This is a genomic window from Tatumella saanichensis, assembly GCF_000439375.1.
GTDB classification, from domain to species: Bacteria; Pseudomonadota; Gammaproteobacteria; order Enterobacterales; family Enterobacteriaceae; genus Tatumella; species Tatumella saanichensis.
Window position 1 is genome coordinate 1 of the sequence record NZ_ATMI01000051.1, and the last position, 107,335, is coordinate 107,335.

115 protein-coding genes, 2 tRNA genes, 1 rRNA gene, 1 other RNA gene and 4 pseudogenes are annotated in these 107,335 nt (G+C 50.0%); 82 read left to right on the plus strand and 41 right to left on the minus strand.

The genetic code is table 11. From position 1 onward, the window contains the following. Window positions 1-298: 298 nt before the first annotated feature. Window positions 299-414, plus strand: a 5S ribosomal RNA gene (gene rrf, locus DW47_RS0113600). 96 nt (window positions 415-510) lie between these two features. Then, a tRNA-Asp gene (locus tag DW47_RS0113605) sits at window positions 511-587 on the plus strand. A 332-nt stretch (window positions 588-919) separates the two neighbouring features. On the opposite strand, the gene DW47_RS0113610 is transcribed toward DW47_RS0113605, so the two are convergent. The 6 genes from DW47_RS0113610 to yafC form a co-directional block, all read right to left on the minus strand. Further along, on the minus strand, window positions 920-2,407 hold the full coding sequence (locus tag DW47_RS0113610; RefSeq protein WP_029686970.1) for a sugar porter family MFS transporter: 1,488 nt from the start codon (window positions 2,405-2,407) through the stop codon (window positions 920-922). Window positions 2,408-2,749: 342 nt separating this feature from the next. Beyond that, window positions 2,750-3,592: a taurine dioxygenase gene (gene tauD, locus DW47_RS0113615; protein ID WP_029686971.1), complete on the minus strand. Its 843-nt coding sequence runs from the start codon at window positions 3,590-3,592 to the stop codon at window positions 2,750-2,752. Next, a complete protein-coding gene (locus DW47_RS0113620; protein WP_051150971.1) occupies window positions 3,585-4,424 on the minus strand; it encodes an ABC transporter permease subunit in 840 nt (279 codons plus the stop codon). The genes tauD and DW47_RS0113620 overlap by 8 nt, the downstream gene beginning before the upstream one ends. Beyond that, window positions 4,417-5,196, minus strand: coding sequence for a taurine ABC transporter ATP-binding protein (locus tag DW47_RS0113625; protein ID WP_029686973.1), 780 nt, complete (start codon window positions 5,194-5,196; stop codon window positions 4,417-4,419). Before DW47_RS0113625 ends, DW47_RS0113620 begins: the two co-directional genes overlap by 8 nt. A gap of 9 nt (window positions 5,197-5,205) precedes the next feature. Further along, on the minus strand, window positions 5,206-6,192 hold the full coding sequence (gene tauA / locus DW47_RS0113630) for a taurine ABC transporter substrate-binding protein (RefSeq protein ID WP_206537851.1): 987 nt from the start codon (window positions 6,190-6,192) through the stop codon (window positions 5,206-5,208). A gap of 132 nt (window positions 6,193-6,324) precedes the next feature. Then, the gene (yafC, locus tag DW47_RS0113635) at window positions 6,325-7,230 is read right to left on the minus strand and encodes a DNA-binding transcriptional regulator YafC (protein WP_029686976.1); all 906 of its coding nucleotides are present in this window, start codon (window positions 7,228-7,230) and stop codon (window positions 6,325-6,327) included. Window positions 7,231-7,404: 174 nt separating this feature from the next. On the opposite strand from yafC, the gene DW47_RS0113640 reads away from it, so the two are divergent. Continuing rightward, window positions 7,405-8,190 carry an endonuclease/exonuclease/phosphatase family protein gene (locus DW47_RS0113640; RefSeq protein ID WP_029686977.1) on the plus strand — a complete coding sequence of 262 codons (786 nt, stop codon included), beginning with the start codon at window positions 7,405-7,407 and terminating at the stop codon, window positions 8,188-8,190. A 55-nt stretch (window positions 8,191-8,245) separates the two neighbouring features. On the opposite strand, the gene mltD is transcribed toward DW47_RS0113640, so the two are convergent. Both mltD and gloB read right to left on the minus strand, forming a co-directional pair. Continuing rightward, window positions 8,246-9,631 carry a murein transglycosylase D gene (mltD, locus tag DW47_RS0113645; protein WP_029686978.1) on the minus strand — a complete coding sequence of 462 codons (1,386 nt, stop codon included), beginning with the start codon at window positions 9,629-9,631 and terminating at the stop codon, window positions 8,246-8,248. A gap of 76 nt (window positions 9,632-9,707) precedes the next feature. Further along, entirely contained in the window at window positions 9,708-10,478 is a 771-nt protein-coding gene (gene gloB / locus DW47_RS0113650; protein WP_029686979.1) for a hydroxyacylglutathione hydrolase, read from the minus strand. 40 nt (window positions 10,479-10,518) lie between these two features. Between gloB and DW47_RS0113655 the strand changes: the two genes are divergently transcribed. Next, window positions 10,519-11,256: a methyltransferase domain-containing protein gene (locus DW47_RS0113655; protein ID WP_029686980.1), complete on the plus strand. Its 738-nt coding sequence runs from the start codon at window positions 10,519-10,521 to the stop codon at window positions 11,254-11,256. On the opposite strand, the gene rnhA is transcribed toward DW47_RS0113655, so the two are convergent. Then, on the minus strand, window positions 11,238-11,804 hold the full coding sequence (rnhA, locus tag DW47_RS0113660) for a ribonuclease HI (RefSeq protein WP_161606714.1): 567 nt from the start codon (window positions 11,802-11,804) through the stop codon (window positions 11,238-11,240). The genes DW47_RS0113655 and rnhA overlap by 19 nt on opposite strands. Here rnhA and dnaQ point away from each other — a divergent pair. The 12 genes from dnaQ (at window position 11,758) to DW47_RS0113725 (ending at window position 21,131) form a co-directional block, all read left to right on the plus strand. Beyond that, window positions 11,758-12,489 (plus strand): DNA polymerase III subunit epsilon, encoded by a 732-nt coding sequence (gene dnaQ, locus DW47_RS0113665; RefSeq protein ID WP_029686982.1) that lies wholly within the window; start codon window positions 11,758-11,760, stop codon window positions 12,487-12,489. The genes rnhA and dnaQ overlap by 47 nt on opposite strands. Before the next feature lie 131 nt (window positions 12,490-12,620). Beyond that, window positions 12,621-12,697, plus strand: a tRNA-Asp gene (locus DW47_RS0113670). A gap of 722 nt (window positions 12,698-13,419) precedes the next feature. Beyond that, the gene (tli1, locus tag DW47_RS0113680; RefSeq protein ID WP_029686984.1) at window positions 13,420-13,932 is read left to right on the plus strand and encodes a T6SS immunity phospholipase A1-binding lipoprotein Tli1-KP; all 513 of its coding nucleotides are present in this window, start codon (window positions 13,420-13,422) and stop codon (window positions 13,930-13,932) included. A gap of 64 nt (window positions 13,933-13,996) precedes the next feature. Then, window positions 13,997-14,527: a Tli1a family immunity protein gene (locus DW47_RS0113685; RefSeq protein WP_029686985.1), complete on the plus strand. Its 531-nt coding sequence runs from the start codon at window positions 13,997-13,999 to the stop codon at window positions 14,525-14,527. Window positions 14,528-14,591: 64 nt separating this feature from the next. Continuing rightward, window positions 14,592-15,122 carry a Tli1a family immunity protein gene (locus DW47_RS0113690; protein ID WP_029686987.1) on the plus strand — a complete coding sequence of 177 codons (531 nt, stop codon included), beginning with the start codon at window positions 14,592-14,594 and terminating at the stop codon, window positions 15,120-15,122. 68 nt (window positions 15,123-15,190) lie between these two features. Next, window positions 15,191-15,721, plus strand: coding sequence for a T6SS immunity phospholipase A1-binding lipoprotein Tli1-KP (gene tli1 / locus DW47_RS0113695; RefSeq protein ID WP_029686988.1), 531 nt, complete (start codon window positions 15,191-15,193; stop codon window positions 15,719-15,721). A 65-nt stretch (window positions 15,722-15,786) separates the two neighbouring features. After that, window positions 15,787-16,317 (plus strand): T6SS immunity phospholipase A1-binding lipoprotein Tli1-KP, encoded by a 531-nt coding sequence (gene tli1, locus DW47_RS0113700; protein WP_029686989.1) that lies wholly within the window; start codon window positions 15,787-15,789, stop codon window positions 16,315-16,317. A gap of 68 nt (window positions 16,318-16,385) precedes the next feature. Next, the gene (locus DW47_RS0113705; protein ID WP_029686990.1) at window positions 16,386-16,916 is read left to right on the plus strand and encodes a Tli1a family immunity protein; all 531 of its coding nucleotides are present in this window, start codon (window positions 16,386-16,388) and stop codon (window positions 16,914-16,916) included. A gap of 64 nt (window positions 16,917-16,980) precedes the next feature. Next, window positions 16,981-17,505, plus strand: a complete 525-nt coding sequence (locus DW47_RS0113710) for a Tli1a family immunity protein (RefSeq protein ID WP_029686991.1) — start codon at window positions 16,981-16,983, stop codon at window positions 17,503-17,505. Further along, window positions 17,493-18,101 carry a Tli1a family immunity protein gene (locus DW47_RS0113715; protein WP_084689076.1) on the plus strand — a complete coding sequence of 203 codons (609 nt, stop codon included), beginning with the start codon at window positions 17,493-17,495 and terminating at the stop codon, window positions 18,099-18,101. The genes DW47_RS0113710 and DW47_RS0113715 overlap by 13 nt, the downstream gene beginning before the upstream one ends. Window positions 18,102-18,165: 64 nt before the next feature. Continuing rightward, window positions 18,166-18,696, plus strand: coding sequence for a Tli1a family immunity protein (locus DW47_RS0113720; protein WP_029686995.1), 531 nt, complete (start codon window positions 18,166-18,168; stop codon window positions 18,694-18,696). Continuing rightward, window positions 18,684-21,131: a T6SS phospholipase effector Tle1-like catalytic domain-containing protein gene (locus DW47_RS0113725; RefSeq protein WP_029686996.1), complete on the plus strand. Its 2,448-nt coding sequence runs from the start codon at window positions 18,684-18,686 to the stop codon at window positions 21,129-21,131. The genes DW47_RS0113720 and DW47_RS0113725 overlap by 13 nt, the downstream gene beginning before the upstream one ends. A gap of 560 nt (window positions 21,132-21,691) precedes the next feature. Here the strand turns inward: DW47_RS0113725 and DW47_RS0113730 are convergent. Continuing rightward, the gene (locus DW47_RS0113730) at window positions 21,692-23,950 is read right to left on the minus strand and encodes a heavy metal translocating P-type ATPase (RefSeq protein WP_241430763.1); all 2,259 of its coding nucleotides are present in this window, start codon (window positions 23,948-23,950) and stop codon (window positions 21,692-21,694) included. A gap of 81 nt (window positions 23,951-24,031) precedes the next feature. Between DW47_RS0113730 and cadR the strand changes: the two genes are divergently transcribed. The 4 genes from cadR to DW47_RS0113750 all read left to right on the plus strand — a co-directional run bounded on the left by cadR (window position 24,032) and on the right by DW47_RS0113750 (window position 27,039). Further along, window positions 24,032-24,478, plus strand: coding sequence for a Cd(II)/Pb(II)-responsive transcriptional regulator (gene cadR / locus DW47_RS0113735; RefSeq protein WP_038027604.1), 447 nt, complete (start codon window positions 24,032-24,034; stop codon window positions 24,476-24,478). A gap of 105 nt (window positions 24,479-24,583) precedes the next feature. Then, complete coding sequence (locus DW47_RS0113740) at window positions 24,584-25,510, plus strand: extracellular solute-binding protein (RefSeq protein WP_029686999.1); 927 nt, start codon at window positions 24,584-24,586, stop codon at window positions 25,508-25,510. Between the two features lie 3 nt (window positions 25,511-25,513). After that, window positions 25,514-26,287 carry a molybdate ABC transporter permease subunit gene (locus DW47_RS0113745; protein ID WP_029687000.1) on the plus strand — a complete coding sequence of 258 codons (774 nt, stop codon included), beginning with the start codon at window positions 25,514-25,516 and terminating at the stop codon, window positions 26,285-26,287. Between the two features lie 170 nt (window positions 26,288-26,457). Continuing rightward, window positions 26,458-27,039 carry an RBBP9/YdeN family alpha/beta hydrolase gene (locus DW47_RS0113750; RefSeq protein WP_029687002.1) on the plus strand — a complete coding sequence of 194 codons (582 nt, stop codon included), beginning with the start codon at window positions 26,458-26,460 and terminating at the stop codon, window positions 27,037-27,039. Between the two features lie 188 nt (window positions 27,040-27,227). Here the strand turns inward: DW47_RS0113750 and DW47_RS17585 are convergent, their stop codons facing one another. The 4 genes and pseudogenes from DW47_RS17585 to DW47_RS16730 all read right to left on the minus strand — a co-directional run bounded on the left by DW47_RS17585 (window position 27,228) and on the right by DW47_RS16730 (window position 29,484). Beyond that, complete coding sequence (locus DW47_RS17585) at window positions 27,228-27,398, minus strand: hypothetical protein (RefSeq protein ID WP_173391614.1); 171 nt, start codon at window positions 27,396-27,398, stop codon at window positions 27,228-27,230. 495 nt (window positions 27,399-27,893) lie between these two features. Beyond that, window positions 27,894-28,745 (minus strand): annotated as a pseudogene (hchA, locus tag DW47_RS16520) (glyoxalase III HchA). A gap of 65 nt (window positions 28,746-28,810) precedes the next feature. Continuing rightward, entirely contained in the window at window positions 28,811-29,053 is a 243-nt protein-coding gene (locus tag DW47_RS16725) for a response regulator transcription factor (protein WP_051150972.1), read from the minus strand. A 209-nt stretch (window positions 29,054-29,262) separates the two neighbouring features. Continuing rightward, on the minus strand, window positions 29,263-29,484 hold the full coding sequence (locus tag DW47_RS16730) for a hypothetical protein (RefSeq protein WP_051150973.1): 222 nt from the start codon (window positions 29,482-29,484) through the stop codon (window positions 29,263-29,265). A gap of 653 nt (window positions 29,485-30,137) precedes the next feature. On the opposite strand from DW47_RS16730, the pseudogene DW47_RS16530 reads away from it, so the two are divergent. Both DW47_RS16530 and DW47_RS0113775 read left to right on the plus strand, forming a co-directional pair. Beyond that, window positions 30,138-30,787 (plus strand): annotated as a pseudogene (locus DW47_RS16530) (hypothetical protein). Window positions 30,788-31,022: 235 nt separating this feature from the next. Further along, window positions 31,023-31,526: an Hcp family type VI secretion system effector gene (locus DW47_RS0113775; protein WP_029687003.1), complete on the plus strand. Its 504-nt coding sequence runs from the start codon at window positions 31,023-31,025 to the stop codon at window positions 31,524-31,526. A gap of 470 nt (window positions 31,527-31,996) precedes the next feature. On the opposite strand, the pseudogene DW47_RS16535 reads toward DW47_RS0113775, so the two are convergent. The 5 genes and pseudogenes from DW47_RS16535 to DW47_RS0113800 form a co-directional block, all read right to left on the minus strand. Then, a pseudogene (locus tag DW47_RS16535) lies at window positions 31,997-33,237 on the minus strand (integrase). A 455-nt stretch (window positions 33,238-33,692) separates the two neighbouring features. After that, on the minus strand, window positions 33,693-34,367 hold the full coding sequence (locus DW47_RS0113785) for an HNH endonuclease (protein ID WP_029687004.1): 675 nt from the start codon (window positions 34,365-34,367) through the stop codon (window positions 33,693-33,695). After that, a complete protein-coding gene (locus DW47_RS0113790; RefSeq protein ID WP_241430764.1) occupies window positions 34,368-35,837 on the minus strand; it encodes an AAA family ATPase in 1,470 nt (489 codons plus the stop codon). It lies immediately after the preceding gene. Window positions 35,838-35,901: 64 nt separating this feature from the next. After that, window positions 35,902-36,924 (minus strand): site-specific integrase, encoded by a 1,023-nt coding sequence (locus DW47_RS0113795; protein WP_029687006.1) that lies wholly within the window; start codon window positions 36,922-36,924, stop codon window positions 35,902-35,904. Between the two features lie 2 nt (window positions 36,925-36,926). Next, a complete protein-coding gene (locus DW47_RS0113800) occupies window positions 36,927-37,559 on the minus strand; it encodes a phage repressor protein CI (RefSeq protein ID WP_029687007.1) in 633 nt (210 codons plus the stop codon). A gap of 120 nt (window positions 37,560-37,679) precedes the next feature. Between DW47_RS0113800 and DW47_RS16540 the strand changes: the two genes are divergently transcribed. The 11 genes from DW47_RS16540 (at window position 37,680) to DW47_RS17590 (ending at window position 43,753) form a co-directional block, all read left to right on the plus strand. Beyond that, window positions 37,680-37,934: a hypothetical protein gene (locus tag DW47_RS16540; protein ID WP_038027605.1), complete on the plus strand. Its 255-nt coding sequence runs from the start codon at window positions 37,680-37,682 to the stop codon at window positions 37,932-37,934. 107 nt (window positions 37,935-38,041) lie between these two features. Beyond that, a complete protein-coding gene (locus tag DW47_RS17095; RefSeq protein WP_071846656.1) occupies window positions 38,042-38,242 on the plus strand; it encodes a phage filamentation protein Fil family protein in 201 nt (66 codons plus the stop codon). Then, window positions 38,206-38,547: a DUF5347 family protein gene (locus DW47_RS0113805; protein ID WP_029687008.1), complete on the plus strand. Its 342-nt coding sequence runs from the start codon at window positions 38,206-38,208 to the stop codon at window positions 38,545-38,547. The genes DW47_RS17095 and DW47_RS0113805 overlap by 37 nt, the downstream gene beginning before the upstream one ends. Before the next feature lie 67 nt (window positions 38,548-38,614). Further along, on the plus strand, window positions 38,615-38,848 hold the full coding sequence (locus DW47_RS0113810; RefSeq protein ID WP_029687010.1) for a DUF2732 family protein: 234 nt from the start codon (window positions 38,615-38,617) through the stop codon (window positions 38,846-38,848). After that, on the plus strand, window positions 38,848-39,075 hold the full coding sequence (locus DW47_RS0113815) for a TraR/DksA family transcriptional regulator (RefSeq protein ID WP_029687011.1): 228 nt from the start codon (window positions 38,848-38,850) through the stop codon (window positions 39,073-39,075). The genes DW47_RS0113810 and DW47_RS0113815 overlap by 1 nt, the downstream gene beginning before the upstream one ends. Beyond that, the gene (locus DW47_RS0113820) at window positions 39,072-39,929 is read left to right on the plus strand and encodes a DNA adenine methylase (RefSeq protein WP_029687012.1); all 858 of its coding nucleotides are present in this window, start codon (window positions 39,072-39,074) and stop codon (window positions 39,927-39,929) included. Before DW47_RS0113815 ends, DW47_RS0113820 begins: the two co-directional genes overlap by 4 nt. A gap of 53 nt (window positions 39,930-39,982) precedes the next feature. Further along, on the plus strand, window positions 39,983-42,319 hold the full coding sequence (locus tag DW47_RS0113825; protein ID WP_084689077.1) for a replication endonuclease: 2,337 nt from the start codon (window positions 39,983-39,985) through the stop codon (window positions 42,317-42,319). A 189-nt stretch (window positions 42,320-42,508) separates the two neighbouring features. Then, window positions 42,509-42,697, plus strand: coding sequence for a hypothetical protein (locus DW47_RS0113830; protein ID WP_029687014.1), 189 nt, complete (start codon window positions 42,509-42,511; stop codon window positions 42,695-42,697). Window positions 42,698-42,708: 11 nt separating this feature from the next. Next, window positions 42,709-42,942, plus strand: coding sequence for a DinI-like family protein (locus DW47_RS0113835; RefSeq protein WP_029687015.1), 234 nt, complete (start codon window positions 42,709-42,711; stop codon window positions 42,940-42,942). A gap of 156 nt (window positions 42,943-43,098) precedes the next feature. Then, window positions 43,099-43,638 (plus strand): hypothetical protein, encoded by a 540-nt coding sequence (locus DW47_RS0113840; protein ID WP_152473179.1) that lies wholly within the window; start codon window positions 43,099-43,101, stop codon window positions 43,636-43,638. Beyond that, the gene (locus DW47_RS17590) at window positions 43,607-43,753 is read left to right on the plus strand and encodes a hypothetical protein (RefSeq protein ID WP_173391615.1); all 147 of its coding nucleotides are present in this window, start codon (window positions 43,607-43,609) and stop codon (window positions 43,751-43,753) included. The genes DW47_RS0113840 and DW47_RS17590 overlap by 32 nt, the downstream gene beginning before the upstream one ends. 397 nt (window positions 43,754-44,150) lie before the next feature. Here DW47_RS17590 and DW47_RS17440 read toward each other — a convergent pair whose 3' ends face one another. The 3 genes from DW47_RS17440 to DW47_RS0113855 all read right to left on the minus strand — a co-directional run bounded on the left by DW47_RS17440 (window position 44,151) and on the right by DW47_RS0113855 (window position 47,877). Beyond that, on the minus strand, window positions 44,151-44,981 hold the full coding sequence (locus DW47_RS17440; protein WP_152473180.1) for a hypothetical protein: 831 nt from the start codon (window positions 44,979-44,981) through the stop codon (window positions 44,151-44,153). A 77-nt stretch (window positions 44,982-45,058) separates the two neighbouring features. Next, on the minus strand, window positions 45,059-46,111 hold the full coding sequence (locus tag DW47_RS0113850; RefSeq protein ID WP_029687017.1) for a phage portal protein: 1,053 nt from the start codon (window positions 46,109-46,111) through the stop codon (window positions 45,059-45,061). Then, window positions 46,111-47,877, minus strand: coding sequence for a terminase ATPase subunit family protein (locus tag DW47_RS0113855; protein WP_029687019.1), 1,767 nt, complete (start codon window positions 47,875-47,877; stop codon window positions 46,111-46,113). The genes DW47_RS0113850 and DW47_RS0113855 overlap by 1 nt, the downstream gene beginning before the upstream one ends. A 141-nt stretch (window positions 47,878-48,018) precedes the next feature. Between DW47_RS0113855 and DW47_RS0113860 the strand changes: the two genes are divergently transcribed. From DW47_RS0113860 to DW47_RS0113905, 11 genes are all read left to right on the plus strand, one after another. Continuing rightward, complete coding sequence (locus DW47_RS0113860) at window positions 48,019-48,852, plus strand: GPO family capsid scaffolding protein (RefSeq protein WP_029687020.1); 834 nt, start codon at window positions 48,019-48,021, stop codon at window positions 48,850-48,852. Window positions 48,853-48,867: 15 nt separating this feature from the next. Then, entirely contained in the window at window positions 48,868-49,971 is a 1,104-nt protein-coding gene (locus DW47_RS0113865; RefSeq protein WP_051150975.1) for a phage major capsid protein, P2 family, read from the plus strand. Between the two features lie 3 nt (window positions 49,972-49,974). Then, window positions 49,975-50,625, plus strand: a complete 651-nt coding sequence (locus tag DW47_RS0113870; RefSeq protein ID WP_029687022.1) for a phage terminase small subunit — start codon at window positions 49,975-49,977, stop codon at window positions 50,623-50,625. A gap of 92 nt (window positions 50,626-50,717) precedes the next feature. Continuing rightward, entirely contained in the window at window positions 50,718-51,182 is a 465-nt protein-coding gene (locus tag DW47_RS0113875) for a head completion/stabilization protein (RefSeq protein WP_029687023.1), read from the plus strand. Then, window positions 51,182-51,385, plus strand: a complete 204-nt coding sequence (locus DW47_RS0113880) for a tail protein X (RefSeq protein ID WP_029687024.1) — start codon at window positions 51,182-51,184, stop codon at window positions 51,383-51,385. Before DW47_RS0113875 ends, DW47_RS0113880 begins: the two co-directional genes overlap by 1 nt. Before the next feature lie 3 nt (window positions 51,386-51,388). Then, window positions 51,389-51,604, plus strand: coding sequence for an HP1 family phage holin (locus tag DW47_RS0113885; protein WP_029687025.1), 216 nt, complete (start codon window positions 51,389-51,391; stop codon window positions 51,602-51,604). Next, entirely contained in the window at window positions 51,585-52,100 is a 516-nt protein-coding gene (locus DW47_RS0113890; RefSeq protein ID WP_029687026.1) for a lysozyme, read from the plus strand. Before DW47_RS0113885 ends, DW47_RS0113890 begins: the two co-directional genes overlap by 20 nt. Then, window positions 52,097-52,525, plus strand: coding sequence for an Rz-like lysis system protein LysB (gene lysB / locus DW47_RS0113895; protein WP_029687027.1), 429 nt, complete (start codon window positions 52,097-52,099; stop codon window positions 52,523-52,525). The genes DW47_RS0113890 and lysB overlap by 4 nt, the downstream gene beginning before the upstream one ends. Next, a complete protein-coding gene (gene lysC / locus DW47_RS17760) occupies window positions 52,413-52,658 on the plus strand; it encodes an Rz1-like lysis system protein LysC (RefSeq protein ID WP_241430767.1) in 246 nt (81 codons plus the stop codon). The genes lysB and lysC overlap by 113 nt, the downstream gene beginning before the upstream one ends. Continuing rightward, window positions 52,621-53,052, plus strand: a complete 432-nt coding sequence (locus tag DW47_RS0113900; protein WP_029687029.1) for a phage tail protein — start codon at window positions 52,621-52,623, stop codon at window positions 53,050-53,052. The genes lysC and DW47_RS0113900 overlap by 38 nt, the downstream gene beginning before the upstream one ends. Continuing rightward, window positions 53,045-53,488 carry a phage virion morphogenesis protein gene (locus tag DW47_RS0113905; protein ID WP_029687031.1) on the plus strand — a complete coding sequence of 148 codons (444 nt, stop codon included), beginning with the start codon at window positions 53,045-53,047 and terminating at the stop codon, window positions 53,486-53,488. The genes DW47_RS0113900 and DW47_RS0113905 overlap by 8 nt, the downstream gene beginning before the upstream one ends. Before the next feature lie 29 nt (window positions 53,489-53,517). Here DW47_RS0113905 and DW47_RS0113910 read toward each other — a convergent pair whose 3' ends face one another. Both DW47_RS0113910 and DW47_RS0113915 read right to left on the minus strand, forming a co-directional pair. Next, on the minus strand, window positions 53,518-54,171 hold the full coding sequence (locus DW47_RS0113910; protein WP_029687032.1) for an HNH endonuclease: 654 nt from the start codon (window positions 54,169-54,171) through the stop codon (window positions 53,518-53,520). Continuing rightward, entirely contained in the window at window positions 54,171-55,403 is a 1,233-nt protein-coding gene (locus tag DW47_RS0113915) for an AAA family ATPase (RefSeq protein WP_029687033.1), read from the minus strand. Before DW47_RS0113915 ends, DW47_RS0113910 begins: the two co-directional genes overlap by 1 nt. 86 nt (window positions 55,404-55,489) lie before the next feature. Here DW47_RS0113915 and DW47_RS0113920 point away from each other — a divergent pair, with 86 nt between their 5' ends. The 14 genes and pseudogenes from DW47_RS0113920 (at window position 55,490) to DW47_RS0113985 (ending at window position 66,194) form a co-directional block, all read left to right on the plus strand. Further along, window positions 55,490-56,068: a phage baseplate assembly protein V gene (locus DW47_RS0113920; protein ID WP_029687035.1), complete on the plus strand. Its 579-nt coding sequence runs from the start codon at window positions 55,490-55,492 to the stop codon at window positions 56,066-56,068. Continuing rightward, a complete protein-coding gene (locus DW47_RS0113925; protein ID WP_029687036.1) occupies window positions 56,065-56,424 on the plus strand; it encodes a GPW/gp25 family protein in 360 nt (119 codons plus the stop codon). Before DW47_RS0113920 ends, DW47_RS0113925 begins: the two co-directional genes overlap by 4 nt. Further along, window positions 56,411-57,319 carry a baseplate assembly protein gene (locus DW47_RS0113930; RefSeq protein ID WP_029687037.1) on the plus strand — a complete coding sequence of 303 codons (909 nt, stop codon included), beginning with the start codon at window positions 56,411-56,413 and terminating at the stop codon, window positions 57,317-57,319. Before DW47_RS0113925 ends, DW47_RS0113930 begins: the two co-directional genes overlap by 14 nt. Further along, complete coding sequence (locus tag DW47_RS0113935; protein WP_029687038.1) at window positions 57,312-57,917, plus strand: phage tail protein I; 606 nt, start codon at window positions 57,312-57,314, stop codon at window positions 57,915-57,917. The genes DW47_RS0113930 and DW47_RS0113935 overlap by 8 nt, the downstream gene beginning before the upstream one ends. Further along, a pseudogene (locus DW47_RS0113940) lies at window positions 57,914-58,414 on the plus strand (phage tail protein); the annotation flags it as partial. The gene DW47_RS0113935 and the pseudogene DW47_RS0113940, both read left to right, overlap by 4 nt. Before the next feature lie 560 nt (window positions 58,415-58,974). Continuing rightward, complete coding sequence (locus tag DW47_RS16735; RefSeq protein ID WP_051150976.1) at window positions 58,975-59,433, plus strand: tail fiber assembly protein; 459 nt, start codon at window positions 58,975-58,977, stop codon at window positions 59,431-59,433. 132 nt (window positions 59,434-59,565) lie between these two features. Then, window positions 59,566-60,738: a phage tail sheath protein gene (locus DW47_RS0113955; RefSeq protein WP_029687040.1), complete on the plus strand. Its 1,173-nt coding sequence runs from the start codon at window positions 59,566-59,568 to the stop codon at window positions 60,736-60,738. A 12-nt stretch (window positions 60,739-60,750) separates the two neighbouring features. Next, a complete protein-coding gene (locus DW47_RS0113960) occupies window positions 60,751-61,266 on the plus strand; it encodes a phage major tail tube protein (RefSeq protein WP_029687041.1) in 516 nt (171 codons plus the stop codon). 43 nt (window positions 61,267-61,309) lie between these two features. Next, complete coding sequence (locus DW47_RS0113965; RefSeq protein WP_029687042.1) at window positions 61,310-61,612, plus strand: phage tail assembly protein; 303 nt, start codon at window positions 61,310-61,312, stop codon at window positions 61,610-61,612. Window positions 61,613-61,626: 14 nt separating this feature from the next. Continuing rightward, the gene (locus tag DW47_RS17100; RefSeq protein ID WP_071846655.1) at window positions 61,627-61,752 is read left to right on the plus strand and encodes a GpE family phage tail protein; all 126 of its coding nucleotides are present in this window, start codon (window positions 61,627-61,629) and stop codon (window positions 61,750-61,752) included. Beyond that, window positions 61,739-64,333, plus strand: a complete 2,595-nt coding sequence (locus DW47_RS0113970) for a phage tail tape measure protein (protein ID WP_029687043.1) — start codon at window positions 61,739-61,741, stop codon at window positions 64,331-64,333. Before DW47_RS17100 ends, DW47_RS0113970 begins: the two co-directional genes overlap by 14 nt. Beyond that, entirely contained in the window at window positions 64,330-64,815 is a 486-nt protein-coding gene (locus tag DW47_RS0113975; protein ID WP_029687044.1) for a phage tail protein, read from the plus strand. Before DW47_RS0113970 ends, DW47_RS0113975 begins: the two co-directional genes overlap by 4 nt. Continuing rightward, complete coding sequence (locus DW47_RS0113980; RefSeq protein WP_029687045.1) at window positions 64,812-65,909, plus strand: phage late control D family protein; 1,098 nt, start codon at window positions 64,812-64,814, stop codon at window positions 65,907-65,909. Before DW47_RS0113975 ends, DW47_RS0113980 begins: the two co-directional genes overlap by 4 nt. A gap of 66 nt (window positions 65,910-65,975) precedes the next feature. Next, a complete protein-coding gene (locus DW47_RS0113985) occupies window positions 65,976-66,194 on the plus strand; it encodes an ogr/Delta-like zinc finger family protein (protein WP_029687046.1) in 219 nt (72 codons plus the stop codon). 23 nt (window positions 66,195-66,217) lie between these two features. Here the strand turns inward: DW47_RS0113985 and DW47_RS0113990 are convergent, their stop codons facing one another. The 3 genes from DW47_RS0113990 to smpB all read right to left on the minus strand — a co-directional run bounded on the left by DW47_RS0113990 (window position 66,218) and on the right by smpB (window position 67,721). Next, window positions 66,218-66,700 (minus strand): BRCT domain-containing protein, encoded by a 483-nt coding sequence (locus DW47_RS0113990; RefSeq protein ID WP_029687047.1) that lies wholly within the window; start codon window positions 66,698-66,700, stop codon window positions 66,218-66,220. Window positions 66,701-66,825: 125 nt separating this feature from the next. Then, window positions 66,826-67,189, minus strand: a transfer-messenger RNA (tmRNA) gene (gene ssrA / locus DW47_RS17105). Between the two features lie 49 nt (window positions 67,190-67,238). Further along, window positions 67,239-67,721: an SsrA-binding protein SmpB gene (gene smpB / locus DW47_RS0113995; RefSeq protein WP_029687048.1), complete on the minus strand. Its 483-nt coding sequence runs from the start codon at window positions 67,719-67,721 to the stop codon at window positions 67,239-67,241. Window positions 67,722-67,875: 154 nt separating this feature from the next. Here smpB and DW47_RS0114000 point away from each other — a divergent pair, with 154 nt between their 5' ends. Both DW47_RS0114000 and DW47_RS0114005 read left to right on the plus strand, forming a co-directional pair. Further along, window positions 67,876-68,310, plus strand: coding sequence for a type II toxin-antitoxin system RatA family toxin (locus DW47_RS0114000; protein WP_029687049.1), 435 nt, complete (start codon window positions 67,876-67,878; stop codon window positions 68,308-68,310). Window position 68,311: 1 nt separating this feature from the next. Then, window positions 68,312-68,602: an RnfH family protein gene (locus tag DW47_RS0114005; RefSeq protein ID WP_038027615.1), complete on the plus strand. Its 291-nt coding sequence runs from the start codon at window positions 68,312-68,314 to the stop codon at window positions 68,600-68,602. Between the two features lie 86 nt (window positions 68,603-68,688). Here DW47_RS0114005 and bamE read toward each other — a convergent pair whose 3' ends face one another. From bamE to nadK, 3 genes are all read right to left on the minus strand, one after another. Continuing rightward, complete coding sequence (gene bamE / locus DW47_RS0114010) at window positions 68,689-69,027, minus strand: outer membrane protein assembly factor BamE (RefSeq protein ID WP_029687051.1); 339 nt, start codon at window positions 69,025-69,027, stop codon at window positions 68,689-68,691. A gap of 184 nt (window positions 69,028-69,211) precedes the next feature. Then, entirely contained in the window at window positions 69,212-70,873 is a 1,662-nt protein-coding gene (gene recN, locus DW47_RS0114015) for a DNA repair protein RecN (RefSeq protein WP_029687052.1), read from the minus strand. An 85-nt stretch (window positions 70,874-70,958) separates the two neighbouring features. Next, window positions 70,959-71,837 (minus strand): NAD(+) kinase, encoded by an 879-nt coding sequence (gene nadK, locus DW47_RS0114020; protein ID WP_029687053.1) that lies wholly within the window; start codon window positions 71,835-71,837, stop codon window positions 70,959-70,961. A 119-nt stretch (window positions 71,838-71,956) separates the two neighbouring features. Between nadK and grpE the strand changes: the two genes are divergently transcribed. Beyond that, window positions 71,957-72,541: a nucleotide exchange factor GrpE gene (gene grpE, locus DW47_RS0114025; protein ID WP_029687054.1), complete on the plus strand. Its 585-nt coding sequence runs from the start codon at window positions 71,957-71,959 to the stop codon at window positions 72,539-72,541. A gap of 85 nt (window positions 72,542-72,626) precedes the next feature. Here grpE and ung read toward each other — a convergent pair whose 3' ends face one another. Further along, the gene (ung, locus tag DW47_RS0114030) at window positions 72,627-73,298 is read right to left on the minus strand and encodes a uracil-DNA glycosylase (protein ID WP_029687055.1); all 672 of its coding nucleotides are present in this window, start codon (window positions 73,296-73,298) and stop codon (window positions 72,627-72,629) included. Between the two features lie 256 nt (window positions 73,299-73,554). Here ung and grcA point away from each other — a divergent pair, with 256 nt between their 5' ends. Next, on the plus strand, window positions 73,555-73,938 hold the full coding sequence (gene grcA, locus DW47_RS0114035; protein WP_029687056.1) for an autonomous glycyl radical cofactor GrcA: 384 nt from the start codon (window positions 73,555-73,557) through the stop codon (window positions 73,936-73,938). 165 nt (window positions 73,939-74,103) lie between these two features. Here grcA and srmB read toward each other — a convergent pair whose 3' ends face one another. Further along, complete coding sequence (gene srmB, locus DW47_RS0114040) at window positions 74,104-75,432, minus strand: ATP-dependent RNA helicase SrmB (protein ID WP_029687057.1); 1,329 nt, start codon at window positions 75,430-75,432, stop codon at window positions 74,104-74,106. 196 nt (window positions 75,433-75,628) lie between these two features. Between srmB and DW47_RS0114045 the strand changes: the two genes are divergently transcribed. From DW47_RS0114045 to acpS, 12 genes are all read left to right on the plus strand, one after another. Next, window positions 75,629-76,378, plus strand: a complete 750-nt coding sequence (locus DW47_RS0114045; RefSeq protein ID WP_029687058.1) for a tRNA1(Val) (adenine(37)-N6)-methyltransferase — start codon at window positions 75,629-75,631, stop codon at window positions 76,376-76,378. 388 nt (window positions 76,379-76,766) lie between these two features. Next, window positions 76,767-77,342, plus strand: coding sequence for an RNA polymerase sigma factor RpoE (gene rpoE / locus DW47_RS0114050; RefSeq protein WP_029687059.1), 576 nt, complete (start codon window positions 76,767-76,769; stop codon window positions 77,340-77,342). Between the two features lie 29 nt (window positions 77,343-77,371). After that, the gene (gene rseA / locus DW47_RS0114055) at window positions 77,372-78,025 is read left to right on the plus strand and encodes an anti-sigma-E factor RseA (RefSeq protein ID WP_029687060.1); all 654 of its coding nucleotides are present in this window, start codon (window positions 77,372-77,374) and stop codon (window positions 78,023-78,025) included. Further along, window positions 78,025-78,975, plus strand: coding sequence for a sigma-E factor regulatory protein RseB (gene rseB, locus DW47_RS0114060; protein ID WP_029687061.1), 951 nt, complete (start codon window positions 78,025-78,027; stop codon window positions 78,973-78,975). Before rseA ends, rseB begins: the two co-directional genes overlap by 1 nt. Before the next feature lie 2 nt (window positions 78,976-78,977). Then, entirely contained in the window at window positions 78,978-79,448 is a 471-nt protein-coding gene (gene rseC, locus DW47_RS0114065; protein WP_029687062.1) for a SoxR-reducing system protein RseC, read from the plus strand. Window positions 79,449-79,660: 212 nt separating this feature from the next. Further along, the gene (gene lepA, locus DW47_RS0114070) at window positions 79,661-81,460 is read left to right on the plus strand and encodes a translation elongation factor 4 (protein WP_029687063.1); all 1,800 of its coding nucleotides are present in this window, start codon (window positions 79,661-79,663) and stop codon (window positions 81,458-81,460) included. A 9-nt stretch (window positions 81,461-81,469) separates the two neighbouring features. Next, window positions 81,470-82,441, plus strand: coding sequence for a signal peptidase I (lepB, locus tag DW47_RS0114075; RefSeq protein ID WP_029687064.1), 972 nt, complete (start codon window positions 81,470-81,472; stop codon window positions 82,439-82,441). A 133-nt stretch (window positions 82,442-82,574) separates the two neighbouring features. Next, complete coding sequence (gene rnc / locus DW47_RS0114080; RefSeq protein ID WP_029687065.1) at window positions 82,575-83,255, plus strand: ribonuclease III; 681 nt, start codon at window positions 82,575-82,577, stop codon at window positions 83,253-83,255. Beyond that, entirely contained in the window at window positions 83,252-84,157 is a 906-nt protein-coding gene (era, locus tag DW47_RS0114085) for a GTPase Era (RefSeq protein WP_029687066.1), read from the plus strand. The genes rnc and era overlap by 4 nt, the downstream gene beginning before the upstream one ends. A gap of 3 nt (window positions 84,158-84,160) precedes the next feature. Next, on the plus strand, window positions 84,161-84,892 hold the full coding sequence (gene recO, locus DW47_RS0114090) for a DNA repair protein RecO (RefSeq protein WP_051150977.1): 732 nt from the start codon (window positions 84,161-84,163) through the stop codon (window positions 84,890-84,892). A gap of 50 nt (window positions 84,893-84,942) precedes the next feature. Then, window positions 84,943-85,674 carry a pyridoxine 5'-phosphate synthase gene (gene pdxJ / locus DW47_RS0114095; protein ID WP_029687068.1) on the plus strand — a complete coding sequence of 244 codons (732 nt, stop codon included), beginning with the start codon at window positions 84,943-84,945 and terminating at the stop codon, window positions 85,672-85,674. Continuing rightward, window positions 85,674-86,054 (plus strand): holo-ACP synthase, encoded by a 381-nt coding sequence (gene acpS / locus DW47_RS0114100; RefSeq protein WP_029687069.1) that lies wholly within the window; start codon window positions 85,674-85,676, stop codon window positions 86,052-86,054. The genes pdxJ and acpS overlap by 1 nt, the downstream gene beginning before the upstream one ends. A gap of 8 nt (window positions 86,055-86,062) precedes the next feature. Here the strand turns inward: acpS and DW47_RS0114105 are convergent, their stop codons facing one another. After that, window positions 86,063-86,317 carry a YfhL family 4Fe-4S dicluster ferredoxin gene (locus DW47_RS0114105; protein ID WP_029687070.1) on the minus strand — a complete coding sequence of 85 codons (255 nt, stop codon included), beginning with the start codon at window positions 86,315-86,317 and terminating at the stop codon, window positions 86,063-86,065. A gap of 146 nt (window positions 86,318-86,463) precedes the next feature. After that, window positions 86,464-87,294: a phytanoyl-CoA dioxygenase family protein gene (locus tag DW47_RS0114110; RefSeq protein WP_029687071.1), complete on the minus strand. Its 831-nt coding sequence runs from the start codon at window positions 87,292-87,294 to the stop codon at window positions 86,464-86,466. A 297-nt stretch (window positions 87,295-87,591) separates the two neighbouring features. Here DW47_RS0114110 and yfhb point away from each other — a divergent pair, with 297 nt between their 5' ends. Next, window positions 87,592-88,227 carry a phosphatidylglycerophosphatase C gene (gene yfhb, locus DW47_RS0114115; RefSeq protein ID WP_029687072.1) on the plus strand — a complete coding sequence of 212 codons (636 nt, stop codon included), beginning with the start codon at window positions 87,592-87,594 and terminating at the stop codon, window positions 88,225-88,227. A 23-nt stretch (window positions 88,228-88,250) separates the two neighbouring features. Here the strand turns inward: yfhb and DW47_RS0114120 are convergent, their stop codons facing one another. From DW47_RS0114120 to DW47_RS0114140, 5 genes are all read right to left on the minus strand, one after another. Continuing rightward, complete coding sequence (locus DW47_RS0114120) at window positions 88,251-89,207, minus strand: Csu type fimbrial protein (RefSeq protein WP_038027607.1); 957 nt, start codon at window positions 89,205-89,207, stop codon at window positions 88,251-88,253. Window positions 89,208-89,209: 2 nt separating this feature from the next. Beyond that, entirely contained in the window at window positions 89,210-91,387 is a 2,178-nt protein-coding gene (locus tag DW47_RS0114125) for a fimbria/pilus outer membrane usher protein (RefSeq protein ID WP_187325708.1), read from the minus strand. 179 nt (window positions 91,388-91,566) lie between these two features. Further along, on the minus strand, window positions 91,567-92,328 hold the full coding sequence (locus DW47_RS0114130) for a fimbrial biogenesis chaperone (protein ID WP_029687075.1): 762 nt from the start codon (window positions 92,326-92,328) through the stop codon (window positions 91,567-91,569). Window positions 92,329-92,338: 10 nt separating this feature from the next. Continuing rightward, window positions 92,339-92,836 (minus strand): Csu type fimbrial protein, encoded by a 498-nt coding sequence (locus DW47_RS0114135; RefSeq protein ID WP_241430768.1) that lies wholly within the window; start codon window positions 92,834-92,836, stop codon window positions 92,339-92,341. A 37-nt stretch (window positions 92,837-92,873) separates the two neighbouring features. Then, entirely contained in the window at window positions 92,874-93,443 is a 570-nt protein-coding gene (locus DW47_RS0114140) for a Csu type fimbrial protein (RefSeq protein ID WP_161606715.1), read from the minus strand. Window positions 93,444-93,872: 429 nt separating this feature from the next. On the opposite strand from DW47_RS0114140, the gene tadA reads away from it, so the two are divergent. Then, window positions 93,873-94,430 carry a tRNA adenosine(34) deaminase TadA gene (gene tadA, locus DW47_RS0114145; RefSeq protein ID WP_277618941.1) on the plus strand — a complete coding sequence of 186 codons (558 nt, stop codon included), beginning with the start codon at window positions 93,873-93,875 and terminating at the stop codon, window positions 94,428-94,430. Here tadA and mltF read toward each other — a convergent pair. Next, the gene (mltF, locus tag DW47_RS0114150) at window positions 94,375-95,835 is read right to left on the minus strand and encodes a membrane-bound lytic murein transglycosylase MltF (RefSeq protein ID WP_029687079.1); all 1,461 of its coding nucleotides are present in this window, start codon (window positions 95,833-95,835) and stop codon (window positions 94,375-94,377) included. The genes tadA and mltF overlap by 56 nt on opposite strands. Window positions 95,836-96,105: 270 nt before the next feature. Between mltF and purL the strand changes: the two genes are divergently transcribed. From purL to glnB, 5 genes are all read left to right on the plus strand, one after another. Continuing rightward, the gene (purL, locus tag DW47_RS0114155) at window positions 96,106-99,996 is read left to right on the plus strand and encodes a phosphoribosylformylglycinamidine synthase (protein WP_038027610.1); all 3,891 of its coding nucleotides are present in this window, start codon (window positions 96,106-96,108) and stop codon (window positions 99,994-99,996) included. Between the two features lie 551 nt (window positions 99,997-100,547). Then, entirely contained in the window at window positions 100,548-101,966 is a 1,419-nt protein-coding gene (locus DW47_RS0114160; protein ID WP_029687081.1) for a sensor histidine kinase, read from the plus strand. Between the two features lie 10 nt (window positions 101,967-101,976). Beyond that, window positions 101,977-102,552 (plus strand): hypothetical protein, encoded by a 576-nt coding sequence (locus DW47_RS16740; protein ID WP_029687082.1) that lies wholly within the window; start codon window positions 101,977-101,979, stop codon window positions 102,550-102,552. 38 nt (window positions 102,553-102,590) lie between these two features. Then, complete coding sequence (glrR, locus tag DW47_RS0114170; protein WP_029687083.1) at window positions 102,591-103,925, plus strand: two-component system response regulator GlrR; 1,335 nt, start codon at window positions 102,591-102,593, stop codon at window positions 103,923-103,925. Window positions 103,926-104,024: 99 nt separating this feature from the next. Then, on the plus strand, window positions 104,025-104,363 hold the full coding sequence (gene glnB / locus DW47_RS0114175; protein WP_029687084.1) for a nitrogen regulatory protein P-II: 339 nt from the start codon (window positions 104,025-104,027) through the stop codon (window positions 104,361-104,363). Between the two features lie 37 nt (window positions 104,364-104,400). Here glnB and hmpA read toward each other — a convergent pair whose 3' ends face one another. After that, window positions 104,401-105,582 (minus strand): NO-inducible flavohemoprotein, encoded by a 1,182-nt coding sequence (hmpA, locus tag DW47_RS0114180; protein WP_029687085.1) that lies wholly within the window; start codon window positions 105,580-105,582, stop codon window positions 104,401-104,403. Between the two features lie 332 nt (window positions 105,583-105,914). Here hmpA and glyA point away from each other — a divergent pair, with 332 nt between their 5' ends. Continuing rightward, on the plus strand, window positions 105,915-107,168 hold the full coding sequence (gene glyA / locus DW47_RS0114185; RefSeq protein ID WP_029687086.1) for a serine hydroxymethyltransferase: 1,254 nt from the start codon (window positions 105,915-105,917) through the stop codon (window positions 107,166-107,168). Window positions 107,169-107,335: the final 167 nt, after the last annotated feature.

The following is a 107,335-nucleotide window of genomic DNA, read 5'->3' on the forward strand; positions in this document are numbered from 1 at the left end:
GCCGGATGTGTAAGTGCAGCGATGCATTGAGCTAACCGGTACTAATGACCCGTGAGGCTTAACCTTACAACGCCAGAGGCGTTTTGCGAGAGACGCAAGAATTTTCAGCGAGTTCCAGAATTGTTAATACAAAGAATTACGTTGTGGCCTGCGGACTAGAGTCCGAAGGATTTTGTGCTGAGACAAGGCGGCGACCAAGTGATGAGAAGGAGCATACATCGGTATGTGACTGAACAGCGCGAGGGAAGCTAACGCGGTATCAGTGCAAAAGACACAGGACACAGCGAAAAAGAATTTGCCTGGCGGCAAGAGCGCGGTGGTCCCACCTGACCCCATGCCGAACTCAGAAGTGAAACGCCGTAGCGCCGATGGTAGTGTGGGGTCTCCCCATGCGAGAGTAGGGAACTGCCAGGCATCCAATTAAGACCCTAGGGTCGTGACTTTCACCGTGACACGTGAAAGGTGATATACCTGAATTCAGACGTTTTCTGAAATCAGTACAGAATCGGTGGAGCGGTAGTTCAGTTGGTTAGAATACCTGCCTGTCACGCAGGGGGTCGCGGGTTCGAGTCCCGTCCGTTCCGCCACTTAAATAAGTGCATATCCTTGATATGCTGAAAGAACCGCACAGTAATGTGCGGTTTTTTTTCGTCTGAATAAAGGTTACTGGTTAGTCTGCAAGCATGGGCCAGTGATGATGAAAGCCTCGCTCTCCCCTGAACTCACCATTGCGCTCAGTAAATGATTCCGCGTAGTGGCGTCGCGGTATGTCCGGCTCTACTGGCAAGAGTTATGACGAGTTCTCTGACAACGTGGTTTATCTGAGCACTATACAGGATTTGAATGTTCTATTGCTATGACTGACGGTGTCGTGGTGGGCTGGGAGAGACCTTCGGCCAAGACGACCGAAGGTAGAGAGTTAAGACTGTTTATGCGCTGCTTTCTGCTTTTTCGGGTAGAAATTGCCTTCTTTTAACGACATTTCGATTTCTTCCAACGAACGTCCTTTGGTTTCCGGTACCATAAAATAGATAAACAGGAAGCCCAGCAGGTTTAACAGTGCGTAGAACAGCATCGCTCCGCCAATACCCAGTAGATTGACCAGTGACAGTGCTGTCGCAGTTAGGATCAGATTTGACCCCCACAACATGGCAGCATGAAGACTGGTGGCTTTTTCACGGATACCCATTGGATAGACTTCAGAGCCGACCAGCCAGCCAATAACCTGGATCCCGCCGGAGTTAAACACCATAAAAGCAAACAGGCAGATCACCACCAGCCAGCCGTACTGACCACCGTGACTGTCGAGGATAAAGACTGTCCCCAGTAACACCAAACTGATAATCGCACCTGGCATCATCCACAGCGTCAAGGTACGGCGGCCAATACGGTCAACCAGTAACTTACCGGTAATGGTCAGGACCAAATAGATCACTGCGACCCCTAGCGCGGAGTGCAAGGCTGCGTCGCGGCTAAAGCCGGCATCAGTCAAAAAAGTAGGGGTGTAGTAGATCATCATTTCAATGCCTGACAGCTGGGTAAAGGCCGCAACACCTAGCCCGGCAATCAGTGCAGGACGTAGCCATGGTTGCTTAAGATCTTTCCAACTGGCAACCGATTTACGCTCTACTTTGTCATGCACTTTCTGGATATTACGCAATTCATGGCGTACTTCACGATCCGTTTCCCGCACCATGTTCAGGGCAACACGGGCTTCTTTGATGCGCTTTTGTCCGACCAGCCAGCGTGGGCTTTCTGGCAATGGCAGCATGCCGAACAACAAGATCAGCGCGGGGATTGCGGCGACCATAAACATGATGCGCCAAGTCCACAGGTCCTGCAAAAAGGCACCGACTAGTCCGGCAGTCAGAATACCGGTACCGATAGAGATATTAAAAAAGGTGACCAGACGACCGCGTTTATCCGGTGGGGCCAGTTCGGCAATATACACTGGGACAATCTGCGAGGCGCCTCCTACGGCGAAGCCGAGCACAATACGAGCGATCCCTAATTGAAGGGCTGAGCCGGATAAGCCGGAACCCATTACGCCAACAGCAAAAATGGCGGCGACTGTCATTACGGTATATCGGCGGCCGATGACCCCAGATAACTTACCACATGTTAATGCACCGATGACTGCCCCAACCAGTATCGCACTTGTGACCAGCTCTTGAGCATGGCTGCTGAGGGAGAAATCGTGGGTGATTTGCAATAAGGCGCCGGAGATAATGCCGGTATCATAGCCATATAAAAATCCGGCAATAGCCGCTATACCTGATGCGGTAAGCAAAAAGGCATCGGCACTGAGAAAGCTGGCAAGCGCATTGTCAGGGGGAGTGGGCGTCGTTTCAGAGCCAGTCGTGGGTTCTGCTGAGGGGGTCTGCTTATGAGGATCTAAGTCTGTCATAGTTACCCTTTATAGTGTTGATTATTGGGAAAGAGTGGTGTCCTTGCGAAAAGTAAATAAAAGCCGAATTATGGCTAAGCAGGTTCAGATAACAGATGGATAACGCACCTCCTTTACGTGTGAAGAAAATATAGCTACCTATTTAATCTATAGCAGTGAATCGCGATTCTGTCTTATTTTTATGACCGACATCACATTTAAACAGATAAATTCAGGGATTGATGCTGTCAGCAAAGCCATCTTTAACATAATGTTGGGGGGAGGTAAGAGGTGTATAGGGAGAGTTTTGGTGCCGGTCGTGTGAGTCCCCCTTACCCGCATTAGGGAGAAGGGGGAGCTGAGTCAGGCTTTCGGTCCGCTAGGGCGATCACCGATAATGGTTGCTCTATGCATTATACGGCGCTGTGGTCGATAATCATCGCAGGCATAATGCTGAGTAATACGGTTGTCCCAGATGGCGACATCATATTGTTGCCAGTGCCAACGTACGCAAAACTCAGGCTTAGTACTGCGTGTAAAGAGAAAATCTAGCAAGGCACGGCTTTCATCCTCTTCCAGTTCGACAATTTTTCGAGTGAAACCGGCTGAAACGAATAATCCTTTCTCCCCAGTTTCCGGATGAACCCGTACCACCGGATGGATAACCGGGGGATTCAGTTCTTTGGCGCGGGCAAAGCGTGCCGCATCCTCTGCTGTGGTGGCGAAGCGACTGACCGGAAATGAGAGGCTGATATCGTGTTCAGCATGCAGACCGTCAATCAGTGTTTTTAGCGGCGCGGATAACGACTGATAAGCGGCACTGCAACTGGCCCACAGGGTATCTCCGCCATACTCCGGCACCTGACGGGCGCTGAGTACTGAGGCCAGTGGTGGAGTTTGTGAAAAGGTGACATCAGTGTGCCAGAGTGCGTTATCCCGTAAATCGTTAAGATCCGTATCCAACACCATAATTTCTGGATGATCCGCTGATGCCGGATAAATAGGGTGGATATGTAGCTCTCCGAAACTACGGGCCAGTTGCGCTTGGCGTGCCGGAGTCAGCGGTTGATTACGAAAAAAAATCACCTGATGCTGCCGTAACAGTTCCCGGATCTGTTCTGTCTGTTCAGGACTGAGTGGCTGAGTTAAATCGACTCCCGATATTTCAGCGCCTAGGGCACTGGCAAGACGTCTCACTTCAGGCATTGTGTAGACTCCAACTGACGAAATGTTTCTGTAATTGGCGCAGACCAAATTCGATAATTAGGGCGATCCCCGCGATCAAGATGATCCCTGCGACGACGATCTCTGTGGACAGGTATTGTGCGGCAGATTCCACCATAAAACCTAACCCTCGGTTAGCGGCAATTAACTCTGCAGCCACCAGTGTTGACCAGCCGACACCCAGAGCAATTCTCAGTCCGGTCAAGAGATCAGGCAATATGGCGGGCAGGATCACCATACGGATCACCTGCCAGTAGCTGGCCCCCAGACAACGTACGACCTGAATACGGTTCTGGTCGACACGACGCACTGCTTTAGATGCGGAGATCACCAGCGGGGCGAATATGGCGAGGTAAATCAACAAAATTTTAGAAACTTCGCCAATTCCGAACCAAATAACAATCAATGGTAGGTAGGCAAGGGGGGGGACCGGCCGATAAAAATCGATCAACGGATCGACGACGGCTTTGGCAACACGGTTTAGTCCCATAATAATGCCAAGTGGGATCGCGGTGATCAGTGCAAAGACCAACGCGGTGAGGATACGCAACAGGCTGGCTTCAATATGCTGGCCGAGAGTCATATCCAGGTAGCCCTGGTGCCAGAGGCTATCAAAGGCTTTCAATAACTGTGGTAGGGTGGGAAAGAATAATGGATTAATCCAGCCGGCATAAGGTGCGACCACCCATAGCAGGCCGATGACCCCAACCGTACACCAAGAGATTAGCGTCGGATGTTCGGTAATACGAAAGGGTTTCTGCGGCTGGCGGGGTTTACCGGCTGAGTTTACCTGTTCGATCGCGCGGTTAGTCATGATCTTCCTCCAGTAGCAGATCGAGGATCTGCTGACGCTGCTGCGCAAATTCGGGATCAGCTTTCAGGGTTCTGACACTCTCTCCCTGGCGGAAACGTTGAGAAAATTGCGGGCTATATTGTCCCGTTACCTGTAGCGGAGGCCCTTTTAGCACATACAGTGAGCTGGCCAGTAATAAGCCTTCATCGACGCTGTGTGTGATTAACAGCACGCCCACCCCGGTCTCTTTCCAGATACGTAACAGTAACTGCTGCATTTTTTCCCGGGTCAGCGCATCCAATGCGCCAAAAGGCTCATCCAGCAATATGAAGTCAGGCTGAACCGCCAGACCCCGAGCGAGTCCCAGTCGTTGGCGTTGACCCCCAGAAAGCTGATGGACAGGCCGTAGTGCATGTTCCCCCAGCCCGACCAGATCCAGATAATGCTGTGCTTTGCTGCGCCGAAGTTGTTTACCGAGACCCCGGATACGCAATCCCAAAGCGACATTATCGATAGCATTCAACCATGGCATCAGCGCATCATCTTGGAAAACTACGGCCCGCTGTTTGGACGGCTTGGTCAGTAACTGCTGATCGAGGGTGATTTCTCCGTGATCGGGTGCTTTAAAACCCGCAATGATGTTTAAAATCGTTGATTTTCCGCACCCGGATGAGCCAAGTAACACGGTTATTTTTCCCTGTTCCAGGTGCAGAGAAAAATCCTCAACCACCGGCAGACGCTGAGCTCCGCGGCTATAGGCAAGGCTAATATGATTAGCGGATAAAACACTCATAGCCTGTCCTTAAGGTGCAGAGGAGGGAATAAAGCGGCTGCTAACATAGGGACTGTAGTCTGTCAGGACGCTGGGAATACGCTTTTGCTGGAAGAGAAACGCCGCGGTGTCTGCAGTGGCTTTCGCGGTTCCGCCCCCTAGAAATTCAGGACTGACCTGAGCCTGAGCATTAGGATAACGGTTACCGGCGATAAGCCCTGCGACATCAGCAGGTGTGACGCCGGTTAATTTTGCGGTTTCAGTGGCATAAGTACTGTCTTGTGCCCATTTTTCAGGGTGCTGACGGTATTCATCGAAGCTGCCCAAGGTCACCGCAGCAAACTTTTTCAGAACTTCTGGATGCTTTTCCGCAAAATCTTTGCGGGCAACCCAAACCTCGAAGGTTGGATGTCCCCACTGACCGACTTGAGCGGCATCGGTCAGCACGGTGCCGGATTTCTTAATTTCACTTAGGGCAGGTGACCAGACAAAAGCCCCGTCAATGTCGCCACGTCGCCAAGCTGCGGCAATTTCCAGTGGTTGTAAGTTAACGATATTGACCTCTTTCTCCGGAATGCCCCAATGTTTCAGCGCACCCAATAAGCTGAAATGTGAGGTAGAGACAAACGGCGTCGCCAGTGTTTTACCTTTCAGATCGGCGTAGCTTTTAATGCCGCTACCGTTACGTACCACCAGAGCTTCTGAAGATTGGATCTGATCGGCCACCAAGAATGCGACTAAGGGTGCGCCCCGGGAGGCTGCGGCGGCAAAGGGACTCGAACCGAGATCACCTATCTGGATCGCCCCTGACACCAGTGCCGCGACGACCCCAGGACCACTGTCAAAGCGGCGCCAATCCAGAGGCTGGCCAATCTCTTTCTGATAAGTGCCGTTGGCTTGCGGGACTTTGGATGGATCGACACCGGTCTGATAACCGATCGTAATTGTTTCAGCCTGTGCTGAAAGGGATAACACTAAGGCACTGAGTGCCAATACGATTTTTCCACTATGCTGCATCGCCATTCTCCCGAATAAAAAACTGATGCTAAGGGGGAAGATGGCGACTGAGAAATAACCAATCTGACATTGATAGACATTATTGATATAACAAAATGATATTAATATATCAGTAGCTTATGTGAAAAATAGCTAAGTGAGATGGGGCGGTGTTTTCGCCAGCTTTTGGCTGATAAAGTCAATAAATGCTCGGATGCGATGACTGACGACATTATCGCTGTAATAGACTGCGTTAACTGGGATACCTACCGGGATCACTTTTTCAGTCAGTAGGTTAACCAGTCGACCAGCGGCAATATCTTCATCCACCATAAAATCTGACAGGCTGGCGATACCGTTACCCTGCAGGCAGAGTTGTTTTAACGTTTCTCCGCTATTGGCGCTCAGGGTAGGGGTGATAGATAACAACTCTCCGTCGTCCCCCTGCAGTGGCCATTGGTTGAGTGTGGCCGGTTCACTGAAACCGAGGCAATGATGTCGGGCCAGTGCAGCGACAGTCTCTGGGGTGCCGTAACGGCTCACATACTCTGGGGAAGCTACCTGTCGACGATAACTGGTCAGCAGCAGCCGAGCACGTAGCGTGGAGTCACTGAGCGTGCCGGCGTGTATCGCGATATCGACTTTACGATCAATAAGATTGATAAAGGTTTCAGAAGAACAGAGTGATAGCGTGATCTGTGGATAGCAATCGCGGAACGGTCGGATCAACGGCGTCAGCAAATGCAGCATCACCGGGGTGGCAGCATCTATTTTAAGCAGCCCTGAAGGGGCATTACGGCTATTTAATAATTGCTCTTCGGCGGCATTCATCTGCTGCAGGATAGCTCGAGCCTGTTGATAATAGCCTTCGCCTTCCGGGGTAAGACGGAACTGCCGGGTGGTACGATCCATCAGACTGATAGCGAATTTATTTTCCAGCCTTTTGACACCGCGACTGACTGCCGAGGTGGCCATATTTAGGCGGTCGGCGGCAAGACTGAAACTGCCGCTTTCTACCACCGTCACGAAAATCAGTAATTCTTCTGATGTGGCTTTCAACGATCAATCCTTTTCGTGCAATAAAAACAGAGGTCGGGCTATTTAAACATGCGGATCTGCAAGCGTATATTGTAAAAAGAAGGAAAGAAAGGAACTGTCAGGGATCCTGCTGTCTTAGGATTGATAAGAGTACTATCATAAAGACTGTTTATTTCTGGGAGTATCAGAAGCCAGGTGCGTAAAAAAACTTATGCCATGCGATACCGTGCGGGTCAGCCTGTAGAGCGAATCTTTGCTCCGGACCTGCTGTTACCTGCCAGCCATGTCCTGCCAGGCGGTATTGAGTTACCGGACTATCAGACACTGAAGGTGCTGGTCTGGAATATCTTCAAACAACAACGGGATGATTGGCAATCTGTATTGCGCGGGTTTGGACGAGACAGTCATCTGGTGTTACTGCAAGAGGCGCAGACCACGCCGGAACTGGTCAGTTTTGCTACCCGCCACTATCTGTCTGCCGACCAAGTGCCCGCTTTTGTGCTGCCTCAGCATCCCTCGGGTGTAATGACTCTGGCGGCGACCCGCGCCATCTATTGTTGCCCATTGCGGGAAAAAGAGCCGTTACTGCGATTGGCAAAATCAGCGTTGGTCACGGTTTACCCTATGCCGGACGGTCAGTTTCTGATGGCCGTCAATATCCATGCGGTCAATTTTAGTTTGGGGATTGATGTATACCGTAAACAGTTGGACGTCGTCGGCGAGCAGATCAGGCACCATAAAGGACCGGTGCTAATGGCGGGGGATTTCAATGCTTGGAGCCGACAGCGGATGCATGTGATGTATCAGTTTATGCGCCAGCTCAAACTTCGAGAGGTGATCTTTCCTCAGGATCACCGGCGTAAAGCATTCGGTAAGCCGTTGGACTTTATCTTTTACCGAGACTTGTGTGTCGAGAAGGCTACCGTGCTGGAGACAACTGCTTCAGATCATAATCCGTTGCTGGCGGAATTTTCGTTTTGACCCCAATAAAAAAACGGGCTGATCCTCATCAGCCCGTTTTTATCCGGAGAAACTGTTAGCTGTTATTCACAAACAGCGTCAGTTTGTCTCCAGGACGGATATCACGCTCATCCGTTAACAGTGCGTTCCAGCGCCTGACATCCCTGATGTTGACACCATGCCGTGCGGCAATGCTGGAAAGAGAATCACCCTTGCGAACCTGGTAGGTGATACTGTTTCCATTATCGGCCAGCTGACTTACTGTCGCCTCACCGGTACTCAACTTCAGAACCTGTCCCGCTTTGAGACCCGCACCGCGTAAGTCGTTAAACGAGCGTAGCGCTGCCACGCTGATACCGGTTTTAGCCGCTACCCCAGAGAGGGTATCCCCGGAGCGGACTTTATAACTGCGGGACAGCGTCCCTGTGTTATCCGCCATCAGCTCAGGCTGGATCGCCTGAATATCCGTTGACGCCAGCGAACGTTTTAGCTGTGCAACATGGGCCACTGGCACCATTATATACTGAGGTCCTTGGATCCCTTTTGGTGCTGTTGCTCCACGCTTATAGCCGGCATTGAAGCTTTTTAGGCTAGAGACCGAAATCCCCGCCATCTCTGCGGCCTGCGTCAGTTTGATCTGCTGGCCAACTTCAACCCGTGCTAAAGCACGGCTTTCGTCAGGTGTCGGTAATCGAACGCCATAACGGGTGTTGTTTTTCAAGATCTGACTCAGTGCCAGCATCTTAGGGATGTAGACAGCGGTTTCTTTCGGTAGAGAAAGATCCCAGAAATCTGTCGGTTTCCCTCGCGCCTTATTGCGTTTAATCGCTTTCAGGACCGTCCCTTCACCGCTGTTGTAGGCGGCAACGGTTAACAGCCAGTCACCGTTAAACATGCGGTTTAGGCGCTGCAACATATTCAGGGCTACCCGGGTAGAGGCCACTACATCACGTCGCCCGTCATACCACTGGTTTTGTTTCAGCCCGTAGTTTTTACCCGTACTGCCGACAATCTGCCAGATACCTGCGGCATTGGCCGCCGAGGTCGCGTGCGGGTTAAAAGCGCTCTCCACTATGGGTAGCAGTACCAGTTCCATCGGCATTTTACGTTTCTGTATTTCACCGACTATCCAGTACATGTACGGTTCTGCCCGTAATGTTACATCGTGGAGATAGCTCTTATTACTTAGGTACTTATTTCGTTGTTCACGGATTCTCGCATTGTCCGGAATCCCCATCTTCAACTCGTCGCTAATGGTCGCCCAGAGATTAGTGTCTTCTGCGAGGCCGGTTCCATCATCCTGCCATCGCGGCGACAACAATCGGTCTCCGTAGCGTCCATTTTGTCCCTGACCAGCTGAAGACAGACTCTGTGCATGCTGAACCGGTACGTCTGCATCTTTCCCTGACGCCTGACATCCCACCAGCAAGACTGAGGCGAATAGGATCGCTTTAGCCTTCATGTATGTGTCATCATTGGTAGTAGATTAAAAGACGAGCAATGATACGTTACCGTGCCGGACAACACAATAAAAAATGTTAAAAGCTGTCCTTCTTACTGCGCAATGCTGCAAACACTTGCCAGGATCCTGGTAATTTCGTATCAGCCAATATATTTCTTTGTAAATCAGTGTCATGTGTTTTTAAAAAAACATTTATCTGTCGCTCAGTCGCCAGTGTTGAGGGCAATGTCATTTCATTTTTATCACGTAACTGCTTAATTTTATGATAGTAACTCTGTATCTGAGGGTTTTCTGGTAACACTGCTAAGGCAAACTGCATATTGGATAATGTATATTCGTGGGCACAGCATATCAGAGTGTCACCGGGCAGTTGGTTAAGCTTGTGAAAAGATTCGTCCATTTGTGTAGCCGTGCCTTCAAAAAGCCGTCCGCAGCCACCCGAAAATAACGTATCACCACAAAAAAGATAAGGTTTACTGTAGTAAGAGACATGGCCGAGGGTGTGACCCGGTGTAGCAATGACCTGAAACTCAGTATCCAAAATTGTGATGCTGTCCCCATTTTTGACCTGATGGGTGGTGCCTTTATTCAGGGTTTCCTGTGGCCCGTAAACGCTCATTTCTGGCCAGCGATCACGCAGTGCTGGCACGCCGCCTACATGGTCGCTGTGATGATGGGTGAGTAATATTGCCACCGGATGCCAGCCATTTGCTGTTATAGTTTCGATGACCGGTTGTGAATCGCCCGGGTCGACAATGATGCAGTCTCGGTGCTCATTGTTCAGCATCCAGATGTAGTTGTCCTGCAGCGCCGGTATGCTGGTAAGAACCCATGAAGTTAGATTCATAAACGCCTCTCGTGATCCTGACTGTTATGTGATGGTAAAAATGAAGCCTGCAAAAACACCTTATAGTCTGACGGCTCCACAACGCTGGGATGAAATGCCTTGGGGAGAGTATTTTAACCAATCTCTGAATCAGCATCTGCAACCTTATCTTAGTAAACTTTACGGTAGCCATTTACTGAAAATGGGGCAGTTAAGTGCCGCCGTGGAGACAGACAGTTGTCCGATCAGTCACCAGTTTACCCTGCAGCCCGGGCAGGCGGGAGGGGAGGTGGCCGGTGAAGCGACCCGTTTACCTTTCCTCAGTAAATCCATTGATGCGTGTCTGTTGGTACACGCCTTGGCCTGGGAGCAGGACCCCCATCAGGTGCTGCGTGAGGCCGACCGGGTACTGATTGATGACGGCTGGATGATCCTGACCGGCTTTAATCCCTACAGTCTCCTCGGCACAGGAAAGCTGCTGCCGGGAGTCCGCCGCCGCTCTCCGTGGAACAGTAAAATGTTTAGCCAAGGTCGGTTATTGGACTGGCTGAGTGTGTTGAATTACGAAATTATCTGCCGCAAGGGCTGTCAGGTGGTGCCTTGGCGGAAGCAGGGCGGGCAGTTTCTCAGCGCTCACCTGCCTGCTTTAGGCTGTATTAATATTCTGGTCGCCAGAAAGCGTACCTATCCACTGACGCTGAATAAAAATAGCCTGCCAGCGGGCAGGGCGAGGATACGCACCGCCGTGAATGTGAGCCGGCAGTGCTCAGAGGCTAAACCTCAGGACCCTGAAGGGTAACCGGTATCTTCTCCGGTGGGGGCGCCGGCTGCCTGACGAGCCAGCTCATCGCAGCGCTCATTTTCAGGGTGACCGGCATGGCCTTTTACCCACTGCCAATCTACTTTATGCGACTGTAAGGCTTGATCTAAGCGTTGCCAGAGGTCGACATTTTTGACCGGTTTTTTATCGGCGGTTTTCCAGCCTCGTTTTTTCCAGTTAAAAATCCACTGGGTGATACCCTGTCGCACGTACTGACTGTCGGTGCTCAGTGTGATATCACAAGGTTGTTTCAGTGCTTCCAGAGCAACAATGGCGGCCATTAATTCCATACGGTTATTGGTGGTGAGCCGGTATCCGGCACTGAACTCTTTTTCATGCTGGCCATAGCGTAAAATTGCACCGTAACCGCCCGGTCCCGGATTACCGAGACAAGAACCGTCGGTGAAAATTTCTACCTGTTTGCGCATCTCTGGTAGACTTCCTGTAGTTAAAAATCCAAGTCTGACATAAATGGGCCCTATGAGCACAGTAAAAAACCGCCAGATCGTTCTTGATACAGAAACCACCGGTATGAACATGGTTGGGGTGCACTATGAAGGTCACCGCATCATCGAGATCGGGGCCGTTGAAGTGATCAACCGGCGGCTGACCGGCAATAATTTCCACGTTTACTTGAAGCCAGACCGGCTGGTGGACCCGGAAGCGTTTGGCGTTCACGGTATCTCCGATGAATTTCTGATGGATAAGCCGGACTTCGCTCAGGTCGCGGATGAGTTTCTTGAGTATATCCGCGGTGCAGAATTGGTGATCCATAACGCGTCCTTTGATATCGGCTTTATGGATTATGAGTTTTCTAAGCTAAACCGGGGCATTGAGAAAACCGAAACCTTCTGTGAGATCACCGACAGCCTGTTAATGGCGAGGAAGATGTTTCCTGGCAAACGTAACAGCCTTGATGCGTTGTGCTCTCGATACGATATCGACAATACCAAGCGAACGCTGCACGGCGCATTACTGGATGCCGAGATCCTCTCCGATGTCTTCCTAGCCATGACTGGGGGGCAGACGACCTTAACCTTTGCCAGCGATAGCGATCAGTCTCAGCAGAACGAGGGGGCCGTGATTCATCGTGAAGTCCGAACCGCCGGTGGATTACGGGTGGTACGCGCCAGCGGCGAAGAGGTTGCAGCCCATGAAGCACGGCTTGATCTGGTGATGAAAAAGGGCGGTAGCTGTTTATGGCGTGTATAAGCGGCTGGATTTGCTGAATAAACGGTCTTTAAGCCTAAAAAAACGTCAAACGAATGTTTTTTGCGGAAAAAGCATTGACGGCATCGGGGAAGGTTATTAATATTCGCCTCGTTCCCGACGGGGAATGAAGCGGAGCGGTAGTTCAGTTGGTTAGAATACCTGCCTGTCACGCAGGGGGTCGCGGGTTCGAGTCCCGTCCGTTCCGCCACTATTTAGAGAAGCCGGTTCAGAAATGAACCGGCTTTTTGCGTTTAAGGCCGAGGTCATTGATGACTTCGGCCTTTTGCATTTTTATCCTTACCCCACAATGTTATCCCCCTCAGTGTTTACCCTGATTTCGCCAGCCCACGCCTAAAATGGGTTGGGAGGCGACTCTCTTTACCGGTTAATTAACATCGGTTGGTCCTTCTGTCTCCATTGCTCTGCCAACTCTCTTAAGAGCACGTGGTCATTCCTTTCATTAGCGCACTGATCGTAAGCGCCAGTCGTTATCACCGACCGCTGCGGGTCGCATTTCTCCAATTCTCAGTGGGTATATCGTTTCCCACCTATTTTATGGCGGATTGGTTACTGCAAGTGACTTTGCTAGTGAAAAAAATCTTAATTGGGTGCCTTTGTTCGACTCAATGACGGTAACTGTGATCGGTTTCGGGTCTTTATGCGGGGGTTGTGTGTAGAGTGCTTCAAGGTGCAAGGAATGCACAGTCACAACGCGAAGGATAATGCGATGACGGTAAATGCTCGACATGACGAGTCTAAGACACCGATAACCCCGCAGATCGATCTGCTTATTGGCAATGCCCTCCGTAAACTCAATAGCCTTATAACCTACCTGGCGTCGGCGATTTCAGCCAACGTCACGTGTTTGCACGTCCCACCCAACGTTACCCCCACCCTTTATGAATGTTCTTTTCTTACAAGGACAGTCAGATGAAATATTTACTGTTAAGCCCGCTGCTTACGTGTGTTTTGTTATTAACCGGCTGCTTTCAGCCTGCGGCTGGTGGAACCATTAAAGCTATCAACCACACCAAATGGGCGATTAACTATTTCAGCGTGGATAACCAGTCGGGCATCGACATTATTGGTCCGTTCCAGGGAGGTGGCGGCGGTTGCTGCTATAGCGTGCCCGCCCGCTGGACGCCGGGTATGACAGTACGCATTGACTGGGAAACTGGGGTAGGGGATACAGAAGGTTCTCCTGGTTTGGGCAATGATGAAAAATATCTCGCCTGGGCTAAAAAAATGAAAGCCCAGAATCGTCAGCACAGCAAAACCGTTCCAGTTCCTGACTATAACGGCCAGGATGTCTGCGGTATCACCGTGCACTTTTTGCCCTGCGATGACGTGAAGGTAACAACCAGTTGTTGGTCACCGAGAAATGCTAATTACCCGATAAAAGAGCCCATCAGGATGAAGGAGCCTCAAGTATGTCCCAAATAACGGAAGTCAATTTAGCCTGCCGATGCCACTCTCTCTTTCGCCCCGCCTCGGTAAGGAAAGTCAGATGAAATATTTATTGTTAAGCCCGCTGCTGGCGTGTGTTCTGTTGTTAACCGGCTGCTCGCAGCCTGCGGCTCAGGCCGGAGGCGGTGGCGGTGGAACCATTGACGCCATCAACCATACCAAGTGGGCGATTAATTATTTCAGTGTGGATAACCAGTCAGGCATCGACATTATTGGTCCGTTCCAGGGCGGCGGCGGTGGCTGCTGCTACAGCGCGCCCGCCCGCTGGACACCGGGTATGACGGTACGTATTGACTGGGAAACTGGGGTTGGTGGCTCTAAAGGTTTTCCTGGATTCGCTGATAGAGCTAAATACAAAGCTTGGAAGAAAAAAGCTGACGAACAAAAACGTCAGCACAGCAAAACCGTTCCAGTTCCTGACTATAACGGCCAGGATGTCTGCGGTATCACCGTGCACTTTTTGCCCTGCGATGACGTGAAGGTAACAACCAGCTGTTACACCTACGGAAGCCCGTCCTACCCGATAAAAGAGCCCATCAGGATGAAGGAGCCCAAAGTATGCCCGAAATAACGGAAATCGATTTAGCCTGCCACCGCCGTTTTCTCTTTCGCCCCGCCTCTGTAAGGGAAACCAGATGAAATATTTATTGTTAAGCCCGCTGCTGGCGTGTGTTCTGGTGTTGACCGGCTGCTCGCAGCCTGCAGCTCAGGCCGGAGGCGGTGGCGGTGGAACCATTGACGCCATCAACCATACCAAGTGGGCGATTAATTATTTCAGTGTGGATAACCAGTCGGGCATCGACATTATTGGTCCGTTCCAAGGCGGCGGCGGTGGCTGCTGCTATAGCGTGCCCGCCCGCTGGACGCCGGGTATGACGGTACGTATTGACTGGGAAAGAGGGGAGGCATCGACTAAAGGCTTTCCAGGATTTACTGATTCAAAAAAATATAGGGAGTGGAGGGACAAAATGAAAAAAAACGATAGGCAGATCAGCAAGATCGTCCCAGTACCTGATTATAACGGTGAGGATGTCTGCGGTATCACCGTACACTTTTTGCCCTGCGATGACGTAAAGGTAACAACCAGTTGCTTCACCTACGGTAGCCCGTCCTACCCGATAAAAGAGCCCATCAGGATGAAGGAGCCTCAGGTATGTCCCAAATAACGGAAACCGATTTAGCCTGGGTGCCGCCGCCACTCTCTCTTTCGCCCCGCCTCGGTAAGGAAAGTCAGATGAAATATTTATTGTTAAGCCCGCTGCTGGCGTGTGTGCTGTTATTGACCGGATGCTCGCAGCCTGCGGCTCAGGCCGGAGGCGGTGGCGGTGGAACCATTGACGCCATCAACCATACCAAATGGGCGATTAACCATTTCAGCGTGGATAACCAGTCGGGCATCGACATTATTGGTCCTTTCCAAGGCGGCGGCGGTGGTTGCTGCTACAGCGTGCCCGCCCGCTGGACGCTGGGTATGACAGTACGCATTGACTGGGAAACTGGGGTAGGGGATACAGAAGGTTCTCCTGGTTTGGGCAATGATGAAAAATATCTCGCCTGGGCTAAAAAAATGAAAGCCCAGAATCGTCAGCACAGCAAAACCGTTCCAGTTCCTGACTATAACGGCCAGGATGTCTGCGGTATCACCGTGCACTTTTTGCCCTGCGATGACGTGAAGGTAACAACCAGCTGTTACACCTACGGAAGCCCGTCCTACCCGATAAAAGAGCCCATCAGGATGAAGGAGCCCAAAGTATGCCCCAAATAACGGAAACCGATTTAGCCTGCCGATGTCACTCTCTCTTTCACCCCGCCTTCTGTAAGAGATGTCAGATGAAATATTTACTGTTAAGTCCGCTGCTAGCATGGCTTCTGCTATTAACCGGCTGCTCGCAGCCTGCAGCTCAGGCCGGAGGTGGAGGCGGTGGAACCATTAAAGCCATCAACCATACCAAATGGGCGATTAACCATTTCAGCGTGGATAACCAGTCGGGTATCGACATTATTGGTCCGTTCCAGGGCGGCGGTGGTGGCTGCTGCTACAGCGTGCCCGCCCGCTGGACACCGGGTATGACGGTACGTATTGACTGGGAGAGTGGGGAGGCATCGACTGAAGGTTTCCCAGGATTTGCTGATTATGAAAAATATAAAGCTTGGGAGAAAAAAATGAGTGCTCAGAATCGTCAGCACAGCAAAACCGTCCCGGTTCCTGACTATAACGGCCAGGATGTTTGCGGTATCACCGTACACTTTTTGCCCTGCGATGACGTTAAGGTAACAACCAGTTGTTGGTCACCGAGAAATGCTAATTACCCGATAAAAGAGCCTATCAGGATGAATGAGCCCAAAGTATGTCCGAAGTAACGGAAACCGATTTAGCCTGGGTGCCGCCGCCACTCTCTCTTTCGCCCCGCCTCGGTAAGGAAAGTCAGATGAAATATTTATTGTTAAGCCCGCTGCTGGCGTGTGTTCTGGTGTTGACCGGCTGCTCGCAGCCTGCAGCTCAGGCCGGAGGCGGTGGCGGTGGAACCATTGACGCCATCAACCATACCAAGTGGGCGATTAACCATTTCAGCGTGGATAACCAGTCGGGCATCGACATTATTGGTCCGTTCCAGGGCGGCGGCGGGGGCTGCTGCTATAGCGTGCCCGCCCGCTGGACGCCGGGTATGACGGTGCGTATTGACTGGGAGAGTGGGCAAGGTTCATCAGCTGGTTTCCCAGGATTTGCTGATGAGGAGAAGTATCTTGCTTGGAAAAAAAACATAGATGCCCAAAAACGTCAGCACAGCAAAGTCGTCCCAGTTCCTGACTATAACGGTCAGGATGTCTGCGGTATCACCGTACACTTTTTGCCCTGCGATGATATCAAGGTAACAACCAGTTGCTACACCTATGGTAGTCCGTCGTACCCGATAAAAGAGCCCATCAGGATGAAGGAGCCTCAAGTATGTCCCAAATAACGGAAGTCAATTTAGCCTGCCGATGCCACTCTCTCTTTCGCCCCGCCTCGGTAAGGAAAGTCAGATGAAATATTTATTGTTAAGCCCGCTGCTGGCGTGTGTTCTGGTGTTGACCGGCTGCTCGCAGCCTGCAGCTCAGGCCGGAGGCGGTGGAACCATTGACGCCATCAACCATACCAAATGGGCGATTAACCATTTCAGCGTGGATAACCAGTCGGGCATCGACATTATTGGTCCGTTCCAGGGCGGCGGTGGGGGCTGCTGCTACAGCGTGCCCGCCCGCTGGACGCCGGGTATGACGGTACGTATTGACTGGGAAAGTGGGGAGGCATCGACTGAAGGTTTCCCAGGATTTACTGATTACGAAAAATATAAGGCTTGGGAGAAAAAGATGAGTGCTCAGAATCGTCAGCACAGTATGATCGTCCCAGTTCCCGACTATAACGGCCAGGATGTCTGCGGTATCACCGTACACTTTTTGCCCTGCGATGACGTAAAGGTAACAACCAGTTGCTTCACCTACGGTAGCCCGTCCTACCCGATAAAAGAGCCCATCAGGATGAAGGAGCCTCAAGTATGTCCCAAATAACGGAAACCGATTTAGCCTGCCGCTACCACTCTCTCTTTCACCCCACCTTCTGCAAGGGAAGTCAGAGGAAATATTTATTGTTAAGCCCGCTGCTGGCGTGTGTTCTGGTGTTGACCGGCTGCTCGCAGCCTGCAGCTCAGGCCGGAGGTGGAGGCGGTGGAACCATTAAAGCCATCAACCATACCAAATGGGCGATTAACCATTTCAGCGTGGATAACCAGTCGGGTATCGACATTATTGGTCCGTTCCAGGGCGGCGGCGGGGGCTGCTGCTACAGCGCGCCCGCCCGCTGGACGCCTGGTATGACGGTACGTATTGACTGGGAAAGTGGGCAAGGTTCATCAGCTGGTTTCCCAGGATTTGCTGATGAGGAGAAGTATCTTGCTTGGAAAAAAAACATAGATGCCCAAAAACGTCAGCACAGCAAAATCGTCCCAGTTCCTGATTATAACGGCGAGGATGTCTGCGGTATCACCGTACACTTTTTGCCCTGCGATGACATAAAGGTGACGACCAGTTGTTGGTCACCGAGAAATGCTAATTACCCGATAAAAGAGCCCATCAGGATGAAGGAGCCTCAGGTATGTCCCAAATAACGGAAACCGATTTAGCCTGCCGCTACCACTCTCTCTTTCGCCCCGCCTCGGTAAGGAAAGTCAGATGAAATATTTATTGTTAAGCCCGCTGCTGGCGTGTGTGCTGTTATTGACCGGATGCTCGCAGCCTGCGGCTCAGGCCGGAGGCGGTGGCGGTGGAACCATTGACGCCATCAACCATACCAAATGGGCGATTAACCATTTCAGCGTGGATAACCAGTCGGGCATCGACATTATTGGTCCTTTCCAGGGCGGCGGCGGTGGCTGCTGCTACAGCGCGCCCGCCCGCTGGACACCGGGTATGACGGTACGTATTGACTGGGAAACTGGGGTTGGTGGCTCTAAAGGTTTTCCTGGATTCGCTGATAGAGCTAAATACAAAGCTTGGAAGAAAAAAGCTGACGAACAAAAACGTCAGCACAGCATGATCGTCCCAGTTCCCGACTATAACGGCGAGGATGTCTGCGGTATCACCGTACACTTTTTGCCCTGCGATGACATAAAGGTGACGACCAGTTGTTGGTCACCGAGAAATGCCAACTACCCGATAAAAGAGCCCATCAGGATGAAGGAGCCCAAAGTATGTCCGAAGTAACGGAAACCGATTTAGTCTGGGTGCCGCCTCCGTTTCCAGAGCAGGGACGTCTGCCAACCCAGGCAATTCAGGTCGGGCAGAGCTATTATCAGCAGAACAGTGCCGAGCATCTCTACCACCAGGAGCTTTGTCTGGTGGCCGGACGACGCGTGGAGCCGCCGTGTTGTAAGACGCTGCATATCAGTCTGTTTTTCGACGGTACGGGCAATAACCTCAACAATGACCTGTTGCTGTCTGACCCCAAGCGTCCAACCAATATCGCGCGGTTGTTTCGTGCCACTATCGGAACCGGTACGGCGGGTGGAGTACCCTCTAGCGAGCAGGAAACACTGTTAGATGGTGCTGAAGACGGTAATGGGAAATATTTTAAGTTTTACATGCCCGGTGTGGGCACTCCATTCCCGGAAGTGAACGACCCGGACTATTCAACCATGGGTCTGGTGGCCGCAACTAAGGGGGAAGAGCGTATTAACTGGGCGCTGCTGCGCATTATTGATGTACTGAAATTTTCAGCTACTGAAAAATGGTTAACCACCTCAGAAAGCCGACAGTCCCTCAGCAATATGGGTACCAACTGGAACCGACTCTGGTTGAGCGGCAGCCACAACCGTTACGAAGAGTTCAGCCGTTTACTGAATGAATTAGCTCCACAATTGAAACCCCTGCTTACGCAGCCGGAACCGGGTAAGCCTAAAGTATTAGGCATCAAATTGTACGTTTACGGGTTTTCTCGTGGGGCTGCCGCTGCGCGTACGTTTATACGCTGGTTGACCGAACTGTTTCCCCCACCAAAGGCTGAGGGCGAAACACCGCCGCAGTGTCTGCAGATTGGCGGGATGCAGTTGCCTATCAGTGTGGAGTTTCTCGGGTTGTTAGATACCGTGGCCTCTGTTGGGATAGCGCACGTGGTACCTATTGCTGACGGTCATATGTCCTGGGCTGACGGTACCATGGAGCTGCCGGGCGATAAAACCTATGGCGGACTGATCAAAAAATGTGTGCATCTGGTGTCCGGACATGAACAGCGGCTCTCCTTTCCGCTGGACTCAGTTCGCCGGGGAGACGGCACATACCCACCCTATGTCACCGAGGTGGTTTACCCGGGGATGCACTCGGATCTGGGGGGCGGTTATCCACTAGGGGATCAGGGAAAAGCTAATGGTATTGATGACCGTCGGCTGCTATCACAGATAACGTTAAATGAGATTTACGCTGCTGCTTTCCAGATTGGAGCGCCACTGAAGGTACCTATTGACTCACTTTCTCAAGATCTTAAAAAAGATGCATGGCGCGCTATACCCCCTGACCTTATCGAGCAGTTCGGAATCCATAAAATACTTGTCAAACGCTTCAACGCCTGGCGCGAGCTTACCCTAAATCTGACCACACCAAAAAAAATTCCTCCTGAAGAGGCGTCCCAATACCAGCCCGCTCGCGCCAGCGGTAGTCTGGAGACCGTCGTTGACAACCAGATCGCATGGATCACCGCCTGGCGTATCGATCGCTATGCCAGAGGTTCGATGCTAAAAACGCAATTCTATCAGGATGCCAACAATACCGAAGCGCTGCCTGCCGCACGCAAGGCGGCACAACAAGCCCGGGACGAGAAGCAGAAACAGGTCCTCAAAATACGTCAGGATCAGAGAGTAAAGCAGCCTGCCGACAAGATGGATGAGCTGGTGCTCTATCCGGGCGTCAAAGATTTCGACCCGGCTATGGCGAAGACCCAGTTGTTTGAAGCGGCGGAGGAGTTTGGTAAGGATTACCACGACGGCTACCGTATTCCGGATAATCTGGCGCAGGTGGTGCTGGATACTGTGATGCAGCCGATGATCTTCGTTCTCAATACCGATGATGAACCCAAGGAATATCGGCAAATAAAGTCTGACGGAGACGCCCGGGTAGCCGTCCTTTTTCCTGCCGCCGGTGAGGCCAGTAATGCGGAACAGCCCTCCGGTCTGGTTAGGGAATTATTCGATGACCAGGTGCACGACTCGCGAGCCTGGTTTATGTACGCAACGTTGGGCACCCGCGAAATGTGGGGTGGCTACTTCCGCTACCGGATGATGTATTTCAGCGACAAATGTAATAAGTCCCTGTCACCGCTGGTGATCGCCGGGGATCTGGTGGGGGTTGTCACCCTGACCACGGGGGTTGTACTGAGTTTCAAACAAAAGACCCTGACCGGAACGCTGGCGGGACTGGCCGCGACAGGTGCTGTTCGATCGTTGCAGGTTGAGGTACTGGATAAGATCACCCGGGAACCCTTGCCGGAATTACCGGGTGGGGAACAGCTTCGGGCATTTACCCAACAGCCGGGAGTGGTGGTTGCGCAGCAAAAAGCGCTGATGGCAGAACAACAGCTGGCACGGGCAAAGGCTGCAATCTCGGTCAGCTGGCTTGAGGATGTCTTGACGAAAACTGGACAAAACTGAGTAAGGAGAACCGATAAGTAAAGTCATCCGTTAAGGACACCGCCTACGGGAATAAGGTGGCAAAGTGTTAGCCGGTCACTGCCCGGGTTTTGGTTAGGGATTTGCCTGTAAGAGAGAGCCAGTTCGCTGTCACCAACAGGGTATAACGGCCATCGCGGAAGGGAGCACATTGATCCCAGTTGATAGACAACAACCATATTACGTCAATCAAATGGCGGATTAGCAGAGTTTCCACCGGGCGGGTGACACTTATAGGCCGTGGACCATGCTGACCTGGAAAATGGTTAACGGCGGCACACGTCTGTTCGGCGATTACAGAGAAACGTGGGTATTTATTCACTGCTGGACTAGGGAAGCGCCAACAACTTAACCGTAACCAGTAGATGATGAGCCTTACCCACTCCAGATGGTTAAACCCTACGCTAGGTACTAGCTTTCAGCTCAGCAAAGGTCCGCTAGCGCTGCTGGGTCTGCGTGGCTTTTCATAGATCCGAATCGGTCTTCGCACTGTTATATCCGCCACCCGCCGCAGTCACTGCCGCGGGGGGCGGGTGAGGCCATTATTTTGTGGTCCGCAGGATCCTAAGGCCGTTGGCTACCACCAGTAAGCTGGCGCCGACATCTGCAAATACGGCCATCCACAGTGTGCCGACACCGAACAGTGTCAATGACAGGAACACGGCTTTGATGATCAGCGCCAGCGAGATATTTTGCGTCAGGATCCATCCGGTACGCCGCGACAGTCTGACAAAGGCCGGAATTTTACGTAAATCGTCATCCATCAGCGCCACATCCGCCGTTTCTATGGCGGTATCGGTGCCAGCCATCCCCATAGCGAAGCCAATATCTGCCCGTGCCAGGGCAGGGGCATCATTGATCCCGTCACCGGCCATACCGGTGACCCCCTGACGGCTAAAGGTTTCGATAGCCTGTAATTTATCTGCGGGCAGTTGCTCCGCTCGGGCCTGATCAATCCCGACCTGACGAGCAATTTCTTCCACGGCAAAGGGATTATCTCCAGAGAGCAATAGGGTTTTCACCCCCAGTTGATGGAGTTCCTCGATGGCTTGGCGGCTGCTCTGTTTAACGGTATCCGCCAGGGCGAAGGTGGCCCGCAGTCCGTCACTGTCGCCGAGTAACACCAGAGTTTTGCCCTGACGCTCTAGCTCCTCGAAACGGCGGCTGAAAGGCGTCAGGTCGATCCCTTGATCCTGCAACAACCGGCGGTTACCCAGCCAGAACTGACCTGCGGGTGTTTTACCGGTGATCCCTTGCCCGGTCACTGAGACAAAGTCTGTCACCGGCAATAGAGAGGCATCCTGTGCGAAACGAGTTACGGCTTGAGACATCGGGTGATCAGAGTATGAGGATAAGCTGGCCGCTACCAGGATCATCTGCTGTTGCGTCGTCTCTTCATCACTGATCACCTCGGTGACCTCCGGTTTACCGTGGGTCAGGGTGCCGGTTTTATCCAGGGCCAGCCAGCGCAGTTTACGGCCCTGTTCTAGATAAACACCGCCTTTGATCAGGATCCCCATCCTGGCGGCGGCCGTCAGGCTGCTGACTAAGGTAACCGGTGTGGAAATAACCAGCGCACATGGGCAGGCAATCACCAGCATCACCAACGCGTTATAGATCCATTGCTGCCAAGCGCCGTCAAAAAACAGCGGCGGAATAACCGCCACCGCGATTGCTAGTATAAAAATGACCGGGGTATAGATACGGGAGAACTGGTCAACAAAACGCTGCGTTGGCGCTTTGCTGGCTCGGGCTGATTCCACCGAGCGGATGATCCGCGCCAGGGTCGTTTCCCGCGCCACGGAGGTCACTCGGTAATCGAAGGTTCCGGACTCATTGAGGGTACCTGCGAATACCTGATCATCGGTTTTCTTCTCAATGGGCAAACTTTCGCCGGTAATAGCGGATTGATTCACCGTGGAATTTCCACTGACAATAACGCCATCAAGGCCGATTTTCTCACCGGGCCGGACACGGACAATAGCCTCCAGGGCAACATCTGCCGGCTGCATAGCCTGCCAGCTGTTATCGGCCTGTAGGACCGTCATCCATTCCGGCGCCAGTTTTAGCAGGGTATCAATGGCATTACGCGCTCGGTCAAGGGCTTTCGCTTCAATCACTTCGGCAATATTAAATAACACCATCACCATAGCGGCCTCCGGCCACTGCTTTAACAACAGGGCACCGGTTACCGCAACGCTCATCAACGCATTAATATTTAGGTTGGCATTTTTAACCGCGATCCAGCCTTTTTTGTAGGTTTTCAGGCCGGAAAGCAGTATCGCCACAATGGCGACAACGGCTTGCCAGAGCGGTGGAACGCCGAGCCAGTTTAGCATTTCAGCCCCTACAGCCAGCACGCCGGCAAGCGCCAGCGGCCAGTAGCGGGGGGCTGGTGCCGGATGATCTGCTTGCTCGCTAACCTGATCCGGCAATTGCGGATCAAAACCGAGGGATCGGATCGCCTGCAACACTGGCTCTAGTGCTTGCGGCTGGTGGGTGACGGTCAGAATACGCTGCATCAGATCAAACTGCAGATCGATAACACCGTCCATCGGCGAAAGCTTACCGGTGATCAGGTTTTCCTCGACTGGGCAATCCATCTGCATGATGCGCAGGGCTGTGACGGTCCCCCGCTGGCCGGTACTCTGCCCAGGAATGGCGCTGAATGCCTGACGGGGTTTAACCCCTGAATTCTGCGGGCTGGCAGAGGGCTGCTGAGGCACTATTCGACGGATCTGCGGCCGGTGTTGAGGGGACGAGTTGGCAGCACTGTGATTATTGTTCTCCTGATTGTTCATTTTTTCTCCTTTCCGCTGTACTCTGGTTTGTACAGTAAAAACCCTGAAGCCACTACAGGGTCAAGACCAGGAGGCAGAAAAATGAAAATCGGTGAACTGGCGACAAAATCTTTCTGTAATGTCGAAACTATTCGTTATTACGAACGTGAAGGCTTACTGCCTGCCCCCCTAAGAGATCAGAACAATAATTATCGGCATTACCAGCAACAGCACCTGGATACGCTGTTATTTATCCGTCGCTGCCGCACCTTGGATATGGCTCAGGATGAAATAAAACGTCTGTTGCAGGCGAGGAGTCAGCCGGAGGCTCGGTGTGCGGTGATCAACGAGCTGATTGAAGAACATCGTTCTCATGTCCAGGTCAGGATTGCAGAGTTGGTCGCCCTGGAAAAGCAGTTAAGCGAGCTTAAGGATGCCTGCCACGCCAATATGCTGACCCGAGAGTGCGGGATCCTCAAAGAGCTGGAGCAACCGATAACGGAAGCGGCCACTGGCAGTGGCCCGCATATCGGCAGTACACATAGCTAACGACCGCCACCGATTTCCTTCTTACGCTTCGATAAAGACATTGTGTTACGGCTAAGGAGCGCTGATAATCGTTATGTAAAAATTTACACAACGAAGGGGATCAGGATGTCGGTAAGGTTAAACTCTGCGTCGTTACTGACGGCGCTTACTCTCTGTTTTTCGGTTTCAGCACTCGCATCGTCCGATATCCGGGTCACCTATGCGGGCTCGATGGGCAAAGTGATGGATCAGGTCCTTGGCCCGGCATTCGCCCGCCAAAGTCAGGGACAGTATCAGGGGCAGGGGCAGGGTGCCTACGGGATGGCGCGTTTACTGGCCAGCCATAAAATCACGGCCGATGTGTTCGTATCGATTACCCCAGGACCGATGCAGATCCTCAAAGATGCCGGCCTTATCGACACGGCAGTCCCGGTAGCCAGTACCAGTATGGTCATTGCCTACAGTCCGAAAGGCAAATACGCGGCGGCGTTTGCCGAAGCCAATAAAAAACAAGATGGCAGTTGGCTAGATGTCCTCGCGACCCCAGGCTTACAATTTGGCCGTACCGACCCGTATCTCGATCCTAAAGGTCAGAATATTGTGTTTACCCTGTTGCTGGCGGAAAACTATTATCAGCGCCCAGGCATTGCTGAGAAAGTGATGGGATCCGTACAAAATCCCCGCCAAGTGAGTCTGGAAGGGGGATTACTCACTCGACTGGAAAGCGGCCAGGTGGATGCCGCGGCGGGTTATGAAAGTGAGGTGATTTCGGCCAAGCTGCCTTATGTCTCGCTGCCGGCTGAAATTAACCTCAGTGATCCACAAATGGCAAAGCAGTGGTATGACAAGGTCAGCTTTAGCATTAAAGATAGCCAAGGTCAGGAAAAAACGTTGCATACCCAACCGCTGGTTTATTACGCGGCAGTACTGAAAAATGCCCCGAACGGTGTGGCGCAGGGCGAAAAATTTATCGACTTTATGCGCTCTAAGCAGGGGCAAGCCTTGCTGCATAGCAGTGGGTATGGTGCGCCCTTGGGTAAGGCTCTGTACTAAAGCATGATTTCCGGGAGAGCGTTACTCTTGGCGCTGCTGTTACCGGCCCTGGTACTGCTGGCGGTTCCCTTCGCCACATTACTGGGGATCACGCCGTGGACGCATTTCACGCTGGCGTATGGTGATGTACCAGCGGTAGTAGTGTCTTTGGGTTACGGGGTGATCGCGTTAGTGATTATCGTGTTGATCGGCTTACCGGTCGCCTGGTGGCTGGCGACCTCTACCCGACAAGGCTTGTTGCGTAAAAGTATTGAGCTACTGGTGCTGTTGCCGCTGATGACGCCGCCTCTGGCAATGGGGATCTTACTGATTTCAGCATTTGGCCCTTACTCCTTTTTGGGGGAGGGGTTATCGGCACTGGGGGTCTCGGTGGTTAATAATCCTGTGGCCTTCGTATTGGCCCAAATCTATGGTGGCCTGCCATACTTTATTGTCACCGCCCGCTCGGCATTTTCTGCTATTCCGCGGGGGATCTTGGAGGCCGGACAAACACTGGGGGCGAGTCCTTGGCAACGCTTCCGCTTATTGGCGTTGCCGCTCGCGGCTTCCGGGTTGGCCTCTGCGGTGGCACTGGCCTGGGTGCGTGCTATCGGTGAATTCGGCATTGTGATGATCTTCGCCTATTTTCCGCAGGGCATGCCGGTTCGACTTTATACTAACCTGCAAAATGATGGGGTGGATGCGGTCTACACGTTATTGTGGGTACTGCTTTTGGTGACCCTACCAATACCGCTGTTCTGTTTTATGCACTCAGCAAAACGGGAAAAACTCCGCTGAATCAAGCGCGTGCTTATAACAGTGAGCATCTTCTGATAGCGAACCGTTATAACTTTCAGACCGATAAATAGTAGCCACCCTCGACAGACTCTGAGAAAGTAATCCCCGACTTTGCGGGGGGGAAAGGGTCATGTTGATTCGCCACCCGTTATTTACCGGAGGAGAAGGGTATGGCATTACCACGGTTGATTATTATTCACGGTTATATGGCGGCCCCTGAACACCATTGGTTTGGGTGGCTCCAACAGCAGGCTATTAGGCAAGGGATGCAGGTGATTATTCCTAGGCTGCCTAACTCGGAGTCGCCGCAGCCTGATGCTTGGCAACGGATGTTGGAACAGACCGTTGGAGCACCGGATGAAAATACCTGGCTGGTGGGACATAGCCTAGGCTGCATCACTGCACTGCGCTATCTGCACCATTATACCGATTCTCGGGCCGGTGGTCTGATCATGGTTTCCGGCTTCAGTGAAGCGGTGCCGGGGCTGGAAGCTTTAGACTCTTTTACCTCTCGATTACCGGATCTACCGTCAGTCATCCGCCGTGTCAGTCAGCGAGCAGTTATTGGATCATTGGATGACGAGATCGTGCCGGTGGAATATTCTTTACGTCTGAGTCAGCAATTATTGGCACCCTTTTATGGATTACCCGGTCATGGGCATTTCCTCGGACAGCAGGGCGTTACAACCTTACCGCTGGCAGAGAAATTATTAACGGTATTCCGTTCAAACAGTACTGAAATTGTTTTATAAAAGATGGAGAAATAATGCTTACCATTATTCTTGCTAGCTGGGAGCGAATAGAGATAGCATTGCTTAACGCGAATGGTAAATAAAAAAATAGCATTGATTTCAGTTAAAAATGAAATAAATAGAGACAGGCTAGAAAAACGAGAGTGGCAGGCAAAAGGATAGAGCCCGATAACCGGGCTCCGTCATTATTAGTTCTGAGGACCGCCAGCCGGACCATGACCCAGGGAACCACCTGGTGCCGCCTGACCACCTGCCGCAACAGGCTTACCGTTCTGGACGGCATCGCTGTGATACTGACAACCTGCCAGTGCAACCAGAGTAGCAAGAACTAATAATCCTTTAGACGCTTTATTAATCATGTGTCACCTTTTCATTAGTTTTAGTGGATTTCAGGACTACGAAATAACTGTAGAACAGGATCTGGAGCTACGCAAAAAAACATTCAAAATTATTAATAAGATATCCGCTAGTGGTTATCTTAAGCATCACCGATAACGCCGCAGAATAGAATAAGGTGACGGCAATAATCAGACGTTTTTGTCAGGTTATGGCCGAGTCTACAGTTAAATCATTTATTATCCTATTGCCTAACCAAATAAAACGTCACCCAGCGGCACTCTAAGACAATCCATGGAAGGCTATTTGCCGAAAGTTGATAACCCATTGACGACACATCAGTGTGCGGCGGAGGAAGGTAGGTTGCCAGCAACGTAGGGAACCCTAGGATGGTCCTGCGGGGGGATATGAGTAAGCGGATTTGAGGAAAGCTAGCCTAGGTTGGCAGCCATATCCTGTCAGGCAATCTAATAGGGCGGCAGAAAACGTTCTGCCGCCCTCGAACTTATCAAAAGGTATTAGTCAACGTAGGCTTTCAGCAGTTGCTCTGCCGCCAACTTGCCCAGAGCATTAGCAGCAAACGGGCTGTCACCGGTCAGTAATTTACGGTCTTGGTGGACACTGCCCTTGATCTCGGTGTTCACCAGCGTCATGCCCATTCCTGTTAGTTTCTCTCCGAAATACCACGTTAGATGACCCAGCATATAGCCAATATCCGGCGTCTGTTTATCCGCAGCATCGGGGAAAGCGCACAGTGAATAGCCGTTAAGCGGATTTTCGCCGCTGCGTAGGGCGAGGAAGGCCGCCGGGCCATGACAGATCGAGATAACAAAACGATCGTTATGCATGAACCAACGCAAAACCTCGGCAACGTCTTCACTTTCTGGCAGGCCGATCAGCGCATCGTGACCACTAGGGATAAACACGGCAGCATAGTCGCTGTCGTCAGTCAGTTTACTCAGAATATCGGATAACTTTGCCGGTACTTGGAACTGTGACTGATACTTTTTAAAGAAAGGCATCACCTTTTTATCTTCATGGGGTATCGCTCAGTACTCAAACTTAGCCATCTGTCCCGACAGGGTGGCAATATCAAAATCAAAACCGGCCTGATGTAAATGATACATCGGCACTAAGGTTTCTACTGGATGGTTGCCAGTTGAGAACAGAGTGCCGTTATCGCTCGGCAAATAACGCTCATTACTGGCGATCACCAACATTTTTTTAGCGCCGCGATAGGGTTTCGCATACTCTTCATCGCTCAGGTCAGATACTGGGCGGGTGAACTGGTTGAGGGAATAAGCAGCAGGGAAAAAGGCCTTTTCTTCAGCCGGATCTTTCTGCGGATGTTGACTGTTAAGGTTAGTCATTGTCCATACCTCATTGGTTAAATAGCATTACTGTTCCGCACTCTCCAGTTCGCCACTGATCATCGCTACCCGCACAGCCTGTGGGGGGGGGGGGTAACACCAAGACGATGGCGTATCTGGCGGAGATGGTTTTCCACGGTACGTGGGGAGACTTCCAGTAGACCGGCAACTTCGGTGTGTTTTAACCCGCTGCTGACCAACCGCAAGATCTGATTTTCATGGGGGGTTAGGCGAGCGGTGCTGAAGGTCGCCGCGGCAGCCAGTATTCGCCGGGCAGTGAAAAAGGTTTCTGTCGCCAGCCAACGCATCACTATAGTGGCCTTAGGGGAACTGTTGATATCGTTGCCCCCAAGGCTAAACGTCCCCCAAGTCCGCCACTGCCGAACACCGGGATCTGCGCCCCTTGCAGGGCTCCATGTAACGGTTTATCGATCACCTGATACTCTGCTGCAGTATCATTACCGGCAATTTTCCGCCAGAAGAAAGGTTGAGAAGTCTCAAGCAGATGCTGATTGACCTAACAACGTTCAATATAGTTTTTTTCATCGAACGCACTGCCTTCCGGCCACTCCCCCTCGATCCAGAAAATGCGATCGATAAACTGCTCTTTCAGCGGGGAGATCGAAAACAGGATACTGCGATCATACCCATAGTGCCCGGCCAGTTGACTGGCATGCTGTTTAAGCCATGACAGCTCCTTTTCAGCACTTATTTTTAGGATACTCTCCAGAAGATCCATGTCCTCGCCACACCTAAGTCATTTGTATAACCCCTATTTTAGATGCCCAGTGGGATTAAGATACAAGGGAAATCACTTAGTTGGGGAACTTACTCTTACGGCTTGTTGAGGAAAAAAAACGTGATAGCAAGATTGGTGGTAGTCATTGATGGAAACTCTGAGTAGAGAATCAGAAAAGTTCAACCTAGCAGAAATATTCTGACTTAATCTCAGGATAGGAAATTTGTTGAGAGTGGAGAGTATAACAACGGAAAACACCGAGTTGCGAAAAATAGTTTCTAACTTTGAACTGAGTCACTGTAATCAACAGCAGATTACTGTGTGATAGACATTATTGGCAGAGTACCCATTTAGCCGATGAGGAATAAATAAGGCTGTGTGTTTCTAACGTTGCTCTTGGCTGACCCCATTGCGACACTTCAGTGATGTAAAAAGAATTTATCACCAGTCTTCCTTGGGAGCATTGGAGGCTACACAGTCTTAGGGGGTGTTTTGAGCTATTCTATAGTTAAACAACTAAATTTTTGAGAATATGGGCAGAGCGAATGGTGTTTTTCTACCGGTACATAAGGGGGCAACCTAGCTATAGCATCGATATCACTTAGTGTAACGTTATGGAATGAAAAATAGGAAATAAGATAACAGGGATGCTGATGTCTACTTACACAGAGATAGCAAAGCGTATAGCCAACATAATTATTTCACCTGCTAGTGCTGTAGGACTTATTGATGGTATTTTGTCGGTTCCTCAAGATCTGGGATATCTTGCTTATGGGTACTTTGATACCGATTCTCGGTTTACCAGAGAAACAGAACGCTTTCGTTTAATAAATGCTATCCGATTTGGTATTCTTCAAAATGAAAACTTTATCAGAACGATAGAGATCGTATTAGATAATTTCAACCAATATGTATCTGAAAGTAAGCGTGATAATATTTACGCAAAAACAGGTGCATCGGTAGTGGGAAGAGCGATTACAAATTCATTTGTGTCAAAAAAGATAGCGACAGCTATAGCTCAACGCAGTTCACTTATGATCTCACTGAGGGGGGGGTGCTAGGTAATTTTTTATTAGCCGGAGGTATGGCGGAAAGGAGTCTCTATAGATCACAAAGCCTTAAAGACAGTGATCCAGAAATTTATTATGAATTACGAAAGAAAGATTATGACTTTCTTTATTTTCTTGTTGAGCCAGCATTGCAACCGTTTATAGAGGCTTTGCGAGTCAGGCGTACGCAAGGCAGTGCTGCATTCACTCAGATAATTGAGATTATTGAAAATGAGGTTGGGGATGGTAGCTGATAAAAGATTGTCATTAGGAAGTCGCATCTTTTTTGGTTTTCTTGAAAATGCCATTTCATTACTAGGTGGGCTATGGGTGTTTTTTTGTTTTTACTGTTTTTTCCATTTTGAAACATGGCATGAAAGATCACTGTACATAGTAATAAGTTTTTTATTGGTCTATGGTTTGGTTAAAATCCTTCCAAATAGACCAGAGTAATAGTTGAATAGGAAATCAAAAATTAAGGATGATAAAATGTCTTTGCCAGCATATTTGTTTTTATATGATGAGAATGGGGTTAATCTTAAGGGAGGCTGTATGACTTCAGGCCGTGAGGGGGCTATTGAGATAATGAATACCCAGCATGGGATATCTTTATCTGTAGACCCTCATTCAGGTTCACTGACGGGCAGTCGCTTACATGAGCCTATGATAATAAATAAAGAAGTAGATAAATCATCTCCTTACCTCTTTGATTTTGTCTGTACGGGGAAACGCTTAAAGACCGCTATCCTACGGTTTTATGCAATCAATGAGTCTGGGGCGGAAAATGAAATATATAATCTCACCATGGACAGTGTGATTGTAAGCTCTGTTGTTTTTACTCACTCTTATATTCCAGGTGCAATAACGCCAAATATGATGGAGGTCGTAAAGTTGAGATACCGAGGGATAGCGTGGAACTACCTGGCTGGTAATATTTCAACTAATGATTTTTGGGGTAAGGGAACACAAAAAACAGAAGAGAAAAATGGCTGAAGTAAGAGGGGGCCGGGAAAGTTGGTGGGATGTGTGGGATTTCCGATTTATCACTGATGCGATATTATTGACGCTGATATGTAGCAAGGGCCCAAGAGGAGAGGCGTAGTTTTGTACATGATGAGGTATTTTAACTCGCACAATTTTCACCTCTCACTTTATAAGCTACTGGTCTTTCTGTCTTGGAGATCCATGACATCCTGTGATTTTTACACCGATAAAAACAGATTTCAGAACGGCGATAATCTGGTGTTAAGTAAATCGGGCTTTACGCATAGCGTTCTCCTCAGGGGACATCATCAGTATGTTGGAAGATCTCTAAAAGTGAATGGTTCGTTTTGCAGGGATACTTACAGCTCTGGCTATACTTGCAAAGCGAAGAGACCTTTTGAGTCAAAGCTGATCACTCTGATTCGATTGTAATCTACCTAATAAGCCGGTCAGGGCTAAAGCTATTTTTTACAGGGAAACTAGCCAACGAGTTTGAACACCCTCTTCCCGGTTTCAACACTACTTCCGCTGTCGGCCTTGCTTACCCAATCAGCCCACCATTGCATCATCGGGCGTCGCTGCTCAAGATAATCGCTACGGTTGTAAGCACGACGAACCTCATTCTTGTCCACATGAGCAAGTGCTGCTTCAATCACATCTGGTGGAAAGCCTTGCTCGTTAAGGGCCGTACTGGCGATAGATCGCAGGCCATGCGAAACCAGCACTCCGCCAAAGCCCGCACGCTTTAGTGATGCGTTAACCGTCTGACTATTCATTGGCTGGTTAGGTTTGATACGGCTGGGAAATATGAATTCCCGATTGCCACTTAACGGCTTCATCATTTCCAAAACAGCTATTGCTTCATCTGACAAAGGAACTGTGTGGTCACGGTTCATCTTCATGCGCGATGCAGGGATCTTCCATTCTCCTGCCTCCATGTCTATCTCTTCCCAACGAGCCTCAGCCGCTTCAGCAGGGCGGGTGATAGTAAGAAGCTGCCACATGAACAGACACCTTGTTGAAAGGCTAATGCTGGCCGTTCGCATAGTCTGCATTAACTGAGGCAGCTGATCCGGACGAATACTGGGCATGTTTTTCTTCTGTGGCTTCTCGAATGCCTTGCCAATATTGACACTGGGAACAGCATCAATCAGCCCCGTGTTTTGGGCATAGATCATGACCTCATTGATGCGTTGGCAAAGGCGACGAACAGTTTCCAGTGCACCTCTGGCTTGTACTGGTTGCACAGCCTGAACCAGCGTATGAGCTTTGATATCTGTAACGCTAACGTCACCAATCGCTGGAAAGACATCTCTTTCAAGAGAGCGCCATATATCCTCTGCATAGTCCTCGGTACACTGGCTTTCTTCACATTCCACCAACGTTCCGCAACGAGCTGGAAAGTATTAGTTTTGGCTTCAAGCGAACTACGCAGTTGTTCTTGCTGATGTTCCTGAGGATCGATTTGTTTCGCAAGGAGAGAACGTGATTCTGCCCGATAGCTTCGAGCATCGGCAAGCGTAACTGACGGGTAGGGGCCAATACTCTTTTTCGCTCGCTTCTTGGTGAAGGGGCGAATGTAGCGAAATTGCCAGATTTTACTCCCGCTGGATTTGATCAGTAGCTCAAGGCCATCGCCATCATAGAGCACATAGTCCGCTTCCTTGGGTTTGGCAGATTCGATTTCCTTAACGGAGAGAGGTTTGGTTTGTCTTGCCATTGCCGGGTTTCCATAGTTTTAGGCACCTCAAAAACAATAAAGCTTTAAGAGGTGCCTAACAAGGTGCCTAAAAGGTTCGGATTTAATTAGTTCTCTTCGGACTTCGCGGGACAAATTGAGGGCACAAAAAAGCCCGCAGGGCTTGCGCCATGCGGGCTCTTAGGACTTCATCGGATGACTCTGGTGATCACCGATGGAGAATTTGGTGGAGCTGGCGGGAGTTGAACCCGCGTCCGAAATTACTACATACTATACATATTCATAAATAACAGTATTTTAGTAATTACATCAAGAGCTTATTTATATCTTTGTTTATTTAATTTTATACAGTTTGAGTTTTGTGTCGCCAATTTATCGCCTCTTAAACACAAGTGTATCTGATCGCTGTTGCATTGTTTACTGCCAGTTGTTTGAAAGTGAATTAATGACGGCCCATTGATTTTGAACCCAATGCATCAAGGGTTAGAAATCTGCTGAATTATTTCCTGCAAAGTAGCTTTTGCTACCTGAGGAATTAGCTCATCGTAATCCTCTAACCATTGCATGATAGGTTGAGTGAAATCGCTAGTTATGCCCACTTCAGTGCCCAATTCATCAACATACTCTGATGTACCGGATAAGACTTCACTGAATCTAATTAAATTACATATTTCAAAAGTTTTTTTCCCTTTATCGGTGAGAACATTATGATAATACTGCCCTTTTTTATTCTGTTTCAATTCCAGATGTTGTTGATAATCGTCAATATGCGGGTGTATTATACAGAATTTATCGCTATCATTAGGATAAAGGGTGCCGCTGGGCAGGAAACATGTAAGAGGGTCTTTATTAGACTTGAATATATTGCAATCTTTACATGTTACTGTTAGGTTTTTGGGAGTATACAGATATTCTGTATGAGAAGATTTGGGGATGATGTGGTCAATATCCCATTGAGTACCATGGAATTCTTGTCTATGTCGTCCACAGTAAGGACAGGTATAATCTTGGGCCGCTTTATAATATTCTCTAACTTCTTTTCTAAATGCCTTACGAGTTTCACACGTACCATCCCAGTGAGATGCAAGTCCATTGAACGTGTCTACATGTCTTTGCGACCTTGGGCTGTAAATAATAGGGTTAGTTATCATTTATTTCTTCACCTTTTGGAAGCTCAATATCTGTTCCAGTAATAGTCGAACAGGATCTCCATCAGGTATTCTATCTTGATTAACGAGATTTTTAACCTCATCAATAAAATTATAATCTACAATACTTAAACTTAATCCTCGTGCTTCTTTAGATAATATTAATACTAGCTTTCTTATGATGAAGTCATTTTTGTGTCCAGGGCTTTTAAATATCCCCGTCAATTGTTTATCAGCAGATTGCTCTCTATATTCATTTAAAGCTTGTGGTTTGTGTCTATTTTTGGGTTGTGCTTTATTATTTACCATTGCACTTTCTAAAGACAGAATGCATCCATTACTAAATTGCATCCCTGAAATTATTTGAGGGGAGTGCGTGGCTATTAATATATGTGATTCAAGATTGATGGGGAATAATAGTGAGAAAAATCTCATGAAGTTAAGTTGCCATTCTGGATGAAGGCTGTTTTCAGGTTCATCAATGCAGATTAAACAATTTTTTTCTGTATGGCAGCTTAGGACAATTGCGTGACCGAATAAGGTTTGTTGTCCTGAACTTAGACTAGTAATGCTTACTTCCTTTTGAGAGTTTGTGTGCATTACTTGAAAATCGACAACACTAAATACATTTAAGATAAAAAGGTAAGTAATAACATTTAAATTATCGATATCAAATACTATTTTTTTTCTTTCAGAATATATTTTACGGTCTGAAATAGAATAATAAATATCGTCTAGGTATTTTTCATCAATTTTTTCAGCATCGACCATCAACAGAATATCTATGAGATTATCAAGTTCTGAATCCTTAATTTTCACCCACATCTTTTCTATTGCATCATCTAGTGAACTTTCCCTAGAGTTTAACAAGTCAGATTTGAGAGGGGTATTTTTTTTCCCTATCACTATGCAACCATTAGATAATTTCGCTAACCCATTGGATAGATAGTGAAACATTTCAAGGATGTATTTTATGTCTTTAGTGTCATAGGTACATTTTAAGTGTATATGAGACTGCAGCCCAAACATTCCCATTGCTTCATTTATGTTTTTTGATAACTCATTGTCTTTATTGTGAAATTTAATTAGTGAGTTTTTTATGCAGCTATCAACAATGCTTGCAATACCTTTTCTGTAATTAGGATCTACAGTAGGATGTATGTAGGATGCTGCGTTATATTTTAACCCCCTATTTTTTGATGATTTATTTAATACGTTTGTCGATGTGAATTTATCAAATCTTGAATTACATAAGGCAATTATTTTTGCGGGTCTATCTGCAGAGTCAATAGTAAGTTCTATAGTAGGGTCTAAATAATTTTCATTTTTACCAACAAATAAAAAGGCGTTTACGGATTTACTTAATAAGCTGGATTTTCCGCTAGCATTATCACCCGTAATTATCGTATAGTAATTGCTTTCCATATCGCCTATGTTTTCACATGCATATATTTTATCTCTACTCTCGCTCATTATCGATTTTATTCTGAACATTATCACCTCAAATATTTTTAAATATATTTTTAATTACCATTGATCAGTTGTATTCTATTCCGTTTAGAGGGTTTTTAGTAACAGCATCCTCCAAATGGTCAGGCGCAAAATGTGCATAAACCATCGTCATTTTGATATCTGAATGCCCGAGGATGTTTCTCAAAACTAAAATATTCCCGCCGTTCATCATAAAATGGCTTGCAAATGAGTGCCGTAGGACGTGCGTACATTGACCTTCTGGCAGCTCTATACCTGCGCGCTTTAATGCTCGTTCAAACGCTTTTCGACAAGGCTTGAACAAGCGGCCTCTATTCTTAGGGAGCTGGTCATAAAGGGTAGGGGAGATAGGTACTGTTCTATTCTTTTTCCCTTTAGTTTTGGTATAAGTGATACGATATTTTGTGATTTGATGCCCTTGCAAGCTTTCTGCCTCGTTCCATCTTGCCCCGGTCGCTAAGCAAATTTTAGTCACGTGAATCAGGTCAGGGTTCAGAGATTGATTACAGGCATTAAGCAAACGTTTAATTTCGTTTGTAGCCAGGAAGCTCAGTTCGCTCTCTGCGATTCTGAATGTGGGTAGCCCCGCTAAAGGATTGACCCCTGACCAATGGCCAAGTTTTTTCAGAGTTCCAAAAACGGCAGAAAGGTTGCTTTGTTCCAGGTTAACCGTTCTTGGCTTGACTGCTGGTAACAAGCATCCTTCACTGTCTTTCACTGTACCGTTGAGGCGAGCTTCCCGATATTTAGCAAAGTCTGATGGCTGAAAAGAAGTTGCTTGTGGATCACCCAATGCATCACATATGACTTTCAATTTGTTTATTAGCTTTTGCGGCTGACTTAGGGTTTGGCCGTGTAATGCGTACCATTCAGTGACCAATTCCGAGAGATGCCTTTTGTCTTCTTTCATTCCCAGCCAGGGTTTTTTATTTACTTCATCCATGGTGAATGTTTCAAATGCTGTAGCTTCCCCCTTCGTAGCAAATTGTTTGCGTACACGTTTTCCATCGCGTCCGTTAGGGTAACATTCACACAACCATTTTCCGTTCGGCTGTTTCCTTATTGTCATGATCAAATACTCTTTATGATTTTGACTGCGCGTCCCACTACCTCAATATCATCAATACTGCACTCAAAGGATGTCTCACCTTGCTGGACAATCAGACGATTGCCGGGAATACGAGCAAGTTTTGCTATCGTCTTTATGCCATCAATATCAACGAGCCACACGCCATTTATTGGAGGGGGGCCGCTTCGGTCAACCAGGAACAAATCATCGCCTGACTGAATGAGCCACGGATCAGTCATGTTGTGGGGGATTAGGCTGTTATCCAATATGACTTTTCCATGGCTCACTAAAGCTCCAGCATCTAATACGGCCTTCTCAATTTCAGGTGCGACGACATCGGATAGTGGTTTAATATTGGCTTGGTTCACAAAACCAAAACTTTTATCCTGCTCATTATTATCACTGCTATCACCCTGGCCTGTAGTCAACCAAAGTAACGAAACACCTGTCTCAAGAGCACACTGTATAACCCATTCAGCGGGGAAACTGTCTCTTAAGTATCTGTTAGCCATTGTACTTTTCGATACAGAAAGATGATCGCATAGTTGTTGTCGGGAGCTGAAGTTATAAGCCTTTATCAGCCTGTTGATAGCTTCACGTCCACCGCTGTCATTGCCTACCTTGATTGATCTCATAATCAAAACCCTTGACGTTCATAAAAAGTGATCTTATATTCAGGTTGGGTTTGATAAACAAACCTAAAAAACTATAAAACGGGATAAAATAAATCAAACTTAACCGAGAGATACTGCACTATGAGCACTGATATTTCAATTCGTGTACCAAAAGAGATGGCAACGCCTGCAGAGTTCGCTGAATGGGAAGGTATTTCACGCGGCTCCGTGTATCAAAGGATTCACCATGGTCAGCTTGCCAAGTACATGGTCAGGAAAGAAAAAAACAAAGGTCGCGTCAGCCTGCGCTACCTAATGTACAAAACCGACCAGGTTCGTGAAGCACTCGGGCATTCTAATTTCAGCGTCATTGTTGGCTTGTCAGTTCGATTATGAGAACTTTTCAGGGGGCCGCTATGTTTGATTGCAAGATTCTTAAACATTCACACTTTACTGAAGTTTGTCAGGCTCCAGCGTCTTTTTCGGTCACATCTGAACTGGTTATGCAGCCTGAAGAACCATCTATTGCCTCACTTTTGGTAAAGCAAAGCCCGTCTATGCATTACGGTCACGGCTGGATCATGGGGAAAGATGGTAAACGTTGGCATCCTTGCATCTCTCAGGATTCTCTGTTGGCAGACCTTTCTACGTCTCAGGAGGGGAAATCATGGCTATCGAAGGTACTGCGGCGGTTGTTCCATTAAGCCCAGGAAAAAGGCTGGATGCTTTTAATCATATCGCGGAATTGAGGGCTAAATTATTTAGTCTGAATATTGATTCGGAGCTTGAACGGTTTATTAAGGATATGCGTGACCCACACGATATAAATAATAAACAGAATGAGAGGGCACTTACGGCATTATTATTTATGGCAAAAATCCCGGCAGGACGTCATAGCGTAAAAATAAGTGATCTGACTACTGACGAAAAACGGGGTCTGGTTAAAGCAATGAATCACTTTCGTGCAGTGGTGAGCTTATTTCCAAAACGGCTAGCCATGCCTGATTAATCCACAAAAGAAATTAATGGCGTAAACCCGTCGGGCTTCTTATTGCCCAAGTTCAGGAGAAACAATTATGCGTAATATTGAAAACCGAATTATTCAAACGGGAGCAGATGATGCTGGTATCAACCTGCTGCTGGCTGAGGCAAGAAAAGAAGAACGTCGGGGCCGCGCGGATGTGATGGCAACTCGTCTGGAGATATTGGCTGCACGTATCGTATCGCACCAGCTTAACCATAAGGAAGTTGCAGAACTTCTGCGTGATGAAGCGGCAAAGATCCAAAATGAAGTACTGGAGGCATACTGATGGGTGACTCAATGGACCTTGTACAGCAGCGGGTGGAAGAAGAGCGTCAGCGCCAGATACATACAGCACGCAATAAAAAGCAATGTGTTTCCCGTGTCCTTTGCATTGATTGCGACGCTCCGATCCCGCCAGCACGCCGCCGCGCTATCCCGGGAGTGCAGTGCTGTGTCACTTGTCAGGAAATTGCAGAGTTGAAAGGTAAGCACTACAGCGGAGGTACGGTATGAACACTATCCTTAAATGGGCGGGCAATAAAACTGCTATCATGCCGGAGCTCCTAAAGCATTTGCCTGCAGGCATGCGACTTGTTGAACCTTTCGCTGGGTCATGTTCTGTGATGATGGCAACAGACTACCCGCAATATCTTGTAGCAGATATTAATCCTGATTTGATTAATCTTTATCTGATGATCCAGAAAAATCATGAGGCTGTCATTCAGATCGTGAGGGCGTTATTTAAAGATTTTAATTCGGATATTCAGTATTACCGTGTCCGCCAACACTTCAATTACTCCATTTTTAATGGAGCAGAAAAAGCAGCATATTTTCTATACTTAAATCGCCACTGTTATCGCGGTTTGTGCCGCTATAACCAGAGTGGAATTTTCAATGTCCCTTACGGTAATTATAAAAATCCATATCTCCCTGAAAGGGAAATACGCGCTTTTGCCGAAAAGGCACAACGCGCAACGTTTATCTGCGCCAGCTATAACGAAACACTGGCGCTGCTACAGGCGGGAGATGTTGTTTACTGTGATCCTCCATATGACGGCACGTTTACCGCTTATCACACGGGCGGTTTTACAGAGGACGATCAGTATCACTTGGCATCTATTCTTGAACGCCGGTCATCAGAAGGTCATCCGGTTATCGTGTCCAACAGTGACACGTTCCTGACTCATTCGCTTTATCGTAATTTTACCCGCCATCGCATCACTGCAAAGCGCAGCATAGGTGTGGATGCCGGTGATAGAAAATCTGCAACAGAAATTATCGCCACAAAATCAGCAGACTGGTTTGGTGTCGACTTTGCGTCCGGTCCGGGTATCTCTATGGAAACTGAGATGCGGGCGCGGCAGTGAGTAAATTCACATTACATAACGTACCAACCATCGGCGGCTCGAATGAGGCCGCCATGGCTTATCCCTGGAATGCCCCTAAGAAAGCCATCAATCCCTATACGGAACCGGAGATTTCTGCACCGGTAACCGCGCTTTCAAACCTGATCACTCTTTACGCTGCGGATAATAAGCTGGAACAGAAGCGCCGTAAGGCACTGAGTGATTTGGCCTGGGAACGCTATTTCTTCAATGAGTCCCGCGATCCCATCCAGCGGGATATTGAACAGGACCGGCGGATTAGTTACGCCAAAATGGCCCGTGAGCAACAACGTTTTAATCCTGACCAGGTCATCCTGGCTGACGTGAACGCTATGCCATCACATATCAGAAAGCCTCTGCTAAAACGAATTAGCTATTTTCAGAATCTGGAACGCCCGAAAGCTTTTTCCCGCTATCTGAATGAAACGATAAGGCCATGTCTTGAACGACTGGATGGAGTACGTGATAGTCAGATGTCAGCTTCTTTCCGTTTCATGGCGAGCTATAACGGGTTGGAAGGGCTACTGATGCTGCCAGAAATGTACCAGGAGCAGGTCAAACGCCTTTCCATGCTGATTGCAGCACATATGAGTATGTGTCTTGATGCGGCCAGCGGAGAGCTGTTTGTCAGCAAAAATGTAAAACCAGAGGGAATTCGTCAGACATGGGAAAGAGTAGCCGCCGAAGCTCTACGCCTGGATGTAATTCCGCCTGCTTTTGAACAGTTGCGCCGTAAGAAACGCCGCCGTAAGCCGGTGCCTTATGAGCTGATACCTCCGTCTCTGGCACGTATGCTGTGTGCAGACTGGTGGTACCGCAAATTATGGCAGAAACGTTGCGAGTGGCGGGAAGAACAGTTGCGTGCCGTCTGCATGGTCAACAAGAAAGCATCTCCGTATGTCAGCTACGAAGCCGTGATATACAAACGCGAGCAGCGCCGCAAATCGCTGGAGTTCTTCCGCTCGCATGAGCTGGTCAACGAAGACGGTGACACGCTGGATATGGAAGATGTCGTGAACTCCAGCAACAGCAATCCGGCTCACCGTCGTAATGAGATGATGGCTTGTGTTAAAGGCCTTGAATTGATAGCAGAAATGCGCGAAGACTGCGCGGTGTTTTATACTATAACCTGTCCGTCACGCTTCCACGCAACCCTCAACAATGGCAGGCCTAATCCGAAATGGGACAGAGCTACAGTCCGGCAGAGCAGTGACTATCTGGTTAATACATTTGCCGCTTTTCGAAAGGCAATGCACAAGGCCGGACGACGCTGGTATGGCGTTCGTGTAGCAGAACCGCATCATGACGGTACTGTACACTGGCATCTTCTGTGCTTCATGAACAAAAAAGATCTACGTCCTATTACCACTTTGCTGCGTAAATTTGTCATCCGTAAGGACCAGGGGGAATTGGGTACTAATACAGGCCCACGCTTTAAGTATGAGCTGATCAACCCGCGTAAAGGTACGCCGACCAGCTACATCGCAAAATATATCAGCAAGAACATCGACGGACGTGGGCTTGCTAAAGAAATCAGTAAAGAGACAGGCCGATGTCTACGTGACAGCGCCGAGCATGTCAGTGCCTGGGCTTCACTACATCGTGTCCAGCAGTTCCGCTTCTTTGGTATTCCGGGGCGTCAGGCCTATCGTGAGTTGCGCTTGTTGGCAGGTCAGGCGGCGAGGATTAATGGCCAGCGAAAAGCTGGTACACCGGTACTGGATAATCCGCGTCTTGATGCGGTGCTTGCAGCAGCTGATGCGGGCTGCTTCGCTACCTACATTATGAAGCAGGGTGGTGTGCTGGTCCCCCGAAAACAGCACCTTGTCAGAACGGCATACGAACTTAATGACGAGGAAAGTACTTATGGTGATCACTGTATCCGTATCTATGGGATCTGGTCCCCGATTGCAGAAGGTAAAATTTGTACGCATGCGGTGAAGTGGAAAAGGATCCGTAAGGCCGTTGACGTTCGGGAGGCTATTGCCGACCAGGGCGCCTGCGCCCCTTGGACTCGTGGCAATAACTGTCCCCAGGTAGGAAAATTACATAATTTTTCACCGGACTTATCTGCCGGAGGAACGCCAGCACCTTTACCGGACTTCGAAAATATGAGCCGGAAAGAGCTAAAGGCACTAAACATCAGACTAAGGCAAGTGAAACCGAAACAACGAAAGAGCTACAAACAGGAAATCAGTGAGCAGCTGCGCCTTCAGCTTGAACGTGAGTTGAGAGGTAGGGGATTTGATGGCAGTGGAAAAGAGATCGATTTGTTGCTGCGGGGCGGCAGTATTCCATCAGGTACAGGACTGCGGATCTTCTATCGCAATCAGCGCCTGCAGGAAGATGATAAATGGCGACAGTGGTACTGATAACGCTGCTTTCATTTTTTCAACATTTTCAAATATTGTCGTACAGATCCGTTTAACGGCAGAAAGTATTTTACATAGATAAATACACATCATACTGTATGTATGAACAGTCATTTAAAGCGAAGTATTTGTGAATTGCTTCGCAACACGAGGAGTTATAACTATCTTCCCAGGGACAGGAGAGAAACAATGCAGGATTATCTTTTTGAATCGATAAAGCTCCAGCGCATTGATTTTTTTATCAAACTCGTAGCAGCCAGTGAGTGCAGCGAAGACGAAAAGCGGCTGGCGATCCAGTGGATGTCAGAGCTGACTGACGAGCTGATGGCCAAAATCCGCCACCATGAGTACCACAGGTCGATGGACGTAACCAGTTAAAGGGGGTCTGTATGTGCATTGAAATAATGATCGATAAAGAGCAGGAGATTAGCCAGACTACGCTGGACGCCCTTGAATCAGAGCTTTACCGTAATTTGCTTCCTCTGCATCCCAAAACAGAAATTCGTATCCGCAAGGGTAACGCCAATGGCATTGAGCTTAGTGGGTTAAAGCTGGATGAAGACAATAAGCGAGTGATAGAAATTATGCGGCAGGTTTGGGAAGACGACATCTGGTTACATTAAGGAACGTTGCTGGCGTAAGAACTTGATTCTGACGTCAGCAAGGTTGAACAACGAGAGTAGCGAGGCGTTAGCCATTGGTAAAAAAGACAGCTATATTCTGGACTGGTTGGCTTGTTTTGGTAAAATGGCGTTATAAATACTTAAAAGGATTCAGGGTTGATGCATTCGCATAGGCTAGTAACGCCAGGCTTAGCCAAGTTCGGCGAACTTTCATACCTAGATATCGAGTTTGTTTTCTCTGGTAATCAACAGCGTAAAGCTATGTACCAATTAGTATTCAGCCCTCCTTCATTAGATCCTGTCGCAGCAGAGACAATGCACAGAATGCTAGGAAATGAAGTATCTACTCTGTGTGTATCCGTAGTTAGTTTTGCGGATACCGTTCAACTTGACAGAGCGCAGAAGCAAAGAGAAAATCCAGTTGACGGCGAAGAACCGATCAACATGTTTGCTAAACCAGAAGATGCCTTTGATCTTAATATTGCAGAACTACAGTATCTTTACTGTACATTAGTTGACTTCATGATCAAAGTTGCGGACAATGAAGGCATTCAAATTTTGTACTTTGCGGCTGAACGCGAAGAACTTATGGCCACATACGAAAGGTATGTGAAGAGGCTAACGAACTGTCGTGGCCTAACTTACGTTAATGACGGAGCTTCCTATGCGATACGAACACAACACTACCCAACCTAAGGGTAAGATTGATTTCAAAGCTATCCATGACAGCAAAGTCGAAATGATGAAACGTTTTCTGACTGCTAAAGCTGATGCTGAGCGCAAAGGTGAAGTGGTCTTTAAGCCACTGTAATCATTTGCTTTATGTCGAAAACGAAAAGACCCTATCGGGTCTTTTTTTTCGTTTTTAACACGCTCAGTCATTTTGGGTGTAGCAAATGGCTCTAGTTAAGACATCGCCAGTTTAAATTGATTGAGTGTTGTGCATGACTATGCCGCATGAAATCGCATGATCGTTCGAGGATCGTTATGCTGAAGCCTGCCAGAACTGGCGAGCCTTTGCTTATGTTATGCAGGTGCATGAAAACCACTACACAAAGCGGGCAGGCGTGGCGGGGATACGAGGGCGCGCTAAAGAGACTTATTATTAAAAATTAGATAAAATATATGCATCGCATGAATTTTTCATAAAAAGCTAGGTGTGGTAGACATCGAAGCCCTCAGGATGTTTGTGAGGGCCAATAGTGGAGTTAGTATTTTCGTTCTACTGGTGCGTGGCTTACTGTCACACAAGCATCGTTAAGTGCAACGATAGTATCGCTTAGACTAAAGAAAGGGAAAGCTGAATAATTGAAGTACTGAGTTGATAAGTTTAATACTATTTCCGTATCTGTCGGTGAAAGTACTCTAGCGAAGGGAGTTATCTCGTTAAATACCCTATTAGGTTCAGTTACCAAAATAGCTACAGGATAGAAATGAATGCAGGCTCCGGTACTAAATCTTTCAGAACCTGAAATAGTTGTGTTCAGTAGGCTGAAAAGAGCACCGGTTATGTTCAGCCTATTTGGATAAAACCAGTAGCTAAAAGTATGAGTATCAGTAATATTTGGATTCTTTCCGAGAACAAAGTCGCAAAGCTGCTTGAAAAAAGGAATGTTTTCTCGGGGCTCTTTACAAAGAGTATTTGGTGATGCAGAGAGAACATGACCAATCATCCCTCGGAGATATGAATCTGCATCAACTTTCATGGATATTGTGTTGTACACTGAGTGCGGTTTTTTTAAATATAGATTAACTTTTGTGTTAATTTCATTAGTAACGCGTTTGATTTCAGTGTCGTACTTACCTAAGTTATTATTGCATCTGGCGCAAATAGTTTTAAAAACGCTTCCTTGATTAGCATTAACCCCTTTTATATCTGAATTTCTAAATTCAGTAATGAGGCGTTGCTCAATTTTATTTGGAGGGACTACGCACTTTGGCGGAACATGATCTTGGCTTAGCTTACCGTACTCTCCGCATATAAGGCAGTAGCCTTCTTTAATTTTTGTATACTTCCATCTATCTGATATCTTTGACAAAAGCCTACCCTCTCATTTTTTTCAATATGGGAATTATTTACGTAAACAGTTAATTGTTCAACTGTTCCACTGATGAGTTAATTAATACAATTATCTTCATCGAGTTCAAGACCATAGGGATTGAAGCAGATAATATCCTCTTCTAACCATTCATTCAGCTCTTCCAGTCTTCTTTGCAGAGGCATCAGTTCATTCCTCACAAACACCCGACTCGCCTTCTCTACATCCCCAAAACCCCCAACATTATTCGGCATAATGCCCATCATCTGCGGCGGCACGCGGTGTGCTGCCAGCATGTCATCGCGACTGACGTTCTTGATATTCAGAAACTCATCCCTGGCCGCAACCTCGGACAACGGTATGATCTGGATACCGTCCTTTTTGCCGTTGGGCGAGTACATAAACAGGTTGCGGAAATTGCCTGGTCCCTTGGCACTTTTCATGGCCTGACGGATATTGTTTACATCTTCCTGGTTCTGGGCGGCATCGGTCATATACATGATGAATCCTGCGTGGCTGCCGTTGATATAATATTTCCGGCGAAACAGGGTAGCGGACTCGTTCAGTAGGGCCGAAGGAATTGCGGACAGGTACTCCGGCAGGCCATAAATTTCCTGATTTAAATCCGGTTCCATCAGATGAAAAATGCTGTCTTTGGTGAACTCATAGGGCTGGGTAGTCATACCGTATTGCACAAACCAGTATGTGTCGAGATCGATCCCGCGCCGGGTATATTTTGCCAGCGATGGTTCCAGCGAGAGGATGCCGCCCAGCCGGTTAGTGCGTTTCTCCAGGTAGGCATTCCCGAATACCAGATAATCCTGCACAAAGCGGCTGAATGCCTGCTGGCTCAACAGCGGATGCGGGATAAAAGTGCTGGTCAGAATGTTACGCTTCACGTTAATCGGGGAGCTGTGATGCACAGCAGCGCGATAGGTCCGTGCCAGTCCGTCAAAGCTGACGGGCGGTTCATACCAGCGATCCATCTGTACACATTCCACATAGTCCAGTAGCTCGCGGCGGTCCAGAACGGGGACAGGATCACCAAAGCTGAAAGCTTCGGCTCGAGGAGTATCGTTATGTTGAATGTTATGGGTGTCTGTAGCGCGTTTTTTCTTACTGTTACCCATTAAAAAATCTCCACAATGTTGCTGGTATTAGCTGCTTCGCCCTGCAGCGGTTCGTTAAACAGTGCATGCATCGTTGCCCAGGCCAGATCTGCATGGCTGGCTTCTTCGCTGCGACTGGCCTCATAGGTTGGCCGGTTTCCGCTGGCGGTAGTGGCGCGACGGATAGCCATAAAGGACTGGGCTATGTCTGTGTGTCCGGCGTCAAACTCCAGACGGCGGTGGCTGATAATGTCGTATGCTTTGAGTACCAGGGCATTTTTGACATTGGGGTTATAGACAAACTCACGTACTGCGGGAAAGAACGCTTTCACGTTCTCATAGACACCGTGGCCGACACCGGTTGAGTCAATGCCGATATAGGTCACGTTGTACTGGCGCGTGAGTTTTTTGATGGCATCAGCCTGGGCGCGAAAGTCCATTCCGCGCCACTGATGGCGCTCAAGAATACGAAATTTACCGCCGGGTACGGTGGGAGGGGCCATTACCACACACCCGGCACTGTCACCGTTCTGTGTACCCTTTGCCGGATCGTAACCGATCCAGACTTCGTGCCAGCCAAACGGCCGCAGCGCCAGCGCCTGGAAATCGGGCCAGATTTCCCAGCTGTCCACCATGCACTGTTGCAGCTCGCTGAGCGGAAATACTGACGCCAGGTCGTCAATGAACTCGCACAACAGCAGGTTGCGGTATTCGTCCGGACTGTACTCCATACGCAACTGTTCGAGGTCAAACAGATTGCAGCCGCCATGCACGGCATCCTCTACGGTAACGATCTGCCGATACTGTCCATCAGGGCATAACAGGCCGGAGGCCAGATTGCGGTGGGTCAGGTCAATGTCTACTTTATCCGCTTTGGCACGGCCGCGGTTGAACAGTACGCCGGACCAGAACGGATAAGCGCTGTGGGTCAGGCTGGACGGCGTGGAAAAATAGGTTTGTCGCCATTTCTTGTGAATGGCCATACCGGAGGCAACCTTGCGTAGCTCCTGGAATTTCGGTATCCAGAAATATTCATCAAGATACAGATTGCCGTGGTAGCTCTGTGCCGTTCGTGCGTTGGTGCCAAGGAAATACAGACATGCGCCGTTGCTGAGTGCCATCGGGTCGCCTTTCAGTTCCACATCTACCTCTTTTGCAAAGTCGATGATGTACTGTTTGAAGACATGCGCTTGTGCCTTACTGGCTGAGAGAAAAATCTGGTTACGTCCAGTGGTGATAGCATCAAGCAGTGCCTCACGGGCAAAGAAGTATGTTGCCCCAATCTGACGCGATTTAAGCAGGTTACGAATGCGGTGTTTTATGCCTGCCTGCCACCAGTGACGCTGATATTCAAACATACCGTTACGGAAGATTTCTTCCAGCTTTTCGGTTTGCTCATCGGTGAAAACGTTCTTTTCGGGCTTCCTGCGCGGGCCTTTATTACGGTTGGCCACTTTCGGGTTTAAATCGGCTTCGTTCCCGCCATGGTTAAATTTATCAATTCGCGCATGGCGTTCTGATTGTCGCGCCAGCAGATCAATTTCCTTGAAGTCTTTACCTTCTTTTTGCGTCTTCATGATGAGCTGGCAGTAACGTGCCGCAGTGGTGAGCTGCATCTGATCGAGTGGCCCGTAATCGACCCATTTATCGCGCTTTTTCCAGCTGTGAACGGTTGCGACTTTCTCGCCCAGCATTTCAGAAATGCGGGCTATGCGGTACCCCTGAAAGTACAGCAGCATGGCCTGCCGTCGGGGATCGAGATCTGCGGGGGAAAGCATGGTGTTCATGGGCCAAACATACGGCCTTGCCTGGCGGCTTTCCCCGGCTGAGATTTGTATGGTTTATCGTACAAGCTCTGCGCGTTGTTTCACTCCCTCAATCACCGCAACCATAAGGCACAGGTATGTTTCTTAAACGGAGCACGGTTCATGACAGTGAAAGCAAAGCGTTTCCGTATCGGGGTGGAAGGTGCCACCACTGACGGGCGTGAAATCCAGCGTGAATGGCTGGTACAGATGGCAGCCAGTTACAATCCGACGGTCTATACCGCGCTGATTAACCTTGAGCACATCAAATCCTATCTGCCTGACAGTACATTTAACCGTTACGGCAGAGTCACGGGGCTGGTTGCAGAGGAAATCAATGACGGTCCGCTGGCGGGCAGGATGGCGCTTTATGCCGATATAGAACCCACAGCACCGCTGGTGGAACTGGTGAAAAAGGGCCAGAAGCTTTTTACCTCCATGGAGGTCAGTACGAAATTTGCCGATACAGGCAATGCCTATCTTGTGGGACTTGGTGCGACAGATGATCCGGCGAGCCTCGGTACTGAAATGCTCGCATTCAGCGCCAGAGCCGCACATAACCCACTGACAAGCCGTAAGCTAAATCCTGAAAATCTGTTTTCGGAAGCGGTCGAAACTCTTATCGAATTCGAAGAACTCCCAGATGAAAAAACGTCCCTGTTTGCCCGCGTTACCGCTTTGTTTAATAAAAAAGAGCAGAACGATGATGTCCGTTTTACCGATGTGCACAAAGCAGTGGAGTTGATTGCTACCGAACAGCAAAACCTGAGCGAACGCACTGACAACTCCCATTCCCGACAGAACAAGCGCCTTGCTGAACTGGAACTCTCCTTGCAGAAACAGCAGACCGCCTTTGCTGATCTTGAGCAGAAGCTGAGCAGCGAAGACCGCCGGAAAGACTACCGCCAGCGCGCTCCGGGTGGCAATGCACCGGCAGGCACTCTGACCAACTGCTGATGGAGCATAAACCTGATGAAAAAGAAAACCCGCTTTGCCTTTAACGCTTATCTGCAGCAGCTGGCACGCCTGAACGGTGTGGCAATCGAAGAACTCTCCTGTAAATTCACTGTGGAGCCTTCTGTACAGCAGACGCTGGAAGACCAGATCCAGCTGTCAGCTGCCTTTCTGACACTGGTTAATATCACTCCGGTCACTGAACAATCCGGCCAGTTACTGGGGCTGGGAGTGGGCAGCACTATTGCCGGAACGACCGATACGACGTCCAAAGAGCGTGAACCTACCGATCCGACGCTGATGGAGGATATGGATTATAAATGTGAGCAGACCAACTTTGATACGGTACTGACCTACGCAAAACTGGACTTATGGGCGAAGTACCAGGACTTTCAGGTGCGTATCCGCAACACCATCGTTAAGCGTCAGGCACTGGACCGCATCATGATTGGTTTTAACGGTGTGAAGCGCGCCAAAACGTCCAATCGTGCTGAGAACCCGCTACTGCAGGACGTCAATAAAGGCTGGCTGCAGAAACTGCGCGAAGATGCACCGGATCACGTGATGGGCAGTCAAATCGCAGAGGATGGCACTGTTACTGCAGATCCGGTAAAAGTCGGCCCCGGTGGTAAGTATGTGAATCTGGATGCTGTGGTGATGGATACCGTCAATGAGTTGATCGATGCGGTTTATCAGGACGATGACGACCTGGTTGTCATTTGCGGACGTGAACTGCTGTCTGATAAATATTTTCCTTTGGTCAATAAAGAACAGGAAAACAGCGAGAAAATTGCCGCCGATCTAATCATCAGTCAGAAACGTATGGGCGGCCTGCAGGCTGTACGTGCGCCTTACTTCCCGGCCAATGCGCTGTTGATCACCCGCCTGGATAATCTTTCTATCTACTGGCAGGAAGATACCCGCCGCCGTTCAGTCATCGATAACCCGAAACGCGATCGGATTGAAAATTTTGAATCCGTCAATGAGGCGTATGTGGTCGAGGACTATCGATGTGCTGCGCTGGTCGAAAATATCGAAATCGGTAATTTTATTCCGCCGGAAGTTCCTGCTGAAGAGCCAGAAGAACCAGAAGAGCCAGAAGAAACCGAAACCGGGGAATAGCGTATGAGTCTAAGTCCAGCCCGGCAGCACCGCCTGCGTATTCAGGCCGAACAGGCCACCCGAGTGGGGGGGAATGTTCGCCACGCAACCGGCTATGACCTGATGCTGCTGCAACTTGCGGAGGACCGCCGTCGCCTCAAAGGCATCCAGTCCACGGTGAAAAAGGCGGAAACCAAAGCTGAACTACTGCCGAAATATTGCACCTGGGTTGAGGGTGTACTGGCTGCCGGAGGGACACAGCAGGATGACGTACTGATGTATGTGATGCTGTGGCGCATTGATGCCGGTGATTATGCCGGAGCATTGGAGATTGGTCGTCATGCGCTGTCCCATGGCTGGGTGATGCCACTGGGTAACCGTAACGTACAGACCGTGCTGGCAGAAGAAATGGCAGACTCGGCACAAAGTGCTCTGCTTGCAGCAGTCGGTTTTGATGATGATCTGCTTCTAAAGACGCTGGATCTGACAATGGATCTGGATATGCCGGATCAGTCCAGGGCGCGTCTGCATAAAGCCATTGGTGCTGTACAGAGCGAGAGCAACCCTGCATCAGCCCTGAATCATCTTATTCATGCGCTACAGCTTGATCCCCGCTGTGGTGTAAAAAAAGAAAAGCAGCAGCTGGAGCGCAGACTGCGCAATGACAGCCGCTAACGAACGTGCCCCGCGCACGGGCGGCACCGGGTAGTGAAAGGCATGGCCATTCCAAATTCGGTTCACCGCCCACTTATTGAGGAGAAAGCCTGATGCAGTTTATTGCGCCCGAACAGGCCCCTGTACAGGCGGAGGTCATCCAAAATACACCTTTCTGGCCTGATGTCGATCTCTCGGAGTTTCGAAGTGTAATGCGTACTGATGGTACCGTGACGCAGCCGCGTTTAACGCAGATTCTGCTGTCGGTAATTTCTGAGGTTAACGCAGAGCTTTATGATTTCCGGAACCGGCAGCAGAGGCTGGGTTATCAGGCGCTGGCTGAGGTCCCGGCAGAAATACTGGACGGGCAAAGCGAACGTATCCGGCATTACCACAACGCCATCTTTTGCTGGGCACGTGCAGTTATCAATGAACGCTATCAGGACTATGACGCCACAGCATCAGGAGTGAAGCGAGGAGATGAGCTGGCGGAGGCCAGCGGTGATTTGTGGCGAGATGCCCGCCGTGCTGTAAGCCGGGTGCAGGATAATCCGCAGTGTACGGTAGAACTTATCTGATGAAAGTTCGGGTATATCAGTATGACACGGTAGACGCACTTTGCTGGCGGCACTATGGACGTACACAAGGTGTTACTGAGCAGGTTTTGCAGGCAAATCCGGGGCTGGCTGACTACGGAGCCTTTTTACCGCACGGACTGGAAGTGGAACTGCCAGATATTACGGCATCAGCCACTATGCAGACCGTCCAGTTATGGGACTGAATTATGAGTTTAGAACGGATCAGCTCCTTCATCACTTACTGTATCGCCGTACTGCTGGCATGGCTTGGTGATCTGTCACTCAAAGATGTGTCTACGGTAGCTGGCATCCTGCTTGGGGTACTGATGCTGGCTATCAATTGGTACTACAAACACCAGTCTTTAAGGTTATTACGCAGCGGTAAAATATCCCGGAAAGACTATGAAACCTTCAATCGTTAAGCGCTGCCTTATCGGGGCAGTACTGTCAATTGCTGCTACGTTGCCGGGTTTTCAGTTACTTCATACTTCCGTTGAAGGGCTGAAACTGATTGCTGATTACGAAGGATGCCGCCTGCAGCCTTATCAGTGCAGAGCGGGTGTGTGGACCGACGGGGTCGGTAATACGAACGGTGTGGTCCCTGGAAAAACCATTACGGAGCAGCAGGCGGCGAAAGGGCTTATCACCAACGTGTTGCTCGTGGAGCGGGCGTTGGATAAGTGCGTAGTGCCGCCGATGCCGCAGAAAGTCTATGACGCGGTGGTATCTTTTGCTTTTAACGTGGGCACTGGCAACGCATGCGGTTCTACGCTGGTTAAGTTGTTAAATCAGCGACGCTGGACGGATGCATGCCATCAGCTGCCACGCTGGGTATACGTCAAAGGTGTGTTTAATCGGGGGCTGGATAACCGGCGTGCGCGGGAAATGGCCTGGTGTTTAAAAGGAACTGGCACATGACGCGCCTGCTGTCAGTTTTGCTGCTGGTGATGGGTGTAGTACTGGCCGGGCTTTTGTGGTGGCTGAATAATGCCAGTCACATTATTGAGATGCAGGGCACAGAGCTGGTAAGTAAAACGCAGCAACTGACGGAGAAAAATAGCCAGCTTATCGGGTTGTCCATTCTGACTGAAACCAACAGCCGGGAACAGACACGGCTTTATGCGGCAGCGGAAGATACGGCGGCACTGCTTCGAAGCCGTCAGTACTGGATAAGGGAGCTGAAAAGTGAAAATGAAGATTTACGCCGCTGGGCTGATAATCCTTTGCCTGCTGACATTACCCGGCTGCGGGAGCGTCCGGCCATCGCCGGAGGTGCGGCTTACCGTAAGTGGCTGTCCCGAAGTGACGCAGTGCCGTCTGGAAAGATCAGCGCCGCGCAGTAACGGCGATCTGAATACAGCACTGGATGAAACCGAAGCCGCCTGGGCTGCCTGTGCTGACAAAGTCGATATGATTATCACGTGTCAGGAGCGAGGCCGTGAACAAACCACAGTCTTTACGCAACGCCCTGAATAAAGCAGTAGCTTATGTGCGGGATAACCCGGACAAGCTGCACCTTTTTATTGATAACGGATCACTGGTAGCGACTGGGGCTGCCTCTATGTCATGGGAATACCGCTATACCCTGAACGTAATCGTTGAGGATTTCAGTGGCGACCAGAATCTGCTGATGGCTCCTGTACTGTTGTGGCTTCGTGCTAATCAGTCTGACGCTATTCACAATTCGGAATTGCGTGAAAAGCTGTTCACCTTTGAAGTGGATATTCTGCGTAATGATGTCTGTGATATAAGCCTGAGCCTGCAACTGACGGAGCGTGTTCTGGTGAGCACTGACGGCAGCGTATCGAACGTTGAAGCGATACCCGAACCGGGCGATCCTGAAGAAATATGGACGGTAAAACATGGATGAGCTGCAAAGGGTAGATGACTGGCTGGTGGCTCTGCTGGCGAATCTGGACCCGTCCGCACGTAAGCGTATGATGTACGAACTGGCGCAGCAATTACGCCGTACACAAAAGCGAAACATCCGGCTGCAGCGTAATCCCGATGGCAGTGGCTATGTGCCACGAAAAGTCATGGCCCGGACCAAAAAGGGGCGTATTAAACAGCAGATGTTTACGAAGTTGCGTACCACAAAATATCTGAAAACTGCAGCCAGCGCGAACTCTGCCAGCGTGCAGTTTGACGGGAAGGTGCAGCGTATTGCCCGGGTCCATCACTACGGCCTGCGTGATCGGGTAAGCCGTAGAGGGCCGACGGTACGTTATGCAGAACGTCGGCTGCTGGGGGTTAGCAGGCAGATAATAAACGTTACAAAAGGCACTTTACTGTTATGGTTGATATAACGATGTGGCGCAGCCACATCGTTAACTATTTAGTCCATAAATGGTTCGAGTATTGCACTTAATTCGTGATCATCCATTATGATCCATCTACAAAATGCAGAAAAGGCGGCTTCTCGTCTAATCAACATTTTCATTTTTTCAATTAAAAAATCTTTTTGTTGTTGTGGTGTGTCTTCCTCATAATATTCATTGATGTTTCTTATTAGTTTTTGTGTTGCTTTTGTAACTTGAGAACGAAGAGTAGCAGAGGTTAATTTCTTACTGATAGTATGGTCACTATTATATACTTTATTTAAAAGCTTAGCTGTAATTTCTGTCTTTTCATCGTTAAATAATGCTTCAACAGTAACTCTCTTAGTTCGATATGAAAACCCGGGGAGGAGTTTTATTTTATCCCATACTTTTTCTTGGCAGCAATCCAATAAGCCTTCGTATTTTGTTAGTTTTATATTATTACAGCGAGCGCATGATAAATAAAGATTTTCCCAATCGAAGGTTCTTTCATTATTACTTCCTTTAGGTTTGAAGTGTTCGATGTTTATATCTAATGGCTCCTTTATTTCACAAATGTAACATTTTCCAAAAAAACATGATTGTAAAGCATCATGTACGTCTGCACTATCGTAATGGACTTTTTTTGATAAGGAAATCGGCGCAGGATATGTCCTGGTAACTTTGAACATTACGGCTCCTGATGATTTTTATTTTTGTATTGAAGGATTTTCATTCTAGCGTAGTCTAAAAATGCACTTGCTTGGTTATCCATTGCCCCCTCAGATAAAGCTAAGGATTCTATTAACTGACCACCTAATTCTATGTTTTCTTTGTTTAAGGTTGAAATTATTTCTTCAATTTCCTCAAGTTTATCTGATAGTACTTTTGATATTGGATCTACACCGAATAATTCTTGAAGTATTATATCGTATGAATATGAAGATACATCCGTGATTTGCTGATTGCTTGATAAATCGTATATAACCGCATTAGTCACTGATGTCACAACAAATGGAGAGTGAGTAGTAACGATAAATTGTATTTTTGGGAATGCAGTTGTAAAAAACCTAAAGATTTGTTTTTGTAATGAAACGTGTAAATGAGCATCTATTTCATCAATGAATATTATACCTTCAATGCTGTCTGGTGTTAACTCCCACATTTCTATACGCATTATCAGATCAGCATAAATTCTCAGTATAGATGAGTAGCCAGACGATAAGGTCTGTAATGTGAACTTGGATTTATTGTCTTGATATAGATAGAATTTACCCTCTTTACTATCGAAGTTTAATCGGAAATTAGGGTCTTCGAATAACTTCTGTAAGTCTGACTCTATTTTATCAAACCAAACCTGTATTCTTACTGCTTTTTCATCATCCTGTTCAAAGGAAATTGCATAGCTTTGTGATGTCTTTAAACTAACTAAATAGTTTTCAAAGATGTTATCACCATCCCTTTGATTTGAAAAGTGGGCGTTCTCTTTAACTAGCTCTGAAAACATGGGGACGTTTTTGGGTGCGCTAATTGATGCTTCTCTTAGAGCCTTATGAAAACGTAATAATGAACGGGATTTGGAATTTTCCTTATTTCTCGTGGTGATATTTAAGTGGTTGAGGGTTTTTATTCTACTTTTTATTTTTCGTGATACTTCTTCATAAGATGAGTATGAGTTGCCATCGCGACCTTCACGTTCCATTAACTCTTTATAAATTGAAACTTGTTGCTCAAGATGTTCCTTGTTGTTATTGTTTTGATCGTCAAGTCCATCTTTTAAATATTCATAAATTGAAGTGATAAAGCTTGTTTTTCCACTACCATTCCCCCCAGTAATTATTAGATTTTTTCCATCAAGATATATCTCTGCTTTTTTTTCTGTATAAGGAATTGGGATGGAAATTTCATTTATCGCTGTAAGCATATGTCCTCTTGTGTCATCACTGATACAAAGCGTTAATTCATAAATATAAACTAAATAGATTTATAGTCCATCAAAAAGAAGGGCTAATGAACGCACAACTTACCGAAATCATGCGCCTTATCACCAACCTGATCCGCACCGGCACTGTGACCGACGTGGATCGGGAGAACTGGCTGTGCCGGGTGAAAGTGGGGGAGCTTGAAACCAACTGGATTAACTGGCTAACGCTACGGGCAGGGGGCGGTCGTAGCTGGTGGTGCCCGTCGCCGGATGAGCAGGTGGTGGTGCTGAGCATGGGCGGCAACCTGGACACTGCTTTTGCGCTGCCTGCTATTTATTCCAGCCAGTTTCCGCCGCCGTCGGGTTCCGTGGATGGTTGCGTGACGGAGTACCCGGACGGAGGCTGGTTTGAGTACGAACCGGTTACCGGCCGCTGGTATGTCCGGGGTATCAAGTCGATGGTGATTGAAGCCGCTGACAATATCACCTTCAAAACCAGCAAACTTCTGGTGGAGGCTGACAGCACTCGTATTAATAGTGAGTTGGTGATCAACGGTAGCGTCACACAGGGCGGTGGGGCGATGAGTTCAAATGGTATCGTGGCGGATAAACACGTGCACAGCAAAGTGAAGTCCGGCGGCGATACTTCCGGGGGGCCGGTATGACGCTCTATATCGGGATGAATCGTAATGACGGGCAGCGTATTACGGACACTGACCATCTGCGTCAGTCGGTGCGGGATATTCTGCTGACGCCACAAGGTAGTCGGCTTTCCCGCCGGGACTACGGTTCCCTGCTATCCGCCCTGATTGACCAGCCACAAAATCCGGCACTGCGTTTGCAGATCATGTCCGCAGTCTACGTGGCCCTGAGCCGCTGGGAGCCACGGTTTACGCTGGATACTATCGTCATCAGTAGCAATTTTGATGGCTCCATGGTGGTTGATGTTGCCGGGCAGCGTAATAACGGCGCACCGGTTTCTCTATCAATATCAACAGGAGCTGACAATGGCAGTGATTGATCTCTCCCAGCTACCAGCACCGCAGATAGTGGATATACCGGATTTTGAAGGGTTGCTTGCTGAGCGTAAGGCTTCCTTTGTGGCTCTCTATCCTGAGGATGAGCAAGATGCGGTGAGCCGCACTCTGGCGCTGGAATCAGAACCTGTCACTAAACTACTGCAGGAAAGTACCTACCGTGAAATCCTCTTGCGTCAGCGGATTAATGAGGCAGCACAGGCGGTTATGGTGGCGTATGCCATTGGCAGCGATCTCGATCAGCAGGCAGCCAACTACAACGTTAAACGCCTAGGGATAACACCTGCTGACAACGATACGATGATACCGGCCGTAACCGTTATGGAAAGCGATGATGCTCTCCGTTTGCGGGTTCCTGCTGCGTTCGAGGGGGTATCTGTTGCGGGGCCAACAGCAGCTTATGAGTTTCATGCAAAGAGTGCGGACGGACGTGTGGCAGATGCCAGCGCAACCAGTCCTGCACCTGCAGAGGTGGTGCTTACCGTATTGAGCCGGGAGGGTGACGGCGTGGCAGAGGCAGATCTGCTGGCGGTAGTTGATGAGGCACTTAACCGCGAAAATGTGCGTCCGGTAGCTGATCGTCTTACGGTACGCAGCGCAGAAATTATTCCATACACCGTAGATGCGACGATCTTTCTTTATCCGGGACCGGAAGCTGAGCCAGTGATGGTAGCGGCAAAAGCCAGCCTGCAAAATTACATTACCAGCCAGACAAGGCTGGGCCGTGATATTCGCCGCAGTGCTATTTATGCTGCATTGCATGTTGAGGGGGTTCAGCGTGTGGAACTGGCCGCGCCAATTGATGATGTGGTGCTGAATAAGATGCAGGCAGCATCCTGTTCGCAGTGGAGCATAACCAACGGTGGCACGGATGAATAGCCTGTTACCTCCCGGTTCCTCTCCGCTTGAGCGTCGACTGGCAGAGACGTGCAGCGGCATTTCTGAATTGCAGATACCGCTGCGTGATTTATGGAATCCGATAACGTGCCCGGTCAGTTTCCTGCCGTATCTGGCCTGGGCTTTTTCCGTTGACCGCTGGGATGAAAGCTGGACTGAGAGTGTAAAGCGTCGTGTGGTGCAGGATGCTTTCTATATCCATCAACATAAAGGCACAGCCAGCGCCGTTAGGCGCGTTGTAGAGCCTTTTGGATTCATGATCCGCATCATTGAGTGGTGGCAGACCAGTGAGGTGCCGGGGACGTTTCGGCTGGATATTGGTGTGCAGGACCAGGGCATTACAGAAGAAATTTATCTGGAACTGGAACGCCTGATCAGTGATGCAAAACCGTGCAGTCGCCATCTGATTGGTATCTCCATCAATCTGCAGAGTAGTGGCGCATATTTTGTGGGTGCAGCCACTTATACCGGTGAAGAAATCACGATCTATCCATACATAAACGAAACCATTATTTCCTGCGGGATCGCGAATGAGGGCATGGCGATCCATGTTATTGACACAATGAGAGTAAATCCATGAGCGCAAAATTTTATACCCTGCTGACGGATATTGGTGCGGCGAAACTGGCTAGCGCAACCGCGCTTGGCTTGCCCCTGAAAATTACTCATATGGCAGTGGGGGACGGTGATGGCACTCTTCCGTTACCCAGTGCAGAGCAAGTACAGCTGGTTGCTGAAAAGCGTCGTGCTGAGTTAAATATGCTGTATATCGACCCGCAGAACAGTAGCCAGATTATTGCTGAGCAGGTAATTCCTGAAACCGAGGGAGGCTGGTGGATTCGTGAAGTAGGTTTGTTCGATGAAACCGGCTCTTTGATAGCCGTGGGAAACTGTCCGGAAAGCTATAAGCCACAACTGACAGAGGGAAGCGGGCGCACTCAGACTGTGCGTATGGTGCTGATTACCAGCAGTACAGATAATATCACTTTGAAGATTGACCCGTCCGTGGTGCTGGCAACACGAAAATATGTAGATGATAAGGTGCTGGAGCTACAGGTAGATGTTGATGACCTGATAATCGGCCTGTCAGGTAAGCTTTCCAAAGATCAAAACGGTGCGGACATCCCTGAACCGGATCTGTTCATTGAAAATATTGGGTTACCTGATTTATTCAATAAACGGGCTTTAATAACCGGTGATTCATCGCAGAAGTTTTTGGTCCAAAGCGTCCCCGAAGATAATAATTCGGCGGTACCCGTTTTGCTTCTTAATTCTGAATTAAATAAAAAAGCTGCTTTAAATGGCGATGCCAGTCAGTCATTTGCTGTCTCGGGAGGAGATTCACCAAACAGTGCAGTGGCTTATAATCAATTTCAGTCCGGATCTAACGGCAACGGAGCGTGGGTGAAAATGCCTGGTGATGAGCAATGGTGTCGTCACAATCTGAGCATTCCCGCTAATTCAACTATTATATGGACATTTCCGGCAGCATTTAGTAGTACACCCGCTCTGTTTGTCTCTGTTTTTAATGGTGCTCCCAATGTCTGGTTCAATGGTGCATCTTCCAGTGACGCAAGTTTATATAATGCGAACAGTTCTGATATTAACGTTAATGTACTGGCAATTTGGTAATTACTATGTCTGATAATACTGCACATCTTACTCAGGATGCTGAACCTATTTTTTTCACTAACCGATTTTTTATTTTGACGGATAATGACGCCTATGTGACCGGAATGATGATAGCTATAAATCAGGATGAAGCTGACAGATATGAATCTAAGGATCTGGCAGAGGTACCTAAAGATATATTTGAATCTATTGGCCAGGACTCGAAGTATATTGATGGGCAGGTAATACAAGGACAGCCCCGCATTCCGGTGCTAAACGGTGGCAGTGTTAATGCGATTAAAAGTGGATTGCTGCGGGAGGCTACTGACCGAATTCAGATATTACAGGATGCCATCGATTTGGAGATGTCGGAGGAAGGTGATGATCTACGGTTAATTAACTGGAAAAAATACCGAGTATTGCTTTCCCGGGTAGATATATTGATGTCCCAGGATATTAGCTGGCCAGAAGCGCCGAAAGATTAAACAGATCCCCGCAACTGCGGGGATTTTTAGATCACTTCCATTGTGCCATCCGCTGTACATAACCTGGTACGTGCGGTGCGCGCATATCAACCAGAACATATGCACATCCCAGTAAACCGGAGAAACTGCCTTATGGCTCAGGATTACCACCACGGTGTGCGCGTTGTTGAAGTCAACGAGGGCACCCGAACGATTACCACGGTGAGTACCGCTATCGTTGGCATGGTCTGCACCGGCGATGATGCTGATGCGGCCATGTTCCCCCTCAATAAACCGGTCCTGCTGACTGATGTACTGACCGCCAGCGGTAAGGCGGGGGAGTCCGGTACACTTGCGCGCTCGCTGGATGCGATTGCTGGCCAGGCGAAACCTGTGACTGTCGTTGTGCGCGTGGCGCAGGGTGACAGCGAAGCGGAAACAACCTCTAATATTATCGGTGGTGTGACCGCTGACGGGAAAAAAACCGGTATGAAGGCGCTACTCTCGGCGCAGACACAACTCGGCGTCAAGCCCCGCATTCTCGGTGTGCCCGGACATGACACGCAGGCCGTAGCGACAGAACTGCTGAGTGTGGCACAGAGTCTGCGCGGGTTTGCCTACCTGGCAGCTTATGGCTGTAAAACGGTGGAAGAAGCGATTACCTACCGCGACAATTTCAGCCAGCGTGAGGGGATGCTGATCTGGCCTGACTTCATCAACTTTGACACTGTACTGAATGCAGAGGCGACGGCTTACGCTTCCGCCAGGGCGCTCGGTCTTCGAGCAAAAATTGACGAGCAGACCGGCTGGCACAAGACTCTGTCCAACGTGGGAGTGAATGGTGTCACCGGTATTTCTGCTGATGTGTTCTGGGATCTGCAGGATCCGGCAACGGATGCCGGTCTGCTGAATCAAAATGAAGTGACTACCCTGATCCGCAAAGATGGTTTTCGCTTCTGGGGTTCCCGCTGCCTCAGTGATGATCCACTGTTTGCTTTTGAGAACTATACCCGCACCGCACAGGTACTGGCAGACACGATGGCAGAAGCGCATATGTGGGCAGTAGATCTACCGCTTAACCCGTCGCTGGCCCGTGACATTATCGAGGGTATTCGTGCCAGAATGCGTAGCCTGGTCAGTCAGGGGTATCTTATCGGCGGTGACTGCTGGCTGGATGAGAGTGTGAATGATAAAGACACGCTTAAAGCCGGAAAATTACTTATCGATTATGACTATACGCCAGTGCCTCCGCTGGAAAACTTGCTGCTACGTCAGCGCATCACGGACCAGTATCTGATCAATTTTGCCAGTCAGGTCAGTGCATAAGGAGATAGTCACATGGCTCTGCCACGTAAGTTAAAACACCTGAACCTGTTTAATGACGGAAATAACTGGCAGGGGATCGTTGAGTCTCTGAGTCTGCCAAAATTCACTCGCAAGTTTGAGAAGTATCGCGGCGGAGGTATGGCTGGCGCGGTGGACGTGGATATGGGACTGGATGATGGTGCTCTGGACACGGAATTTTCAATCGGTGGTACTGAACTGCTGCTATTCAGGCAGATGGGTAAAGCCACGGTGGATAGCATTCAGCTACGGTTTACTGGCTCCATACAGCGTGACGATACCGGAGAAGTACAGGCCGTGGAGCTGGTTGTTCGTGGACGTCACAAAGAGGTGGATTCCGGCGAGTGGAAAACTGGTGAGAGCAGTACCACCAAAATCAGTAGCACTAACAGCTATGCGAAGCTGACCATCAATGGAGAAGTACTGTATGAGGTTGATGTGGTCAACATGGTGGAAATCGTTGGCGGTGTGGATCTGATGGAAGCACATCGTAATGCGCTTGGCCTTTGATTCCTCTGGTCATCATGGTCGCCCTTCTTAACAGGAATATAAAATGCGTGATCAACACACTGAAAAAACAATTCAACTGGATACCCCGGTTATCCGTGGTAAAACAGAAATCAAAGAAGTTTTACTGCGTAAACCTCAGTCCGGTGCGCTGCGTGGTACCCGCCTGCAGGCGATTATGGATATGGATGTGGGTGCGATGATGACCATTATTCCGCGAATCTCTACTCCGGCGCTGACCGCGCAGGAAATGGCAGAGCTGGACCCTGCTGATCTCACCTCGCTTTCTGTCGAGGTGGTGACTTTTTTGTTGCCGAGGTCGGTGCTTGCCGGTTTACCGACAGCCTGACGGTTGATGATCTGGTGGCCGATATTGCTACTATCTTCCACTGGCCACCGTCCGTCACTGATGTTATGCCGCTGACAGAGGTGCTGGAGTGGCGGTATAAAGCAATACAGCGAAGCGGGGCCTGCGATGAGCGACAATAACCTGCGCCTGCAGGTAGTATTAAATGCGGTTGATAAAATCACCCGCCCGTTCCGGGCCGCACAATCCAGTACAAAAGGGCTGACTGAGGCTATCAGAAAAAGCCGCGATCAGCTTAAAACATTAAATGAGCAAGCAGGGCGCATAGATGGATTCCGTAAAGCCAGCTCACAGCTGGCGGTTACCGGAAATAATCTCCGGGCTGCGCGGGAAGAAGCAGCGAAACTCTCCCGCCAGTTCGCTCAAATCAATAAACCTACAGCGCAGCAAGCGCGATTATTACTTCAGGCAAAGAACCGCGTTAATGAGTTGCAGCAGAGCTATAACGGTCTGCGGCAGTCTGTTCAGCGACAACGGCTGGCATTAAATAGTGCGGGCATTGATACCAGAAAACTTTCAGATGCTCAGCGCCGGTTAAAAGCAGATACCGGGTCTGCAACTCTGGCTCTGGCCAGGCAAAAGGAGCAATTAAAGACTCTGGGTGTACGCCAGGCCAAAATAAATGCGGCGCGGGAGAAATACAATACCGGCAATCAACAGCGGGCTATGGTGGCGGGGATGGGGTTCACCTCAATAGCTACCGGCCGCACAATGTTTAACGACCTGAAACAAACATTGAATGTCGGTTATGACTTTGACGCCATAATGAGTAAAACCCAGGCAGTCACACGCCTTCAGGATAAGAACAACCCTGAAATGGCAGCACTGCGACAGCAGGCCAGAACGCTCCCCTTAAAGTCAAAATTTACTGATATGCAGGTAGCTGAGGGGCAGTACTATCTGGGCCGTACCGGATACAGCGCAACGCAAATTCAGGGTGCGATGCCGGGGATCCTTAATCTTGCCACCGCCGGAGATATCGATCTTGGCACCACTGCGGATATTGCTTCGAATATTCAGACGGCGATGGGTATACCGGCAGAGAAGATGGATCGCGTTGCGGATGTGCTTACCGCACTGTTCACCCGTAACAATGTTGATATTCCTATGCTGGGTGAATCTCTGAAATATTCTGCTGGTGTTGGCCGTGAATACGGGCAGTCGCTGGAAACGATTGCAGCAGCAACCTCGATGCTGGGGAGTACCGGTATTCAGGGAAGCCAGGCCGGTACAGCAATGCGCAGTATATTAAGCCGCCTTGGCACCTCTAAAGCGGTTGCGAATCTGGGGATCAGCACCAAAGATAATGCCGGAAATATGCGTGATATGGTTGATATTCTGAAGGACATCAACAAAAAAACGGCGGGCATGGGTAATATCGATCGTGCACAAATATTTAAAAATATTGCCGGGGTGAATGCTGTCACGGGTTTCAGCATTTTAATGCGTGCCGCCGGGAATGGTTCTTTGGAAAGGATGCGGGGGAGACCAGGAGAATACGACGGCGAAGCGGCGCGGGTATCAAAAACCATGCTGGATAACATGGCGGGCGATACGACCATGCTCCAGGCAGCACTGGAAAACATCAGTGTTGAATTATTTGAAAAAAATAATAGCTGGCTGCGAGGGCTGGCTCAATCCATCACTGATGTGTTGCATGGAGTTTCTGAGTTTTTAAAAGCACACCCTGCATTCAGCAAGGCATTCGTTATTCTCGGTGCAGTCATCGCCGGAGCGACTGCACTTTTTGGTGGTTTAATGTTCGCCATCGTCGGATTACTGGCCCCGATTACGTTATTACGTTTTCAGTTTTCGATGCTGGGAATTAAAGGCGTCGGAGCGTTTGGACTACTCCGGAAGTCGCTGGGAGCGGTGGGTTCCGGGATCCTTTGGCTGGGCAAACTGATGTGGGCTAACCCGATACTGGCCGTCATCGGGTTGATTGCCGCCGGGGCTATTTATCTGTGGCAGAACTGGGAAACACTGGGGCCAAAATTCCAAAGAATGTGGGATGCTATTTCGTCTGCCGTATCCGGAGCCTGGTCTGTTATCAGGCAGACTATCAGCCAGAAATGGGATGAGATTGTAAATGATATTGCAGCTCTCTCCGTAAAATTTAAACAGGCGGGCGGAGCTATTATTGATGGCATCCTGAGGGGTATTAATGAGAAGTGGGAGTCACTTAAAAGCAAGCTGACATCAGTGAAAAACTACCTGCCGGACTGGATCACCGGTGGTGATCATTCGTCAGTTAAACCGCAAACAGCAGGTAATCCCGGAACCTTTGCCGGAATGTATGACAGCGGTGGATATATTCCGCGTGGCCGGTTTGGTATTGCCGGAGAAAATGGCCCGGAAATTATCAGCGGCCCTGTGAATATCACCAGCCGGCGACGTACTGCCGCTCTGGCATCTATGGTAGCCAGCGTGATGGGACTGGCGGCAATACCAGCAGCAGATGCTGTTCCATTACATCCTTTCAGTCTTCCGGCCAACGCATACTCAATGCCAGCAGAGAATACTGGTTTTCAGTCAGCGGTAATCCGATATGAAATTAATGCGCCAATCCAGATCATCACCCAGGCCGGACAGAACGCGCAGGATATTGCCCGCGAAGTTGCTCGCCAGCTCAATGATCGGGAGCGTAAAGCCAGGGCGAAAGCTCGCAGTAATTTCAGTGATCAGGGAGGATATGAATCATGATGATGGTGCTGGGATTATACGTTTTTATGTTACGTACTGTGCCTTATCAGGAATTGCAATATCAGCGCAGTTGGCGACATGCCGCTAACAGCAGGGTAAACCGCCGTCCGTCAACGCAATTTCTTGGTCCTGCCAACGACTCACTGACATTATCCGGTGTGTTATTACCGGAGATCACTGGTGGCAGGTTGTCATTACTGGCGCTTGAGCAAATGGCTGAGCCGGGCAAAGCCTGGCCTCTTATTGAAGGCTGCGGGACCATTTATGGCATGTTTGTCATCGAGAGTCTGAGCCAGACCAAAACAGAATTTTTTGAAAGCGGCATGCCTCGTCGTATTGAATTTACGCTGACCCTGAAAAGGGTCGATGAATCTTTGTCTGATATGTTCGGCAACCTCAGCGATCAACTGAGTAACCTGCAGGACTCTGCAACATCTGCGATAGGTAGTATAAAAAACAGGGTGGGGGGATTACTGCCGTGAGTTTTGGTACTGATCTTTTTGACCTCAGCAGTAAAAGCCCTGCGTTCAGTGTCACAATTGAAGGTAAGGATGTGACGACCGTACTGGATGCGCGTCTCATGAGTCTGACGCTGACCGATAACCGGGGCTTTGAGGCTGACCAGCTCGATCTGGAACTGGATGATGCTGACGGGCAAATCATTCTGCCGCGACGTGGTGCTGTTATACAGTTGTCCCTTGGATGGAAAGGACAGTTACTTTACCCAAAAGGAGGATTTACCGTTGATGAGATTGAGCATAGCGGAACGCCAGACTGTCTGACTATCCGCGCACGCAGTGCAGATTTCCGGGAAACTCTCAATACCCGGCGTGAAAAGTCATGGCATCAGACGACCGTGGGGGATGTGGTAAAAGAGCTTGCCAACCGACATAACCTTAAAACAGCTCTGGACAAGGAGATGGCGGCCGAAATACTGGAGCATATGGATCAGACCAGTGAGAGTGATGCCAGTTTTTTGATGCGGCTGGCCAGAGAGTATGGGGCAATTGCCTCTGTGAAAAACGGTTATCTGTTATTCCTTCGGCAGGGGCAGGGAAGAACGGCAAGCGGGAAATCCCTGCCGGTCATTATTATTACGCGTCAGGCGGGTGATGGTCATCGCTTTACCCTGGCTGATCGTGATGCTTATACCGGAGTTATTGCCAGCTGGCTGGACACGCAGAAGCCTCAGGATAAAGAAACAGCCAGTGTTCAGAACCGTCAAAAAAATACCAAAGCTAAAGCTCGGGAAGCAAAACAGGGCGATTATCTGGTGGGTACCGATGAAAATGTACTGGTGCTTAACCGGACGTATGCCAATCGCAGCAATGCTCAGCGTGCGGCAAAAACACAATGGGAGCGGCTGCAGCGTGGTGTTGCCTCATTCTCACTGCAACTTGCAGAGGGCAGGGCTGACCTGTATACCGAAATGCCGGTAAAGGTGAGCGGATTTAAACAGCCCATTGATGATGCCGAATGGACGATTACTACCCTGACGCATTCGATCAGTCCTGATAATGGTTTTACTACCAGTCTGGAGCTTGAAGTGAAGATTGATGATCTTCAGGCAGAGTAAGGTGGTTCTCAAAATTGAATATCAGTGTATCATTATTGAGATATTCATGGGGTGGAGAATATAAAAATGATGAATTGCCCAAAGTGTGGACATGCAGCACATACGCGCAGCAGTTTTCAGGTCACTGACAGTACAAAAGAGCGTTACTGCCAGTGCCAGAATATTAATTGCGGCAGCACCTTCGTGACACATGAGACAGTGGTGCGTTTTATCGCGACTCCCGCACTGATCAATAATGCCCCGCCTCACCCAGTGCCGGGTGGTCAGGAACTTATCAGTTTCTGACCATAAACCTGCTGCGGCAGGTTTTATTCATCGGGTATCTCACCTGTTTCGAGAAAACGTACAAAACTTTCCTCATCGATGACGATTGTCCCTTTCATACGGGCAGCTGTGACTTTGGATGGTCCTGCGTTGTAGCCACAACAAAGCATCTGCAAATTTTGAGTCACTGAATTTCTGACCGTCATATTGTGCGCCTGTGCCACTTCAGACAGGCGTTCTTTATCTGCTTTTTTGAAGCCGGTAAAGCAGATGTCAAAAGAGTGATTTTTGGGCTTAACTACCCTGGTAAGGTGGATGTAGTTTTCAGGCAGGAAGGACTGACAGGCGTGTTGTGCTTCAACAGCTGACGCACATTCTTTAAGTATTCTGTCCTTGCGGAAGGTTTTTATCGAATGGCTCGACTGGCAAATACCCTGGATATGGTTATCGCTGAGGCTAATACTGATTATCGAGTAGGAACCAATGCGTGCATTCGCATTAATGTAAACAAAGTGCATTTCTTCCATGTAATTCACCTTTTTTACACAAACGTCTAAGACGTTAATGATAGGTGTGCAAACTGGCTGTCGCCATTTTGCCGCCACTACCAAAGAAAAAGGGGCTACGTTTGCACGTAACCCCTTCTTTTGTTTGGTGGAGCTGGCGGGAGTTGAACCCGCGTCCGAAATTACTACACCGTCGGCACTACATGCTTAGTCCAGTCTTTACATTCGCTTATTAGCTGCGGACGGACACGCCACTAACAAACTAGCCTGATTGGATTTAACGCTTCAACCCCAGGCAGGGCATCCACGCGATCTCTTTTGGGTTTGACCTCTCTTGATCCCCGTCCTAAGAGCGGAGGCTAGGGAGAGAGGGCTCTAAGCAGGTTATTAAGCTGCTAGTGCGTAGTTTTCGTCGTTTGCGACTATTTTTTTGCGGCTTTTTACGAGGCCAACCGCCCCTCGGCATGCTCCTTGGGCTTCGCAAATCCCGTCGAATCCAGAATCAGCCCCAAGTACTGTTTAGCAGTGTACCAGAAGAACCACGAAACTTTCCAGTGGTTTAGCGATTTCCTTTCTTCATGATACGCGCTTTGTCGATTTTCCATTCGCGTTCACGAATGTCGTCACGTTTGTCGTGCTCTTTCTTACCTTTGGCGACGCCAATCTTCAGTTTGCACCACGCATTTTTCCAATACAGGGACAACGCGACAACGGTGTAACCTTCGCGGTTGACGCGGCCAAAGATGGAGTCCAGTTCGCGTTGGTTTAGCAGTAATTTACGGTTACGTGTCGGGTCACAGACGACGTGGGTGGAGGCACCCAGCAGTGGCTGAAAGGTGGCACCAAACAGAAAGGCTTCACCGTCACGCAGCAAAATGTAACTTTCGCTGATGTTTGCTTTCCCTGCACGCAGTGATTTAACTTCCCAGCCTTGCAGCGACAAACCGGCTTCATATTCATCTTCGATGAAGTATTCATGGCGGGCACGTTTGTTGAGGGCAATGGTTGCAGAACCGGGTTTGTGAGCTTTTTTCTTAGTCATAATATTGCTTATTTTACACCACTTATGCGCAGAAACCATCCCCGGTCACGGGGGAATAAGTGACATATTCTAGCATGTCATAAACATGAAGACATTTTTGTTTAACTGATGAAACTGGTATGATCTAAGAGTTTTCTAATTAGCAGGAAGTGTTATGGCCCAGATTAGTCGTTCAGCGCTGGTCCCGTTCAGTGCTGAAAAGATGTACCAGCTTGTGAATGATGTTGATGCCTATTCGAAATTTTTGCCAGGCTGTACCGGTAGCCGGATCGTCGAAAGTTCTGAAAACCAGATGACGGCTTCGGTGGATGTTTCCAAGGCTGGGATCAGTAAGACATTCACAACCCGCAACACACTGACCAATAACCAGCGTATTCATATGCAGCTGGTCGAAGGACCGTTCCGTAAGCTGAGCGGTGGCTGGCAGTTTGTCGCGCTGGGGGATGATGCCTGTAAGGTCGAGCTCAGCTTGGATTTTGAATTCACCAATATGCTGGTAGAAATGGCATTTGGCCGCGTCTTTAAAGAACTGGCCAATAATATGGTGCAGGCCTTCACTACTCGGGCGAGAGAGGTCTACAGTGGCTGATCTGCAGGTGGAAGTGGTCTACGCGCTTCCTGAAAAACAGTACCTTCGTACAGTACGCCTGCCGGAAGGCAGTACGGTTGAGCAGGCGATACAAGCCTCTGGTCTGACTGAACTGCGCAAAGAAATAGACCTGTCGGTTAATAAGGTCGGTATTTATAGTCGTACCGTTAAACTGCACGATGCTGTCGCGGCGGGAGACCGGGTCGAAATTTACCGGCCTTTGCTAGCTGATCCTAAAGAGCTACGCCGTCAGCGGGCGGAGCGTTCTGCTACCGCTGCTAAGAAATCTTAGTCGATAGCCGATAGGATCAGATCATTGCCCACAAAAAAGCGCAGACTGTTCTGCGCTTTTTTGTGCCTGATAGCCAGTAAAGCCTATTACTTGCTCAGTGCCGGTTTATTATTGATATTGGTCAGAATACCATTGTTATCAAAGGTCAGTGTCAAGGTCTGCTGTGTTACTTTCTCGTGACCCGGTTCTTGACGGAACACGTAATACCAGACGTTACTACCAAAAGGGTCGGTCATCATTGGCGTGCCGAGGGTATAAGCGACCTGCTGCTGGTTCATGCCGGTATGCAGCTTGCTGACATCGCTTGCCACCAGATAGTTACCCTGATTGATATCCGGACGGTAAACGACTCGTTCAAGTGTTGAGCAACCCGCGGTGGTCATCAACATTACTACTGCAGCAGCAGCCAGTATTTTACTGCGCATGTATAGATTCCTTTTTCGCACACATATGCCTGTGAAGGCGGTTGTTTGCCATCAACGATGATTTCTGCCTGTAATAGGTTTGGCTCGTCCGGCGCTATAAGATACCGATAATAATAGACCTTTCGCCGGATGGAAACCTTTGCAGGGCATGCATATGACTCCCGGCTGAAAAAAAAGTGCCGTATCAGGCTGCTAAAAGTTCTTTTGCATTAGCCAAAGTGTTGCGGGTGACTTCACTTCCGCCCAGTAAACGCGCCAGTTCATGCAGACGAGCAGACTTGTCCAACAGGCGCATCTGGGTTTCTGTCATTGAGCCATCGGTCATTTTACTGATAAAGAAGTGGCTATGTCCGCAGCCAGCCACCTGTGGCAGGTGAGTGACGCACATCACCTGGGTGGATCCCCCTAACTGGCGCAGCATTTTACCGACAATAGCGGCGGTTGGACCGCTGATCCCCACATCGACTTCATCGAAAATCATCGCCGGGGTTTCCATTTTCCGCGCGGTGATCACCTGGATGGCAAGGGCAATACGCGATAGTTCACCGCCGGAGGCGACACGAGCCAGTGGTTGCAACGGCTGACCGGGGTTGGTGCTGACCCGAAACTCTATCTGATCAGCGCCCTGCGGGGTGAGGCGATCCTCACGGAAGGTGACATCAATGGTGAACTGTCCGTGCTCCATAGATAACTGATGGATGGAACCAGTGATTTTTTCTGATAATTCTGTCGCGAAATGGGTGCGCTGTTGATGCAACTGCTGTGCTGTTTTTAGCGCCGCTTGATGGTAATGGCTCACCTGCTGACTGAGCGCTTCCAGTTCCTCATCGTGATTTTCCAGTTGCTGAAACTCTTCCAGTAACTGCTGATGCAGGTCTGGCAGGGTTTCTGGGGCAACATGGTGTTTACGGGCCAAAGAAATTTGCCGTGAAATGCGCTGTTCCAGTTCCTGTAAACGATTAGGATCCAAGTCAATTTTCTCACAGTAGTGACGCAGTTCATCGGCCGCTTCGCTGACTTGGATCGCCGCATCGTCAAGCATGGTCAATACCGGTGTCAGACTATCGTCCATGGCGATCAGTTCACTGACGGTTTGACGGGCGCTGTACAGTAGTGATTGTAAGGTAGTGTCTTCGCCATCGGACAGCATCTGAGATGCCTGCTGGCTGACGGTGAGGCGTTGCCCACTGCTGGCCAACTGCTTGTATTCGTTATCTGCCCCTTCATACTCACCGGCCTGAGGTGCAAAGCTGTTCAGCTCTTTTAACTGGTATTGCAGTAGCTCACGGCGAGCTTCACGCTCCTGTGTTTGTTGTTGCAGGGTCGCTAAGGCACGGCAAGCCTGATGCCATTGTTGATAATGGCGGTGCATTGTCGCAGTGAGTTCGCTCGGGTCAGCATAGGCATCGAGTAGGTAACGCTGATGTTCAGGCTTCAGCAGCAGTTGATGGGCATGCTGCCCGTGAATTTGGATCAGCAACTGACCCAACTCACGCAGTTGTGACAGTGGAACTGAGGTGCCATTGATAAAGCCACGTGAACGACCGTCTGCGTTAATCACGCGGCGCAGTAGGCACTCTTCGTTATCATCAAGGTGGTTTTCCGTCAGCCACTGGCGGGCGGAAGGGGAGCCATTCAGGCGAAAGCGGGCACAGATATCCGCTCTGGCCGCCCCGGGACGGACCATATCGGCGTCTGCCCGGGTACCCAAGCACAAGCTGAGGGCATCGATCGCAATGGATTTCCCAGCTCCGGTTTCTCCGGTGATGGCGGTCATTCCCTGTTGAAAATCGATGTCCAGTTCACGAACAATTGCAAAGTTGCTGATGGTCAGTTGTGCCAGCATAGTATCACCTGTATAGAAAAACATGACTGTTTTTTTATACAGTATAAGCCGCTTTTTTTTACAGTAAAGAGTGGCGGCCCATTTTTTAAAACAATTTTTTCGACCAGCCCAGCTTCGTACTTAATGTATTGAAGTAGTTGTAATTCTTCGGATGGATCAAATCCAGATGCTGCGGACTACGCTTCACTAAGACTTCATCCCCTTCGCGGATCGGCAGTGCAATCTGGCTGTCACAACTGACTTCTAGGTCACTGCGGAGTGAAGAAAAACGCAGATGGATCTCACTGTTGCTGTTGATCACCAATGGCCGTGCCGACAAGGTATGCGGGAACATTGGCACCAGACTGATCGCTTCCAGCCCAGGGGTAAGGATTGGGCCACCGGCAGACAGCGAATAGGCGGTGGAACCGGTTGGCGTGGCAATGATCAGTCCGTCGGAACGCTGGGAGAAGGCGAAATTATTGTCGATATAGACTTCAAATTCGATCATATGGGCGACTTTACCGGGGTGCAGCACCACTTCGTTGATCGCCGTGGCACTGCGGGTGCTATGCTGAGGGCGCTTGACGTGCGCTTCCAGCAAAAAGCGTTGTTCGGTAAAGAAGTGGCCTTGCAGGACCTCCGCTAGTTGTTGACGGGCATTTTCTGGGTCTAAATCCGTCAGAAAACCGAGATTACCGCGGTTGACGCCAATCACTTTAATATCATAGCGTGCCAGTACTCGGGCAGCGCCGAGCATATTGCCATCTCCGCCAATCACAACCGCCAGATCTGCCTGTTCCCCTATCTCGGCCAATGAGCCGGTCTTTACCTGCGTCAGGTTAAGATCTTCTGCAATCTGCTGTTCGACGATCACCTGATAGCCTTCACTCAGTAGCCAGTGGCAGAGCATTTCGTGTGTCGCTAGTGCATGGCTATGACGCGGATGGCCGACAATGCCAATACATTTAAATAATTTATTCATTTGCAGGTAAGTCCTTAGGGCAAATCCGTTGTCTAAATAACACCGTCCCTTGAATCCCGAATTTTGATCCCCATAATAAGCCTGTCGGCGATATCAATATGGAAAACGCGGAGATTTTCATGAGCAGTAAAGAACAGAATACCCCTAACGAGCAATTTTCAGAAGAGCAGGCCGCAGAACAACAGGCTACCACTGAACAGGCAGAGACCCACGGTGAAGCAGATGGCCGTGATCAGCGTATCGCAGAGCTGGAAGCTGAAGTGGCCCAACTGAGTGGCGGCGTCCGTGAAGCACAGGTGCGTGCTCAAGCGGAAATCGAGAACATCCGTCGCCGTACCGAGCTGGATATCGAGAAAGCCCACAAGTTTGCGTTGGAAAAGTTCTCTAACGAATTGTTGCCGGTTATCGATAACCTGGAACGTGCGTTACAGGTAGCTGATAAGAGCAACCCAGAGCTGGCCTCAATGATTGAAGGGATCGAGCTGACCCTGAAATCATTATTAGGTGCTGTCCGTAAGTTTGGTGTGGAAGTGGTGGGTGAAACCCATGTACCTTTTAACCCTGAACTGCACCAGGCGATGTCGATGATGGAATCAGACGACGTTGCTCCTAACCATGTACTGATGGTGATGCAAAACGGTTATACCCTGAACGGCCGCCTGCTGCGTCCGGCGATGGTGGCCGTGTCTAAAGCAAAAGCCTAATGGTTTAGCGCAGAGTATTCTTGATGGGCGTTCTGCGCTGAAAGCGACAACGGTGGGCAACGCCTGCCGTTGTCGTCGGCCTTTGTCAGCGCTCTGGCATCCAGTTAATCGGTGTCTGGCCAGCCGCTTCCAGTAAACGGTTAGTCTCTGCGAAATGGCCGCAGCCAAAAAAACCGCGGTGCGCTGAAAGCGGTGACGGATGTGGCGCCTGTAAAACATGATGTTTTTGGCGATCGATAATTTTCCCTTTCTTCTGCGCGTGCGCGCCCCACAACAAAAATACGATCCCTTCACGGTGCTGATTGATTTGCTCAATCACTTTATCGGTAAACTGCTCCCAACCCAGTTTGGCGTGAGAATGGGCCTTTCCGGCCTCCACAGTGAGTACCGTGTTCAGCAGTAGTATCCCTTGACTGGCCCAGCTTGCCAGATAGCCATGGTCTGGCCGTTCAAAGCCAGGGAACTCTTTCTCCAGCTCTTTGTACATATTCAGCAGGGAAGGGGGGATCGCCACACCCGGCAGTACCGAGAATGCCAGCCCGTGGGCTTGACCGGCACCGTGATACGGGTCCTGTCCAAGGATCACCACCCGAACCTGATGCAGTTCTGTCAGCCGAAAGGCGTTAAACACCTCTTTCTGTGGCGGGTAGACAGTAATCCCTTCAGCTCTTCTCTGCGCCACAGTGTGTAGGGTATCGGTAAAGTAGGGCTGTTGTTTCTCTTCTGCCAGCACATCATGCCATGTGACTGTCGTCATTGTTCTCTCCCGGGGGGTGGTCGGTCAGCGTAGTGTGAGTCTTTCGCCTGCAAAGCTCATCAAATAAATTTTAAATATTACAAACATAATTTAGTGTTTAAAGCTAATTATATCATCAGGTTAGAATTTTGGACGTTATCGCCGTAAGGATTTGTTGATAAAGGTCAAAGACTGAACAGTGGTTGATGGTTATACAATACCCTCAGCGTTATCCCAGTCGTGACTTTGGTTGACCAAAACTGCCGGGGAGGCAACTATGATTAATGGAATTCAAATTACCCAATCACCGAATGCTGCACTTGTAAATTCGTTCTGGCTACTGGATGAAGAGAAAGCCCAAGCCCGCTGCCTGTGTGCCAAAAGCGTTTATCAGGCAGATCAGGTTGTGGATTTACAGGAGTTGGGGGAGATTGAATATCGTGAAGTTCCGCTGGATGTGACACCGCAAGTGCGGGTTGAAGGCGGCCAGCATCTGAACGTCAATGTTCTGCGCCGTGAGACACTGGAAGATGCGGTGAAACACCCTGAAAAGTATCCGCAGCTGACGATCCGTGTTTCCGGGTATGCGGTGCGCTTCAATTCTCTGACACCGGAACAGCAGCGTGATGTGATCACCCGTACCTTTACAGAAAGCCTGTAAGGGGGCGCAGGTACTGGGAGAAATTCAATCAGTTAGAGTGAGAAGCAGGTGTTTATTCACTGATATGACCGCGCAGTGGCCCTACTGCCTAAAACCCAGGCTGTTACCTAAAAAAATCGCCCGTGATGGGCGATTTTTTTGTAGGTATGGTGTTTTTGAGAACAGTTATTGATCGTTCTGTTCGCTAGTCTGCGTGCTAGCAGGTTTACGACGCTTACCGACATTTTTGGTGTCGCGATGGCGCACTTTTACTCTTGGCTTTTTCTCTTCCGCTTTTTTCTTCTCTTTACGTTTTTCTAACTGACGCTTAGAGGCTTTTTTCGGGCCGGTGGCAGAAGGTGCACGTGTAGTCGGTCGTAATCCTTCGATAGTTCGGGCTTTTAATGGTTCGTTCAGGTAGCGGCCAATTTTCAACAGCAGTTCGTTATCATGGGCTTCGACCAGCGATAGCGCAGTTCCTTTGCGTCCGGCACGACCAGTGCGGCCGATACGGTGCAGATAGGTGTCAGCCGTTCTTGGCAGGTCAAAGTTGATCACGTGGGAGATATCGTCAATATCGATACCTCGGGCAGCCACGTCGGTCGCGACTAGGACGTTTACTACGCCTTCGTTTAAGCGTTTGATGGCCTCGGTACGTTTGGCCTGTACCATTTCACCTTCTAGGTGGCTGCAGCGGATCCCTGCTTGGCGTAACCATTCTGCCACTTCATGTAGACGTTCACGTTTGCGAACAAAAACGATAGAACGGGTGGCCTCAGGTTGTTGTAGCAGATGGATCAGCAGCTTGGTTTTGTGCTCAAGGTTATCGGCGCGGTAATACCATTGCTGGATCTTTTTGCGTTCACGACGGCTTGGTTCCGAGCCAATCACTACTGGCTCGTTAAGAATACGTTCGGCGAACTCCTCAATATGTTCCCCTTCCAGGGTCGCAGAGAACAACAGGGTCTGTTTCCGCCAGCGTGTTTCCGCAGCGATAGTCTCAATATCTTGAGCAAACCCCATGTCCAGCATGCGATCGGCTTCATCAAGGATCAGGGTTTCTACGGCGCGACAGTCAAAGTTTTCTTCTTTGATGTATTGCAGCAGGCGTCCCGTGGTGGCGACGACCACGTCCTGATTGGTGCTGAATACTTCCGCGTGGTTCATATATGCTACCCCACCGGTAATGGTCGAGATATCCAGACGGGTATATTTCGCCAGTTCCCGTGCTTGGTCAGCAACCTGCATCGCCAATTCACGGGTCGGTGTCAGGATCAGAATACGCGGTGGCCCCGATTTTTTGCGGGGGAAGTCGAGCAGATGCTGTAAGGCGGGCAATAAGAATGCGGCCGTTTTTCCGGTACCTGTTGGTGCTGAACCCAGGACATCACGTCCTTCCAGAGCCGGGGGGATCGCCTCAGCCTGTACTGCTGTCGGACGTGAATAGTGCTTATCCTGCAAGGCATTCAGCAGGGTTTCATCAAGTTCTAGATCGGAAAAAGTGGTTACAGTCATGGTCTACCTCTGTTTGGGGCGCCGATTATAGACACTTCGGACGGAATCTTCATCAATTGTCTGCGATTCAGTGTATAGGAAGTGTGCTTACAGAGGCGCGGGGCGGTTCTGTGCTGTTTTCCAGCGGCAATATTTTTTTCAGCCGGTTACACTGTGTGTAATGAGCCGTGGCACACAACGATGCAGGAGACAACGAATGCCGGGTACACATGCATTAAGGAAAAACGGGTTTACCTTCCGGCAGTTTTTTGTCGCACACGATCAGTGTGGCATGAAAGTGAGTACCGACGGAATTATTTTAGGGGCGGCGGCACCTTTACCGACTCAAGGACCGGTGTTGGACATTGGCAGCGGCAGCGGCTTAATTGCTCTGATGCTAGCTCAGCGGCTACAGACTGCCGGACAGGCTGTGACAGTGGAGGGCGTTGAGCTGGACGCTGCGGCGGTGAGACAGTCACGGCAGAATGTAGCGGAGTCTCCCTGGGCGGCGGCTATCCAGATCCACCAAGGGGATATTCTACAATGGGACCCTGCGTTCAGCCGCCGCTATGGACTCATCGTCAGCAATCCCCCTTATTTTTCCCCTGGGGTAGCTTGTCGTAACGATGCTCGTGCCACTGCCCGTTATACTGACAGCCTAACCCATGAGGCGCTTCTGGAAACGGCCCGTCAGCGGTTACTGCCGACAGGGCAGTTTTGTACTATTCTGCCAGTAGAGGCAGGAGAGTCACTGGTCACTTTGGCGGAGCAACAAGGCTGGTTTTTACGCGGTTTAACCCTTATCAGCGAACTGCCGCAGCGTAAAGCGCACCGCTTAATAAGTGTCTTGTCGCGTCAGCCGGGGGCGGTTACTCACCAGCAACTGATGATCCGTGATGACGTTCAGCAGTACTCTGCTGCTTATCGTCAGCTGACAGAGGCCTTTTATCTGCGTAAATCAGGTTAATCCCCCTGAATCTATCGACAGCCTCTATCCTTCGGGGAGAGTGTTTGGCATGAGGTCGTGGGTATAGAACTCATCTTTCTGTTCAGCCCAGCGTTGACGCCTCCAAATGCGCGGTGTTAAAGATGAAAAGTGGCGGGGGATAGGGTAACCTGCCGCCAGTGTTTTCGCTTTTGCGCGCAGTCTGAAGCAGACAGCGGCGCAAGTAGTGCAGGTTATCTGGCCGGAATGACCGGTGGAAGCTATGTTGACCGGTATTACCGGAACGTAGCGTAAGAAAATTGAACTTTTTTTAACGTTCTAGCTCCAAGAGGTTGCTTGCTCATAATGAATAAAGATGTGCTGGTGATTTATTGGGTATGGAACAAATTTTGTGGGGATACGACCTCGGATGAGCGAGCAGTTAGCAGACCAGGTTCTTGTTGAGCGCGTCCAGAAAGGAGATCAGAAGTCATTCAATTTACTGGTGCTTCGTTACCAGCATAAAGTGGCGGGTCTCGTGTCGCGTTATGTACCCCCGGGAGACGTACCGGATGTGGTACAGGAATCATTTATAAAAGCCTACCGCGCACTGGAATCGTTCCGCGGCGATAGCGCTTTCTATACCTGGCTATACCGGATTGCCGTCAACACCGCGAAGAACTATTTGGTGGCACAGGGACGCCGGCCGCCCTCTACGGATGTTGACGCTTCAGAAGCAGAAAATTTCGAAAGTGCAGGGGTTTTAAAAGAAATTTCGAACCCTGAGAACTTAATGTTGTCAGAGGAATTGAAACAAATTGTCTTTCGTACAATAGAAACATTACCTGAGGACTTGCGGATGGCAATTACTCTTCGTGAAATTGACGGTCTGAGTTACGAAGAGATTGCCGGGATCATGGATTGTCCGGTGGGAACCGTGCGTTCCCGTATTTTCAGGGCCCGTGAGGCTATTGATAACAAAGTTCAACCGCTGATCCAACGTTAATGATAGCGGCTACTCGAAAGGTAAAAGGCATGCAGAAAGAACAGCTTTCCGCGTTTATGGACGGTGAAGTCTTAGATAAGTCACTGCTGACATCTCTGGCCGATGACACTGAATTGCAGCAGCGCTGGGAAAGTTATCACCTGATCCGTGACACGATCCGCGGTGATCTCCCTGCGCAGATGCACTTTGATATCTCCGCTAAAGTGGCTGAAGCCATTGCAGAGGAACCGTTGCACAGCAATGTGTCGACCTTGATCCCTGAAGCACAGCCTGAGCCTTCACGCTGGAGCAAAATGCCGTTTTTCGGCAAAAAGCGTGCTTGGGCATCACAGCTGGTCCAGGCCGGTGTGGCCGCTTGTGTCTCGCTGGTGGTGATCATGGGTGTTCAACATTACGGCAGCAGCCAGCCTGGTCATGCCAGTGAAGGGTCCGACAGCCCGGCATTTAATACCTTGCCGATGATGGGCAAAGCGTCACCGGTAAGCTTGGGTGTGCCCTCCGATATCTTTGATGCTGGCTCGGCGTCGCGTCAGGTGCAGGAACAACAGCAACACGTTAATGCTATGCTCCAGGATTACGAACTGCAGCGTCGTCTGAATAACGATCAGTTCGAATCCGGCGTTCCTATGCAGGCGCAAGCTAGCGTACCGGGTAATCAGTCTCTGGGTATTCAGCAGCAGTAATGAAAAAACGTTTACTCCTTGCCGCCGCACTGGCCGGGTGTTTTACGTCTTCAGCATTTGCCACGGTGCAGAAACCTGTACCGGCGGCAATGCTTCAGCAGATGGAAAACGCCACGACCCACCTAGATTACGAACTGGCTTACATCAATGTCTCCCGACAGGGAATTGAGTCTCTGCGTTATCGCCATGCTTTGGTTGATGGCCAGACTTATGCCCAGTTATTACAGATGGACGGACCGCGCCGTGAAGTGATTCAGCGTGGTAACGACATCAGTTATTTTGAATCGGGTTTAGAGCCTTTTACCCTGCCAGGGGAACATATCCTCGATGGCCTGCCATCCATTCTCTACGCTGATTTCGCTCGCCTGCAAAATTACTATGACTTTATTCCTGTCGGCCGTTCCCGGGTCGCTGATCAGATGTGTGATGTATTGCGGGTGGTTTCTCGAGACGGTTCACGATTCAGCTACGTAATTTGGTTGGATTCTGATACCTCACTGCCGTTACGTGTAGATTTGCTTGACCAGGATGGAGAGCCTATCGAACAGTTCCGCGTGGTCAGTTTTGCAGTGGATAAAGGCGTCAGTAATCTGATGGCTGGCCTGAAAAGTGCTAATTTGCCACCGGTGCTTACTCTGCCAGAGGGCACCAAAGCCAGTTTTAACTGGACCGCACAATGGATACCGGCGGGAATGCAGATGATTTCCCAAACCCGCCGTCAGATGCCGAACTTAAATAAAGCATTTGAAACTCGGTTATACTCAGATGGGCTGTTTAGCTTTACGGTCAATGTCACCACGGCCGATAAAAACAGCCTGAACCAAACATTCCGCACTGGACGACGTACGATACAGATGGAAGTACGTAATAATAAGGAAATTAGCGTCGTGGGTGAATTACCTGCAGCTACGGCTAAACGTATTGCAGATAATGTTAATGTGGGTAACTGATTATGATGAAAGAATGGGCAACGGTGGCGTCATGGGAAAACGGTATCGCCACCTTACATACCGAAGCGAAGACGTCCTGTAATAGCTGCAACGCCCGCAAAGGCTGTGGTAGCCATTTGCTGAATAAGCTTGGGCCGGAGGACGCGGAAGTGATTAAGGTTGCCAGCCGCCAGCCACTGAAATCGGGCCAGCGAATTGAACTCGGTATTCGTGAAAGCAGCCTGCTTGGATCGGCGTTATTGGTCTATATGACGCCGTTAGTGGGGCTGTTTGCGGTTGCCGGTCTGTTTCAGGCGTTGTTTCACAGCGATCTGGCCTCTGCCTGTGGGGCATTGTTGGGTGGGTGCGGTGGCTTTATCCTGTCAAAAGGCATTGCTGCCATGATTGGCAGCAAAGAGGCTTTCCAGCCGGTGATCCTCAGTGTTGCCTTACCTCCAGATGCCTTGCGAGTCGATACCGCAAACTATGAGTGATGGCGGTTAGACTGGGGCCGACCTTTCTGTCAGCTACTGTCCCCCTTTCTGCATGAAATTACCCCCAGTCAGCGCCTTTCGTAGCGGGCGCTAACAGTGTAATATGCATCCTCATTAATGAGGCTGGCTCCACACGAGTCACAAGTGATGTGACTGATCATCTCTGTGCCCGGGTATTCAACAGACGTTTTTACGCGAAGATATTCATATAAATGAAGCATATAAGAAACTTTTCCATTATCGCGCACATCGATCACGGCAAATCGACACTTTCTGATCGCCTGATCCAGACTTGCGGCGGATTAACCGATCGCGAAATGGCTGCTCAGGTCCTGGATTCCATGGATCTGGAACGTGAGCGTGGTATTACCATCAAAGCGCAGAGTGTCACACTCGACTATACCTCTCCGGATGGTCAGGTCTATCAGCTGAACTTTATCGATACCCCGGGCCACGTTGACTTTTCTTATGAAGTGTCCCGTTCGCTGGCTGCCTGTGAAGGAGCACTGTTAGTGGTAGATGCTGGGCAAGGCGTTGAAGCTCAGACCTTGGCAAATTGCTATACCGCAATAGAAATGGACCTCGAAGTGGTCCCTGTCCTGAACAAAATTGATCTGCCAGCAGCAGACCCGGAGAAAGTGGCTCAGGAAATTGAAGACATTGTCGGGATTGATGCTACGGATGCAGTACGCTGTTCCGCTAAAACCGGCGTCGGTGTCCCGGAGGTGTTAGAACGTCTGGTACGTGACATTCCACCACCGGAAGGGGACCCAGAAGGTCCATTGCAGGCGCTGATTATTGATTCCTGGTTTGATAACTACTTGGGTGTGGTATCACTGGTCCGTATTAAAAGCGGCACCCTGCGTAAGGGTGAGAAAATTAAGGTGATGTCCACTGGCCAGCAATACAATGCTGACCGCTTGGGGATATTTACACCGAAGCGTGTCGACCGCACTGAATTGCATTGTGGTGAAGTAGGCTGGCTGGTGTGTGCGATCAAAGATATTCTTGGCGCGCCTGTAGGTGACACCCTAACCAGTGCCAAACATCCAGCAGACAAGGCGTTGCCAGGCTTTAAAAAAGTGAAGCCGCAGGTCTATGCCGGTCTGTTCCCTGTGAGCTCTGATGATTACGAAGCCTTCCGTGATGCCTTAGGTAAATTGAGCCTTAACGATGCCTCATTGTTCTATGAGCCGGAAAGTTCTACCGCGCTGGGCTTCGGTTTCCGTTGTGGCTTCCTGGGGCTGCTGCACATGGAAATCATTCAGGAGCGCCTGGAACGTGAGTATAACCTCGATCTGATCACTACAGCCCCGACGGTGGTTTATGAGGTGCAGACCACTGATGGCGGTATCGTCTATGTCGATAGCCCGTCTAAGCTGCCGCCGCTGAACAATATCGAAGAATTGCGTGAGCCGATTGCTGAATGTCATATGCTGCTGCCACAGGAGTTCTTGGGTAATGTGATCACGCTCTGTATCGAGAAGCGTGGCGTGCAGACCAACATGGTCTACCACGGTAACCAGGTTGCGCTGACCTATGAAATCCCTATGGCGGAAGTGGTGCTCGATTTCTTCGATCGCCTGAAATCGACCTCTCGTGGTTATGCATCCCTAGATTATAATTTCAAACGCTTCCAGGCCTCTGATATGGTAAGGGTTGATGTCCTGATCAACTCCGAACGTGTAGATGCGCTGGCACTGATCACTCACCGTGATAACTCGCAGTATCGCGGACGTGAATTTGTCGAGAAAATGAAAGAATTGATCCCGCGTCAGCAGTTTGATATCGCGATTCAGGCGGCGATCGGTAACCACATTATTGCCCGTTCTACGGTTAAACAGCTGCGTAAAAACGTACTGGCAAAATGTTATGGCGGTGACGTCAGTCGTAAGAAGAAACTGTTGCAGAAACAGAAAGACGGTAAAAAACGCATGAAGCAGGTCGGGAATGTTGAGCTCCCGCAGGAAGCGTTTTTAGCCATTCTGCACGTAGGCAAGGACACTAAATAAGGACTTGGCATGGCAAATATGTTTGCACTGATCCTGGCACTGGCAACCCTGCTAACCGGCATCATTTGGTGCATCGATAAATTTAAGTGGGCACCAGCTCGCCGTTTGAAACAGCAACAGGCGCAGGCACAGACAGGTAACGGTCTGGATAACAGTGCGGTGAAAGCCATCGACCGCAAACCCGGTTGGGTTGAAACGGCAGTGTCGGTATTCCCGGTATTATTTGTCGTTTTTGTCGTGCGCTCTTTTATATTTGAACCGTTCCAGATCCCGTCGGCATCGATGATGCCGACGCTGTTGATCGGCGACTTTATTTTAGTGGAGAAGTTTGCTTATGGTCTGAAGGATCCTATCACCCAGACCACGCTGATCCCAACCGGTCATCCGCAGCGCGGGGATATCGCGGTATTCAAATACCCGAAAGATCCCAGTGTTGATTACATCAAGCGAGTCATTGGTCTACCAGGGGATAAAATTGTCTTCGATCCTTTAAGCAAAACTCTGACCATCACCCCTGGATGCGGAGAAGGGCATTGTGGTAACGCCGTGCCGGTAACGTATTCCGACATGGAACCGAGTAAATTTATTCAGACCTTTAGTGGTTTCGATGGTAATGAAGTGGGTAATGGCTTCTATCAGGTGCCTCAGGACCAGACCATGAAAGGTGGCCTGCGTTTAGGGACCCGTAAAGAGACTCTCGGCGATGTGACCCATAATATTCTGCTGATTAACCAAGCGCAGAGCCAAGTCGGTCAGTATTATCAGCAGCCGGGTCAGCAGCCAGCAACTTGGGTGGTTCCTGCCGGTGAGTACTTTATGATGGGGGATAACCGTGATAACAGTGCTGACAGCCGTTATTGGGGCTTTGTGCCTGAGAAAAACTTGGTAGGTAAAGCAGTTGCTATCTGGATGAGCTTTAACAAGCAGGAAGGCCAATGGCCAACCGGCGTCCGCCTTAGCCGTATCGGCGGTATTCATTAAGTTGTATTGTGGGCCCGCCTTGCGGGCCTTGTTTCTTACCTTGGCACAGTGCCACTGCACAGGAAACAGAGAGAGCTGCTTCAGCCCTGTTCCCTGTGCAGAGTAACAGACGTAAAAAGAAGACTGGAAACGCATGAACCCCATCCTGATTAATAAGCTCCAGCGCAAACTGGGCTATACTTTTTCTCAAGCAGAATTACTACAGCAAGCGTTAACCCATCGCAGTGCCAGCAGTAAACATAATGAACGTCTTGAATTTCTGGGAGATTCAATTCTGAGTTATGTGATTGCTAATGCCTTATATCAGCGTTTTCCACGCGTCGATGAAGGGGATATGAGTCGTATGCGTGCGACCCTGGTGCGGGGAAATACGCTGGCCGAAATGGCTCGCGAGTTTGAACTGGGTGAATGTTTACGTCTGGGGCCGGGAGAACTGAAAAGCGGTGGTTTTCGCCGTGAATCGATCTTGGCTGATGCCGTCGAAGCGCTGATTGGCGGGATTTTCCTCGACAGTGATATCCAGCAGATCGAAACACTTATCCTTAACTGGTATCACAGTCGCCTTGAGGCAATAAGCCCAGGTGACAAACAGAAAGACCCGAAAACTCGCCTGCAGGAGTTTCTGCAGGGCCGTCACCTGCCATTGCCTTCTTACTTGGTAGTACAGGTGCGCGGGGAAGCCCATGATCAGGAATTTACGATCCATTGCCAAGTGAGCGGCATGGATGACGCGGTGGTAGGCGTAGGTTCCAGCCGCCGCAAAGCAGAACAAGCAGCCGCCGAACAGGCGCTGATTAAGTTAGGAATTGAATGAGCGAACAAACACCCCATTGCGGTTTTATCGCAATCGTTGGTCGGCCTAATGTCGGCAAATCCACCCTGCTGAACCAATTACTGGGGCAGAAGGTTTCTATCACCTCGCGGAAGCCACAGACCACCCGCCACCGTATTATGGGTATCGATACCCGTGATAACTATCAGGCGATCTACGTGGATACCCCAGGCCTGCATATGGAAGAGAAGCGGGCGATCAACCGCCTGATGAACCGTGCAGCGAGCAGTTCAATCGGTGACGTTGAGCTGGTGATTTTTGTGGTGGAAGGGACGCGCTGGACCGACGATGACGAAATGGTGCTCGGTAAACTGAAAGCCGGTAAAGCGCCAGTGCTGCTAGCGATCAACAAAATTGATAATCTGCAAGATAAGTCGATTCTGCTGCCACATATCCAGACCTTAGCGCAGAAAATGAACTTTATGGATGTGGTGCCGATCTGTGCTGAAGACGGCAAGAACGTGGATACCATCGCCTCCATCGTGCATAAACTGTTACCGGAAGCGGAGCATCACTTCCCGGAAGAGTATGTCACTGATCGTTCACAGCGCTTTATGGCCTCTGAGATCATCCGTGAAAAATTGATGCGTTTCCTGGGGGCAGAATTGCCTTACTCGGTGACGGTTGAGATCGAGCAGTTCGTCAGCAATGATCGCGGCGGCTATGATATCCATGGTCTGATCCTGGTCGAGCGTGAAGGCCAAAAGAAAATGGTGATCGGTAACAAAGGTTCCCGTATCAAGACTATCGGTATCGAAGCGCGTCGTGATATGGAGCAGATGTTTGAAGCAAAAATTCACCTTGAGCTGTGGGTGAAAGTAAAATCCGGCTGGGCAGACGACGAACGTGCGTTACGCAGCTTGGGTTACACTGACGATCTCTGATCAATGGAAGGCTGGCAACGCGCCTTTGTGCTGCATAGTCGCCCTTACAGCGAAACCAGCCTACTGTTAGATCTGTTTAGTGAAAATGAAGGGCGGGTGCGGGTACTGGCGAAAGGTGCCCGTTCCAAACGTTCCCAACTTAAGGGAACACTACAGCCTTTCACCCCTTTGCTGGCCCGTTGGTCCGGCAAAGGGGAAATGAAAACCCTACGCAGTGCCGAAGCGATTTCCCTAGCATTGCCGTTGACAGGGACCTACCTTTACTGCGGCCTGTACGTCAACGAGCTGCTGTCCCGGGTGTTGGGGCAGGAGATCCCTTTCTCTGAACTGTTTTTTGATTACCTCTACTGCTTACAGGGACTGGCCGCTGCCAGTGGTACCCCTGAACCGGTGTTGCGCCGTTTTGAGTTGGCAGTGCTGGGTCATCTCGGTTACGGGGTCGATTTCCTACACTGCGCCGGCAGTGGCGAACCTATCAGTGATAGCATGACCTACAGTTACCGCGAAGAGAAAGGCTTTATTGCCAGTATGGTCCTGAATCAGCGCAGTTTTACCGGTCGGCAGCTGATGGCGCTCTATGACCGACATTTTCCCGACAGTGATACCCTCAAAGCGGCAAAACGTTTTACACGTATGGCCTTAAAGCCTTATCTTGGGGGTAAACCGTTAAAGAGCCAAGAATTGTTCCGGCAATTTACGTCACCTGTCGGTCCGCGTGCCCCAAAAAGCGAATAGTGGGTAGTGCGGGCAGTACGTTATCACCTATTTCAAGATTGAGGATTGTCATGACGGAGTTACTGTTAGGGGTCAATATCGACCATGTTGCCACCTTAAGAAATGCACGCGGGACCCGCTATCCGGATCCGGTGCAGGCAGCATTTATCGCCGAGCAGGCCGGCGCCGACGGGATCACCGTACACTTGCGTGAAGATCGCCGCCATATCACTGACCGAGATGTGCGCTTGCTTCGCGAGACGTTACAGACGCGAATGAACCTCGAAATGGCGGTGACGGAAGAGATGCTGACTATTGCCTGTGAAACCCGTCCGCAGTTTTGCTGCTTGGTCCCAGAGAAACGCCAAGAGGTTACCACCGAAGGCGGCCTGGATGTTGCCGGACAACAGCAAAAACTTAATGATGCGGTACGCCGTCTGGCAGATGCCGGTATCCTGGTGTCGCTGTTTATCGATCCAGACAGACAGCAAATTGATGCTGCGGTCACCGCCGGTGCGCCTTATATCGAATTACACACTGGGGCGTATGCCGAAACCGAAGAGGGTCCGCAGCGCGACGCCGAGTTGATGCGTATCCGTGAGGCTGCCGAATACGCTGATTCTCGTGGGCTTAAGGTCAATGCGGGACACGGTTTAACTTATCATAATGTCCTGCCGATTGCGGCCATCCCACAAATGTATGAGCTGAACATCGGCCATGCAATCATCGGTCAGGCGGTGATCAGTGGATTGGCGTCCGCGGTTAGCGAGATGAAAACGCTACTGAGAGAAGCACGTCGCTAATGGCCATTGTCGGACTGGGGACAGATATCGTCGAAATTGATCGCATTCAGCAAGTGATCAGTCGCTCCGGCGATCGCTTGGCAAAGCGGGTATTGACTGACTTTGAATGGCAACAATATCAGCAACACCATCAGCCGGTACGTTTTCTGGCAAAACGTTTTGCGGTCAAAGAGGCGGTGGCTAAGGCCTTCGGTACCGGTATTCGGGGGGGGCTTGCCTTCAATCAGTTTGAAGTGTTTAACGATGTTTTGGGTAAGCCATGCTTACGCTTTTTTGGTCAGGCAGAAAGCCTGGCCGGTACGCTCGGTGTGCAACATGTCCATGTGACGCTAGCGGATGAACGGCGCTATGCCTGCGCCACGGTAATATTGGAAAACTGACCCGCGACTCAGGGCGTATGCCAGAGAGTGACAAATTTCTCCCATAGCGCGTCCTGGGTTTCAGTCTGCTGTGGATCGGTAATGATAGTGTTGTTGATCGGGCAGACACTCTGACAGGTCGGAGCATCATAGTGGCCGACACATTCGGTGCAGCGGTCAGCATCGATCTGATAAATCCGCTCTCCCATCGAAATAGCCTGGTTCGGGCACTCTGGTTCGCACATATCGCAGTTAATACACCGCTCTGTAATCAATAATGCCACGTCTGTCAGTTACCTTACGCTCTGTCTGGCGGCTATCGGAAGCCTGTTTTCTCAGGAGCGCACTCTAGCATATATACGTTTAAAGCCCAATAAACACCTGCTATAGGTAGGGGTAATACCCCCTATTCATCAGGGGGGAGTTGGGCTCAGGCAACTTTTTGCGGTGGCCAGACTTGCGGGAATAAAGGCGAGTTAAGCGGTTCTCCGTGTTTTAGGGTCAGTTCCGGGAACGGCGGGGAGGTCACGCCACCCCGATCGACAAAGGTGGCATCATCGCCGACCCAGCGCGCCGAAAATACTCTTCGGGAACGTGCGGAGGCATTGCCCGCAGCACCATGCAGCGTCCGGTAGTGAAAAGCGACCGCATCCCCAGGCTCTACTGCCCAACTGACAATATCGTAGTCATCGGCATGCGCCTCAATATCCGGTATCTCTTTGAAACGATTGTGTTCGTATAAGCGGCTACCGTTAAATCGGGTTGGACTGAACTCATCTTCCCACAAATGTGAGCCACGAATGCAGCGCAAAGAGATTGCTTGCTCAACCGGGTCTAATGGGATCCACAAGCTAACATTTTGCCGCCCTTCGACGCAGTAGTAAGGTTGGTCATGGTGCCACGGGGTAACGGTGCTGCCACCTGGTTGTTTAACCAGCGTATGTTCGTGAAAGAAGCGGGCGGTACGCGACTGCATCAATTGCGCGGCAATCTGTGCCGCAGGGGAGTGAAACACAAATTCTTTAAAACTGGGGATCCGCGACCAGTTACAGTAATCCTGGAAAAAAGGAGCTGACCCGTCGGTGGGGACTACGGTACGGGCAAAGCCGTACTCACTCGGGTTGGCCATTAACTCGGCGACGCCTTTTTCCAGGGGGGCGACCCAATCTTTGAATACCCCTTTCAATACGACTACGCCATCTTTCTGAAAGGTCTGTACGGTCTGTTCATCGATCTGTGGAGAGATTTTATGCTCGTTCATAGGATTTTCCCGGAGGTGAAACACATCCTAGTCTGCTGCAAATCCTGTACCCTTCACCGTCAGTCAGGCACAGCATTTTTATTGAGCCAGACAATAGTAAAGGTTATCTCTTTCTGAATACTGGTTTTTTTCGAGGAAATCTTCAGCGAGTGATGTGAAAGCAGGCATAATCCGTATCGAAATGCCATACTGTTGATCGGCACCGGAGGTACATACTGCACTGGTATTGTGCTGTATTGTCGCTGGGCTTTCCCTGAAAAAGATCAGCCGGGAACAGTCAGCCAGGAGTCCCCCTAAATGAGCGAGCAAGTAAGACGAATTGTGTTTTTTGACCTTGATGGCACCCTGCATAAGCAGGACCTGTTTGGCTGTTATCTACGGGATACGCTACGCCGTCAACCGTTGAATCTATTACTGGTGATCCCGTTACTGCCGGTGATTTTATTGGCCATGTTGGTAAAAGGGCGTGCAGCCCGCTGGCCGATGAGTGTTTTACTGTGGGCGGTGACCGCCGGTCATGGCGAGCAGTTGTTACAACAGCGGGAATGGGAATTTTGTCAGCGGTTTCGTCAGCAGGTGGTGCCGTTCCTTGGCGTTCGCCAGCGGCTGGATGACTATCTGGCCGCCGGGGATGCCGATGTCTGGCTGATCACCGGCTCTCCGCAATCGTTAGTTGAAACGGTCTATCAGGATGCGACCTTCCTCCCAGCGGTGAACTTGATTGCCACCCGTATCGAGCGCCGCTTTGGCGGGCGGGTACTGAGCCTGCGTTGCCTGGGGGAAGAGAAAGTGCGCCAGCTTGAGAGCCGTCTCGGTCAACCCCTAGAGCTGTTCAGCGGCTACAGCGACAGTCACCACGATAACCCGCTGTTGGCTTTCTGCCAGCACCGTTGGCGCATCACCCCAGCCGGTGAGATCCAACAACTCGAATAGAGCAGTATATCGCTTTTCCTTGGTCAATAGGAGACGGTGACGGTGACGGTATCAGAGTATGTTCCAGCAGGTTCATTAACTTGCTCTGGGTTGATACCGGCCGTGTAATTGACCGATTGAGAGGCCCCGGTTCCGGTCTCAGCATTATTGATTTCAGGTGTCCATGCCGAGCCGTCAGATTGATAGATCTGATACTGCAGGTAATCTGTTGTACCATTGATAACAGACGACATTTGCCGCCAGTTGCCTACTGTCGGATTACTGCCAGTCAGACTCACGGTGTAGGCTGCATTTTTGGTGCAGCGCACGGTTAATGCGCCCGATACGCTGGAAAAGTCAGCGGGGAGTGCTGCACTGCCGAAATTGATATCCGGAGCCTCTTGGATAATACAGTCGTTGGTTACAACCATCGTCAGCGTAATGGTCGAACTAGAACTGCCGCTGGTATTGACGCAGATTAGAGATATCCCGAGCTGACACTCTGTATAGGTCCAATTGATATTCAAGGTATCGGTATAGGTCCCTGCCGGAACATTGATACCGGCATTGGTATGAAAGTAAAATGGCAATGTACCATCGGCGGCATCAAACAACCCCAGCAGTCCGAGGAGTGTGGTAGTGCTCCAAGTAATAGTATTACCCACCGTATAGGGTGTTGAGCACTGGGAGTCAGAGCAGATAGAATAGGGTATAGCGCTCCCCGTCGTTGCATCGACCATTTGTGGCGAGCCATCGCTTTCGCCAGCAGAGGAGACAATTGCCGCAGTAATAGTGGTTGTCCCGAGTACGCTGAGCGCCGCGCCGCTGCAAGTAAAGCCAGACCCTGTCTCTACCGTCTCGGACGAATTATCTAAGGTAAATGAGCTTAGGCTGCCAAAGCTGCCGCTGGTGCTACTTGCGCTACAATCAGCAAAGCACTGCCAAGAAAAGCAAAGAAGTACTAAGGCAATGCCTGTTTGGATAACGTCTCGCAGGTGCATAATTATTCTCCAGGTGTAGAGGTATACCGGCACCTGACCGGACCGATTTCTGCAGGGACATGGGTGACTTCAGGTAAATCAAAGACTACCTGGCAACTGACAGGCAGCCCTTCAACGCTGACCTTATTGTGCCTACCCAAATGTGATAGCCAGGCTTGTCCACCGTAGCCGATAACCGAACGATTCCCAGTAGAGTCGTCTAAGACCGACGTTCCTGGAGGGAGTGGGGTGTTACTCTGATCAACAAAGGTAATCAGTGCCGAGCGTACGCGTTTTATATCAAATCTGACAATCGCACCGCTGCCTCCACGAACGGCAATTTTTTTCTCAGGCGTCATAATTTCGGTATCCGCCGGGAAGTTGAGGGGATTGAGGGTTAATTTTCCAGGATACCAGGAAGACACCCATGGAATTAAAATATGGCCGTGTTTATCCGTAGTGCCTACTTGACGGTTTTCATAACTGACTTCCGCCCCTGGGAATCCTGAGGTATCAGCAATAATAAAGGCATCGTTAATACTTCTCGAAAAAAAGAGGTCATTATCCATGGCCACGACAGAGCCACTCGCTTCCAGCCATTGAGAGTGGTCGACGGTATTTTGATACACCCCTGTACTTAATGTGGAATAGCGATTGACCCACTTGATAGCCGCCTGTGGGTCGCTAGGCTGTGTCAGGGAGCGGGAGAGAGTCCAGCCTAATCCTCCGTTTAACGGGGCCGTATGGCTATAACTGAATCGTTGAGTGAGTTTATGGTCCGCCAGCTGTTCAGTGCTGCTGTTAAGCGTATTATTACTACCCCAAGAAACCAGTAACTGTAACGCGCCAGTCACTGAGTGTTGACTGAAGTTATCATTGAGACTCAACCCTAAGCTGGCGTGACTTCCCAATGAATGGCTCCATGAGAGATTTCCCAGTCGTGTCTCAGAACTATCGCCTGCTCGAATTGCAAAATACGCCAACCCTACCGTGCCAAAGTTTCTGATAGGAGGAGACAGGCTCAGTGTCGCTTGATCTGATTGACGACTGGTTTGGCTGGCAGTTCCGTCATCGGATAAGTCACTGTAATGATTATCAGTGCGGATATGTTGAAGATTTAGTCCCCAGTAGGTACTGTAATATGACCAACCGGCAGTATATTGATTACCCTGATAATTTCGCGGGGTCTTGCTGTGGCTGACGGAGAGACTCAATGTCCCCAGATTACCGGGGGTTATATCTGTTCCCGTTCCTGCTAGCATGAGCTGGCTATCACCTTCCCCATGGAAAGAAGCGGTCAGGTGATTATTGATCCCGTAACGGTAAATCGTACTTATAGCTCCGCTGCCGTAGTCATCGCTAGCCAGACCATAATTACGGCGTAATACCCCTGCCGACATATCAAAATCGCTCAACCCTTTTGCCAGCAAGGTATTGGACACATAAAAAGGCAGGGTAGTTGAAACCTGCCTACCTAGGGCATCGGTCGTGACGACGGTTGCCTGGCCCGCCCCGTTGATAAACGGTACATCAGTCAGGTTATAAGGCCCCGCATTAACTGTATTGCGGCTGGCTTTGTAGCCGTTGATAAATAAATCGACAGTCCCCGGTACCGCAGCGGAGCCACTGAGGTTGAGTAGTGGATAAGTCACAAGGTCGGGTCTTACTGAAAAATCTCGGCTAATACGCAATCCAGCCATCCTCACGGAGTGGCTCCAGGTGAGAGAATTACTAATAAAATCCCCAGCCTGATAGCTTATCAGTCGCTGTGTATCGCTATATTTCCACTGTGTATCGTATCGCAGGTACCCGCGCGGCGGCTGAGTCATGCCATTGTCGGTGATCCGCCAGATACCGCTTTGCGAAAAGGTTCCTGCGTGGCCGAATAGTCGTGCTTCAAGGTAAGTCGATGTTGATCGCGAGGTGTGTTGTGACGTTTGGCTGTAGCTATCGTAATTCAGTAACAGACCACGGCTTGCTACCGGCCGCAGATGTGCCAGGTCAGACTGTTGTGTCAAATACTGGGTCGGCAACCATGAGTCCGGTACTCTGAGGTTAAGTTGCTGAGCGGCACTGTTATAGTCAACGGTGACACCCGCTAAACGATTAACGTCTATGTGTTGCTTGTCCCTAGAAACTGGGAAATGATTTTTTCTCAACACCCTGCTATCAATGAAATAGTGCTGATCTTTAACGAGCACCGGGACGAGTTCCGGGGATAGGTTTCCGTTTACTGATAAGCGCAAATAAAGCATATAACTGGTTGGTTGCCTCAGAGCGCTAATCGGAGGGGGTAACTGATTGTACTCTTCGGCGCTGCTGAGCACCGGTAGCGTAAAAGTCGCCGTAAAGACCAGAGGAGGAATAACGCTGCGCATGGTTATTCAGCCGCGGAAAGAGGTACCGGATTTACATTATCGGCCAAGCGGCTGAAAAGACGAGCGCCAATCGGCAGGCTAGCGGGGTCTGGAAAGCTTACTGTTTGGCCTGGTAGGACATAACCCAGAAACCCTTTTGCCAAGTAAACGGTCGTACCCGAAGTCCCCGCGGAAAAATAGGTATCACTTAGCCTGGCATGACTGCGGCCATTATTAGTGATCAGTAGACGATTATGGTTTGCTTGACGCTGCAGTTGCCAGCGTAGGTGCTGTTGTATCTGCGTGACCGGACCGTTCTGGCTGAGGGGCGATAACCCGTGACCATAGGAAAATAACGGTAAAACGTAGCGCATGCGCATAATTAACCCCGCCCCATTTTTTGGCTGGTCAAGTGAGGGAGCCACGGGGATTTCATCAATCACGATGCGATAGGCCATTTCTGTATTCACCGCCGGTGTATTAAGACGGATAAGACGCGCAACCTGTCGCTGACCAGCCTGAATAGTGACAAAGGGTGGGCTGGCAATAATCTCTTTCTGATCGGCATAGACGTCAGAGGAGTTTCTTTGTGCCCATTTAAATATTCTTATCTGTAGAGTGACCGGAGCATTGCCTTTATTCTGTAGCCATAATTCCGAGCCGCTCTGGGATGCTGCAATATTTTGAAAAATTGGCCATACCAGAATAGCGCTAGCGGCGTGACTGACCAGAGGGATAACGCTAAGTAGCAAGGTGAATACGATTAAAAGGCTATTTTTTTTCATTATGTTCTTTTTAATAGGTCAGCGTGACCGTGACTGTATCTGAATAAGTGCCTGCGGCGGGTAGGCCTGAGACGGCATAAAGGCGGCCATAGACAGTATAGGTTTGGGTGGTGCTTGGAAATGACGCAATACTGTAGGCCTGTTCCCCCGTTCCCCAGACATTGCTATAGCTTGCATCCTGATAAAGCTGATAACCCAGCGTAGTGCTGGTGGCGCTATTTTCCATATAGCGTCGCGCAGAGCTACCATTGTGTATGCCATAATCTAACGCAATAGAGACGGCAAGGCCGGGAGTACAGGTGACGATGACCGAACCTGCCCCTGCTGAGCTGGCGACATCCACATTTTCTGAAATGGATGACATCGAACCAAAGCTCAGTGTTCCGAAATCATTCACCGACTGAGTGTTATTGGTGCCTAATGCACATCCACTGGTGATCACCGACGAGACCGTAAAACTGCTGGTTGTCGTCGCCGCCAACAGCGGACTCACGGGGACCACCATCATCAGGGGTAAATAAAATCGGAACACCCTCATTCCGTGACTACCAGGTCAGTGTTGCGGTAATAGTGTCGGTATATGTCCCAGAATCAGGAGAAGTAGAGCTTTGATCCCCTGGACGAATTTGGGCATAGATCGGCACTGTCAGAGCGGTTTCGTCTGCGGTGAGACTGATGGCGCTGCCTGGTGTAATTTCTTTGCTGTAAGCCGAATCAGAATATAAACGATAAGGGATAACAGAGGTTGAGCTAGTGCTGGTCGAATTCGTCATGGTCCGCAGACTTTGGGCATTCTCATGTAGCCCGCCATCAAGGGTCAGGCTAGGGGATAGGTCACTGGTGCAAGTGATAGCCAGTCCGGTGCCGCTAGCCTCACCCGTTAAGCTGCCATCAATCACCGAAGAAAGATCGGCATAGGTACCAAAATCAATGCTTCCCCAGTTATTGGTACCTTCGGTGGCGGTACCATTGCTCACGGTACACCCGTCAGAAATACTGACCTGAACACCAATCTGCCCCGTTAAGGTTCCGTCAGTTGTGGCCGCCGTGGCGGGTAATGATATTGCGCAGCAAGTCACTGCACAGCCGAATGCTATCAGGAGGTGTTTCTTCATTTTCATTTGCTGACCTTTGTGTAGTGAAAACATTAATGTAATAACCCCTAGCCATCATGTAGTTGACAGGGTTTTTGAACCAAATTACTGGTGGAAAGCAAAAGGAAAGCTATTAACTTAATGTAAAAATAGGTTTTTTGTATTTGTTTATTTATTTACAATCTAACATTACCCTAATTTATTTGTTAATTAAATTAATGTAAATATTTTTATTTCATATACTAGGGGTTATTCCTGTCGGGAACATTGAGCGGGGGAGATATGATCCTATTTACTGAAAACAGTGATGATAGGCACCGTTAGGGGGGCTATTAGGCAATAGCCACTGATTCAGCGTTCAATGGAGGGTAAAGATGATCATACAGTTGTTATCCAAACCCGCCTTTATCGCTATAATGCGCGCCGATTCAGAAAGAGAAGGGGAATACCGTGACCGACAATAAAAATGATGAGTACTGGATGCGCTATGCGATGGCGCTGGCAGCGCGGGCTCAGGAAAATGATGAAGTGCCGGTCGGTGCGGTATTGGTCCATCAGGGAAAAGTGATTGCCGAGGGCTGGAATCATCCTATCGCTTGTCACGATCCGACCGCCCATGCTGAGATGATGGCACTGCGGGCTGGCGGTAAAGCGTTAAGCAATTACCGACTGCTGGAGACGACCCTTTATGTCACGCTAGAACCTTGTGCTATGTGTGCTGGGGCGATGGTACACAGCCGTATCGCTAGGTTGGTGTTCGGTGCCAGTGATGCCAAAACCGGGGCCGCTGGATCCTTGCTGGATATCCCCGGTCATCCGGGGATGAATCACCGTATTACGGTTGAAGGGGGCTTGCTGGCAGAAGAGTGTGCTGCTCAGTTGAGCGCTTTTTTTCGTGAGCGGCGGGCTCAGAAAAAAGCGCTACGCCAGGCGCAGCGCGAAGCTGATACCCTCAGTTCATCGCAATCTGAGGCTCAGACGGTGAAGGAAGGTCCGTGTCAGGAATAGGCACAATCTGCTGTTGTTGCTGCTGTTTTTGACGCATTTCCTGTAAGTATCCCACCAGACTGATATTGTACTTACGAATATTCTCAACGTAGTTGTAAGCCTCTGTTCCGCGCGCAAAACCGTAGGTTGTTAGCCGGTAATAGCGTTTTTGCTCTAGCAGCGGCAGGCGGTTTTTCACATCGGCCCAGCTGTCCGGATTAGCGCCCTGAATTTTCGTCAGCTTACGGGCATCCATCATATGGGCAAAACCGATATTATACGCGGTCAGCGCAAACCATATTCGCTCATCCTGTGGGATAGAGGTTGGTACTTTCTCCAATAGACCCTGAAGATACTGGCTACCACCACGAATACTTTCGGCGGCATCCAACCGGTTACCGACATCCAGACTTTCAGCGGTATTCTGCGTCAGCATCATCATTCCCCGCACTCCAGTAGGGGAAGTCGCTTGAGGATCCCAGTGGGATTCCTGATACGCCACCGCCGCCAGTAACCGCCAGTCCATATTGGCGGCATATTTTTTAAACAGCGGCGTTAACGCCGGCAGCGTGCTGTCGATGGCTCGCAAGAATGTACGAGTATCGACATAATCGAAACTGCCGGTATGGCCGAAGTATTTTTCGTCCAACCGTGCGAGGGTGCCCTCTTCATTAATTTGACTATAAAAATCAAGTAAGGCGGCATCCAGACTGTCATCGGCAGTTTTAGCCATATACCAGTTAACCGGCACTTCGCTGGATACGTCGAAGGCCACGGCCAGTTGCGGATGAATACGCTGCATCATCCCGATGGTAGCGGAGTCACCAATGGTGTAATCCAGTTTGCCTTCAGCAACCTGCTCCAGCATCGCCTGAGGGCTGACATTTTTCTCGGTCTTCCATTGCAGTTGTGGGTATTTACCGGCCTGAGCTTGTTGCAGCGTCGGGATAAACGAAGTCTGCGAAGGAACAGCCAAGGTTCCTTGCAGGTCGGCCAAGGATTTAGGTCGCAGTTTATCCACCCGGTAAACCAGTTGCTGGGTGCTGGTGTAATAGGCCGGTCCGCTGCGGTAGTCATTCTGGCGCTGGGTATCCCAGGCCAGTCCGGCTGCCAGAATATCGGCCCGGTGATGGTTAAGGTCATCGAACAGGCTGGCGACGTCCGGCCGCACGGTTACCTGTAGCTTTACGCCCAGGTAGCCAGCAAAGCGTTTTGCCAGTTCGTAATCCATGCCCGTCGGTACGTCAGAGTTCTTTTGCCAGGTCAGAGAAGAGCTAATGGTGCTGATACGCAACACTCCGCGCGATTTTATCTGCGAAAGCGTATCCTGCGATCCTGAGTTCCAGGAAATCGCGGGCCATAAAGCCATTGCCAGTAACAGTGTAACAAGACCGATCAAAAGATAATTTAATTTAAAATATTTCAAACAGTTATCTCGTTAATCAGCACCGGAGGTCGCCTTTTGGCAGGAAAAATACAGAGGGGTAGTCCCCCGGAGCGAGGTGCATTCTGAGCAACAAAACGTCAAAGCGCAAATTTTATAGCAAGAAATGTGTGTTTTCTGAGCAGTCTTTTCTCAGTATTAATTCAACGCAAACGGTTTCGTAACAGAGGGTTATTCTTTATAATACGTCCCGTTTTCCCCTGTTGCGCCCAATGAAGCGTCGCCCGGCGTTTCGAAGACGAGAGATCTTTAATGATGGAAATTTTGCGTGGTTCGCCCGCTCTGTCGGCATTTCGAGTAAATAAACTGCTTAGCCGCTTTCAGGAAGCTCATCTGCCCGTGAGTGATATTTATGCTGAGTATGTGCATTTTGCCGATGTCAGTTCACCCCTTAGCGATGATGAAAAGAATCGTCTTCAACGTCTTCTTAAATATGGTCCGTCACTGGCGGAGCATGAGCCTGCTGGCCGTCTGTTGCTGGTCACCCCTCGTCCGGGAACCATTTCACCTTGGTCGTCAAAAGCGACAGATATTGCTCACAACTGTGAATTACCTCAGGTACTGCGTTTAGAACGTGGCTTGGCGTTCTATATTCAGGCTGACAGCCTGACTGATGCCCAGTGGGCACAGCTGGCCGCGTTGTTGCATGACCGCATGATGGAAACGGTATTTACCGACCTGGCGCAGGCGGAACAACTGTTTGCCCATCACCAGCCACAGCCGGTAAAGGCGGTGGATATCCTAGGACAGGGGCGTCAGGCACTGGAAGAGGCGAATCTGTCGCTAGGTCTGGCACTGGCCGACGACGAAATTGATTACTTGCTCGATGCGTTCAGTAAACTGGGGCGTAACCCGAACGATATCGAACTCTACATGTTCGCGCAGGCTAACTCTGAGCACTGCCGCCATAAAATCTTTAACGCCGATTGGGTGATCGATGGCGTAGAACAGCCGAAGTCGCTGTTTAAAATGATCAAGAACACCTTTGAAAAGAATCCTGAGCATGTTCTGTCTGCCTATAAAGATAATGCGGCAGTGATGGAGGGATCATCAGTAGGCCGTTTCTATGCGGACGACAAAAAAGGTGTCTACGACTTCCATCAGGAAGACGCGCATATTCTGATGAAGGTTGAAACCCATAACCACCCGACCGCAATCTCACCTTGGCCGGGGGCCGCTACCGGTTCTGGCGGTGAAATTCGTGATGAAGGAGCGACCGGACGCGGGGCTAAGCCGAAGGCTGGTCTGACAGGCTTCTCTGTCTCTAACCTGCGTATCCCAGGTTTTGAACAGCCGTGGGAACAGGATTTTGGTAAACCGGAGCGTATTGTTTCTGCGCTGGATATTATGACCGAAGGCCCACTGGGCGGTGCAGCATTCAATAACGAATTTGGTCGTCCTGCCCTGAACGGTTACTTCCGTACTTTCGAAGCACAGGTCAATAGCCATAACGGTGAAGAACTGCGTGGTTATCACAAGCCGGTGATGCTGGCGGGCGGTATTGGTAATATCCGTGCCGATCATGTTCAGAAAGGAGAGATCACCGTAGGCGCTAAACTGATCGTGCTGGGTGGTCCCGCCATGAACATCGGTCTGGGGGGCGGTGCGGCCTCGTCGATGGCCTCTGGCCAGTCCGACGCGGACCTGGATTTCGCCTCTGTACAGCGTGACAACCCGGAGATGGAACGCCGTTGTCAGGAAGTGATCGATCGCTGCTGGCAGTTAGGTGAGCAGAACCCGATCTTGTTTATCCATGATGTTGGCGCTGGTGGTCTGTCGAATGCGATGCCAGAACTGGTCAGTGATGGTGGTCGCGGCGGACGTTTTAATCTGCGCGATATCCTCAACGATGAACCGGGCATGAGCCCACTGGAAGTCTGGTGTAACGAATCTCAGGAACGCTATGTGCTGGCGGTTGATCCGCAGCAGTTACCGCTGTTCGCCAAACTCTGTGAGCGCGAGCGTGCCCCTTATGCGGTGATCGGTGAAGCCACCGAAGAACTGCACCTGACGCTGAACGACTCTCACTTTGATAACCAGCCAATTGATATGCCGCTGGATGTACTGTTGGGCAAAACCCCGAAAATGACCCGTGATGTGAAAACCTTACAGGTTGAAGGTAACGCCCTGGTCCGCGACGATATTTCTCTGGCAGAGGCGGTAAAACGTGTGATGCACCTGCCGGGTGTGGCAGAAAAAACCTTCCTGATCACCATCGGTGACCGTTCGGTAACCGGTATGGTTGCTCGGGATCAGATGGTCGGTCCGTGGCAGATCCCAGTGGCTGATTGTGCAGTTACCACCGCTAGCCTCGATAGCTACCACGGTGAGGCTTTCTCCATGGGAGAACGTGCGCCGGTGGCGCTGCTGGACTTTGCTGCCTCCGCCCGCCTGGCCGTCGGAGAAGCACTGACCAACTTGGCAGCCACTGATATTGGTTCGTTAAGCCGTATCAAACTGTCTGCTAACTGGATGTCTGCCGCCGGTCACCCGGGGGAAGATGCCGGTCTGTACGCAGCGGTGAAAGCCGTCGGTGAAGAACTCTGTCCGGCACTGGGTCTGACCATTCCGGTGGGCAAAGACTCAATGTCGATGAAAACCCGCTGGCAGCAGGACGGTGAAACCCGTGAAATGACCTCACCGTTATCTCTGGTGATCACCGCTTTTTCCCGTGTCGAAGACGTGCGTCATACCGTGACGCCACAGCTGCAGCCTCAACATGACAATCTGCTGCTGCTGGTGGATTTAGGTGTCGGTGCCAACACATTAGGTGCAACAGCGTTGGCCCAGGTCTACAGTCAGTTGGGCGATAAACCTGCGGATGTGCGTAATGCCCAGCATCTGGCCGGTTTCTTCGCGGCTATCCAGAGCTTGGTCTCTCAGCAGAAGCTGCTGGCTTACCATGACCGCTCAGATGGCGGCCTGCTGGTGACTTTAGCGGAAATGGCCTTTGCCGGTCACTGTGGTGTTGAGGTGGATGTTTCTGCCCTAGGCCAAGATGTGCTGGCCTCGCTGTTCACAGAAGAGTTGGGTGCGGTGATCCAGATCAATGCTGCGGATAAAGACGCTGTGATGGCCATCTTTGCTGAGCAGGGACTGGAAGCCTGTCTGCATGTGTTGGGCCGCGCGCAACGCGGTGACGACTTTGTGATCCGCTCTGCCGATCAGGTGGTCTACCAGGAGCAACGCTCTGTACTGCGTCGCTGGTGGGCAGAAACCACGTGGCAGATGCAGCGCCTGCGTGACAACCCTGACTGTGCTGATCAGGAGCATCAGGCCAAGCTGGATAATAACGATCCGGGTCTGAATGTCAGCCTGAGCTTTGATCCTGCTGAGGATATCGCTGCTCCGATGATCGCCACGGGGGCCCGTCCTAAACTGGCGGTACTGCGTGAGCAGGGTGTTAACTCCCACGTTGAAATGGCAGCAGCGTTCCACCGTGCCGGATTTGAAGCCGTGGATGTACATATGAGCGATCTGCTGGCTGGTCGTCAGAACATGGATGATTTCCAGATGCTGGCAGCCTGTGGTGGCTTCTCTTACGGTGATGTTCTGGGGGCTGGGGAAGGTTGGGCTAAGTCTATCCTGTTTAACCCACGGGTACGTGACACCTTTGAACAGTTCTTCGGGCGTCAAGATACCTTGGCACTGGGCGTATGTAACGGTTGTCAGATGATGTCTAACCTACGTGAGCTGATCCCAGGTAGCGAACTGTGGCCACGCTTTGTGCGTAACCAGTCCGAGCGCTTTGAAGGGCGTTTCAGCCTGGTCGAAGTGGCAGACAGCCCGTCACTGCTGTTATCTGGTATGGCTGGTTCGCGGATGCCAATTGCTGTCTCGCACGGTGAAGGCTTTGCGGAACTGCGCGATAACGCACAACTGCAGGCACTGGAAGCGCAGAAGCTGGTGGCACTGCGTTATGTTGATAACTACGGCCACGTAACAGAGACCTATCCGGCCAACCCGAATGGCTCGCCGAAAGGGATCACCTCGGTCACCAATACCTCAGGGCGGGTCACGATTATGATGCCACACCCTGAACGTGTCTTCCGCACCGTCAGTAACTCTTGGCATCCGGCGGAGTGGGGCGAGGATAGCCCGTGGATGCGTATCTTCCGCAATGCCCGTAAACAACTGGGATAATTCCCAAATGGCAGTTGAGATAAGCGCTCTTCGGAGCGCTTTTTTTATCTTGGCGGTCCGATGTTGTTATCGAGCGACAACCACCAACCTAGGCTGTCTCCAGATAGCGACATTTAAGTGACTGATATTTATAGAAGGGGAGGGAGGCAGTGATTACTGTCTCCTAACAGCGACAACTACGCTGTTGAATAGTCACTGAACCTTTAGTAATGCTGTCTAACTCACTGATAATATTAATTCTCTATTTTTTGGCACGGGACTTGCTATAATCCCTGTACTGCTCATTCCGCTGTTTATAATGCCCGGCAGCCTTGCCAGGAGCTTATAAAATTTTGAATGATGCATTAAAAGGTGCCTGCCGCCCGATTGATGATAACTGCAGCGATGCATTTCATGCCCGGACGTCACGTTGAGTAAGGCACCGCCTCATTTTCTGCGCCGGTGAACCCGGAAGTCTGCCGGCCGCAGCAATGATTTTCTCGTTGTCCTCTCTTTTTTCCTGTCACGGTTCCCGCTAGCATCAAACTTTCCCCCTTTTACCGGCGGTGATTTTGAATAAGCGACATTTTGCTCCGCGCTCTCTACGACAACTGGTATTACTGGCGTTTATGCTGGTGCTACTGCCGTTATTGATCCTAGCTTGGCAGGCATGGGATAGCTTTACTGGTCTCAGTCAGCAGGCGGCGGCAACTAACCGCAATACCTTCACTAATGTCCGGCTGAGTGAATTGATGGCACGTACTGCGCTGGATGCAGAGCGCAGCTACCGGCAGTATTGCGTGGTGGGCGACCCGACGCTCAGTGCTCTGTACCATCAACAATACAGTCGCTATCAGGCCATGCTCAGCACTTTTCGCCAGCAATTACCGGATCTAGATATCGCCCGACAGATCAGCCAGCATTTGGCGGTATTAGCCCAACCTGAATGCATCCAGGGGGATCTGCCGCCGACAGTTTCCGATATTCTCAGCGATTTTTCTCAACAGAACAGCCTGTTGGTACAGGCGACCCGACAACAGGTGATGGCCAAGGGGTTACAATTGCAGCGTAATATTGCTGAACGCGGCGCGTTTTTTGGCTGGCAGGCACTGATACTGTTCCTGTTAAGCCTCGGGCTAATGTTACTGTTTACGCGAATGATCATCCGTCCGGTGAAAGATCTTAAGCAGATGATCCACCGACTGGGGGAAGGGGGGGAGATAGACCTGACCACTGAGTTTCGAGGCCCGGTGGAAATCCGTTCTCTTGGCCAACGGGTGGTGTGGCTGAGTGAGCGTCTGTCATGGCTTGAGGCCCAGCGCCATGAATTTCTGCGGCACCTGTCCCATGAGCTAAAAACCCCGCTTGCCAGCCTGCGGGAAGGAAGTGCATTACTGGCAGATGAAGTCAGTGGGCCGCTTAACCCTGAACAAAAAGAGATTGTGTCTATCCTAGATCAGAGCAGCCTGCATCTACAGACCCTGATCGAACAGTTGCTCGACTATAACCGCCACAGCAGTGATGGTGGTACCGGCATTACCCTTGTACAGCTCGAACCGCTGTTCGGCGAAATTATCAGTGCCCATGCGTTACCAGCCAGTGCGCGGCAGATAGAAACGGTGCTGTCTTTGGAACAACCGGTCTGTCTGGCAGACCGGCAACTGCTGGGCAGGGCGCTGGATAACCTTTATTCCAACGCCATAAACTACGGAAAACCAGGGGGAACCATTATGCTGACGTCGACACGGACAGCACAGCGGGTGGTGATTGAGGTGATTAACCAGGGAACGGCGATCCCGGCCCATGAACGTGAAATGATTTTTGAGCCGTTTTATCAGGGATCTCGTCAACGCCGCGGGCCGGTAAAAGGTAGCGGGCTGGGACTGAGTATAGCCAAAGATTGTATTCATCGAATGCAGGGGACATTATCGCTGGTCAGTCATCCGCAGATGGCAGTCTGTTTTCGTATTGAACTTCCGGCAGAAGATTAAGGAGCCCCCAATGGCGCTGCAGGCTGTGTGTCGTACCCTGATCTTCGCTCTGGTACTGCTGTTAACTGCCTGTGCGCGGCAGCCTTCACCTCGGAGCACTGAGACCGCAACGGAAAGTCAGGTCAGCGGGACAACTTGTCCGCTGATCTCTGCCGCATTGGCTGAACAACCTGCGCCTTGGCTGGCACTCATCCAATGTACCGCACAGCACCCATTGTCTGAAAATCAATCTCAGGCCGCCAATCTGCCCGCCACTGACTGGATTACCGGTTGGCAGCAAAGTATTCTAGAATCCCCGCCGCAGGTGGATGTTGCCCCATCTCAGGAAAGGGTCCATCAATTGCTGACACAGCAGCCGGTAGTACCGTTGAGCGTAAGGCCGCTATATGATCTGTGGTTGGAAAAGCTACAGGATAAGCGACAGCTGGCACTCCGCCAGCAGCAATTGAATTCACTGCGACAGCAGTCTGCTCAGGAAATGGCCCGCTTACAGCAACAGCAGCAGCAGACAATGCGTACGCTGGCGGAGAAGAAAAAGCAGTTGTCACGACTGACCGAAATTGAACGTCAGCTTTCGAACCGATAAGTCCCGGTCGCCCGGATTTCAGATAAGGCAGTAGGCCAATGACTCAATATACTTCACGATTACTTCTGGTGGATGATGACCCCGGTATCCTGACACTACTGGGAATGCGTCTGCGCAGTGAAGGTTTCCATGTCTCTGCCTGTGAAAACGGGCCGGACGCTCTGCGTCATCTGGTTAGGGAGCCGGTGGATTTGGTAATCAGTGATCTGCGCATGGATATGATGGACGGTCTAACGCTGTTTGAAGAGATCCAGAAGCAGGTTCCGGGCTTACCAGTAATCATCCTGACAGCCCACGGCTCAATCCCCGATGCAGTGTCTGCGACCCAGCAAGGGGTGTTCAGTTTCCTGACCAAGCCGGTGGATCGTGATGCCCTTTATCAAGCCATCGACCAAGCCCTCAGTCAACGTGGCAGTATTGGTGAGAATCCGCTAAGTGACACTATTGTTACCCGTAGTCCAGTGATGTTACGGATGCTGGAACAGGCACAACGGGTGGCACAATCTGATGTCAGTGTACTGATCCAAGGGCAGAGCGGCACCGGCAAAGAGGTTTTGGCAAAGGCTATCCACCAAGCCAGTCCCCGCCATGACCACCCGTTTATTGCCATCAACTGTGGTGCGCTGCCCGGTCAATTACTGGAGTCAGAACTGTTCGGTCATGCCAAAGGGGCATTTACCGGTGCCACGACTGCCCGCGAAGGGCTGTTTCAGGCAGCTGATGGCGGCACGCTGTTTCTCGACGAAATTGGTGATATGCCAGCTGAATTGCAGGTAAAACTGCTGCGGGTATTACAGGAACGCACACTACGGCCGCTTGGCAGTAACCGTGATATCGCCATTAATGTGAGAATTATCTCGGCAACGCATCGCGATTTACCCAAGGCGATGGAATGTCAGGAATTCCGTGAAGACCTCTATTATCGGCTGAATGTGGTAACTCTGCGCTTACCGGCGTTACATGAACGGGCCGAAGATATCCCGTTGTTAGCCAACACCCTATTGCGACAGGTCGCCGAACGGCACAAGCCGATGGTACGCAGCTTTTCGGCGGAGGCGATGAAACGCTTAATGGTGGCAAGTTGGCCGGGCAATGTCCGGCAACTGGTGAATGTGATTGAACAGTGCGTGGCCTTGAGCAGCTCGGCGGTGATCACTGACCGACTGGTCGAGGAAGCGTTAGCGGGCGAAAACACGGCGCTACTGACGTTTGCTGAGGCGAGAAACCAGTTTGAACTGAACTATCTGCGCAAGATTTTGCAGATGGCTGGGGGAAATGTGACCAATGCCGCAAGAATGGCAGGACGCAATCGTACTGAGTTTTATAAACTTCTGTCCCGACATGAACTGGACGCCAGCGATTTTAAAGGGTAACTTGCTGACGATTATTTTTACCGGCTCTCCGGTGGCCCCTTCATGCTCTGCGGAAAAGATGCCCGCATTGTCAGTGGTGAAAGCAAATAAGGTTCTGCTATGAAAAAAATTGATGCGATTATTAAGCCCTTTAAACTGGATGATGTGCGCGAAGCCTTGGCAGATGTCGGCATCACTGGATTGACGGTCACCGAAGTTAAAGGGTTTGGTCGCCAGAAAGGTCACACGGAGCTATACCGTGGAGCCGAGTATATGGTCGATTTTCTGCCTAAGGTAAAAATCGAACTGGTGGTTGCCGATGATATCGTCGATACCTGCGTGGATACCATTATGCGTACTGCACAGACCGGTAAAATCGGCGACGGTAAAATCTTTGTGTTTGATGTGGCCCGCGTGGTACGTATTCGTACCGGCGAAGAAGACGAAGAAGCCATCTGATTAGGCCGGCCAGTGCTGGCCGGCTGGGGTATGGTGGTTACAGGGTCTGATGTGGCCCGAACATTTCATAATGAATACGGTCCCGGCTGATCCCGCGGGCAGTCAACTGCACAAGCATTGACTGCATAAATGCAGCCGGACCGCACAGGTAATAGTCGCCGTCTGCTGAAATCACGTCGGCGGCGAGTTGGCCAATATCCATCCTGCCACTGCAATAGGCCTCACTGTGAGTGGCTATCTGTGAATACCAAGTCTGCTGGCTAAATTGTTCCAGCTGCGCGCCGAGAGTGTTCACTTCCTCAGCAAAAGCATGGCTGCCGGGATGTCTGGTGGCATGCCACCAGTTCACTTTGGCCGGATAACGGCTTTCCGCTAACTGATGTAGCATTGCCAGCATCGGTGTCAGGCCTGATCCTGCAGAAATCAGGGTCACCGGTTGCGGTGTCTGAGTGCCTTGCAACCTGAAATCCCCAGAGGGTACCGATAACAGTACGCTGTCGCCACACCGGGCCTGTTGATGGAACCAGCCGGATACCTTGCCATGGGGTTGGTGGCGCACGGCAATCCGGTAGTCTTTGCCTGCAGAAGGGCGAGTCAGAGAATATTGGCGCAACTGACGATATTCCCACCCCGCTGGCTGAAGGCTGACCGTCACATACTGGCCTGCGGTGAAGTCTGGCACCGGCAGCCCGTCCTGCGGCGTCAGAACGAAGCTCTTGATCCCGTCACTTTCTTCAGTAATCTGGCTGATCACAAAAGGACGATGACCTTGCCACCCCCCTAACTGCTGTGCCCCTTGCTGATAAATAGCCGCTTCTTGGCGGATAAATATATCGGCCAATACCCCATAGACCTCAGCCCAGGCGGCGAGAACCTCTTCGCCGGGATCAAGTAATTCATGCAGGGTGGCGAGTAGATGCTCGCCAACAATGGCGTACTGTTCTGGGTGGATATTCAGGCTGGTATGTTTTTGGGCGATCCTTTCTACCGCTTCTTGTAGCGCCTGCGGGGTATCAAGGTGAGCCCCATAGGCGCACAGTGCCCCGAACAGCGCTGCCGGTTGCTGGCCATTTTGCTGGTGGGTCATGTTGAAGATATTTTTCAGTTCAGGATGGTGGCGGAACATACGCTGATAAAAATATTCGGTGACCGCTGGGCCAGCGTCGCGGATCGCGGGTAGGGTACTTCTCACCAATTCCAGGGTACGGGCATCAGGCATCAGACTTTCCTCACAAAACAGATGAAATTATAAGGTGTATTTTTAATGCATGTTATTCCTGACCTTGAGAAAAGTAAACGGCTTCTTTACTGGTAGCCCTCGATCTGTGAGGCTATCCATTGAAAAGTCATTGCCCGTGGGGCGAAAAGTCACTGCTGAAAAAGCGCTTAATTATCAGGGGCGGATCCGCAGATTGTCTGATTGCCAATCGTTTGCGCAAAAAGAGTGTTTTCCGGCTACCGCCGCCCGCTAAAAGAGTTTACACTGTTGGCCGTTGCCCGCTGATGGGTGTTAAATTGCCGTTTTTAAGTTAGCTGAGTCAGGAGATGCGGATGTTAAAGCGAGAGATGAACATAGCCGATTATGATGCCCAGTTGTGGGAGGCGATGGAGCAAGAGAAAGTGCGTCAGGAAGAGCACATTGAACTGATTGCTTCAGAAAACTACACCAGCCCACGCGTAATGCAGGCTCAGGGTTCACAGCTTACCAACAAATACGCAGAAGGGTATCCTGGGAAGCGTTATTACGGCGGTTGCGAGTACGTAGACATCGTTGAACAATTAGCCATCGACCGTGCTAAAGAGCTGTTCGGTGCTGATTATGCTAACGTTCAGCCACACAGTGGTTCTCAAGCCAACTTTGCCGTTTTTACAGCATTGCTGCAACCAGGCGATACTATTCTGGGGATGAACTTGGCCCATGGCGGTCACCTGACTCATGGTTCCCCGGTTAACCTGTCCGGCAAACTGTATAATGTTATTCCTTACGGCATCGATGAAAGCGGCAAAATCGACTACGACGAGCTGGCAGAACTGGCGAAAACCCATCAGCCTAAATTAATTATCGGCGGCTTCTCTGCGTATTCCGGCGTGTGTGACTGGGAAAAAATGCGCGAAATCGCGGACAGTATTGGTGCATGGCTGTTTGTTGATATGGCCCACGTGGCAGGCCTGGTGGCAGCGGATGTTTACCCGAACCCACTGCCACACGCCCATGTGGTAACGACCACTACCCATAAAACCTTGGCAGGCCCGCGTGGCGGCTTGATCTTGGCGAAAGGCGGTGACGAAGACCTGTATAAAAAACTGAACTCCGCAGTATTCCCAGGTGGTCAGGGTGGTCCTCTGATGCACGTGATCGCCGGTAAAGCAGTGGCCCTGAAAGAAGCGATGGAGCCGGAGTTCAAGGCCTATCAGCAGCAGGTGGCGGTAAATGCTAAAGCCATGGTTGAAGTGTTGATTGCACGTGGTTACAACATCGTTTCAGGTGGTACCCATAATCACCTGTTCCTGCTGGATTTGGTTGACAAAAACCTGACTGGTAAAGAAGCGGATGCCGCACTGGGTCGTGCCAATATCACTGTTAACAAAAACAGCGTCCCTAACGATCCTAAGAGCCCGTTTGTCACCTCTGGGATCCGTATCGGTACCCCTGCTGTGACCCGTCGTGGTTTTAAAGAAGATGACGTCCGTCAGTTAGCAGGCTGGATCGCGGATGTGTTGGATAATATCAACGATGAAGCGACCATTGAGCGCGTTAAAGGCCAGGTGCTGGAAATCTGTGCCCGTCTGCCGGTCTATGCGTGATCGTTAAAGACCGTTGCGGCGGCCACTGACGAGCAAAAAAGACGGCATCCGCCGTCTTTTTTGTTTTCGGTGACCCGTCCTGAATAGCGTTGACACGTTCCTGTTCTAATTCTGGAGAACGTGATGATGACAGAGTTCAAACGCACCCAACGAGATTATCCTCTATC

Bases quoted from the DNA above. Each gene is read 5' to 3' on its own strand.
- DW47_RS0113610 (WP_029686970.1), bottom strand. From the start codon at position 2,407: ATGACAGACTTAGATCCTCATAAGCAGACCCCCTCAGCAGAACCCACG.
- tauD (WP_029686971.1), bottom strand. From the start codon at position 3,592: ATGCCTGAAGTGAGACGTCTTGCCAGTGCCCTAGGCGCTGAAATATCG.
- DW47_RS0113620 (WP_051150971.1), bottom strand. From the start codon at position 4,424: ATGACTAACCGCGCGATCGAACAGGTAAACTCAGCCGGTAAACCCCGC.
- DW47_RS0113625 (WP_029686973.1), bottom strand. From the start codon at position 5,196: ATGAGTGTTTTATCCGCTAATCATATTAGCCTTGCCTATAGCCGCGGA.
- tauA (WP_206537851.1), bottom strand. From the start codon at position 6,192: ATGCAGCATAGTGGAAAAATCGTATTGGCACTCAGTGCCTTAGTGTTA.
- mltD (WP_029686978.1), bottom strand. From the start codon at position 9,631: ATGAAGGCTAAAGCGATCCTATTCGCCTCAGTCTTGCTGGTGGGATGT.
- gloB (WP_029686979.1), bottom strand. From the start codon at position 10,478: ATGAATCTAACTTCATGGGTTCTTACCAGCATACCGGCGCTGCAGGAC.
- DW47_RS0113655 (WP_029686980.1), top strand. From the start codon at position 10,519: ATGAAGCCTGCAAAAACACCTTATAGTCTGACGGCTCCACAACGCTGG.
- dnaQ (WP_029686982.1), top strand. From the start codon at position 11,758: ATGAGCACAGTAAAAAACCGCCAGATCGTTCTTGATACAGAAACCACC.
- tli1 (WP_029686984.1), top strand. From the start codon at position 13,420: ATGAAATATTTACTGTTAAGCCCGCTGCTTACGTGTGTTTTGTTATTA.
- DW47_RS0113685 (WP_029686985.1), top strand. From the start codon at position 13,997: ATGAAATATTTATTGTTAAGCCCGCTGCTGGCGTGTGTTCTGTTGTTA.
- DW47_RS0113690 (WP_029686987.1), top strand. From the start codon at position 14,592: ATGAAATATTTATTGTTAAGCCCGCTGCTGGCGTGTGTTCTGGTGTTG.
- tli1 (WP_029686988.1), top strand. From the start codon at position 15,191: ATGAAATATTTATTGTTAAGCCCGCTGCTGGCGTGTGTGCTGTTATTG.
- tli1 (WP_029686989.1), top strand. From the start codon at position 15,787: ATGAAATATTTACTGTTAAGTCCGCTGCTAGCATGGCTTCTGCTATTA.
- DW47_RS0113705 (WP_029686990.1), top strand. From the start codon at position 16,386: ATGAAATATTTATTGTTAAGCCCGCTGCTGGCGTGTGTTCTGGTGTTG.
- DW47_RS0113710 (WP_029686991.1), top strand. From the start codon at position 16,981: ATGAAATATTTATTGTTAAGCCCGCTGCTGGCGTGTGTTCTGGTGTTG.
- DW47_RS0113715 (WP_084689076.1), top strand. From the start codon at position 17,493: ATGTCCCAAATAACGGAAACCGATTTAGCCTGCCGCTACCACTCTCTC.
- DW47_RS0113720 (WP_029686995.1), top strand. From the start codon at position 18,166: ATGAAATATTTATTGTTAAGCCCGCTGCTGGCGTGTGTGCTGTTATTG.
- DW47_RS0113725 (WP_029686996.1), top strand. From the start codon at position 18,684: ATGTCCGAAGTAACGGAAACCGATTTAGTCTGGGTGCCGCCTCCGTTT.
- DW47_RS0113730 (WP_241430763.1), bottom strand. From the start codon at position 23,950: ATGAACAATCAGGAGAACAATAATCACAGTGCTGCCAACTCGTCCCCT.
- cadR (WP_038027604.1), top strand. From the start codon at position 24,032: ATGAAAATCGGTGAACTGGCGACAAAATCTTTCTGTAATGTCGAAACT.
- DW47_RS0113740 (WP_029686999.1), top strand. From the start codon at position 24,584: ATGTCGGTAAGGTTAAACTCTGCGTCGTTACTGACGGCGCTTACTCTC.
- DW47_RS0113745 (WP_029687000.1), top strand. From the start codon at position 25,514: ATGATTTCCGGGAGAGCGTTACTCTTGGCGCTGCTGTTACCGGCCCTG.
- DW47_RS0113750 (WP_029687002.1), top strand. From the start codon at position 26,458: ATGGCATTACCACGGTTGATTATTATTCACGGTTATATGGCGGCCCCT.
- DW47_RS17585 (WP_173391614.1), bottom strand. From the start codon at position 27,398: ATGATTAATAAAGCGTCTAAAGGATTATTAGTTCTTGCTACTCTGGTT.
- DW47_RS16725 (WP_051150972.1), bottom strand. From the start codon at position 29,053: ATGCGTTGGCTGGCGACAGAAACCTTTTTCACTGCCCGGCGAATACTG.
- DW47_RS16730 (WP_051150973.1), bottom strand. From the start codon at position 29,484: ATGGATCTTCTGGAGAGTATCCTAAAAATAAGTGCTGAAAAGGAGCTG.
- DW47_RS0113775 (WP_029687003.1), top strand. From the start codon at position 31,023: ATGTCTTTGCCAGCATATTTGTTTTTATATGATGAGAATGGGGTTAAT.
- DW47_RS0113785 (WP_029687004.1), bottom strand. From the start codon at position 34,367: ATGATAACTAACCCTATTATTTACAGCCCAAGGTCGCAAAGACATGTA.
- DW47_RS0113790 (WP_241430764.1), bottom strand. From the start codon at position 35,837: ATGAGCGAGAGTAGAGATAAAATATATGCATGTGAAAACATAGGCGAT.
- DW47_RS0113795 (WP_029687006.1), bottom strand. From the start codon at position 36,924: ATGACAATAAGGAAACAGCCGAACGGAAAATGGTTGTGTGAATGTTAC.
- DW47_RS0113800 (WP_029687007.1), bottom strand. From the start codon at position 37,559: ATGAGATCAATCAAGGTAGGCAATGACAGCGGTGGACGTGAAGCTATC.
- DW47_RS16540 (WP_038027605.1), top strand. From the start codon at position 37,680: ATGAGCACTGATATTTCAATTCGTGTACCAAAAGAGATGGCAACGCCT.
- DW47_RS17095 (WP_071846656.1), top strand. From the start codon at position 38,042: ATGCAGCCTGAAGAACCATCTATTGCCTCACTTTTGGTAAAGCAAAGC.
- DW47_RS0113805 (WP_029687008.1), top strand. From the start codon at position 38,206: ATGGCTATCGAAGGTACTGCGGCGGTTGTTCCATTAAGCCCAGGAAAA.
- DW47_RS0113810 (WP_029687010.1), top strand. From the start codon at position 38,615: ATGCGTAATATTGAAAACCGAATTATTCAAACGGGAGCAGATGATGCT.
- DW47_RS0113815 (WP_029687011.1), top strand. From the start codon at position 38,848: ATGGGTGACTCAATGGACCTTGTACAGCAGCGGGTGGAAGAAGAGCGT.
- DW47_RS0113820 (WP_029687012.1), top strand. From the start codon at position 39,072: ATGAACACTATCCTTAAATGGGCGGGCAATAAAACTGCTATCATGCCG.
- DW47_RS0113825 (WP_084689077.1), top strand. From the start codon at position 39,983: ATGGCTTATCCCTGGAATGCCCCTAAGAAAGCCATCAATCCCTATACG.
- DW47_RS0113830 (WP_029687014.1), top strand. From the start codon at position 42,509: ATGCAGGATTATCTTTTTGAATCGATAAAGCTCCAGCGCATTGATTTT.
- DW47_RS0113835 (WP_029687015.1), top strand. From the start codon at position 42,709: ATGTGCATTGAAATAATGATCGATAAAGAGCAGGAGATTAGCCAGACT.
- DW47_RS17590 (WP_173391615.1), top strand. From the start codon at position 43,607: ATGCGATACGAACACAACACTACCCAACCTAAGGGTAAGATTGATTTC.
- DW47_RS0113850 (WP_029687017.1), bottom strand. From the start codon at position 46,111: ATGGGTAACAGTAAGAAAAAACGCGCTACAGACACCCATAACATTCAA.
- DW47_RS0113855 (WP_029687019.1), bottom strand. From the start codon at position 47,877: ATGAACACCATGCTTTCCCCCGCAGATCTCGATCCCCGACGGCAGGCC.
- DW47_RS0113860 (WP_029687020.1), top strand. From the start codon at position 48,019: ATGACAGTGAAAGCAAAGCGTTTCCGTATCGGGGTGGAAGGTGCCACC.
- DW47_RS0113865 (WP_051150975.1), top strand. From the start codon at position 48,868: ATGAAAAAGAAAACCCGCTTTGCCTTTAACGCTTATCTGCAGCAGCTG.
- DW47_RS0113870 (WP_029687022.1), top strand. From the start codon at position 49,975: ATGAGTCTAAGTCCAGCCCGGCAGCACCGCCTGCGTATTCAGGCCGAA.
- DW47_RS0113875 (WP_029687023.1), top strand. From the start codon at position 50,718: ATGCAGTTTATTGCGCCCGAACAGGCCCCTGTACAGGCGGAGGTCATC.
- DW47_RS0113880 (WP_029687024.1), top strand. From the start codon at position 51,182: ATGAAAGTTCGGGTATATCAGTATGACACGGTAGACGCACTTTGCTGG.
- DW47_RS0113885 (WP_029687025.1), top strand. From the start codon at position 51,389: ATGAGTTTAGAACGGATCAGCTCCTTCATCACTTACTGTATCGCCGTA.
- DW47_RS0113890 (WP_029687026.1), top strand. From the start codon at position 51,585: ATGAAACCTTCAATCGTTAAGCGCTGCCTTATCGGGGCAGTACTGTCA.
- lysB (WP_029687027.1), top strand. From the start codon at position 52,097: ATGACGCGCCTGCTGTCAGTTTTGCTGCTGGTGATGGGTGTAGTACTG.
- DW47_RS0113905 (WP_029687031.1), top strand. From the start codon at position 53,045: ATGGATGAGCTGCAAAGGGTAGATGACTGGCTGGTGGCTCTGCTGGCG.
- DW47_RS0113910 (WP_029687032.1), bottom strand. From the start codon at position 54,171: ATGTTCAAAGTTACCAGGACATATCCTGCGCCGATTTCCTTATCAAAA.
- DW47_RS0113915 (WP_029687033.1), bottom strand. From the start codon at position 55,403: ATGCTTACAGCGATAAATGAAATTTCCATCCCAATTCCTTATACAGAA.
- DW47_RS0113920 (WP_029687035.1), top strand. From the start codon at position 55,490: ATGAACGCACAACTTACCGAAATCATGCGCCTTATCACCAACCTGATC.
- DW47_RS0113925 (WP_029687036.1), top strand. From the start codon at position 56,065: ATGACGCTCTATATCGGGATGAATCGTAATGACGGGCAGCGTATTACG.
- DW47_RS0113930 (WP_029687037.1), top strand. From the start codon at position 56,411: ATGGCAGTGATTGATCTCTCCCAGCTACCAGCACCGCAGATAGTGGAT.
- DW47_RS0113935 (WP_029687038.1), top strand. From the start codon at position 57,312: ATGAATAGCCTGTTACCTCCCGGTTCCTCTCCGCTTGAGCGTCGACTG.
- DW47_RS16735 (WP_051150976.1), top strand. From the start codon at position 58,975: ATGTCTGATAATACTGCACATCTTACTCAGGATGCTGAACCTATTTTT.
- DW47_RS0113955 (WP_029687040.1), top strand. From the start codon at position 59,566: ATGGCTCAGGATTACCACCACGGTGTGCGCGTTGTTGAAGTCAACGAG.
- DW47_RS0113960 (WP_029687041.1), top strand. From the start codon at position 60,751: ATGGCTCTGCCACGTAAGTTAAAACACCTGAACCTGTTTAATGACGGA.
- DW47_RS0113965 (WP_029687042.1), top strand. From the start codon at position 61,310: ATGCGTGATCAACACACTGAAAAAACAATTCAACTGGATACCCCGGTT.
- DW47_RS0113970 (WP_029687043.1), top strand. From the start codon at position 61,739: ATGAGCGACAATAACCTGCGCCTGCAGGTAGTATTAAATGCGGTTGAT.
- DW47_RS0113975 (WP_029687044.1), top strand. From the start codon at position 64,330: ATGATGATGGTGCTGGGATTATACGTTTTTATGTTACGTACTGTGCCT.
- DW47_RS0113985 (WP_029687046.1), top strand. From the start codon at position 65,976: ATGATGAATTGCCCAAAGTGTGGACATGCAGCACATACGCGCAGCAGT.
- DW47_RS0113990 (WP_029687047.1), bottom strand. From the start codon at position 66,700: ATGGAAGAAATGCACTTTGTTTACATTAATGCGAATGCACGCATTGGT.
- smpB (WP_029687048.1), bottom strand. From the start codon at position 67,721: ATGACTAAGAAAAAAGCTCACAAACCCGGTTCTGCAACCATTGCCCTC.
- DW47_RS0114000 (WP_029687049.1), top strand. From the start codon at position 67,876: ATGGCCCAGATTAGTCGTTCAGCGCTGGTCCCGTTCAGTGCTGAAAAG.
- bamE (WP_029687051.1), bottom strand. From the start codon at position 69,027: ATGCGCAGTAAAATACTGGCTGCTGCTGCAGTAGTAATGTTGATGACC.
- recN (WP_029687052.1), bottom strand. From the start codon at position 70,873: ATGCTGGCACAACTGACCATCAGCAACTTTGCAATTGTTCGTGAACTG.
- nadK (WP_029687053.1), bottom strand. From the start codon at position 71,837: ATGAATAAATTATTTAAATGTATTGGCATTGTCGGCCATCCGCGTCAT.
- grpE (WP_029687054.1), top strand. From the start codon at position 71,957: ATGAGCAGTAAAGAACAGAATACCCCTAACGAGCAATTTTCAGAAGAG.
- ung (WP_029687055.1), bottom strand. From the start codon at position 73,298: ATGACGACAGTCACATGGCATGATGTGCTGGCAGAAGAGAAACAACAG.
- grcA (WP_029687056.1), top strand. From the start codon at position 73,555: ATGATTAATGGAATTCAAATTACCCAATCACCGAATGCTGCACTTGTA.
- srmB (WP_029687057.1), bottom strand. From the start codon at position 75,432: ATGACTGTAACCACTTTTTCCGATCTAGAACTTGATGAAACCCTGCTG.
- DW47_RS0114045 (WP_029687058.1), top strand. From the start codon at position 75,629: ATGCCGGGTACACATGCATTAAGGAAAAACGGGTTTACCTTCCGGCAG.
- rpoE (WP_029687059.1), top strand. From the start codon at position 76,767: ATGAGCGAGCAGTTAGCAGACCAGGTTCTTGTTGAGCGCGTCCAGAAA.
- rseA (WP_029687060.1), top strand. From the start codon at position 77,372: ATGCAGAAAGAACAGCTTTCCGCGTTTATGGACGGTGAAGTCTTAGAT.
- rseB (WP_029687061.1), top strand. From the start codon at position 78,025: ATGAAAAAACGTTTACTCCTTGCCGCCGCACTGGCCGGGTGTTTTACG.
- rseC (WP_029687062.1), top strand. From the start codon at position 78,978: ATGATGAAAGAATGGGCAACGGTGGCGTCATGGGAAAACGGTATCGCC.
- lepA (WP_029687063.1), top strand. From the start codon at position 79,661: ATGAAGCATATAAGAAACTTTTCCATTATCGCGCACATCGATCACGGC.
- lepB (WP_029687064.1), top strand. From the start codon at position 81,470: ATGGCAAATATGTTTGCACTGATCCTGGCACTGGCAACCCTGCTAACC.
- rnc (WP_029687065.1), top strand. From the start codon at position 82,575: ATGAACCCCATCCTGATTAATAAGCTCCAGCGCAAACTGGGCTATACT.
- era (WP_029687066.1), top strand. From the start codon at position 83,252: ATGAGCGAACAAACACCCCATTGCGGTTTTATCGCAATCGTTGGTCGG.
- recO (WP_051150977.1), top strand. From the start codon at position 84,161: ATGGAAGGCTGGCAACGCGCCTTTGTGCTGCATAGTCGCCCTTACAGC.
- pdxJ (WP_029687068.1), top strand. From the start codon at position 84,943: ATGACGGAGTTACTGTTAGGGGTCAATATCGACCATGTTGCCACCTTA.
- acpS (WP_029687069.1), top strand. From the start codon at position 85,674: ATGGCCATTGTCGGACTGGGGACAGATATCGTCGAAATTGATCGCATT.
- DW47_RS0114110 (WP_029687071.1), bottom strand. From the start codon at position 87,294: ATGAACGAGCATAAAATCTCTCCACAGATCGATGAACAGACCGTACAG.
- yfhb (WP_029687072.1), top strand. From the start codon at position 87,592: ATGAGCGAGCAAGTAAGACGAATTGTGTTTTTTGACCTTGATGGCACC.
- DW47_RS0114120 (WP_038027607.1), bottom strand. From the start codon at position 89,207: ATGCACCTGCGAGACGTTATCCAAACAGGCATTGCCTTAGTACTTCTT.
- DW47_RS0114130 (WP_029687075.1), bottom strand. From the start codon at position 92,328: ATGAAAAAAAATAGCCTTTTAATCGTATTCACCTTGCTACTTAGCGTT.
- DW47_RS0114135 (WP_241430768.1), bottom strand. From the start codon at position 92,836: ATGATGGTGGTCCCCGTGAGTCCGCTGTTGGCGGCGACGACAACCAGC.
- DW47_RS0114140 (WP_161606715.1), bottom strand. From the start codon at position 93,443: ATGAAGAAACACCTCCTGATAGCATTCGGCTGTGCAGTGACTTGCTGC.
- purL (WP_038027610.1), top strand. From the start codon at position 96,106: ATGATGGAAATTTTGCGTGGTTCGCCCGCTCTGTCGGCATTTCGAGTA.
- DW47_RS16740 (WP_029687082.1), top strand. From the start codon at position 101,977: ATGGCGCTGCAGGCTGTGTGTCGTACCCTGATCTTCGCTCTGGTACTG.
- glrR (WP_029687083.1), top strand. From the start codon at position 102,591: ATGACTCAATATACTTCACGATTACTTCTGGTGGATGATGACCCCGGT.
- glnB (WP_029687084.1), top strand. From the start codon at position 104,025: ATGAAAAAAATTGATGCGATTATTAAGCCCTTTAAACTGGATGATGTG.
- hmpA (WP_029687085.1), bottom strand. From the start codon at position 105,582: ATGCCTGATGCCCGTACCCTGGAATTGGTGAGAAGTACCCTACCCGCG.
- glyA (WP_029687086.1), top strand. From the start codon at position 105,915: ATGTTAAAGCGAGAGATGAACATAGCCGATTATGATGCCCAGTTGTGG.